The organism is Chitinophaga sp. 9-1-y (assembly GCF_059511905.2).
The window spans coordinates 6,340,290-6,455,632 of sequence record NZ_CM197955.1 but is presented as its reverse complement, the minus strand read 5'-3'; the positions used below and the strand labels follow the sequence as shown (position 1 = coordinate 6,455,632).

Below are 115,343 nucleotides of genomic sequence, written 5' to 3'. Positions count from 1 at the left end.
TACACTTCATCGGTAGATACATGGTAGAAAAGTTTTCCTTCCATATTATCTTTCCAGTGTTTCCGTGCATTGTTCAGTAATATCGCTGTACCCAGGACATTTGTTTTGATAAATGCCAGCGGATCCATGATGGACCTATCCACATGGCTTTCGGCAGCCAGGTGAATAACACCATCAAACTGATATTTCTCAAAAAGATCATTGATGAAAGGCTCATCAGTAATATCACCCTTCTCGAAAGTATAATTCGCTTTATCTTTTACATCTGCCAGGTTTTCCAGGTTACCAGCATACGTGAGTGCATCCAGGTTTACGATCTGGTAGTCAGGATATTTATTTACAAATAGCCGGACTACGTGTGAACCAATAAATCCGGCTCCGCCTGTAATCAATATTTTCCGCTTCATCCAGGTTGAGATTTTATTTTAATGCTTCTTTAAAGTACTCATAAGTGATCTTTAAACCTTCCTGCCTGCTTACTTTAGGCTCCCAGCCAAGCAGCGTACGGGCTTTGGTAATATCTGGCTGGCGCTGCTTAGGATCATCTTTAGGTAATGGATGATAAACAATTTTCTGTTTAGATCCGGTTAAAGCAATAATTTCTTCTGCAAACTGGTTCAGGGTAATTTCCTGGGGATTACCAATATTTACAGGGAGGTGGTAATCACTTAATAATAGCCGGTAGATGCCTTCTACCAGGTCATCCACATAACAGAAAGAACGTGTTTGGCTACCATCACCAAATACAGTCAGGTCCTGTCCATTCAGCGCCTGGCTCATAAATGCCGGTAAAGCACGACCATCATTGAGTCGCATACGCGGGCCATAAGTATTGAAGATACGTATGATACGGGTATCTACCCCATGAAAATTATGGTAAGCCATGGTAATAGATTCCAGGAACCTTTTGGCTTCATCGTATACTCCTCTTGGTCCTACCGGGTTTACATTACCCCAATATTCTTCCGGTTGTGGATGTACGTTGGGATCGCCATATACTTCCGAGGTAGAAGCCACGAGGATACGTGCCTTCTTTTCTTTTGCCAAACCAAGCAGGTTATGGGTACCCAGGGAACCTACCTTCAGTGTCTGAATAGGCATCTTCAGGTAATCTATCGGGCTGGCGGGAGAGGCAAAATTCAATATATAATCCAGCTTTCCCGGAACATGTACGAACTTGGTTACATCATGGTGATAGTATTCAAAGTCCGGTAAGGGAAAAAGGTGCTCAATGTTTTTGATATTACCTGTGAGCAGGTTATCCATGGCAATAACATGGTAGCCTTCTTTTATAAAACGATCGCAAAGGTGAGAACCCAGAAACCCGGCTGCACCAGCAATAAGAATTCTTTTCTTTTCCATATGTCAGGTATAAGTAGTTAGAGAATAGCAGGTATACGTCCAACACTTTCGTAATGATATCCTAATTCTTTCATGCGAGCTACTTCAAAAAGATTTCTGCCGTCAAAGATAGCACGGTGCTTTAAGCTGGCGGAAATTTTATGGAAGTCCGGTGTTCTGAATACGCTCCATTCTGTAGCAATGATCAGTGCATCTGCATTTTCCAGGCAGGTATACTGATGTTCTGCATAAGTAATTTTATCACCTACTACCTGTTTTACATTATTCATGGCTTCCGGATCAAAAACGCTTACAGTAGCTCCTGCTGCCAGTAAAGCATCAATGATGTATAAAGCAGGCGCTTCCCGGATATCATCTGTATTAGGTTTAAAGGCAAGACCCCACAGTGCAAAATGTCTGCCGGTAAGGTTGTTGTTAAAGAATGCTTTTATTTTAGGCAGTAAGAAGAGTTTTTGTTTCTCGTTAACATCCATCACTGCATTCAGGATCTTAAAATCATATGCCACATCTTCAGACGATTTTACCAGTGCCTGCACATCTTTAGGAAAGCAGCTACCGCCATAACCTATGCCAGGGAAAAGAAAGCGCTTACCAATACGGTCATCGCTACCAATACCTCTGCGCACCATATCTACGTCGGCGCCCAGTTTTTCACAGAGTACCGCAATTTCATTCATAAAGGAAATCTTGGTGGCCAGGAAGGAATTGGCGGCATACTTGGTCAGTTCTGCCGATTTTTCGTCCATGAACAAAATGGGATTTCCCTGTCTTACGAAAGGCGCATACAATTCTCCCATCACTTTGCGGGCCCTTTCAGAAGTGGTACCAATTACTACCCGGTCTGGCTTCATAAAATCGTCTACAGCAACGCCTTCGCGTAAAAATTCGGGGTTGGATACCACATCAAATGGGGTAGTACAGTTTGCGGCGATAGCAGCAGTTACTTTTTCTGCGGTGCCAACCGGTACTGTACTCTTGTCGACTATTACTTTGTAGTCTGTCATGATCCTGCCTAAATGCGCTGCTACATTCAGCACAAAAGAAAGATCTGCTGCGCCATCTGCTCCGGGAGGAGTAGGTAATGCCAGGAAAATAACTTCTGCTTCTTTGATACCTTCTTCCAGGCTGGTTGTAAAAAATAAACGTCCTTCTTTGAGGTTACGTTCAAATAGCTTTTCCAGTCCAGGCTCGTAAATGGTAATCTTGCCCTCTGATAGTTTTTTTACTTTGTTAGCATCAATGTCTACGCAGGTGACATCGTTTCCTGTTTCGGCAAAACAGGTACCGGTTACGAGACCTACGTAACCAGTACCTACTACTGTAATCTTCATGTGGGGGGATTGTTTAAAAATGATTTAACGGACTGGATAATGTGTTCCAGTTGATCGGCATCCATTTCAGTGTGTATCGGCAAGGAAATCACCTTGGTGGTGAGATTATCGGTTACAGGGAGATCGAAGGAAGCACCGCCGAAATGCTCGAACATTTTTTGACGGTGACCAGGAACCGGATAGTAAATCATAGCAGGTACACCTTTGGTAGAAAGGTATTGCTGCATTTCATTTCTATCTGCTCCGTTTAATTGAAGGGTGTATTGATGAAATACGTGATAGCTATATGGGGCGCGATAAGGCGTTGTAATTTGTGGCATATCGGCAAATGCTGCGTCGTAGGCATCTGCTACAGCACGACGGGCATTGACGTATTCATCGAGTAGTGGCAACTTGATATTTAATACTGCTGCCTGTACGGAGTCCAAACGGGAGTTGCAGCCTACTACATCATGATAATAGCGGGCAGATTGTCCATGATTGGCTACCATACGGAGTTGCGCAGCTATAGCATCATCGTTTGTGAAGATAGCGCCACCATCACCATAGCAACCCAGGTTTTTGGAAGGGAAGAAAGAAGTACAGCCAATATGACCAATAGTACCCGCTTTCTTCTTAGTACCATCTTTAAATGTGTAATCTGCACCAATAGCCTGTGCATTATCTTCAATTACAAACAGGTTGTGTTTAGCTGCCAGCGCCATCAATGGCTCCATATCTGCTACATGACCATACAGGTGTACCGGCACAATCGCCTTGGTTTTGGGAGTAATGGCTTTTTCTACCGCCGCTACGTCCAGGCAATATGTTTGTGGGTCCACGTCCACAAAAACAGGTTTCAGATGTAAGAGTGCAATCACTTCTGCGGTGGCAATAAAAGTAAAAGAAGGGGTGATTACTTCATCGCCGGGCTGCAGACCCAGTGCCATCATGGCAATTTGAAGTGCGTCAGTTCCGTTGGCGCAAGGAATCACATGCTTCGCGCCCAGGTACGATTGTAATGCTCCGGCAAATTGCTGCACGGCGCCGCCATTAATAAAAGCGGAGCTTTCCAAAACTTCTTCGATGGCTGCATCTACCTGGGGTTTAATCTTCGTATACTGGCGTTTCAAGTCCACCATCTGAATAGGAACCATATGATCGTATATTTTTATTTTGTTTAAAGTGTGCAAATTTACAAATTTTGGGATTGGCTGGGGATTATCTTTGCATTTAGTTGAAAATTAGGTAAAAGTACGCAGGCGAATGATAACAAAAGGAATTTATAACGCAGGGCTTCAATTGTATAAGGCAGGAGTACACCTGGCTGCTATGACAGGTAAAACCAAAGCACAGCGCTGGTTGCAGGGCCGTCAGGACTGGGCATCCCGCATGCGCCAGGCTGGTGTGGGCTCCCAACCCCTGGTATGGATTCATGCCGCCTCCCTGGGAGAATTTGAACAGGGAAGACCCGTACTGGAGGCCATTCGGGCTACCTGGCCTGGTTATAAAATCTTATTGACTTTCTTTTCGCCCTCCGGCTACGAAGTCCGGAAAGACTACAAAGGCGCCGACTTTGTATTTTATCTGCCCCTGGATACCCGGCGCAATGCCCGTGAATTCCTGGATATTGCACAGCCTGCATTGGCCATCTTCATAAAATATGAATTCTGGTATCACTACCTCACGACCCTGCATACACGAAATATCCCCACTTTATTGGTATCTGGTATTTTTCGTAAAGACCAGGTGTTCTTTAAAGGCCATGGCGGCATGTTTCGGGGTTTGTTACAGCAGTTGACCCATATCTTCGTGCAAAATGATATTTCCCTGCAACTACTGCAACGTATTGGTTTGCGCAACACCAGTATCAGCGGAGATACCCGTTTTGACCGGGTTTCCGCGCTCCTCCTCGAACAAACCAACCTGCCGGCCATTACAGCCTTTGCCAACGGGAAAAGATTGGTGGTAGCCGGAAGTACCTGGCCGGAAGATGAGAAGATATTGAGTGAATGGTGGAAGGAAAATGAAATATCCGGTGTAAAACTGGTTATCGCCCCCCATGAAATTCATGAAACACATATACAGTCTATCCTTGCGCTATTCCCCGATGCGGCCAGGTATTCTACCCTGGAACAGCCTGCTGCAGCCAATGTACTGATCATCGATAATATTGGCATGCTGACGGCCTTATACCGCTATGCCAGTATCGCCTACGTGGGCGGAGGCTTTGGAAAAGACGGGATTCATAATATCCTGGAACCGGCCGTGTACAGTAAGCCCGTGATCATTGGGCCGGAGTTCAGCAAATATTTTGAGGCAGTTGAACTGGAAAACGCCGGTGGCGCTTTAGTGATTCATAATTACCGTAACCTTCATACCTATATGGATGCGTTGTTGGAAGATCCCGATGAGTACACGAGAGTGGCTTCCATTGCAGGAAACTATGTAGCCGCCAATACCGGGGCCACACAAAAAGTGTTACATTATATTCAGGAGAACCGCTTTTTAAGCAGGGAATAGAAGTGTTGTACCAGGTGGTGGTCGTCCTGCCAGCCCTGTATAATTTTTATTTCCCGTTGTATCCAATAATCTGCTTCCTGCAGGTTACCACATTCATTGATGGTTTTAATGGAACGTTCGTACAGGTCCCGGTCTCCCCGGAAAAGTTCCTGGATAAACTGGTATTTATCGTTGATGCCGATAGCTGCCCGGAGATCCTGTATAGGCATATCTCCCAGCTTTTGGGCCACTTCTACCTGTTGCAGACGCAGGCGGTCATTTAGCGATTGACCATTGTTGCCCGCCAGTTCGTTCAGGTCTTTTCTCAGCTCATCGGTAGGCATGCTGGTGTGCCCATTTCCGTTGGTAGCTGGTATATCGTCGAAAAGTGTGGCTGGTTTGGGCTTTTCCGCGGCTGGCTGCGAGGCGGCCAGTGTGGGAATAGGTTGTGCAGTGACTACCGGTGCTGGTTTGGGTGGTACCAGGTCCGCTGCAGGTGCTACTGGTGCGGGACTTACAGAGGCCGCAGGAGGGGCAGGTTCCGCAGCTACCGGTTGTGGTGTGGCGTCGGGAGCTTTGGCTGCACGGGTATTGATATCCTCTGAAGGGATAATATTATTAATAATATTGGTGGTATTGAGCCTGGCAGCACGGGTATTAATATCTTCTGCTTCGGTTTGAGCAGGAGCAATGACAGCCGGGCTTTCTGCTTTGGTGGCTATTTCAGGAGCAACGGGCAGTGGTTTTGCTTCCACAGGTGGCTCCGGCGTTTTATTTGATGGTAATGTTGTAGTTTGCGCCGCGGTAGTTACCGGTACAGTGTCTGTTACCGTTGATTGCTGCGGCATGATAACGGCGATGTTACTTTGGGTCGCCTGCACCCGCTGTTGATGTTGCTTGTTACGTGCATGCAACACTTCTGCCTGTAGCAATTGTACATAATAGGACAATGCAGAAAGGTCTGCGCCGGAATTTTTTAATTCCTGTAGTTTTTCAATTAATGCATTAATTTTTTCCATGCCTTAATTGTTAACGGGTGAATGATAGAAATTATTTTATTTTCATAAAATTAGAATATTTTAATTAATTAATAATCAAATTAGTATAATATGTTTATTGAACCTTCTCTTGCAGGAGGGCGGAGGGGCTGGATCGAAGTAATTTGCGGCTCTATGTTTTCGGGAAAAACCGAAGAACTGATCCGCCGACTTAAACGGGTGCGTATCGCCAATTTGAAAGTGGAGATCTTTAAACCTGCCGTAGATACCCGTTTTGATGAAGATAGCATCACTTCTCATGATGAAAACAAAATTGTGTCTACCCCGATAGAAAACTCTCAGCAAATATTGTTGTTGGCGCAGGATGTAGATGTAGTGGGCATCGACGAGGCACAATTCTTTGATGATGAATTACCCAATGTATGTGATCAGTTAGCACTCCGTGGCGTGCGGGTGATCATTGCCGGGCTGGATATGGATTATACCGGAAAACCTTTCGGACAGATGCCTTTCCTGCTGGCTAAGGCAGATTATATAACCAAGCTCCATGCTATTTGTGTAAAGTGCGGGCATATTGCCAACTATTCTTATCGTAAGTCGGCTTCCAAAGAAACACTGTTATTGGGAGAAAAAGATTTGTATGAGCCAAGATGCAGGCATTGTTATTACGAAGAGGTGCCATTATAAAATGGAAGCATAAAGCATAAAGCATAAAGCATAAAGCTATTGAGGCGAATGATAAAAGCGGATAATATTCGCGCTGATCATTCGCCTCAATAGCTTTATGCTTTATGCTTTATGCTTTGTGCTTTATGCTTTCCGCACTTTAAAAGTAAATTTCTTCTGTGTAAGATAGCTGAAAACCACTACCAACGCCGTTGTACATATTTTTCCCACGGTAGGATAAAAGTGTAACTGATCCACAAATATCTTCATCAGCACATAGTTCAGTACGATGCAAATGCCCACCAGTACAAAATAGCGGAATAATTGTACCCGCCCGCGCAGATTAGAATCTGAAAATACCACGTATTTGCTCAGCAGGAAACCAGTAGGGAAAGTAACCGCCATGGACATAAACAGGGCGGCAATATGCGCACTCATATTGAAAAACACCAGGTGTACCATCTGCTGGTGTAAAACAAAATTGTAACAAACAAAATACAGGAAAATGTCCAGCGCAGTATTACCACCTCCGCAGGCAAGGTAGCGGAAGGTTTGCCAGGGCAACACCTTGGAAAAAGGCTGATAGAAGAATTCCAGGATTTGTATAATGATGTTACGTAGCATATCAAAAATTGGCGCAAAGTTATACGTTTTCCCGTTTCCAGGAAATACTTTAACGAAAGTTAACAACTGTTGCAGCTTATCTTAACATATTTCTTTTTTTCCATCCGGAAGCCGACGGGGTATTACTGATAGCTGCCTGTTGTAAATTTATATTGTTTTGCTGCCACACGTACGCAGCCAGTATGGCCGCCAGTTTATTTATTTCGGTAGATTCCGTTTGTAACACCTGTGGTGTGAAGTACTTACCAATAAAGTTGGTATCAAAGTTTCCGTCAATGAAGGCGGGCTGTTGCAGGGCCCAGTATCCAAATGGAAGCGTGGTTTTAATGCCTTTTACCTGGTATTCGGCAATGGCTCGCATTAAACGAAGCCGCGCTTCTTCGCGGGTACTACCCCAGGCGATGAGCTTGGCAATCATAGGATCATAATAGATGGGAATATCCATGCCCTGCTCATAGCCGTCATCTACCCTTACGCCATAGCCTTGCGGACGGATATAGGTTTCCAGCCGGCCGGTATCAGGGAGGAAGTTATTGGCAGGATCTTCCGCACAAATACGTAACTCTATAGCATGGCCATTGATTTTGAGGTCTTCCTGGGTAAAGGAAAGTTGCTCGCCCCTGGCTATTTTGATTTGCTCTTTCACGAGATCCAGCCCGGTGATCAACTCTGTTACCGGGTGTTCTACCTGCAAACGGGTGTTCATTTCCAGGAAGTAGAAATTCAATTGTTCGTCAACCAGGAACTCTACAGTGCCCGCTCCATAATAGTTACAGGCTTTGGCTACATCTACCGCACATTGCCCCATCGCAGCCCGGATAGCGGGTGTAAGACAGGAAGAAGGCGCTTCCTCTATCAGCTTCTGGTGACGGCGCTGTATAGAACATTCTCTTTCAAATAAGTAAACACAGTGACCATGCCGGTCACCCAGTACCTGTATTTCTATATGTCGTGGGGAACCCACATATTTTTCTATAAATACGGCATCATCGCCAAAAGCGCTCAGCGCTTCGCTTTTCGCCATCCTGATCTGTTCGTCGAGTTCTTCAGGAGCATTCACTACCCGCATCCCTTTACCACCGCCACCAGCAGAGGCTTTGATGAGAATAGGGAATCCTGTTTTCTTTACCACTTCCCGGGCCTCTTCCACGCTACGTAGCGGTGTTTCTGTACCGGGAACCATTGGTACGCCAAATTTTTGCGCGGCCTGTTTGGCGGCCAGTTTGCTCCCCATAACTTCAATAGAGGCGGCAGACGGACCAATAAAAGTGATGCCGGCATCGGTTACCTGTTGGGCAAAGCGGGCATTTTCACTTAAAAATCCATAACCCGGATGGATGGCATCTGCGCCCTTTTCTTTCGCCACGGCAATGATTTTTTCGCCCAGCAGATAGGACTGATTCGACGGTGCAGGACCTATACAAACCGCTTCATCCGCATATTGTACGAACGGCATGGTACGATCCGCTTCAGAGTACACCGCTACCGTTTTTATGCCCATTTCCCTTGCAGAACGCATAATGCGTAAGGCTATTTCTCCCCGATTGGCAACCAGAATTTTATTCATCGCTACTTTTTATGGAGGGGCTAATATAGTTCTTTAGGAGCATAAAGCGGAAAGCGTAAAGCAAAAAGCTATTGAAGGGGGCGATGAGAGCGGATTTTGTCTTAGAGCAGGATTAGACTGATTAGACTGATGTTGTTTTTTTATTAAAAGGGTTTGGGAAGATATGAATGGGTAAATTCGCTCAGATTCTTCCAAATCTTCCAAAATGTTATAAAATAATCAGCATTATCAATCTAATCCTGCTCTAAGACAAAAACTCGCATCGGGCAGCTTTTTTCCTTTCTGCTTTATGTTATCTTTGCGGCGACCATGAAGCAAAACAGCCCAATCCACCAGACATTTACCCTCGTAAAAAAGGACCTTAAGCTGGAATTACGCCAGCAATATGCTTTTTATGGGGTATTGCTCTATATCGTTTCTACCGTATTCGTCATTAACCTGATGATGGGACGGCCGGAAGATAAGGTATGGAATGCCCTTTTCTGGGTAATACAGCTGTTTGTGGCGGTAAATGCGGTAGCCAAAAGCTTTATGCAGGAAAGCCGGGGGCGCCTGCTCTACTTCTATTCCCTGGTGAATCCCCGGGTTTTTATTGCGGCGAAACTGATTTATAATGTGATCTTGATGACCTTGATGAGCCTTATTGCCCTGGTATGCAGTATAGCCTTCCTGGGCAATCCCATCATCCATCCTTTTTATTTCATCGGGATGGTATTGCTGGGAGGAGTGAGTTTATCCCTGCTGTTTACCATGCTGGCCGCTATTGCGGCCCAGGCTAACCACAATGCAGCCCTGATGGCAGTGATGGGTTTCCCGCTGATTATGCCGGTGCTGATGTTGCTGGCCAATATCTCCCTGTCGGCCTTTGTGACCGTATTCCAGCCGGAGTTGCCCAAAATGTTCCTGTTGTTGGGAGGAATGGATATCCTCGTAATTGCCCTGACAATGATCCTTTTCCCATTTCTGTGGAAAGACTGATATTAGAAATATCAAAGAAAAACGCTACTTCTGTAAAGGATATTTAACAGGGATTTACTGCTGTTGGATAAACTTAAAATCCCCGAAAAGCTTTGCGGTTAGGTTTAAAACCTGTAGGTTTGCCCCCGAATATAGCTGTTAAAAAATGGCCAGACATTGGTGGAAAGCATTAGCGATACTGCTCCTTATATATGTAATTATCGCCGGGTTCACTGTTAGAATACCTATAATAGGAACCAATGGACAATCATCCCGCGGATTGTTCTTTCACGTACCGATGTGGATATGTATGTATACCATGTTCACTATCTCGATTGTCTACTCACTGCTTTACCTATCAAAATATGATCTGAAGAAAGATGTGATTGCCTCCAGCGCAGCCGGGGTAGGTACCTTCTTTGGCATATTGGGTTTTGCTACAGGTACGCTCTGGGCTACTTATACCTGGGGAGGTACCCTGACAGACGATCCTAAACAGATGTGTACAGCCATCGCGATATTGATTTACATGGCTTACCTGGTATTGCGGATGTCTATTCATGATCTCGACAAACGGGCACGCATATCCGCAGTTTTCAATGTGTTCGCATTTGCCTTATTAATACCGCTGACCTATATCATTCCGCGTATGGTAGATTCCCTGCACCCGGGAAGCGCTACCACACCGGGTTTTGCCTCTAAAGATACCGACGGTACCATGAAAACGGTGCTGTACCCGGCATTTATTGGCTGGACTTTACTGAGTGTGTGGATATTTACACTGGTAGTGCGTTATAAGAAATTACAGCTTAAAAATATTTTTAAATGATCAACAAAGCGTTTTCATTCTGCCTGAGCCTGGCCTTGCTATTCATATCCGTACTGGCAAATGCACAACAGCAGAATACCGAGAAAGGACCTGTTAACGAATTCTTTCGCAGCAATGATAAGATATATGTGATAGTAGGCGTTTTAGTGATCATTTTTACAGGAATCGTATTATTCCTGATCAGGCTGGATAGAAAGATCGGTAAGCTGGAAGAAAGAGATAGAAATAACCCATAATTGCTTAAAATCTAATCGTTATACCAAAACAATAATTTATGTCGCAAGATCAGCATTATAGCTTTTTCCAAAGCGTGGAAAGAAGCTTCGACAAAGCAGCTGCGTTCACCAAATGGGACAAAGGTATCCTGGAGCAGATCAAGGCCTGCAACGCCGTTTACCAGATTAAATTCCCGGTGAGAATAGGCGATTCCGTACAGGTAATTGAAGCTTACCGTGTACAACATTCCCATCATAAACTCCCTTGTAAGGGTGGTATCCGCTTCAGCGATGAAGTAAACCAGGATGAAGTAATGGCGTTGGCATCCCTGATGACCTACAAGTGTGCCATTGTGAATGTGCCGTTTGGTGGTGCCAAAGGTGGTTTGAAAATCAATCCCCGCAACTATACTCCCTTCCAGTTGGAAGCCATTACCCGTCGTTACACGGCTGAACTGGTAAAGAAAAACTTTATCGGCCCCGGTACAGATGTTCCGGCTCCTGACTATGGAACCGGTGAAAGAGAAATGAGCTGGATCCTGGATACTTACATGAGTTTACGTCCGGGTGAAATTGACGGTTACGGTTGCGTGACCGGTAAACCTGTATCTCAGGGTGGCGTACGTGGTCGTACAGAAGCTACCGGTTTAGGTGTTTTCTACGGTTTACGTGAACTGTGCAATATCAAGGAAGATATGGACCGTTTGGGCCTGACTACCGGTATTGAAGGTAAACGAGTGATTGTACAGGGTATGGGTAACGTGGGCTACCACGCTGCTAAATACTTCCACGAAGCAGGTGCTAAAGTAATCTGCCTGATCGAGTGGGATGGTGCTATCTTCAACGAACAGGGACTGAATCCTGACGAAGTGCTGATGCACAAAAAAGCAACCGGTTCTATCGTCAACTTCGCTGGTGCTACCAACTTGAATAAAAATACAGACGGTCTGGAACTGGATTGCGAAATCCTGATCCCTGCTGCCTTGGAAAACGTAATTGATAAGCATAACGCGCCTAATGTAAAGGCAAAAATTATTGGAGAAGCTGCCAACGGTCCGTTAACACCAGAAGCAGATGAAATCCTGAATAAGAAAGGGGTAATCGTAGTTCCGGATATGTTCCTGAATGCCGGTGGTGTAACTGTTTCTTACTTCGAGTGGTTGAAAAACCTGAGCCACGTGCGTTATGGCCGTTTAGGAAAACGCTTTGATGAGAATATGAACATTCATATCCTGCAAACCATCGAAGACCTGACCGGTAAAAAAGTATCTGAGAAAGAAAGGAAGTTCATCGGACACGGTGCGGATGAAGTGGACCTGGTTTATTCCGGCCTGGAAGAAACCATGCACGCTGCACTCCATGAAGTACGTGATGTGATGATGGCGAACCCGCAGATTCATGATATGCGTACTGCCGCTTACGTAGTAGCGATCAATAAAGTAGGTGCTGCTTACGAGCAATTGGGTATTTTCCCTTGATGATAAGCAGAAAGCTGAAAGCATAAAGCAAAAAGCTATTATAGCGAATGACCATTGCGGATGTACGCTTTGATCATTCGCTATAATAGCTTTATGCTTTCAGCTTTCAGCTTTCTGCTCTTTAAACAAACGCCGGCAATGCGTGCAGAAACCGCCATTTTCCTTCGGTAGCGATATAATTGCCACAAAAGGTATGGGTGCCATTGGTGATCACCAGGAAAGTAGCTGGTATCACCATATTGTAGCGAATTACCTGTTGCATGGTTTGTTCGGTCAGCGGTACATTCATTTCCTTGCATTCTACCAGCATCCAGGGTTGCATGGCGCGATTGTAGATAACGATGTCATATCGCTTCTTCATCTCTCCCAAAAATATTTCCTTTTCAATGCCTATCAGGGAAGCAGGATATTGTAGTACCTGCACGAGGTAGTTGAGGAAGTTTTGCCGTACCCATTCTTCGGGGGTTAATACCACATATTTTTTACGATAGCGGTCAAAGATCAGTTCTTTGTCGCCTTCTCTCGTAATCTTAAAATCCGGAGGTGGGAAGCTGATAGCGATCAAGTTGCAATTGATTTTTAATACGCCTGCGAAGATAGTCACATTAGGATAATATTGCCATTAGCGAACAAAACCTTATATTTGCTTGTCAAAAGGCTATGAAGACAAAAGAAGAAATTGTAGCTAATTGGCTGCCCCGCTACACGGGTGAGAAACTGGACCAATTTGGGTCACACATCCTCCTCACCAACTTCAGTAACTATGTGACTATGTTTGCCGAATGGAACAACGTTGAAATCGTTGGCGCCGGTAAACCAATGCAATGCGCTACTGCAGGCGATATCACCATCATTAACTTTGGTATGGGAAGTCCAGGCGCGGCAACCGTGATGGACCTGTTATCTGCCATCTCTCCCAAAGCAGTATTATTTCTCGGAAAATGCGGTGGGTTGAAAAAGAAAAACAATATCGGCGACCTGATACTGCCTATTGCAGCCATTCGGGGAGAAGGTACCAGCAACGACTATTTCCCGCCGGAAGTACCTGCACTGCCAGCATTTGCCCTCCAGAAGGCAATTTCTACCACTATCCGCGACTCCGGTTACGACTATTGGACAGGCACCTGCTATACCACTAACCGCCGCGTATGGGAGCATGACGCAGAATTCAAGCAATACCTGGAAAAAATCAGAGCCATGGCAGTGGACATGGAAACCGCTACTATTTTCTCTGTAGGTTTCTATAACAAAATTCCTACCGGTGCTTTATTGCTGGTGTCTGATCAACCGATGGTACCAGAAGGGGTGAAAACAGAGGAAAGCGATAAAAAAGTGACCACCAAATTTGTGGAACGCCACCTGAAAGTAGGGATTGACTCTTTACAGAAGCTGATCGACAGTCACCTCACCGTGAAGCACCTGCGTTTTTAGAATTGTTGTATCTTCCCGCTATGCTTTCCACGCGGGTAGAGATACAGGACCTGGCCGTTACTTTCCCGGCAGGCCACACAACAATAACAGCTGTTAACCAAATTTCCCTTTCCGTTGGTAAGGGAGAAATAGTGGGCGTAGTAGGAGAATCCGGTTCCGGTAAATCCGTTACCGCCCTCTCGCTCATGCGGCTGATAGACTTGCCGGGTGTTATCTCCGGAGGAAAAATCCTGTACCAGGCAACCGATGAAGTAGCAGTAGACCTGCTACAATTGCCTGCTGACGCCATGCGCAGCTACCGGGGCAATGAAATCGCCATGATATTCCAGGAGCCCATGACGGCCCTTAACCCGTTACATACCTGCGGCGACCAGGTAGGAGAAGCCATTCGCCTGCATAACCATCCCACCCGCAAAGCTACGCGGGAACAGGTGATGGCCCTTTTCGAAAAAGTAAAGCTGCCGGATCCTGCCGGCATCATGAATCGTTATCCGCATGAATTGTCCGGTGGACAAAAACAGCGGGTCATGATTGCCATGGCTATTTCCTGTCATCCGAAGCTGCTGATAGCAGATGAACCTACCACCGCACTGGATGTAACTGTGCAACAGGCGATCCTGGAATTACTCCGGGAACTACAGCAGCAAATGAACATGAGCGTGATTTTCATTACGCACGACCTGGGCGTGGTAGCGGAAATTGCCAGCAGGGTAGTGGTGATGTACAAAGGAAATATTGTGGAAGAGGGAGATGTGAAGGAGGTGTTTTTGCATCCTCAACACCCTTATACCAAGGGCTTGCTCGCTTGCAGACCCCCATTGGATAAACGTTTGGTACGACTCCCGGTAATCCGTGACTTCATGGAAACCGACTCACAGGGACAGATATACGAAAAAGCCGGCGCCATCCGGGAGCTGGTGCATTCGTTGGTGATTCCGCCGGCGGTGTTACAAGAACGGGAGCAACAACTGGCGGCGGCCCCGCCTTTGCTGCAGGTAACCGGTCTTAAAACCTGGTTCCCGGTGAAGAAAAGCATCACGGGCAAGGTATTGCAATGGGCCAAGGCAGTAGATGACGTGAGTTTTGACGTGAAGACCGGCGAAACCCTGGGCCTGGTGGGCGAATCGGGCTGTGGTAAAACCACCCTGGGCAGGTCTTTATTAAGATTAATCCCACCAACAGCAGGTCATATTATTTATAAAGGGCAGGATATAGGCAGCTTGTCGCCCGGAGAGATGCGGGCTTTGCGCAAGGATATGCAACTTATTTTCCAGGATCCTTATGCTTCGCTGAATCCGCGTCAAACAATCGGGGCGGCTATCCTGGAGCCGATGCAGGTACATGGTTTGTATGGAAATGAGCGTAGCCAGCGGGAAAGGGTATTGGCATTATTGGAGAAGGTGAACTTGCCGGCTGACTATTATCACCGGTATCCGCACGAATTTTCGGGTGGACAGCGGCAGCGGATTGTAATAGCGCGGGCGTTGGCGGTGGAGCCATCGTTTATCATCTGTGATGAGTCGGTGGCTGCGCTGGACGTGAGTATACAGGCGCAGGTGCTGAATTTGCTGATCCGTTTGCGGGAGGAGCTGGGCTTCACCTGTATTTTCATTTCCCATGATTTGTCGGTGGTGCGGTTTATCAGCGACCGCATGATGGTGATGCAGCAGGGAAAAATAGTGGAAACGGGGGCGGCAGATGCCGTTTATAATCATCCTCAACATCCGTATACACAACAGCTGATTGCTGCTATTCCTAAAGGAATGTAATATATAATTATCTGATTAATATGCTTTTTATATCATTTTTTGATGATGTTGATATTAATCGGTAGTTTTGCACCTCTAAAAATTCATTCATACCGTAATATGAAACTATCACAGTTCAAATTCGATCTTCCTTTAAATCTGATCGCCCAGCACCCAAGCAAGACAAGAGATGAATCACGTTTAATGGTGGTACATCGTAATACCGGCAAAATTGAGCACAAAGTATTCAAAGACATCCTCGGTTATTTCAATGACAAGGACGTAATGATTGTGAACAATACGAAGGTATTTCCTGCGAGATTATATGGCCGTAAAGAGAAAACAGGAGCAAAAATTGAAGTATTCCTGCTGCGTGAGCTGAACAAGCAAAACCGCCTGTGGGATGTAATTGTTGACCCGGCCCGTAAAATCCGTGTAGGCAACAAATTGTATTTTGGCGACGACGAAACGTTGGTGGCAGAAGTGATTGATAACACTACTTCCAGAGGCCGTACTATTCGTTTTTTATTTGAGGGTAATGATGAGGAGTTCAAACAGGTGTTAGATCAGCTGGGTGAAACGCCATTGCCTAAGTATATCAAACGTAAGCCGGAAGATGAAGATAAAGAGCGTTATCAGACAGTGTATGCCAAGTACGAAGGCGCTGTAGCTGCACCTACTGCAGGTTTGCACTTCAGCCGCGAGTTGATCAAGCGTTTGGAAATCAAAGGTGTTAAGTTTGCAGAAGTAACGTTGCACACTGGTTTAGGTACTTTCCGCCCTATTGAGGTAGAAGACCTGAGCAAACACAAAATGGATGCGGAGTATTTCCACATTGAAGAACATGCTGTGAAAGTAGTGAACAAAGCGAAGGAAGAGAACCGCAAAATCTGCGCAATCGGTACTACCTCTGTTCGTGCGGTGGAATCTTCTGTGACTGCGCAAAACCACCTGAAGGCTGCTGAAGGATGGACTAACACGTTCATTCATCCGCCTTACGAATTTGCTATTCCAAATGCAATGGTAACTAACTTCCACCTGCCTAAGACCAGCTTACTGATCATGACCTGCGCCTTTGCAGGATATGACCTGGTAATGGAAGCTTATCAGCAGGCGATTAAGGAAAAATACCGTTTCTTCAGCTATGGCGATGCCATGTTGATCGTTTAAAAAAATTACGAATTACAAACTACGAAATACGGATTTGTTGGTAGACAGTAAACGCGAATACTACTTTCGCTTTTATCTACTCACAAATCCGTAATTCGTAATTTATAATTCGTAATTCCTTCTTATATGGAATATAAAAAAGTAGCCATCATTGTTGCCGGAGGCTCCGGTACCCGGATGCAGAGCGCTGTTCCCAAACAGTTCCTGGACCTGTCAGGAAAACCTGTACTATACCACACTATTGCCGCTTTCGCCACCGCTTTTCCGGATATGGAAATTGTATTGGTACTACCGGAGGCTCATTTCACTTTTGCCAACGATTTATTGTCTGCCTTTGAAAAACGGCCGTCTGTTACCATTGTAAAGGGCGGAGAAACCCGTTTCCATTCCGTAAAAAATGGGTTACAGCAAGTAACTACGCCGTCTGTAGTATTTGTACATGACGGAGTGCGTCCGTTGGTATCTCCTACGTTGATCCGTCACTGTTATGAAGCTGCTATCAGCCGTGGTAGCGCTATTCCTGTAGTAGATATGAAAGATAGTATCCGGGAGATAACAGATGGCAATAATGCTGCTGTGGACCGGGACCGTTTCAAGATCATTCAAACCCCTCAAACCTTTCTCTCGGAATTAATTCTGCCTGCTTTTGAACTGCCGTTTGATCCGTTGTTTACGGATGAAGCTACGGTAGTAGAGCGACTGGGACATCCCGTGTACCTGGTGGCAGGAGAGGAATCCAATATCAAAATTACCAAACCACTGGACCTGACGATTGCAGCAGCGTTGTTGAAAGACAGGCAGGCTACTGTATAATGTTAATGGCTGCGGAAGCCCAATGCCGCTGCTTTTGCGGTGTCGGCAAAAAGAATGGATGCTACAATCATGCGATTGGTAAAGGTATCGCATTTGGTCACGTTGGCAGCGTCCTGGAATATTTGTCCATGGATGGTAACGGATTCATATTTAATATTTTGTTTGGTCAGCCAGGTGGCAATGGTGTCACTGCTGGTGGTTAATGCTTTGCCCCAGGGGTCATTGCAGAGGGTTTCTTTGTGCCACATATAGGCAGCAATAGGAGGAGGAGGATCTTTAAAGCAGGAGGAAAGTATGAAGGCCGCCGTCAGCACAAAAAGTATACGTTTCATAGTTATTGGTTGAGTTATGAAAACGGGCAGACGGCGGCTTATGTTACAATCACAAATTATTTGGCGGCAGCTGTTTCAGACAGGCCCTTATTTATTTTCGCTAAAATCTGGTGGGCTACATCCATTGCCTGCAGGCCATCAATAGCGTTTACAGCTACTGGTTTATTTTGGAGGATGCTGTCGCGGAACATTTCCAGTTCCATGCGGATGGCGTTAGACTGTTTAATTTCCGGGTTATCGATCGCGATGGTTTTTTTGCCATTGTTGGTTTCGATATCCAGGGTAAATAAACCTTCGTCTGCTGGTGTTTTGAGTTTGATGATTTCCGCTTTTTTATCTAGGAAGTCGATACCGATATAGGCATCTTTCTGGAAGAGGCGCATTTTGCGCATTTTCTTCAGGGAAATACGGCTGGAAGTGAGATTAGCTACGCAACCGTTATGGAATTCGATACGTACGTTAGCGATATCGGGGGTGTCACTCATCACCGCTACACCACTGGCAGAGATGCGGCTAACGGTAGATTTCACGATGCTCAGGATGATGTCGATATCATGGATCATGAGATCGAGGATCACGCTTACATCGGTGCCACGTGGGTTGAATTCAGCCAGGCGATGTACTTCAATAAACATGGGTTTAAGATCATACCCTTTGAGTGCCAGGAAGGCAGGGTTGAATCTTTCCACATGGCCTACCTGGAATTTGATATTGGCTTCATCCACCAGTTTTACCAGTGTTTTAGCTTCATCCATGGTGTTGGTCATGGGTTTTTCCACAAAGATGTGTTTGCCGTTCCGGATGGCTTGTTCACATAATTTGAAGTGCAGGGTAGTGGGTGCCACAATATCGATGGCATCTACCAACTGTATGAGTTCTTCCGCCACGGTAAAGCGCGGAATATTATATTGCTCGGAGATACTGGCTGCATTTGCATTGTTTGGATCATAGAAGCCTATAACTTCTACGTCTTTCATAGTGGCTAGTTGAGAGAGGTGTATTTTACCTAAATGTCCTACGCCGAAGAGTCCTATTTTGAGCATATGGAAATGAATAAATATTCGCGAAAGTAAACAAATATCATCATCTCAAATCATTCCTTCTTCCACGAGGCTGCAATAGCCGGTTTCGGAAACAATGATATGGTCCATTACGTCAATATCGAAGAGGCCTCCCACATCTTTTATTTTGCGGGTAATGTGGATATCTGCCTGACTGGGGCGGAGGCTGCCGGAAGGGTGGTTATGGCAGAGCAATAATTTGGTGGCGTTGGAATCGAGGGCTTCCCTGAAAATGATGCGGGTGTCTACTACGGTGCTGGTCATGCCTCCATTGCTCATACAGCGGTGTTTCAGTACTTTATTGGCGTGGTTGAGAAACATCACATGAAAGGATTCGTGGCATTGATCAGCGAGCAGGGGTTTAAAATACAGCGCAGCGTCTGCACCGCATTTGATAACGCTTTTTTTATGGATAGCGCCGGCCTGCCTTCGGCGGGCCAGCTCCATGGCGGCTAAAACGGTTACTGCTTTGGCATGCCCCATTCCACGGAGCTTTTGCAGTTGTTTTACATTGATTTTACCTAGTTCAGAAAGATTGTTATGTGCCAGGCGTAGTATTTCTGTGGCTAATTCCAGGGCTGATTTATGTTTATGACCAGTGTGCAGTAAAATAGCCAGGAGCTCTGCATCGCTGAGAGTGGCAGCACCGGTGTTCATTAATTTTTCCCTGGGTTTTTCATTTTCCGGCCAATGACGAATAGCCAGATGGGGAACTGGTTCGAGGGTAACAAACATGACTTATTCCATTTATCCAAAGGTACTTCCTTCCCCCGGATTCTTCGTCCTCTCCCCCCATTTTTTTATTCTATATTCTTCTGATCATTATAAAATTGTTATATTGGGTACCGATCGTTATGGGAATTTTTCGCAAGCTTTTACCTTTCAGAATTACTTGTAAGAATGCACCTTATAGTTATTTTAAAATAGCTATATGATAGTTATTTTAAAAAAAATCAGGCTGGTAGTCCCAAAAATCATAGTTTTGCAACCTCTTTTCCACTAGTATCTAGTATGCAACCTTCAGTAAAAATTTTCACAGGCAACAGCAATCCGGCATTGGCCGAGAAAATTGCCAAGAAATATGGCAAGGGTCTTAATGGCGGTCTTGGCAAAGTAAAAATCCAGAAATTCAGTGATGGCGAGATTCAGCCGGTATTCCTGGAAAGTATCCGTGGCGACTATGTTTTTCTTATTCAGGGTACCAGTGCTCCATCAGATAACCTGCTGGAACTGTTGCTGATGATTGATGCCGCTAAACGTGCTTCTGCCGGATATATTACTGCCGTAATTCCTTATTTCGGGTATGCCCGTCAGGACAGAAAGGACAAGCCCCGTGTGGCCATCGGTTCTAAACTGGTCGCTAATTTGCTGACCTCTGCCGGTGCTAACAGGGTGATAACCATGGACTTACATGCTCCGCAGATCCAGGGTTTCTTCGATATCCCGGTTGATCACCTCGATAGTTCCGCTATTTTTATTCCTTATATAGAGAATTTAAGGCTGGAAAACCTTACCTTTGCGTCCCCTGACGTAGGAAGTACTAACAGAGTACGTGAAGTAGCCTCCTACTTTAATGCGGAAATGGTGATTTGCGATAAACATCGTAAGCGTGCCAATGAAATCGCATCCATGGTAGTGATCGGAGACGTAACAAACAGGGATATTGTGCTCATTGATGATATCTGTGATACAGCAGGCACACTTTCCAAAGCCGCTAACCTGTTAAAGGAAAAAGGCGCCAGAAGTGTACGTGCATTTTGTACTCACCCCGTATTTAGCGGAAATGCATACGAAAATATCCAGAACTCAGTACTGCAGGAGATAGTGGTATGCGATACCATTCCTATCAAACCGCAGGGGCCCGATTCCAAAATAAAGGTGATTTCAGTAGCAGAGCTGTTTGCGGTAGCTATTCGCAACATGCACGAAAACAAATCCATCACCAGCCTGTTTATTCACAGTCATCGCCGGGGAGAATAACAAGTATTTTTAATCATCAATATAAATTGTCTAAACAATGAAAACAATAACCATCGAAGGACAACTCAGGAGCGAATTTGGCAAAAAAGCCACCCGCCAGATCCGTTCTGAGGAGAAAGTGCCTTGCGTTATTTACGGGGGTGCAGAAACTGTTAATTTTTCAGCTCCTGCAAAAGCATTCAAAACCCTGGTTTACACTGCTGATTTCCAAATCGCAGAAGTGAAACTGGGCGCTAAAACTTACAGATGCGTATTGAAAGATATGCAGTTCGACGTAGTTACTGACGCACTCGCTCACATCGATTTCATGGAGCTGGTAGACGACAAACAAGTAAGCGTAACTATTCCAATTAAACTGGTAGGTTCTTCTGTAGGTGTTAAAGCTGGTGGTAAACTGGTAAGCAAACTGAAAGCACTGAAAGTGAAAGCGCTGCCTAAGCACCTGGTAGAAAACATCGAAGTTAACATCGATAACCTGGAGCTGAACGCAAACATCCGTGTTGAAGACGTGAAAATAGATGGTATCGAAATCACCAACTCTCCACGTATTCCTATCGCTTCTGTGGTAATGACCCGTCAGCTGCGTCAGGAAGAAGCAACTGCTGAAAAAGACGCTAAAAAGAAATAATCTTTTAGAAATATTTTTCCAAAAAGCCTCTCTACTTTTAGAGGGGCTTTTTAGTTTAGAATTACGAATTACAAATTACGAATTACGGATTTTCGGGAAGATCTTCCGTAATTATCTTCTCCCAATTCCGTAATTCGTAATTCGTAATTCGTAATTTTCTCAAATGAAATACTTAATTGCAGGATTAGGCAATATCGGAGACGAATACAAACATACCCGCCATAACATTGGGTTTGACGTGGCAGATGCTTTTGCTGCCAAACACAACGCGGTTTTCAATAACGATCGCCTGGCAGATGTGGCGGAATGCAAGTGGAAAGGCAAAACCTTTATCGTTATAAAGCCCACCACTTACATGAACCTCAGTGGCCGTGCCGTCAAATATTGGCTGGATAAGGAAAAAATTCCCATCGAAAACCTGTTGGTGATCCTGGACGACCTGGCACTTCCAATAGAAGTGATCCGGCTGCGCCCCGGCGGCAGTGATGCCGGACATAACGGCTTGAAAAGTATCCAGGAATCGTTAGGCTCCAACCAGTATCCGCGACTGCGTTTCGGTGTGGGTAACAATTACCCGAAAGGCCGGCAGGCAGACTTTGTGCTCAGCAAATGGAAAAATGTGGAAGAAGCGGTAGTGCAGGAGAAAATTAATAAAAGCACAGAAATTATAGAGAGCTTTGCCAGTATCGGCATTGCCCGTACCATGAACGAATGCAATAAACTCACCTTCCAGTTGTGATGGCTTCACTGATAGCTATCTGTTTTTTTTATCTTTAAAAAAAAGCGCATTATGAAAATTATTTGCGTAGGCAGGAATTATGCCGACCATGCCAAGGAGTTAAAGAACGAAGTGCCTGATGAACCCGTACTGTTCATGAAGCCAAAGAATGCCTTACTGCAGAATGGTCATCCTTTCTATTACCCGGAATTTACCAGTAACCTGCATTATGAATGTGAACTGGTGCTGAGAATCAGCAAAAACGGTAAACATATACAGGAGAAGTTCGCAGATAAATATTATGATCATATTTCTGTAGGGATCGACTTTACCGCCCGTGATTTGCAGGATAAGCAAAAAGCCAAAGGGTTACCCTGGGAAATTGCCAAAGCTTTCGACAACTCCGCCGTGGTGGGTAATTTTATTCCTATTACCCCGGAAATGGATAAAAAAGATATTAATTTCTGTTTATATAAGAATAAAGCCCTGGCACAATCCGGCAATACCAAGGATCTCCTGTTCTCTTTCGACTTCCTGGTGGCCTACATTTCCCGGTTCTTTACCCTGAACATCGGTGACCTGATCTTTACCGGTACCCCTGCCGGTGTAGGGCCTGCCCAAATTGGAGACGGGTTTGAAGCTTTTATTGAAGATGACAGCCTCCTGGAGTTTTCCGTGAAATAAGTACTTTTTCAGTTTTTAATAAACGAAAAAATTGGCGAAGACGCGCAGTTTTAGCACTGCTCTCTTCGCCAATTTTTTATTAAAATATTTTAAAAACGCCTTAAAACGGAAAATTTGATCAAAAATAAACCTTTAAAGATCCTTTTAGCCCTAAGAAGGGATGTTTGCATAAATAGTATCCAGGATCCGGGTTAGCTCTGTATAATCGGCTTCTGTTAGTGTTTTCCAGCCAATTTTCCGCATATCATATACCAGCGATTTCACGTCTTTGTATTTATCCACACCAGCCGGTGTGAGTTGTAAATATACTTTGCGGCGGTCCGTAGCGTCCGTTTCTCTTTTTACCAGCCCCTTTTTTACCAGTAATTCTATGATGCGTGAAATGGTGGTAATATCCTTGGAAGTATTACGCGCCAGTTCGTTATGGGTAGTTTTTTTATGCTTATAGAGGTTCTCTATTAGCAGCCATTGATCCACTGTGATGTCCTTCTGTTGGGCATCAAACATTTTTTGCCAGTAGTTGCGCAATTTTTTAAGCGTAGCATCCAACTTAAAAAAAGAGGGATTACTGACGAAAGTATCAGTCATATTATTTAATTTGCATTAGCAACTGTTGCTATGGCAACTATTGTTTTTGAATCACCATCATCACCAAAACAGTCTTATTGTGTTTAAAGATAGCACAAGCGTTTCAACTTTAAAAGCGTCTGCCGTTAATCCGGAGGATAACAGCGGCGAACTGGCTGAATTATTAACAGCCTGGCGCCTGATGTGTGAGGCGGGCCAAATGGCCGCCACCTATGAGGCTAACAGGGCCATCTGCAAATATGTTCATTCCACTTCCCGCGGTCATGAAGCCATACAAATAGCCACTGGACTGCAATTGCGGCCATGGGACTATGTAAGTCCCTACTACCGGGATGAAAGCATGCTGCTGGCCATGGGCTTTACCCCCTATGAGTTGATGTTGCAGTTGCTGGCCAAAGCAGAGGATCCTTTTTCTGCCGGCAGATCTTATTACAGCCACCCCAACAGCCGGGTAGCAGATAAGCCGCAAATCCCCCACCAAAGCAGCGCTACCGGTATGCAAGTGATTCCAACTACCGGGATGGCACAAGGCATACAATACCTGGAACAGATTGATTCCGACCTGCTGAAAGCCGGCCCCGGCAAAGAACTGCCCATAGTATTATGTTCCCTGGGAGATGGCAGCGTAACAGAAGGAGAGGTGAGCGAAGCTTTTCAGTTTGCCGTATTGAAACAATTACCCATTATTTACCTCGTACAGGACAACGATTGGGGGATTTCTGCTACTGCAGCAGAAGTACGTACCATGGATGCCTATGAGTATGCCGCGGGGTTTAAAGGACTGGAACGCATGCGGGTAGACGGAAGCGACTTTACCGCCAGCTATGCCGCCATGGAAACGGCTATCCATTACGTGCGCCACGAACGTCGCCCCATATTGGTACAAGCCAATGTACCCCTGCTGGGACATCATACCTCCGGCGTCAGGAAAGAATGGTATCGTACCGCTGAAGACCTGGAAAAGCATGCGGCCAATGACCCGCTGCCTAAATTAAAAGCACTGCTGCTGAAACATGGTGTTACAGAAGCAGAACTGGACCGGATTGCACAAGAAGTCGCTGCCGATATACAGGCAGCATTTGATAAAGCAGTAGCTGCGCCAGAACCCTCGCCGGAAACCGTGCAGGAACATGTGTTTGCACCTGCTGCCATTACCACTGAAAGCGGTACCCGCACCCCCGACAGTAAAACGAAAGTAGTGATGGTAGACGCCGCCTTACACGCGGTAGAGGAAATTATGCAACAACACCCGGAAGCCATCTTTTTTGGCCAGGACGTAGGACGCAGATTGGGAGGCGTTTTCCGGGAAGCAGCTACCCTGGGCGATAAATTTGGTAGTCATCGCGTATATAACACCGCAATACAGGAAGCGTATATTATAGGCGCTACTGCCGGACTTTCTGCCGTAGGCGTAAAACCTATTGTAGAAGTACAGTTCGCGGATTATATCTATCCCGGATTTAATCAGCTGGTCACAGAAATATCTAAATCATGTTATTTAAGTAATGGTAAATATCCCGTACAAACACTGATCCGCGTGCCTATTGGTGCCTACGGTGGTGGTGGACCTTATCATTCCGGTAGCGTGGAATCTACTTTGCTGAGTATTAAAGGCATTAAGGTGGTATATCCCTCCAATGCTGCCGACATGAAAGGGCTGATGAAGGCTGCCTTCCTCGATCCTAACCCGGTAGTAATGCTGGAACACAAAGGACTGTATTGGAGTAAAGTACCCGGTACGCTGGAGGCCATGACAGTAGAACCTGCTGCCGATTACGTATTACCCATGGGCAAAGGAAACGTGGTATTACATGCACATCCTAAAGATATTTCACGTGGCGATGCCATTTGCATCATTACCTATGGCATGGGCGTATACTGGGCTAAAGCCGCTGCCAAAGCTTATCCTGGCAATGTAACCATCGTGGATCTGCGTACGCTGTTTCCGCTGGATGAAGCCCTGGTATTTGACATGGTACAACAACATGGAAAATGCCTGATCCTTACCGAAGAACAACTCAATAATTCGTTTGCACAGGCACTCGCCGGCCGTATTCAGAAAGCCTGCTTCCGTTACCTGGATGCCCCGGTATTTACGATGGGCGCCATGGATTTGCCGGCCATACCGCTGAACACAGGCCTGGAAGCGGCTATGCTGCCCACACCTGAAAAAGTAGCGGCAGCGGTCAAAGAGTTATTAGCTTATTAGTACTTGATAAGAATGAGTAGGGGAGCACGTTTACGTGCTTCCTTACATTTTGTTAAATGTTTTCCCGCCGCCCCTTCCTCCCTGCAATTTTTTTATCTTTTGGCGATGAAAGCCAATGTTACAGACCTTGAAATAGAAAAACAACTACTCCCATTGTTTGATACTACCGGTAATATCAGTGCCCGCCGGGCATTGGTCAATGTGCTATTGGAACTACCGGCTACAAAGGAAGGTGTGTACGAACGTCAGCAACTCATTCAATCATTCATTACTAACGGTTACGTATATACGCAAGTAGCTTACTCCCGCCAGGACTTTGAAGAGGTGCAGCAGGCTTTCAAACAAATAAATGATCAGTACTATTATTACGATAGCTCTCCGGTGATTGCTACCATGCAATTGTTGTGGCGGCGCCGGCACCGGCATGCGATGCGAAGCCGTTTGGCGCAGCTGGCGCTTTTCATGGATATGTTGCAGCGATATTTTGAGCGGGTAGACGCGGCTGCTTTTCCTCCACCATTTGGCGAACGTATTGCCGCATTAAAGGAATATCTGCTGCGGTTCGATGCCAGCGAAATTACCGGACGTATACGTAAAAACCGTTTTGGTATCAGGGATCAGCTGTTTCTGCTGGACCTGCTGAGCCGGGGTATTACTGAAAAGGAAGCAACGCAGCATTGGGAAACTTTTTATTCGTATGAAGCCTGGTTATCGCTGGCTAAAGGCATGGTAAAACATGGATTTGTTTTTCCTGTTTTTGTTGCTGAAGGCATCCGGATGAAAGATTTTTATCATCCCGCATTAAAGCAACCGGTAAAAAACGACCTCGACACTACTGGTCCGGTGATGTTGCTGACGGGCCCCAATATGTCAGGGAAATCTACGCTGCTGAAAGCTATTGGCATTTGCGTATACCTGGCACATGCGGGCCTGGGAGTACCCGCTGCAGCGTGTAGTTTACCTTATTTCGATTCCATTACCGTGATCATTAACTTGTCTGACGACCTGAAACAGGGGTACAGTCATTTTATGATGGAAGTGCAACACCTGCGAAAGGTAGTACTGGAAGCACATGCAGGTAAACGCTGTTTTGCGGTGTTTGATGAGCTGTTCAGAGGTACCAACGTAGACGATGCCCTGGATATCTCTGCACAAACGATCAATGGACTGCAGCGTTTTGCGGGCAGTTTTTTTACCATCTCCACACACCTGTATCAATTACAACCACTGTTGCCGAAGGTAAATGCCTGGTATATTGATTGTGTTTTAAAAGATCAGGCGCCACAGTTTTTGTACCACCTGCGCGCGGGTTGGTCGGAGCTGAAAATAGGACGGATTATTTTTGAAAAGGAAGGTCTGCCGGCTTTGTTACAGGGGAAGTAAGGGGAATTACTTTACAGGTTTAGGCGTAGTCCCTAAGGTGAAATTTACGGTAGCCGTTAAGCGTTTCATGGCAATAGCCAGTTGGTTTTCTACTGTTTTAACGGAGAGGTTCAACACCGTAGCTACCTCTTTATATTTCATCCCATTCTGCTTAATCAGGGTAAATACCATTTTGCATTTAGGCGGAAGTTGCTGAATGGCAAATTCCATTTTACGCACCATCTCTGCGGAAATCATCAGTTGCTCAGGATCGCTGTCGAAGGCGATTTCCAATTTTTCTTCTTCTTCAAAAACTACCTGCCTGGATGCGGCCTGTTTACGCAGGTAATCGATCGATTTATTTTTAGCGATCACAAATAACCAAACCTGGGGATTTTTGATATGAGAAAGGGAGGCTCTCTTTTCCCAGCAATGCATAAAAACGTCGTTGGTAATTTCTTCGGCTATTTCTTTGGAATGTGTGAGCGTGTAGGAGAAACGGAGTAATGTCACAAAGAAATGATTATAGAAAGCCCGGAAGGCCGCTTGATCATTGTTCTCTGTGATATTATTGAAAAGTACACTTATTGTAGACTCGTCCATTCCTTTGTCCGCTGATAATGGTTGCTAAATTATATAACGTAGATTACGTTAAAGTTAACAAAAATAATTATCCCGTTATCTTTTCCTGACTGGTGTTATTTCATAATAAATTGATAGTATTCTCTCCTGATAATCACTTTTGGTTCTCTTAAGTGAACAGAAAATTATTTTTAAAATCCTTTTGGGGGTTTTTCGATTTCTTTTCGTCCTTCTGTTGTAATTCGAAAAATTTAAATGAGGGAAGAACACCGGATAAACATTTTGCTGGCCAGAAAACTTGCGGGGGAGGCGTCTCCGGAGGAGTTGGCAGAACTGGAAGAGTTGCTGCTGGAATTTCCGGGACTTCATTATGCGTATACCATTGTTGAGGATATTAATGTATTGAGAGAAGGGAATGGCTTTACAGCTGCTGAAGAACAGCATTTGTTACAGGAGGGATTGTCTAATATAGACCGGTTGATGGAAACGCCGGTTGTAGCGAAAGAAAGGAGGATGTTCCCGTGGAAAAAAGTGATGGGCATAGCTGCCTGTATTGCAGTGCTGGTAACGGCCTATCGTGTTTGGCAACATCCGCGGAACAGTAACCTGCGTAATGAGGTAGTGACCAAAAACGGTTCTAAAACCGCGGTGGTGCTGCCGGACGGCACCAGTGTAGTACTGAATGCGTGCAGTCACTTACGGTATGATGTGACGAAATTTCTGAATGGCGACCGGGAAGTAAACCTGGTGGGAGAGGCATATTTTGACGTAAAACATGATCCGCAACATCCTTTTATCATTCAAACTGACCATGCCAATATTAAGGTATTAGGTACTGTATTTAATGTGAAAGCCTACGCCGAAGATGCTACCGTAGAAGCTACTTTGCTGAGTGGTAAAGTAGAAGTGAGCTTTCCTGAAAAGTCGGCCACCGGCGGACATAAAGTGGTGGTATTACAACCGGAACAAAAACTAATCATCGATAAAAATAATAAGACTGCTTTACCCGTGAAAGCAGTAGATGCCAATAATAGCAATTACACCATTACGCCTGTAAAGGTAAGCCAGGAAGGAGATGCAGCGGCTAATAGTCCTACCACCGCCTGGATGAATGATCGTTTTGATTTTGATAAAATCACTTTTGAACAGCTATCACACGACCTGGAACGCTGGTACAATGTAACCATACGGTTTAAAAATGACCGTTACAAAAGTGAAGTATTTAGTGGCGCCTTTCGCAAACAGAGCATAGACGGTATTCTGCAGGCATTGCAGCTAACGTCCGGATTTCATTATGCGGTGAATAGTAAGGAAAATGTTATTGACATATGGTAAACATCTTTTAGACACATAAATCATATTACTTTTTTTATGGCGGTCTGCAAATAAAAAAAGGGAAATGCTCGAACATTCCCCTTTCAAATTTGCTGGCTAAAACAACTAAACCGATCCACACAATCTGGTAATGGCCTAATTATTTAACCTAACGAAACAAATTTATGAAAAAAAGTCATTGGTGGCCTTCTCATATTCCCCGTCGGCGTATGAGGAAATTGTTACTAAGTATGAAATTAACTTCTGTATTGCTTTGTGCAGGTTTTCTGCAATTGAGCGCACATGGATTTTCCCAGGAGAAGATCACTGTTGATTACAAAAACATCAACATTGCCAGGCTTCTGACGATCATCGGAAAGCAGAGTGATTATACATTCCTGTATAAGAACGCTATCATTCCGGACAAAAAGATATCCATCAGCATGAAGGATGCACCTGTACGGGAAATCCTGGATAATGCGCTGGCAGGTACTTCATTGGATTATAAAGTCATGAAAGACAACCTGGTAGTGATTGTGGAGGCAGGAGATAAAGTGCTGAACATTAACATAAAAGGTAAGGTGACCGATGAAGCCGGCAACCCGTTGATCGGCGTAACGGTATTGGTAAAAGGCACTACCCATGGTGCACATACCGATGAAAATGGTCGTTTCTCCCTGGATGTGCCTGAAAATGCCATACTGGAATTTTCTTACGTAGGTTACGAAACCATGCAGATGACTGCCAAAGCGGATCAACACTATAATATCTCCATGAAAGCCAATTCCAGTGGCTTGAATGAAGTAGTGGTGGTAGGTTACGGTAAACAAAAGAGAATTAATCTCAGTGGTGCGGTAGACGCTATTTCTGGTAAAGAACTGGAGAGTCGCCCTATCACCAATGTGGGTAGTGGTTTACAAGGATTGATTCCCAACCTGAATATCACTAATACCGATGGCAGGGCCTCCTCCGCACAGAAATTTAACCTGCGTGGTATGACCTCCATCAATGGTGGAGATCCGTTTATCCTGGTGGATAATATTCCATTTACGAGTGACGAAGTATCCCGGATTAACCCGGCAGATATACAGAGTGTAACCGTACTGAAAGATGCAGCGGCTGCTGCCATTTACGGTGCCCGTGCTGCTTTCGGCGTAGTGTTGATTACTACTAAATCAGGTAAGGATGGCCGCATTGCAGTAACCGCTAATACCAACTATGCCGTGCGTACACTGGGTATGGTCCCTAAAATTACGACCGACCCACTCACCACCATGCTGTTAAAGCATGACGCAGCCGCTCCGTTGTATAACCTTTATCCGCAATCAGACAGAGACTATGCACTGAAACTGCAGAAAGATCCTTCTTTGCCGAGAGCAATTGTGAGCCCAACAGACGCTAAAAGTTGGAACTATTACGGTGAAACAGACTGGCTGCATGAAGTGTATAATAAATCAGCACCCGCTTACACCGCAAATTTCAGCATATCCCGTGGCGACGAAAAATTAAATTATTATTTATCCGGTGAATATTATTCACAAGATGGTATGCTGCGCAATAATCCCGATAAATACGAACGTTATAACCTGCGTGCAAAAGCTACCTATACCTTTAATGACCGCTTTAAGCTGGGTACCAATACCATGTATACCAATACAAAGTATGACCAGCCTTTTGCTACCAGTACTTCCGACGCCAGCACGTATGCCGGTAGTACCAATAACTCTTTCTTCAACGCGGTAAACCGTACCCCTTCTTTATCTATACCCCGTAACCCGGACGGCACCTGGACATCAGACGGCGCCAGCCTGCTGGGCGTATTAGAGAATGGTGGCCGTAAAATGGACACCTGGAGTGAGTTTATGACTACCCTCAATGCTGAACTGGGACTTATTAAAGATGTGTGGACCCTGAAAGCAGATGCCACCTGGAGACGCGGCAATAATGTAGGTAAAGGATTTAGTATTCCGGTAGCCTATCGCACGGGTCCTAATCAGCCGCTTAACTATACCGGTAATAATTTATCTTCTGCCTCCAACAGCAGCAACGACGTAAAGTATAATGTATATAACATTTATACCGATTTTCATAAAACGTTCAACAGGAAACATGCTATCGGTGCCCTGGTTGGTTTTAACCAGGAATATCACTACTACAATAACTTCTTCCTGACAGCCAATGGATTAATTAGTCCAAGTTTGCCGACCACCCAATTAACAACCGGTTTGATTAAACAGGAACAACATATTGCTGACTGGGCGGTGAGAGGTATTTATTATCGCCTGAACTATACTTTCGATGATAAATATATTGTAGAACTGAATGCCCGTAACGATGGATCTTCCCGTTTCCGTGCAGACAACCGCTGGGGCTTCTTCCCGTCAGCTTCTGCTGCATGGGTGATCTCCAAAGAAAAATTCTTCGATGGTGTAAAACAGGCAGCCGGACTGGATTTCATGAAACTCCGTGGTTCTTATGGTACCCTGGGAGATCAGCAATGGTCTGAATATGGTTACATGTCGTTGATGAAACCAGGTAACATCACTACTATTGTGGATGGCAAACAGCCAATCGCTGTGTATGATCCAACCCCGGTAACCGCTACCTATACCTGGCAAACGGTGAAAACCATCAACGGTGGTATTGACCTGAGTTTCCTGAAGGAAAGATTGTCGTTTAGCTATGACCGTTATACCCGTTATACCAACGGTATGTTTGCTCCCAGCCAGAAGTTACCGAATGTATATGGTGCGAAATCGCCCAGCACCAATTCTGCTGATTTGAAAACACGTGGATGGGAAATGACATTGTCCTGGAGAGATCAGTTCAACATTGGCAAAGATCCTTTTAACTATAGTGTGAAGTTGTTGGTGGCTGACAGCCGTTCTTTTATTACCCGCTATGCTAACCCAACCGGTTCGTTGATCGACTACGATCACTCAGACGCTACCAAGCGGAACTATTATGTTGGACAGGAAATAGGAGATATCTGGGGACTGGTAACGGAAGGATTCTTCCAGAGCCAGGAGGAAATAGACAAACATGCGAAACAGACAGAAGTTGGTTCCGACGATCAGAACTACCTGTTCTATGTAGGTGATCTGAAGTTTAAAGATTTGAACAATGATGGTAAGATCAACTATGGAGACAGGACTGTTTCTAATCCGGGCGACAGAAGGATTATTGGTAACAATGCACCGCGCTTCCCTTATAGCGTAGACCTGGCTGCTTCTTTCAAAGGATTTGATATCCGTGCGCTGATCCAGGGCATTGGTAAAAGAGACTGGTATCCTAATGCAAGCAATCACTACTTCTGGGGCGTATATGCGCAACCGTGGACCAATGTGCAGTTACATAACCTGGATCGCTGGACACCAGACAATCCCAATGGTTACTTCCCTCGCCTGAAATCTTACATCGCGGAAGATGCTACAGAGCTGGGCGCACCACAAACCCGTTACTTACAGAATGCTGCTTATACCCGTTTAAAGAACGTGACCTTAGGCTATACGCTGCCTAAGCAACTAACTGAGCGGATCAAGCTTTCCCGTGTTCGCTTTTACTTCAGTGCAGAGAACATCTTTACCATTTCTCACCTGAAAGCAAATATTGATCCGGAAGGTTTGGGCGGAGCATTGTATCCGTATCAGAAAACCTATTCATGTGGTCTGAACCTGAACTTTTAATGAATTCTAAAATGTGCAACATGAAAAATAAGTGGCTTTTATTATCACTCTCTATATTAGGGATTAGTGCAGCTTCCTGTAAAAAGGATTTCCTGCAACGTAATCCACAAACGGAAATTTCTCCGGAGCAATTCTTTAAAACCCCGGCGGATCTGAATACTTACGTTAACGGGTTCTATGATAATCAATTGTCATCTCCCTACGACGATGCCAATTCCGATAACATTTCCAGCTACACCGGCAGTGAAATGGATAAACTGGTGCGTGGCGCTATTACGCCTAATACCATTGGAGGTTGGGACGACTGGGATCAACTGCGCCGGGTGAATTTTATGCTGGATAACGTGTATAAAACGCAGGGAGATCCGGTAGAAATTGCGCATTATGTAGGGGTGGCCCGTTACTTCCGTGCGAAATTTTACATGGCAAAAATTGCTACCTATTCTGACGTGCCATGGTACGGCCATGCTTTAGCAGATACAGATAGCTCTATGTATAAAGCCCGTGATCCACGTGCGATGGTAGCAGATTCTGTAATGGACGACCTCCAGTATGCTGTAGATCATCTGAAAGAAAAAGATGGCAATGGTACCCGTGTAAACAAATATGCCGCGCTGGCTTTGATGTCCAGGTTTGGCCTGTTTGAAGGTACTTTCCGTAAATATCATCCTGAACTGAACCTGACCGGAAGTGCGGATAAATTCCTGAACAAGGCGGTAGCAGCTTCCCAACAGATAATGGATAGCAAAAAATTCAATATCTATAATAATGGTGATGGTGCGGCGTCTTACCGGGCATTATTTGTGAGCACTTCCCTGGAGAATAATCCTGAAATTATCCAGTGGCGCGATTATCAGGCGTCCATGGGCGTTGGAAATAATACACATACTGTGTTGGGTTGGGTTTGGTCGTTGAGTCAAAGCCTGGTGAACACCTACCTGATGAAAGATGGTACTCCTTTTACCGCAATTGCAGGATATGATAAAATTGGTTTCGTGGCCAGCTTCGCCAACCGCGATCCACGTATGGCCGAAACGGTAGCCTACCCTGGTTTTTCTACTACCATGAATGATATCCTGTATGTAGCTAAACCGAACCTGGGTGGGTATGATCAGTTGAAGTTTTATCCACGTGATCCGGCATTGCGTAAGGGCTGGGAGCTGAACTATACTGCTTTGCCTATTTATCGTTTTGCAGAAGTATTACTAAACTATGCGGAAGCAAAAGCGGAGTTGAATAGCCTTACGCAAGCAGATATTGATGCAACCATTAACAAATTACGTAGCCGTGTAGGTATGCCAGGGCTGGATATGGTAGCAGCTAACAGCCATCCTGATCCTGTGCAGGAGTATGGTGTTGTTGGTAAGATCACCAGCAGTAACAAAGGGGTGATACTGGAAATCAGAAGAGAAAGAAGGGTAGAAACGGCTTGTGAAGGATTGCGTGCGAATGATGTGAACAGATGGGCTGCTGGTCAATTGCTGAAAGATGCTCCCAAAGGGATGTATGTGCCCGCCATTGGTGCTATCGATATGACCGGAGATAATAAACCAGATATTGCTATTCTGCCATCTGCCACAGATACCGCAGCTATTGACAATATTCCCTGGTCAGTGAAGAAAGACATGGCGCGTTTTTATTTAAATGAAAACTTCTACCTGGAAAATGGTAACAGTGGCCACATTATGTTTGTGGCGGACCGCGCCGGCCGCGAATTTAAAATGCCTCAGTACTATTATCGTCCTATACCGCAAGATCAAATTGTGTTGAATCGTAAACTGGAACAGATTTTAGGCTGGGAAAAGTAAGTGATGAAGAAGGTAAGGGGGAAGACTACGGTCTTCCCCTTTGCTATTTATATCCAGACATGGCAAAAAACAATGGAGATGTATAAAAGTATCATGCGAACAGCGTTGTTGCTGTTATGTACGCAGGCAGCGATGGCTCAGGGTTTTTCCGGGAAAGTATTTATAGATAGCAATGGCAACAATGTTTGCGATGCCGGAGAAAACGGGATGGCTGGTGTAAAGGTATCTAACGGTGTAGCCGTTACCGTAACGGATGTAGCAGGTAAATTTCAATTGCCGGCACAACAGCAAACGCGGTTTGTGTTTATTACCACACCCGCCGGTTACCGGTTTACCAAATCCTTTTATATCAAGGCAGATAGTAGCAAAATCACTTATGATTTTGCCCTGATGCCGGTAAAGTCGGCATCTCCTGCCGCGGCAAAGTTTGTACGGTTAACCGATACAGAAACCACGATGTATAATAACTGGATCACCGAAGCCAAAGATTATGCAAAGAATGAACAGGCAGATTTCATAGTGCATACCGGTGATATTTGTTATGAAGACGGCATGAAGTTTCATGCAAAGCAGGTGAACACCGCTACCATGGGATTACCTGTATACTATTGCATCGGTAATCACGACCTGGTGAAAGGACCCTATGGAGAAGCGTTGTATGAGTCGTTATTTGGACCGGTGTTTTATTCGTTCGAAGCAGGACCGGCACACTTTATTGTAACGCCGATGTGGTATGGCGATTATGCGCCCTCCTACACCGCAGACGACGTATTGCAATGGATAAAGAATGACCTGGCGGCTACCGACCCGGCTAAACCAGTGATCATTTTTAACCACGACCTGCTCACATACGATACCCTGTTTACCATCCGCACGGATAAAGACAGTATCAACCTGAACGATCACCACCTGAAAGCCTGGATCTATGGGCACTGGCATATTAACTTTGCCAAACAGCATGGTAACACCGGCATCCGTTCACTTTGTTCTGCGCCAGCCGCCGATGGAGGGATTGATAATTCTGCCAGCAATTTTGATGTGATAGGTGTTAATAAAAAGGGGATTTCATCTGTAGAAAGACGTTATACCTACGTGGATAATCAAATCACGCAGGTATCGCCGGCCGCTACGGGAGTGGCATTTGAGGGCGACAAGCTGTTGGTAAGTGTAAATGCATATCATACGGCCGCCAACATCCGGCATGTATTGTTCAGTTTGTATAATAAGCAGGGACAATTACTGAAACAGCTAACCCTGCATCCCCGCACGGATTGGAACTGGGCTGCTACCACTTCTGTTCCGGCGGCCTGGTTTAATAACGTATATACTTCCACGGTAGAAGCCACTACCAGTACAGGTCATATTTTATTCAGAAGAGATACCTTCTCCCTGGAAAAAACAAAAGTACCGGCCATTACCGGACCCTTGTGGCCCGAAGTATTACAGAATGCACAGCGCATAGGTGTAGTGCCGGGTGTAAGCAATAATAGTAAAGGGTTGCACCTGTTATGGTCTGCCAATATTGGTGGCAATATCTGGAAGTCATCTCCCATATATGCCGAAGGCAAAATATTTGTGGGCACCCTCGATGACGAAGGTAATCATCACAGTGGTATTACTGCCCTGGATGCCCGTACGGGCAAAATAGTATGGCAGTTTGCTACTAAAAATTCCATAAAACATAGCATCAGCTACGCTGATCACCTGTTACTGGCTACTGATGCAGAAGGTATCACCTATGCGCTGGATGCCGCCACAGGTAAGCTGCGCTGGCAACATGCCGGCAATATGAAAAGTTTAGCTTCTTACAATTCCGGTGGCGTTATACAAGACGGGGTATATTATACCGGCGCGGGGAAATATATGCAGGCACTGGATATTTCTACCGGCGCTGTAAAGTGGACCAACCAGGATTGGAGTGGGGGAGAAGGAACCCCTGCGGCGATGGCGGTACAGGGCGATTGCCTGGTGACTTCTTCCAACTGGAATCACCTGTTTGCACACGACCTTCATACCGGTAAATTGCGCTGGAAGCGCAGTGATGAGGGAATTCGCTTCCGTAGTGGTACACCGGCCTTTTATGGTGGTAAACTGTACGTGCACGGGCTGAATAAGCTGCATGTCATTGATCCGGCAAATGGCCGGACGGTAGACAGTATTCCAACGGAAGATGCGCTGAAAACAATGACGGCCCCGGTGGTAACAGATCAGTGTATACTGGTTTCTACCGCTACCAATGGTTTGGCGGTGTATGATAAACAGACTAAGCAACTGGTATGGCGTTTTGTGCCAGGCGAAGCGCTGTTTTATACGGCGCCGTATACACAGCCCTCTTCCGCTACTATTGAATCTACGCCGTTGTGTGCCGGTAATCGTGTATACATAGGTGCGTCAGACGGGTATGTATATGTGGCAGATCTGAAAACAGGTAAGCCGTTATCCCGTTTTCGTACAGGCGCTCCCGTATTTGCTGAAATGGCGATCTGTAACGGATTGCTGTATGTAGCAGATTTTTCAGGGAATGTGAATGCGTTTACTTTATAGTTAACTTTTTATATAAAAGAGAAGGCCCCCCGCTTTTAGGGTGGGCCTTTCTTGTTCTTCCGCCAATTGAATAATTGCCGTTTACCACAACTATTCAGTGTTGTTTATCAGTAGCCCGGATTTTGTACCAGGTTAGGATTGATACTCGTTTGTTTGAATGGAATCGGGAATAGCTTGTACTTATCGGCTGATGGCTGGTGATCCCACCAGGAAGCAGTGGTGAATTTACCAAAGCGGATCAGATCCGTGCGGCGCTTGCCCTCAAAAATGAATTCCCGGCCTCTTTCGGCGAGTAATTCGTCCATGGTGAGGCTGGACGCTGTATAAGCTTCATTTGGCCAGTCCTGCGCCTTAAAAGCCCGTTTTTTGCAGGTATTGACTAGGTCAACGGCTTCCTGGGAAGCAGTACCGCCGGCTTTGCGCATAATCGCTTCTGCTTTGTTGAAATAGATTTCTGTGAGGCGGTATAATACAAAGTCGTTGCCCCAGTAGTTGGGATCACTTTGTTTGCCAGGCAGGTATTTAGCGAAACGTGCGCCGCTGTTTTCTTCTCCCTGTGTCATGCCACCGGGGCCAGTTTCACCCGCCTTGTTTTTACGGATCTCTTTTACAAAAACGAGTGGCTTATCTGAGTATTCTTCTGTGCCCAATACGAGGCTGTCGCCCACGCTGGTGCGCAGGGCCGGATCTTTTTTCTGTGGACCGATGAGCATCCAGTTTTGTTTGCGGAGATCATTGTCTTTGAAAGCGTCGTAGGCAGTAGGAATGACTACAATGCAGTTGTTGCCGTCTACATCTGCGTTGTAGATCTGGCGTTGCCGGTAGTGCCAGAAATCACCCTGCCATCCGAAGCGGGAGTTGCCGGCTCTCAGGTCATAAGTCAGCTGGAACAGGTCTTCCGGGGAACTGCTGTTGTTGTTGGCAAATGCGCGGAAAATATCCGGTTCCAGAGCCGGTATGGTACCACTAAGGGAGCCGCCTTCACCGGCAATAATTTTGTTGCAGTAAGTGATGCAATCATCCCAGCGTGGGGTGCCGGTCCATTCCTGTGCATTGAGGTATAATTCAACCAGCATGGCATAGGCGGCTGCTTTGGTAGCGCGGCCCACCATGGCAGGTGATAAGGGTTGGAGGGCATCCATATTGTCTTTGATTTCCTTTTCCACGAACGCAAATACTTCTTTGCGAGATTTGGTGGCAGGAGAGGCGGAGTTGGCGACTTCTGTCACAATGGGAATGTTTCCATAGAGGTCCATCAGTTTCAGGTAATGCCAGGCACGCAGTACTTTGGTTTCTGCGAGCAGGGTTGTTTTTTCTGCCTCCGTCATACCTATTTTGGTAAAGTCCAGCGGCGTAAGGTCTTTGATGGTATTGTTACAGAAGCCCATTCCCCAGAACATGAGCCGCCATGGATTCCAGGCATTGTCTTCATTGGCGATCCAGGTATGGTAATGCAGGCGTATCCAGTTACCGCCATCATAGCCATGACGCCCTTTCTGCGGCCATGCCAGCTGGTCGGCGGAGAGTTCCTGCAGACGCCAGTAGCCGGTTTGGCCGGTAGGTGCTGCCCAGGCGCCGGCATGGGTGAAGGGGCGGAGTACGGCAGACATTACTTCCTGCCGGTTGTTATAAAACTGATCGGAGATAATTTCGCTGTATGGTTTTTCATCGAGCTTGGTGCAGGCGCTCATACCGAGTGCCAGCAAGGCTGCGCTGATATATACTTTACTTTTTTTCATACATTACAATTTTGCTGCTTTTAGAATCCGAGGTTCAGGCCAATAGTATAAGAGCGGGTACGTGGATAAAATCCTCTGCCATCGATGCCGGAATCCAGGGCCGTATCTTGTAATTCAGGATCCAGACCGGTGTATTTGGTGAAGGTGGCGATGTTACGTCCGCTGGCATATACCCGCAGGTTGCGGATATATTTGGTGTGCAGCCGGAAGTTATAGCCGAGGGTGATGTTATCGAGTTTCACGAAGTTGCCGTTTTCCAGGTAGTAGTCGGAGAACTGTGGATCCGCATCCAGTTTGGCATTTTTACCGATGGCAGAAGTGAGCATGTTATTCGGCGTCCACTTTTTGTTACCGAAATACATATCCTGCAGGTTCAGGATATCGAAACCAAATTTGCCCCGGAAGAAAATACTCAGGTCGAAGTTTTTATAACGGAAGGTGTTATTCCAGGAAGCCATGTATTTGGGAATACCGTTTCCTATCACGGCTTTGTCGTCCGGGTTCATGGTTTCAATAGTACCGATGCTACCATCTTTTTTGTAGAACTGCCACTTGCCGGCTTCGGTCAGGCCTGCATAGCGATAACCGAAGAAGGTGCCCAGCGGACCGCCTTCTACTACGCGGATAGCAGAGCCCAGGTTACCCGGAGAAGGCAGATCTCCATAGTATTGTTCTGTAGTTTTAAAGATCTGGTTAGAGAAAGACACCATTTTGTTCCGTTGGGAATTGAAGGTGAGATCACTGTTCCAGGTAAAATCTTTCATTTTTACCGGTACTGCGTTGATAACTACTTCCACCCCATTATTGGAGATGGCGCCTACGTTGGTAAAGATGTTATCCAGGATGTTGGATGGCAGCTGCGCGGTGTAGTTGAACAACAGGTCCTGCGTTTTGCGGCTGTATACATCTATGGAACCGCCTAACCTGTTTTTCAGCAGGGAGAAATCTACCCCTACGTTAAACTCTTTCTTTTTCTCCCACCTCAGATCCGGGTTAGGATTTTTGTTAGGACCATAAGTTTGTATCCATTGTCCGTATTGAACGTATGGACCGCCAGTACCGAGGGTGATGATGGACTGATAGCTGGGGATACCCTGGTTACCGGTAACGCCATAGCCTGCACGTAATTTCAGGTTATTGATTACGGTGATATCCTGCAGGAATGCTTCTTTTGAAATCACCCATCCGGCGGAAACGGCGGGAAAGTTCCCCCATTTGTAGTTGGCGCCGAAGCGGGAAGAGCCTTCATGGCGCAGGATAGCCTGCAGCATGTATTTCTCTTTATAGTTATAATTGATTCTGCCAAAGAAGGCGATCAGAGTATTATCTATTTTGTTGCTGCTTTGTTTGGGACGAGGTAATGTTTGATCATTCAACGCATTACCGGCAGAGATATTCCAGTCCTGGAAGGCATCTGTGAGGAAGCCGTTGTTATCCATGGAGTATTTTTCCAGGGTGCTGTATTGATAGCTGTAGCCGCCGAGTACATTGATGGTGTGGTCGGAATGGATCGTCCGGGTATAGTCAGCGGTGGCTTCAAAAGTTTTATCCATGGCTGCGGAATTGGCTTTGTAGGCATATCCCCCGCCTTTGTAGTCCTGCACAGAAGAGCGCGAGTTTTTGAGCTTATATTGGCGGTCATTGTATTCATCGCGTACAATAGCGCCGAAGGCCGACAGTTTTAAATTACGTATAGGCTCAAGCGTTATACGTGCATCTCCCGAATAAGTTTTCTGATCCCGGTCGTAGAGTTCCTGTTGCAGGCGGGCCAATGGGTTGTAGTTATTATAGCCATTGGTTTCAATGAATTTACCATCAGGGCCGTAGATGGGAGCGGTGGGATTGCGTTGCACGGCTTGTTCAAAGTCGGCGCCGGCGTTGCCTGCTTTGTTATCGCCACCACCGCTGTTGCCACCATTCAGGTTAGCTTTGTTGAAGTTGCCGGCCAGGTTAAACTGCATGGTGAGTAATCCCTGTAACCCTGTTTGATTTACGTTTACGCGGCCGCCATATTGTTTACGTCCGTTTTGCAGTGCAATACCGTTGGCGTCGTTGTAGTAAAGCGATGCACGATAGTTGCTGTTGACGGTTCCTCCGGAGGCTGCGAAGTTGTGGTAATGACTCAGGTTGTGTTTGTCGAGCAGCAGGTCATACATATCCACATCTCCGCCTTTGTTGTCGGCGCCGGGTATTTTAGCATATTCGGCAGCGCTGAGTATGCTGGGTCTTTTGGCTACGGCTTCGCGTTGGAGGTAGGTGGAGTAGGTGTATTGTGGTTCTCCGGCCTTTCCTTTTTTAGTGGTGATAAGGATAACACCGTTATTACCGCGGGTACCATAAATAGCGGCGGCGGAACCATCTTTCAGTACATCGAAGGTAGCAATATCGTCCTGTTGCAGCAGGTCGAGGTTACCACCGGGAATGCCATCAATAACGATCAATGGGTTTTTGTCGCCCGACAGGGAGCTGATTCCCCTGATTTGTATGGAGGCGCCGCTGTTGGGGTTGTTGCCCTGCGTCCTGGTAACAGACAGGCCGGCCACTTTACCCTGGATCAGGTCCATAGGAGAACGTGAGCCGCCCTGGTTGAAATTTTCCGCTTTAACGGTAGCTACGGAGGTGGTCACTTCATTTCTTTTTTGTGTACCATATCCTACTACTACAATGTCTTGCAGCGACTTCACACCGGCAGCGAGTTTTACTTGTAGTGGAGCGCCGCTGCCAGCGGGTACTTCTTGTTGCTGGTACCCGATAAACGAAAATACCAGGATACTGTTTTCCGGCGCCTGCAGGCTGAAAGACCCGTCTGCTTTGGTGATGGTGCCGGTGTTGGTGTTTTTTATCTGTACAGATACACCTGGTATGGGCGATTTATCGTTGGCATCCGTCACTTTGCCGGATATTGTTTTGCCTTGTGAAAAGGCGAATAGCGAGATAAGCAACAGGAAAGTACTGGCAATACTTGTCCGTGCCCAAAACGTGGATCGTTTGTGCATATACATTTATTGATATTGGTTAATAAGAAAGACCTGTAATCGTCAGCATTTATAAAATCGATTTAGCAGTACAACTACAGGACATTACGTTTAAAATTCAGCTGCGATTTAAGTGGTTTTAAAAAATAGAAAAATGTCTCCCCATGGAGATGTTACCTGGCTTCCGGTCAGGTTGGCAATGGTTTCCCTAATAATATAGCATAAGCAAAATACATCCGATACTTACAGTACTGTTTGTTCAGTAGAATATCGATTTAGCTAACAATTAGAATAACAAGTTATAATAAAAACATTACCGGCAAACGCCCGGAATAACAAGGTTTAGCTTAATAATTTCTTTCATACACGCAGGTTTTTTCCTACAACGACTTTTTAATGATGATAGGCTTCATCTCATAAAAAATCGATTTAGCAATGGTTTCCAAAAAAAGATTCCGGAGAATCTGAACATTAATAACAAGTTTCGATAAACGTAGACACTTTCTCTCTTCTTCGGGAATAAAAGTAATACTTATTTGTATTAAATGAAATCATTTTTAACATTTTTTTCGCTGTATGAAAACATACGTTATCACTTTGTAAGTGGCGCAGGAGTGGAAACTATTTGGTAGCGTACATTTCACGGATATTATTCAGCATCCGCTGTGTTCCCTTTATGATAAGGTGGGGGCCAAAAAGAGATAAGCCATACGCTAGTGACGCCAGGGTACTTGTTTTCCATATGGTTAAAGGACGACGATCGGCAAATAGAGGATAGTCTGTTACAAAACAAAAGCCTCCCGCACAGTGGGCAGGAGGCTTTGTTCACGAGTATATGTTCAGGGAATTGAAAGGATAGATTAGAATTTAATACCGGCAGATATCCGGAAATTAGTACCTGGCTCTGCCTGCCAATAGTAATAAGTATCATATGGCGCACCGGAATACAGGTAAGCATTCAGCAGGTTATTGACATTCAGTGCCACGGAATATTTGCTGTTTTGCCAGGAAATACTGCCATCCATCCGGAAGTAATCGGGCAGGGGCAGTTGATGCGCTCCACCCCAGTTCCAGGTAGAGCGGCCCAGCTGGTACTGGTAACCTGCACCAATACCTACTCCCTTTAAAGCACCTTTCTCAAAGCGGTAAGATAACCATCCGTTGGTGTTATGCTTCGCAAATCCGGGTACGGCTTCTCCCACTTTTTTGGAACCCGCCGTGTCTTTGGTGATTTTTGAATCGGTATATGCGTAGTTGAGCGTGAGGTTTAAGCCCCGGGCTATTTCTCCATGTATATCGAGTTCCACTCCTTTTGTTTCGCTTTCTCCTATTTGCAGGGAGTAGTTGGCTATGCCTTCTCCATGCGTATCATTATCTGCTACCAATTGATTTTTCCGCAGGATACGATATACGGCGAGGGTGGAATTCCACCGGCCCTGAAACCAGTCTCTTTTGATGCCGGCCTCTGTATTTACACCCAGCAGCGGCTTTGGAACAATGTTAGGATATATCTTTCCTGCCTGTGGTTCAAATGCCTGGTCATATAAAGCATACACAGAGGTTTGTTTAGCTATAGATACGCTGACGCCTATACGTGGAGTGAGCTTGCTGCTTTTGGTGGTATCATTATAGGTAGCAGTGGTATACCTGGCCGCCAGCGTCAAACGGGCTATGTCATTAAACATATGTATTTCGTCCTGCAGGTAGTAACTGATATAGCGCTGATCATCCGGACTGCCGGCTCTGTCTTTCAATGGTACTGACCGGTCGAATTGCGGTGCGGGTGTTTCTCCATATACGGGGTGGTAGATATTAAAAGGTCCGTTCGGACTATTCAGTTTAAATGGCTGGGCAAAAACAGCGAGGTATTTTTTATGTCCCAGGTCAATACCACTCAATATTTTATGTTGTATGTTGCCGGTAAGGACATCGCCGGTTACGTAAGCCTGCCCGATATAGTTCTCTCCGTGCGCATCCCACATGCCTACGCTGCGGTACATATCTCCGTTGGCGTGTAAGGAATCCGGCCACATGGAGCTACCAATCTGCGTGAAGTTCATGTATCCCAGTTGGGTTGTAAATTTCCATTTGGGATTGAATTGGTGCTGGAAATTCAGGAACACGCTGTGATCATTGATATTGGTAGGAGGGAAATTTTTTTCTGCGGTAGTAAAACTACGCGGCAGGTCTGCGTAACCATTGGGCGAAAACACATAGTTGGCGCCCACCATAGCCATCCTGGAAAACTGGTAATTGTATTCAGCAGTAATGGAGGTGCGCTCGTTGAATTTATACATCAGTACCGGCGCAACACTGTAGCGGTTATTGTAATCAAAATGGCGGTGAGAACGTTTAAGTAGCCCCATTACATTGAGGCGGTATAATAACTTGCCGGTTTTTTCCAGCTTGCCGTCCAGGTCGATGGTAGCGCGATACGTGTCGAAGCTGCCTGCGGTGAGGGTGGCTTCTCCTTTATTAACGCCGGTAGGTTTTTTGGTCACTACATTGTAGAATCCGCTGGGATCTCCGTTGCCCATCATGAATCCTGCGGGACCTTTTACAAATTCAATGCGTTCCACCATGCTCATATCTTCTGCGAGTGGTCCCCAGGGCATTTTTACATTCATGCCATTGCGGAAAGCGGTTACCTGTGAGCCGCGCATATTGATGAGGGCATAATTGTCCCAGTGCTCCAGCTTTGTAACGCCGCTTACATTACGGGTTACGCCTTCCAGCATGTCGAACACCTGTTGATCGGCCAGCAATTTAGCCGTCACTACCTGTATGTTTTGTGGTGTTTGCAGTAATGGTGTGGTGAGCCGCAACGTAGGAGATACGGCATTTACCTGGTAACGTTGTTGCCTGAACGAAACAACAATTTCGCGCAGTTGTGCATCGGAGGCAGCCAGTGTAATATTGGCGGTAGTGACATGGCCGGAAACTACGGTAACGTTTTGCTGACTGGTTTTATAGCCTATCAGCGATACCTGTACCTGGTAGTCGCCCGGTGCTAACTTCCCGAATTCAAAAGCGCCTTTGTTACTGCTGACAGCGCCTTTATTCCTGTTTTTTAATTGTACAGATACGCCGGGAGCTGCCATGCCATCGGAGGTTGTAACAGTGCCTTTGATGGCGCCTGTATTGTTTTGTGCAATAGTACTGACAGTCACCATCAAACTGAAGGTGAGCAAGAATATGTGTTTCATTGAGAGGTAAAAGATTTGTGTTCTCATTGGGAAGAGAACGGATACATTTTAGTTGCGGAGCAAAATTAGTGGGCGGGGTATCGTGGAATAAGACGGATCAGGAAAAGTATTTATGTATTCCGGAAAAAGGAGGGGGAGGGGGGAGAAAAATAACCGCGCCGTAAAGTGGCGCGGTGGAGAATCATTAAAAGTTGGAAGAAACATTTTCTTTGGCAACAGGGATATCGCCTTTGGCAGCCTGGCTGTCGCGGGTATTTTTTTGTACCGTGATAGCGCCAAAAACGCTGAGCAAAAATGCAAATGCATAGAACCCTTTTTCGCTGGGCGCCAGTGTAGCATTCCATAATCCTACTGTCAGCAATACGATGGTGAGTAGCATAGATACCCAGCTAAGTGCGTAGTAGATGTCGGTAACGGGGATGCCTTCAATTCTGTCGCGTACACATTTTTGTACAGATACAGCGGAGAAGAGACCATACATTAATACGGTGAAGTAGTAACCCTTCTCGTTTAGTTGCATGGTGTTGGCGTTCCAAAGACCAATAATGAAGCCCAGAACACCTGCAAATACTGCTACCCAGGAGGCGGCAACAAATGCCATGGAAGGTTTTTGTTTCATTGAATGAATTAAATTTTAATAATGGGATTAGGTTAATGGCTAACAAAATTGCTATCAGCATATTGAAGGCCTGCTGTAATAATACTATTTATTTGGATAAAAAAAAGTCCTGAACGATAGTCCAGGACTTTTACTTTTTGTAGCGAGGAGCGGATTCGAACCACTGACCTTCGGGTTATGAGCCCGACGAGCTACCTCTGCTCTACCTCGCAATGTGGAGTGCAAATGTAGGTAATTAATTCAAACTGCAAAATTTAAATGCGCTTTTTTCTGTGCACAGCACTGCATTTCAGCAGATTATGTTTTTTTATGCTCTTGGGTGTGTGGCTTGTAATCCTTTGTGGTGCTGTGTTGTGTAGGTTTTTAGTTGGCTGATTTTTAATGAACGATACCTGAAAAATATTTTTTGTAAGATGATGAAATGACAATGGGTTTGCTGCAAATCAGGCAATTTATCATTCCATCATCTTACTAAAATATTTAAATCCGGCTTCTGCGTAATCGCAATAAAGTATTTACCAGCGTGTCAATATCGGCGCAGGTATTGTAAAAAGCGAGTGACGGCCTTACTGTACTTTCTACGCCAAACCTGCGTAAAATAGGTTGTGCACAATGGTGGCCGGACCGCACTGCAATGCCTTCCTGGTTAAGGGCTGCGCCCACCTGCTCGGTGGTGAAGTCTTTAAAAACAAAAGACAATACACTGGTTTTGTCCGGTGCAGTACCTATTAAACGTAGTCCTGGCACATCTTTTAATAACTGGGTGGCGTATGTGAGCAGGTAATGTTCATATTGATATATAACATCAATGCCTATATGATTTACGTAATCAATGGCGGCCCCCAGTCCTACTGCATCGGCAATGTTTCCGGTGCCGGCTTCAAAGCGGCCGGGCGCTGCATGATACTGGGTATGTTCGAAAGTAACATCTTTGATCATATTGCCGCCGCCTTGCCAGGGTGCTGTTTCATTGAGCAATGCTTCCTTGCCATACAATACGCCGATACCGGTGGGACCAAACACCTTATGCCCGGAAAATACATACCAGTCGCAGTTAAGCCGTTGTACATCCGCCCGCATATGCGATACCGCCTGCGCGCCGTCTACCAGTACTTTGGCGCCTGCCTGGTGGGCGAGGTCCACGATTTGTTGCGCCGGTGTTACCGTGCCGAGTGCATTGGATACTTGTGTAAACGATACCAGCTTTGTTTTAGCACTGAGCAGCTTTTGGTATTCTGCCAGTATAATTTGTCCGTCGTCGTCTACCGGGATCACTTTAATCAGCAGTCCTTTTTTGTTGGCCAGCTGTTGCCAGGGTACAATATTGGCGTGATGTTCCAGGTGGCTGAGAATAATTTCGTCGCCGGCTTGCAGGAATTGTTCGCCCCAGCTTTTGGCGACGAGGTTGATGGCTTCTGTGGCGCCGCGAACAAAAATAATTTCGTTCACGGAGGCGGCGTTGAGAAAGGCCCTTACTTTTTCGCGGGCGCCTTCGTAGGCATCCGTAGCTCTTGCCGCCAGTTCGTGCGCTGCCCGGTGGATGTTGGAATTTTCGTGTTCATAAAAGCTGCTGATCCGGTCAATAACGGATCTGGGCTTTTGTGTAGTGGCTGCATTATCCAGCCATATCAGCCGGCGTCCGTTCACGTGTTCCTGCAGAATGGGGAAGTCGGCCCGTACCCGGTTGATATCCAACGAGGGGGGCGTAGCACCGGTAATTCCCGCAGGTTGCTCCGGCAAAAAGTAATAAGAGGTAGTCGATAACGGCAATTGCGCGGTATACGACGATGCCGGGATACTTTGCAGGGCGCGCTGCAATTCCTTTTCAAAAGGGGAATCGTAGGCCGCGGGCTGTTGCTGTTGTTGCAGGGCCGACGGAGAAATGCCGCTGCCGGCTACAGAAGCCGGGATGCCGCCATTACCGGAAAAGTGGGGATCCGGTAAACTGGTGGGCGCCTGTGTAACATCGCTCACGCTGCCTTGTTGCAACAGCGGGTCCTGGACGGGCGCCGCATATGCCGGTGGCAGGGACTCATTACCGGATTGCAGCGAAGAAAACAGTTGGTTGGCCAGCTTTTCCAATGCGGCGATATCCGGGAGTCCATCGGTATGAAAATTATTTGTATTCATGGTACTTGCCTATTTCTACATCATCTAATACCGCAATGGCATCATCTACCAATACTGCCAGGGAGCAGTAAAGGGAAACCAGGTAAGAAGCAATGGCCTGGTGGTTAATGCCCATGAAGCGCACCGATAGTCCGGGAGACTGTTCGCCGGGTAAATTAGGCTGGTAAAGCCCTACTACGCCTTGTCTGGCTTCACCGGTACGTAATAAGATGATTTTAGATTTACCCTTTTCTATCGGCACTTTATCTGACGGGATCAGCGGAATGCCGCGCCAGGTAATGAATTGTGAGCCGAACAGGGAAACGGTGGGTGGTGGTACACCCCTGCGGGTACATTCCCGGCCAAAGGCGGCAATGGTGAGCGGGTGCAATAAAAAGAAGCCTGGTTCTTTCCATACTTTGGTGATCAGTTCGTCCAGGTCATCTGGCGTAGGTGCACCAGTGCGGGTTTTAATACGCTGCGAAGCCACTACGCTGTGCAGCAGACCATACTCTTTGTTGTTAATTAATTCGCTTTCCTGCCTTTCCTTGATCGTTTCAATGATCAGTCGCAACTGTTCGCTGATCTGGTTGTACGGCTTGCTGTAGAGGTCTGACACGCGGGTATGTACATCCAGTACGGTATTTACTGCACTGAGGTTATACTCCCTGGGGTTGTCGATGTAATCCACAAAGGTTTGTGGTAATTCCCGTTCATCCCTGCCGGAACAATCTACGGTTACATTGCTTTCGTCTTTTACTTTGTTGAGCCGGTATACGCCTGATTCTACAGGTATCCAGCTCATTAGCCGGGTAAGCCAGCGTGGGGTGATGGTAGACATCTGCGGCACTGTACGGGTGGCGATCGCCAATTGTCTTGCGGCCACGTCGCCGAGTGCTGTCTGAACCTTGTGTTGAATTTCATCTGCCATGGGAAGTCAGTTTTTGAAATTTTAGAAATGAAGTTTTGGAAACAGGATGCAAAATGTGTGGTGGCTCATTTTTTATCCTGCTGGTGGGTATAGTGAACCTTAAATTAAGGCATTTTAACGGAAATTCCACGTTAATAGTTCGTGATTATGGGGATAGGCGGGCGTTGGGCGACCACCCGCTGCCGGGTAGTCGCCTGATGGGGGTTAAAAATATTTACAGATCTGAGTAGTTGGTAGGACGCAGGAAAGTGATCTCGGATTTAGACACGTTATGGGCGTATTCTTCCAGCGCCGACAGGCTTTTCCATTTTGGATCCGCGCCAAAGGCTTTCCAGTGTGCATCCCGGTCTTCTTTATTGTTGAAGGTGGTCATATACATGAGGTTGGGCATGCGCGGACCGGAAATTACAGACGCATAGAAAACGGCGTTAAAGTGCAGGTTTTTGAAAATACCAATTTCATCGCCGTCATTAAACATCTTTACTTTATTCACATGGTATTTTTCAGAAGGGCTTTCGTAGCTGCGTAATTCGTATACCCGTTCGCTTTTAGGCGATTGCAGGGAAGGGGCTTCCAGTACAGGCATGCCGGGAAAAGCCTGTAACAGGATAGATTCAATACGGGCATACGGTATATTATTCCAGGGTGCATCCGTATATTCGGCGCCGTTAGCCTGTAATGTTTTATCGGCTTGTAGTGTTTGGTTCAGTTGGGTAAATTGTTCCAGCGATTGGTAAGGAATCAATACATAGATCCTGATGTCTGCGGTATCCGTAACCACCGGTTTAAATACGCCGGCCTGTTTAATACCCGCCCGGTGTAAAGCAGGCAGGTAGGCTTTTTCGAGGTAGTTGTCTACCACCGTTTCCTGGGCCGTTGTTTTCAGATGATAAATTTTTATCTGGTAAAATTGTCGCGCTTTGGCAGACAGGGTTACCGGACATAGCAGGAGGAGTGCCAGAAACAAAGTGGAATTTCTCATCATAAAATATTTGTATACCCAACAAAATACAGCAAATAAATCGGGATTTATAGTCCTGTTTGAATGTATTACTTTTGACTAATATTAAAAATGTAGTTATGTCAGAACCGGTAATGCTAATAGACCAGCCTAATAACCGAGGAACGTTATATGCCGTGGTAGAACAGGACGACAGGGTAGCCTACTTTTACCTGTATCCATCAGAATTATTGCAATCTAAATATAATCCGCGTCCCTGCTGGTTACGTAACCTGAAAGCGGCGCCGGAAATGAGAGATACGGCGGCCATGAAAGAAGGAATGGCGCCTATGCTGCAGGCAGATTACTGTAATCACCCGCAGGGAAAAGAGCCTTTGGAAAAAGAGCGGATCAGTATTGTATGGATGGAAGAAGGAGATGGCGCTGCAGTACTATACGATGGAGAAATTCTGGGCGTTATTCCCGGCTGGAGCTTATATAATGAAGAACATGCGGTGGCCTATGCAGCGGATTGCATCGGCGCAGGCGATACCGACCGGCTGATGCCATTGGGCAAACGGGGTGTTAACGTGCTGTACGAAAGGGTAGATCAGGCCGAGGCCTTTTGGCAGGAGTGGGCTGATGAGGCTTCCCAGGCGTGGGGCATCTTACAGGATCAATATATAAAGGCCTATGAGGCCGTATATGGTCCTATTCAGCAATACTACGCCATAGATGGTGGGCAATGGCCGCCGATGGCCCTGGGTAAGTTTGAGAAAGACGAAGTAGTGTACCTGCTCACCATGGGGGTGAGTATACGGCCAATGCCGTGGGTGGAACTGCTGTATAACGACCGGTCGCCTGGTTTCCGCCGTATGGAATTGGCAATGGCCATCAGCAAAGCTGATTACACTGACAAGGAAATTATGGCCATGGCCGGCTTTATGTCTGGCCTGGCTGATCGTCCCTGGAAACAGATTACCTGGCTGGGAGAGGGCCATACCATTAGCTCGGAAGAACTTCCCAAACCTTATGAGAGTGTAGTAGTATCTACAGCTTTATATAATGGTCCTGCTATTCCGCTGCCGGAAGTATATGGTGATAAAGTAAATCTCTACTGGTTAGCACCTATTACCAAACTGGAGCGGGAATTTGCCCACTTCCGGCCTAACGCCGGGTACGATTTGCTGGAAAAAATGATTCACCACCAGTTGAATCATATCGTGACCAAACGGGCGGAATTGCCTTTTGAATAAAAATAATACTTTTGATACAGAAGGCCCTGCACTTAGCGGGGCCTTTTCCTTATCCGCAGATGGTTTCCCGAATTTTTTAAAAAAAGTGATGAAAATCTGTAACGAAATGATTTCGTCACCTACTAATGATGAAAAGAAACTTAAAAGCATATGAAAAAGACCCTTCGAAATATCGCCGCCATTGTAGCCTTCACCGGTTTAGCTGCCAGTAACGTAGCCGCACAAACGCCCTCCAAGGAAAACTCCCTCTTGTGGGAAGTGAGCGGCAACGGCCTGAAGCAGCCTTCTTATCTCTACGGTACCATTCACATGATCTGCGAAAACGATTTTAAGATCGCCGACAAGGTGACAAAAGCATTCAATAAAACGTCTGAATTAGTACTGGAAGCAGATGTCTTTAACCCTAATATTGCCAGCGAAATAAGAGCAGAAATGGCGTCAGACGTGCCATTGAGCAAAAAGTTGTCGGCCACTGATTATGCTGCTGTTGACTCTGTTTTACAGTTGAAATGTGGCGTGCCTTTAAAAGCATTTGATAACTACAAACTATCCATGGTAATGTCGCTGGTGGCCGTTAAAACATTCCCTTGTGCCACCCCCAAATCCTATGAAATGACGTTCAATAAAATGGCCACAGAACGGAATATGCATAGAGACAATATGGAAGAGGTGGTAGCACAAATGCGACTCCTGAATAAAGCCTTTACAGACTCTCAGATTGTAGCACAAGTGAAAGATTTTGACAGCGCTGTGGAAGGAACTTCCAAATTGGTGGCACGTTATAAAGCAGAAGATATTAACGGCTTATATCAATTAATGACTGCACCCGATTTAATGGATGAAAATACCATGAAGTACATGTTGCAGATAAGAAATAGCAACTGGGCAGAAAAGATGCCGGGCATGATGCAGCAAGAAAGCTGCTTCTTTGCCGTAGGCGCAGGCCATCTCCCCGGCCCTGGTGGTGTGATTGCATTGTTGAAAGCAAAAGGATATTCCGTTAAGCCCGTTATGAACTAAAGCCCTCCTGTTTTGAAAAGCAAGGAAAAGGAATTTCTGGATTTGATAGCCACTTACAAAGGAATCATCCATAAAATTTCCAAAATGTACATGGATGCAGAAGATGATCAGCAGGACTTAACACAGGAGATCATTTATCAATTGTGGAAATCTTTCGACTCTTTTCAGCAACAAAGCCAATTTTCTACCTGGATGTACCGGGTGGCACTGAATACTGCGCTGGTATTCTTCAAAAAAGAAAAAAAGAAAATGCCGGTAACGGATATCATACCGGAGGATATAGCGATGGAAGAAAGTGTTACCGCTACCAAAGAACTGCAACTGGCACACTTTTACAAGGCCGTACAAAAACTGGAAAGATTAGAAAAAGCATTGGTGTTCCTGCATCTGGAAAATTATTCGCATAAAGAAATAGGAGACAACCTGGGAATATCGGAAGGTAATGCAAGAATAAAACTCAGCAGGGCCAAAGACAAATTAAAAGTACTCATTAAACAACAAGGCTATGAATTTTGATGATATAAAATCTATGTGGAACAGTGATGAAGGAGAAGGAGCATCCGTACCTGAACGTGTAGATCAGTTGAAAACGCTCGCGTTACCCATAGAAAAACTTCGCAAAAGGATGCAGCTGGAATTTTATATACAGTTGATTAGTTTAATGATAATAGGTTTGGCGCCGAAGTTAGGCTATGTAGGCCCGTTGGCGGTTGTCCCTTTCTATGTGATATATTTTGTAGCGATCACTATTTCTATTTATTATTTTTCCAAATTTCATATTTTTTATAAACGCCTTAATACAAACACGCTTTCTTCAAAAGACCATTTATACGAACTGTATTATGAAGGAAAATTGAATATTGAAATGTATAAATCATTTGCCTATACATTAATTCCGCTGACATTGATGGGAGTGGGATTACGTATGGCGAGCCGGTCAGATGAGAAGATGAAGCTGATGTGGCAGGCGGCTCAGACGCATCAGGGAGTGGCGATAGCATTGGTGACCTTTTTCCTGATTGCCGTGTTGTTGATGATGCTATCTGTGAGCCTTTGGGTGAAATTATATTATGGAAAATACCTGAAACAATTAAAGAAAGTGTTGGACGAGTTTAAAGAAGCGTAAAGCGTAAAGCAGAAAGCAAAAAGCTATTATAGCTATTATAGCTATAATAGCTTTTTGCTTTCTGCTTTACGCTCTTCTAACGCTGGTAGCTGCCTGCTACTTTGATCAGCTTATCCGGTGCATTGGTAATGATACCATCTACGCCATCGGCTATTAATTTTTTGAAATCACTTTCTTCATCTACGGTCCATGGTAGCACGGCTACTTTTTTAGCGTGTGCTTCTTTTACCAGGTCAGCGTTTACCAGCAGGTAATATGGACTGTAGATATCCGGTGTAAATCCCAGCTTTTCCAGGTTGGCGCTAAAACTATCTTTATTACCAATTAGCAAAGCTGTTTTTTGTTTAGGAAAAGTTTGGTGTAATACCTGTAACGTGCGTACATCAAAAGATTGGATGATGACCCTGTTAGTAATCTTCTTCTCTTTAATCACCTGCATCAGTAACGCTACAAATTCTTTGGGCGCCGGATTGTAAGTACCATCGCCATCAGGAGAACTTTTAGTTTCCATATTGTAGTACACCGGTTTCAGGTGATGCGCTTTTACATAGGCCTCCACGCTATCAATGAGCGCAGATAATAACGGCTTATGCACCATCATTTTCGCTTGCTGCGGAAAGCGGGGATGAGGTTTGGTACCGGCATCATATTTTTGGATGCTGTCGTATGTCATCTTATACAGCGCCAGGCTTTTCTCTTCTGCTTTGGTAACATCAGATCCGTCTGGTTTGCGCATAAATTCGGCAGACATATACGCATCGTGGGATACGGCTACTTTATTATCGGCCGTGATGATGCAATCCAGTTCCAGGGTTCTGGCACCCAGTTTCACGGCATTGAGCATGGCAGGAATGGTGTTTTCCGGCATCAGCGCCATACCTCCCCGGTGCGCCTGCACATCAATAGACTGTTGTGCAAAAGCGCCGCCACAGAGCAGCACACCACAAAAAGAGAATATTATACGGTTCATATCAGCGTGTTTTTAATATTATTTCAATAACCACATTTGCCCATTGATATCATCTACATTGTTGTATTGGGCAATAGCAGCGTTGTAGTTGTCTGTGTTGGCAGACTGTTCTGCCGTAGGATATTTATAACGGATCGCTATTTTACCGTTGTTACCGGTACCTACGCCCGTGGTAAATACGGGGACGCCTGTACGACGCCAGTTATAGTAAGGCTCTAATCCACTGTTGAGGAAGAATGCCAGGTATTTTTGTTGCAGGATTTCGGTAAGACCCGCTGCATTGTTACCGGCATATTTCACGGTGGATTGCGCATAGTAGGTGTCGTAATCTACACTTACCGGCGTAGCCACAAAAGGATTAGGATCGGTTAACTTAGCACCCGGAGGCAGGGAATAAGCAGTGATGATGCCTTTCAGTGGGATGTTGTAGAAAGCCAGTGACGCTTTGATACCCGCCTGGTAATAGGCTTCTGCGTCTCCTTTAGGGCCCGCGGCCAGCCAACCCCTGTTGATAGCTTCTGCAATATTAAAGCACATCTCGGTATAACCGATGATTGGTGTAGGTTCGCCGGTATAGCCGAGGAAGTAGCGATACCTGTTTACATAGCCTATTTTTCCGCCACCATTCTGGCTGGCCAGTACACCCATGTCCAGTCCCGGATCGCCGCCCTGGAAGGCCGCAAAGGTGCCGGGATTGGTGCCTGCCGCCACAATACCAGGCGCCGGATCAGCGGTAATAAATACACGCGGATCTTTCAGCGTGGTTAATAAGCTCACGTAGGTAGCAGAAATATTGTTCAACGCACCATCCGCAAATGTTTCCCGGTTCATGGGATATTTGTTGGTAGGGTTGAGCCAGATATATTGCAGGTTGTCTGCGGGACCTTCCATAACAGGATACTTTGCCGGGTTATTCACAATATCGGCAAATTGTCCGGGTATATTGAGATCTGCTTCACCGGCCGCTTTCTTACTGAGATGAATCAGTAACCTGAGACGGAAAGTGTTTACCACCTTTTGCCAGTTTTTCAGGTTATTGGAGAAGTACATATCACCAGACAAAGACTGATCATTATTGCTGATTAACTGCGTCAGGTCTGTATTGGCGCTGTCCAGCCAAAGCAACGCCTGTTTGAAAACCTGTTTCTGCGGGTCGTATTTGGGCTTCAGGTTATTCAGTCCATTCAGTGCTTCCGACATGGGAATATCACCCATTTGAAGGCTCATCCGGGAAAAGAGATAAGCCCGGAAAAACTTACCCATGGCGCGATAGGGATTCTGATCTTTGGCGCCAAACACTTTTGCCTGGCTTTCCATGTTCATCACATTGGTTAAGGTAGCATAAAGGTTGTCGCCGGCTCCAAACAGGTACTGGTTATTTCCAAAGTAGGAGTTGTTCTGTAGCTGAAACTGGTTGGTTCTGTCCATTTGCCCGCCTGGCGCATCTATCATGCTGCTGAGGATGCCATTAAACAGGAGAGAGGCAGGTACAGATAGTGGTTTGTTTTTATTCACATAAAGCTCATCAAAGCTTTTTTTGCAGCTTCCGGTCAGCAGTAATACGGTACCGGCAACGAATATATTTTTAAGTACTGATTTCATAAAATGATACATGGTTTAGAATAAGACATTAACGTTAAAGCCGAATCTGCGGGTGGTAGGCGTTTGCAAGCCGGAAGAAGCGGTAGCGGTGTTATATTGTTCCACGTCAATACCCTTGTATTTGTTGTCTTTATAGAAGTAAAGCAGGTTTCTGCCTACCAGGGACAATGTTAAGCGGCTGATGAAAGTACGGCTCAACCATTGCTGTGGCAGGTTATAACCAATCACTACTTCTCTCAGCTTCGCGTAAGTTTTGCTGGTGAGCATGCCTTCCTGTATTTGTCCGTAGTATTGGGTAGCCCAGCTTTGTACGGTACTGGTAGATTTGTTGGTTGCAAATTGCAGGTCTTTATAGTTGGTGATGTTACCATAGTTATCATACTTGATAGGCACACCGTTAGATACCTGTACACCATCGCCTACATAAGTACCTTTGTAAGATCCTACACCGGCATTGGCATCGTCATCCAGCCTGGATTTACCGATAGCACCCTCTACAGTGGCGATGTTAGCGCCGCCCTGCATGGTGAGGGAGTAAAGACGGTTGCTGATTACACCACCTACACTACCATCAAACTGGAAGCTGAAGTTGAAATCTTTGTAACGGAAGTTGTTGCTGAAAGACCACATGTAGTCTGCATTCATGTATCCCAGAAATTGCGGATAAGGATTTTTCAATGGCTTACCACCAGCGTCATACACGATCTTACCATCCTGGGTTTTTACGAAACCGGTAGAATATAATTTGTCGGTTCTGTCGCCTTTCTGGAAGTAGGTGTTGTAGTTGGTTTGTCCGGGAGGCAATTCGTTATATACTTCTTTGAAGGTTGACCAGTTCACCAGCACATCCCAGCTGAAGTTCCTGGCTTTCACCGCGGTGCCGGTCAGCGACAATTCATAACCTGTTTTCTTTGTCTTGAGGGCATTGATGTAATAAGTAGTGTACCCGGTAGACGGAGAAATAGGATTCGGCAAAATCTGTGGACCATCAATATATTGGAAAGCAGTAGCGCTCAGTCCCAGCCTGTTTTTCAGCACTTTTACATCAAACCCTTCTTCAAAGTTTACGCGGTTAAATGTTTTGATATTCGGATCAAAGATGCTGTTGGTAGAAAATGCAGCGGTAACGTTGTTATATTTTTTAGCTGTAGAGAACGCGGATTGCAACGAATAATCCGGACCACCATAAGGGCTTAAATAGTTGTTACCATACTGGGAGAAGTTGGTATTTAAGCTATTGGCAGTAGAACCATTCAGCTGGCTCCATACGTTGTAAGGAGTGGCGCCGATGTAAGTAGCCGTTGCATCTCCGTGTACGGTAGCAAAGGAGCCACGCACTTTCAGGAAGGAGATCACCGATGGCAGGTTTACATAATCAGATATCACAGAAGCCAGCGATACGCTTGGATAGAAATACACATTACTGCCTTTGGGCAGGGCCGATGACTTATCGACTCTTCCGGTAGCTGACAGCGTAGCATATCTCCCGAAAGACGCATCCATAGAAGCATACGCGCTGAGTACCCGCATGTCTGAACTAAAGTTATTCGTCATCAGGGTGTTGAGCGAGTTACTGAAGTTATACACCGTAGGCACTACCAGGTAATCGGTAGAAGTGAAATTAGAGTTGTAGGTAAACGACCTTAAACTGGCGCCCGCCAAGCCGGAAACACTGATCAGGTGATTTATTTTATAGTTGTAGTTCAGCTGTACATCCGTGTTGTTCTCGAACATATTGCGGCGATCTTCGCGGTAGTCGCCCTGGCCCAGGGTTCTGGCATATGTATAAGCACCCCATGGCATTTTTTCGGAGCGGAACAGGCTGTAAGTGCTCACCTGTGTACGTCCGGTGACATCCAGGTGATCGTTCAGTTTATAGTTCAGGGATAAATAGCCGTTAATATCTGTTTTGTAATGTCCTCTCAGCCAGTCTTCCACCATCATCCAGGGATTGTTGTAGTGTACGTGCTCCGGGAACACAATTTTTACATCTTTTTGTCCTGGCTGCCATTTGCCGCGGATATCCGGTGCATCTACATTCCATTCATCGCCGGTCCATACGGAAAGGTTATAGATAAGGCTGTTAGGGCCGTAGGTTACATCAGGAATATTAGGGGTGTAGGTTCTGCTGAAGTTCACGTCTGAGTTGAAGGTCAGTCGTGGTGTGATTTTATAGGTAGCGGTGGTGTTGAAGTTGGCTACGTCTACGCCGGTATTAGGAACAATGCCGGTTTGGTGCGACTGTGATACGGAAAAGCGCAGGGCGTATTTATCGCCGGTAGCGGATAATGAGAGGTTGTTGGTAGACTGGAAGCCGGGTTTCAGGAATCTTTCCAGGTTGCTTTTTCCATTGACATAGCCACGGTTTACATAAGGTGTTGGCTTGATATGTCCGTTGTATTTCAGGTCGCCGAAGATGGTAGTATAGGTTTGGTTGGGATCATATTCACCATCGTATTGTGGTAGCAGTTGTCCGCGGAACTTGGGTCCCCAGAGCTGGTACTGCGCATCCTGTACACCACTGCCAAACCCATCTGCATAAGCATACTGTCCATACATACCACCACCATATTCGTGCTGGGTATGCGGCATAGCGATAAAGCCTTTATCGATGGAGTTGGTAGAATTGAATTCTACGCTCATCCCTTTTTTATTACCAGCTTTTTTGGTGGTAATCAGGATGGCGCCATATTGTGCACGGCTGCCATACAGCGCTGCGGCTGCAGGTCCTTTCAGTACGCTATAGCTTTCAATGTCGTCTGGACTAATGTTCCAGGTATCGGAGCTGATGGGCACTCCATCTACTACGAACAGGGTAATCTGGTTGCCTCTCATTACGAGGGAAGGAGTACCCAGCATTTCTGCGTTGGCGGCGACAGAGAGGCCGGCTACTTTACCAGTAAGGCCTGTAACAGGATTGGCATCCCTGGCTTTTACCAGGTCAGCACCTTTTACTTCCTGTACGGCATAACCGATTTTTTTAATTTCTTTTTTAACACCGAGGGCGGTTACCACTACTTCGCTCAGCGCTTTGGTATCTTCCTGCAGGCGCATCAGCAGGTTGTTGGTAGCGGCGTTTACTTCAAAGCCTTTATAATTGCCGGGCAGATAGCCCATGAAAGTAAAGTTCAGATCATATTTATTGCCGGGTATTAATTTTTTGAAGAGGAAAATACCAGTGCCGTCTGTAACGGTAGAAAAATGCTGGTGAGTATGTGAGTCGGTGGCGGTAACACTTACACCTGGTAGTGTTTCACCTTTTTCACTCATAACAGTACCGGTGAGTTCTGCCAGTTTCTCCTGCGACAAGGCCACTTGTCCAAACAGCAATAAAAACAGGCAGGTAAGTAATCCGGTTTTTTCCCGGCGTAGTTTGCTTTTGAAATGCATAAAATTTAAAGTGATGTTAGTGAATACGCATAGAATGCCCATACGCAGGCGTTTCCTGCATTGGTAATATTGGGTGACGATGATTAAATTATTTCGGTAAAGCTGTTTTTTTAATGATGAATGCGTTGTTTTGCTGATCTGTTTCGAGGCCATTCATTTTGCCGATGATATGTAATATCACTGGCAACGAATCGGTATCCAATACCGTTCCGGTAAAGGATATGCCATTGATTTCTTTTTTATTGTAAAGGATAGTGACTTTATATTTTGCTGATAGTTGATTGAATACTTTTTCTATCGGTTCATTATTGAACGATAATGTTGTTGGCGATAATTCCTCATGAGCAGTAGTTTTAATAAAAGAAGATATGGTAGTAGATGATTTTGAGTGATTGTACTGTAATTGTTCTCCGGGCACCAGGTAAACGGCGTTATCCCATCCCTTAGTGGTTCCTGGCAGGGGTTGAATCTTTACTTTACCATTGAACAGTTGAATGATAATGTCTTTCTTCCGCATATTGATGCTGAAAGCGGTACCCAATGCAGTGGTGGCCGTGTTGCCGGCATACACGGTAAAAGGTTTCGATTGATTTTTATGTACGGAAAAATACACCTGTCCGCTCATTTTTATTTCTCTTTTGTTGGCCGGAAAAGGCTGTTGGTAGCTTATCTGGCTGTTTCCTGATAGTATAGCAATGCTGCTATCCGGGAGGGTGATTTGTTTCTTTTGTGAACTGTGGTTTTCGTACACCGTGCATGTGTCGGCCACTTCGTTAGAAACGGCGGCTGTCACGGTTGGGGCTACCCGGCCAGCGGGTTGTCTTGACGCATTATAGTAAGTCGCCACTACCAGGCATAGCAGGGAAGCCGCCGCCACCAGTCCTGTTTTTTTTATAGAAAAAATGGATGATTTTTTCAGCGATAGCTGTTGCAATAATTGCTGGTACATTTTTTTGCTCTCTTCCGCCGACAATTTACCTTCGTCTGAAGCAGTGTGCCAGTCCTGCTCCAGGTAGCTGTTCAATATATCCGGATGGATCTTTAGCCACGCGGCAATTTCTTCTGCTTCCGCCGCTGTACATTCACCACTTAGAAATTGCTGAATCTTTTCTTTTGTTACTTGCATGAATAGCTACTAAAAAATAAATAGTTACTTATTGTTTACGTATAGGCGGTACAGTAACCCCTGCTCTTAACATTTAGTTAATATTAGAGGAACAGGCGTAATGTTTTAATGGTGCGCAAAGCCTTGGTGATATGGTCTTCCACTGTTTTTACGGCGATGCTTAGCTGGTGGGCAATTTCTTTGTTGGAGTACCCATGCACCAATTTTAGTTCAATTACTTTTTTTCTGACAGGGGGTAATTGGGCAATATAGGTGTGGATATAATTATTCTTTTCAAACGTTTGTACCGGTGTAGCAGCTTCGGGTTGGGCGAGTTCGAGGGTGTGTACGGAAATATGTGCCTGCCGGGCTTCCATGCGGATATGATCTACTAAAACAGAGTTAGCGGTGGTAAATACCTGGGTGTCGATGCTACAGGATTCCGTTAGCGAATGCCGGTATTGCCATATCTTAATAAAGGTGCATTGCGTCAGCTCCCTGGCGATGTCGTGGGGTTGTTTCCGTTTAAGGAAGTAATGAAATAACTTGATGTGAAAAAGGTCATATAGTTGTTTAAACGCTTTTTCGTTTCCATCTTTTATTAGTGAAATGTTGAGCATTTAAATATAAATATTGCAGCAGTTTTGTATGGATCAGGATCCTGCAAAGTGAATTATAAATGATTAATCAACAAGGTTATTTTAATGTTAAGCGGCGCAGTGGAGGTGTGTAATCTTGTCAAGCGGGATATTACGCAAACAGTTGCTTGGGAATCAATAAATTAACATATTCTCGATTTTAAATTTATATTTAACCGTTGTTTGGGCTATTATTCAACCATACTGTCATATCAATATATGTACGAAGCAATCGTTTTCTTGTTACTAGTGGCCATTTTCGTTGTTTTGTTAATTTTCAAAAATGAAACATCAGGCGCTATATTTATTTTAAAGAACCAGCTATTGGACCTGCAGAAGCGGCTCGAGGAATTGCAGTCGGCACGCAGGCCGGAGCCCTGGGCGGATAAGACTCCTGAAGCACCGGTGAGTGTATCGCCACCACCATTGCCACCACCACCGCCGGTAAGGCCACCAGATCCGGTGTTGCCACCGCCTATACCAGTAGAAATGTATCGGCCGCCGGTAGTAATACCGGAACCTGTAAGGGAACCTGAACCGGAAGAGGCACCATCGGTAGCTGCCGCGGAAGCTGATAGCTGGAGCGTAGCACCGGAAGTATTGGCGCATGCGGAAGCAGCACAACCAGCGCCGCCTACGCCACCGCAGCCCACTTTCTGGGAAAAGAATCCGGATATTGAAAAATTCATTGGAGAAAACCTGTTTAATAAGATAGGTATCGCTGTATTGGTACTGGGCATCGGATTTTTCCTGAAATATGCGATTGATAAGGATTGGATTAACGAGATAGGCCGTACGTTTATTGGTATCGTTTGTGGCGGATTGCTGATCGGGCTGTCTTATAAAATGCGTAAAACCTTTGCTGCATTCAGCTCTGTGTTGGTAGGCGGTGGAGTATCTGTACTTTATTTTACCATCACAATTGCCTTTCAGCAATATCATTTGATTAGTCAAACATTGGCTTTCATTCTCACCATTTTTATTACGGCCTTTACCGTGTTGCTGTCACTGAATTACAACCGGAAAGAGCTGGCAGTGATCGCCATTGTAGGCGGTTTCGCGGCGCCATTTATGGTGAGTACCGGTGAAAGTAATGAAGTAGTATTGTTTACCTATATCCTGATCCTGGATATCGGCATGTTGATCCTGGCTTACTTCAAGAAGTGGAATATTGTAAATATCATTTGTTACCTCGCTACGATCCTGCTGTTTGGCGGCTGGTTGTCTATTCACCTGAGTGAGGTACATCCTGCGAAGCCAACCCCTTATGCTACAGGATTGGTATATGCTACCCTGTACTACTTCGTATTCTTTGCCATGAACGTCATCAACAATGTGCGGAATAAGCGGAAGTTCGACTTCTTCGATATTGCCATATTGCTGAGCAATACTTTCCTGTATTATGCGGCAGGTATGCTGATCCTGCATCAGCTGAGCGGCGATACCTGGCAAGGTTTGTTTACAGCGCTGATGGCGGTATTCAACTTCGTATTTGCGTATACACTATACCGTAATAAGAGCGCCGACCGTACCCTGATATTTTTACTGATAGGACTGGTATTAAGTTTTGTGAGCCTCACGGCGCCTATACAATTGCATGGCAATTATATTACCCTGTTCTGGGCGGCGGAAACAGTGTTGTTATTATGGTTATGGCAGAAGTCAGGCATTGTGTTGATGAAGTATGTGTCTGTGCTGGTGCTGGCACTGATGATGATTAGCCTGATGCTCGACTGGACACAGTTATACGACGGTTCTAAGACGCTGTTTTTACCGTTTATTAATAAAGCCTTTATAACAGGCGCCGTATCCGTGGCCTCCTTATTTTTGCTGCACCGCTTGTGTAAAAATGAGGATCCGGAAAAGCCATTTATAATTGACTTGTCAGTATCCGTATTTCGCACAGGGCTGCTGATATTAGCGGTGCTGTTGACTTACGTGGTATTGTTGCTGGAAATTGTGTACCAGAGCAACCGTCATTGCGTTTTATTAACACCTGTATGGGCAGGGGTTTATAATTACCTGTTCTTAAGTGTGCTGTTATACCTGAGTCGCCGGAAATTCACGGAAGTTCGTTTGCCTTTACTGTTTTTGACATTGTGCGCAGTAGTGGCGTTCCCGTTATATTACAACCCGGCTATCATTGATGTAAGGATGGAGGTATTGGCAGGCAAGGCGCCGGTAGCTTATTTCTATGTTCATTATTTATTGATGGTATTGCTGGCAGGCGTTATTTACCAGGCCTGGAAAACGGTGGCTGATTTAAAACGGGAAGACTTTACCCTTATATTCCAGTGGATCAGTTCCGCCGCCATTCTCTATATTGTGAGTGCCAGCCTGGATCACCTGGTGGCTTTCAGTGGGCACGACGAAACCCTGTACAATACGCACCGGGTAGGGTATGCGATCCTGTGGGGTGCCTTTGCCTTTGTGCTGATTTACCTGGGTTTACGCTGGAAGTCAAAGACTGTACGGATCATTTCCATTTCATTGTTTGGTCTTACGTTGCTGAAGTTGTTCCTGTTTGACTTTGCAGGTTTGGGAGAAGGTGGAAAAATTGCTGCTTTCATTTCACTGGGAGTTATCCTGCTGATCATTTCGTTTATGTATCAGCGTTTAAAGAAAATATTATTTGCAGATGATCAACAAAAAGATGCTCCGGAAAATAACGCATAAATGGGGGATGCTCCTGTTGCTGTTGGCGGCAGGGGCTGTAAATGCGCAAAGCCCTTTGCCCCGCTATACCTGGCAGGCGGCGTTGCCACCGGTAACTGTCACCGGGTACTATCATATTGCGTTGACACCGGCTATAGCAGCCAGGATTAAAGGTAATTCCAACTTCAGGATATACCAGGCAGATAAGGAAGTACCTTATCTTTTGCAGGAACAGGTAGGAGGGAATACGGTTGCTGGTTTTGAGCCATTTGAGATCATTGATAATGTCAGCGTGCCCGGAAAACATTCTACCCTTGTGTTCCATAACGTTAATCATTATACGCTGGACCATTTTGAAATGGTGTTAAAAAATGCGCGGGTCATCAAAACCATGCGTATCAGTGGCAGTGATGACAAAAAGAATTGGTATGGCGTAACGGATGCTTTTGTGTTTGATCCTGCCAGCGCGGTGCCGGATGCTTCCGGCACCATTGTAGTAAAAACGATTGATATCCCCTCTTCCAAATACACCTGGTACCAGTTGGTGATCAATGACTCCACCAGCGCCCCGGTGTTTGTGGAGAAGATTGGCCGTTACAAGTCAGATAGCCGTGCTACGGAGTATACTGCCGTACCAGCGCCGGTACTCAGTACACCCAACGCCGCTAAGTATCCACGGGAAACGCACCTGGTGATGACCTTCGATCAGCCTTACCAGGTTAATAAATTATCTTTCAATATTACGGGCCCTTCTTTGTATCGCCGTCGCGCTTCATTAACGGCGGAGAGAGAGCCTGAGATAGTAGCGGGGAAGAAAGTGTTGCATATGCCCGTGTCCCAGGGTGATTTTGAGTTGTCGTCAGATAAGACAGCACAGGTGGTGTTGAGCAGTCCTGGTAACTTTAAGGTGCTTACACTGGTGGTGTATAACGATGACAATGCTCCTTTACAATTCAGTGGGGTGAATGCGTGGCAGCAAACTATCTGGCTAACGGCTAACCTGCAGCAGGGGGCGTCTTACGTTATTAAAGGCGGAGATGCTGCATTACCATTACCGGTATACGACCTGGCTTATTTCAAAGACAGCGTACCGGCCGGCATCCCCGTGATTCAGCCGGAAGCACCGGTGAATATTGCGGTGGCCACCACCGATCATAAAAGCGGCCCGCTAACCATATTCGGAAGCAAGTGGTGGATATGGGCCGCCCTGATTGCCATTGCGGTTTTCCTGGTATTTATTGCCTCAAAGATGCTGAAGGAAATGCAGGGGAAGCAGTAACCGGTTGCCCGGGAAAATAATGCTGATTAGCTATCTTTGCCCGCAAAAACGTAGCGATGTCTGATACTTCCAGTTATTATAAGATGATCCTCGATCATTTGACTACCCGGATCACCTTAACGGAAGCCGAGAAGCAACGTTTTTGCGAGGCTGTAACCCTGCGGCGTTTGCTGCCAAAACAATACTTATTGCAGCAGGGCGACGTTTGCAGACATGAAAGCTATGTATGTAAAGGCTTTCTCCGTTCCTTTTATGTAGATGACCAGGGAGATGAACATACCCTGCATTTTGCTATGGAAGACTGGTGGATAACGGACCTGCGAAGCCTTATCCAACAGGAAGCTGCCACCCGTAATATTGTCGCCATGGAACCGGTTACCGTATTACAGATAGAAAAGCATACGAGAGAAACGTTATTAAAAGAAATCCCTGCACTGGAGCGTTTTTGGCGTATACTCAATGAAAATGCCTGCGCAGCACAGGATGAGCGTATCCTCGACAACATCGCCATCACCGGCGCCGAACGTTATGCCCGGTTGTTAAAAAAATACCCCACCATTGATCAGCGGATGCCACTGAAACATATTGCCTCCTACCTGGGCATTACGCCCGTTTTCCTCAGCCAGATCAGGAAGAAGAACCTGAAAAATTAAACTAGTTTAAGTCTATTTGTTATAGTAGTTATACGTGCAGCCGTTATGGCCGCCATACTTTTGTGTTCATAATCATTAAGCATATGAACACAAATAATCACCCAATATTCCAACCGTTACAATGGCCGGAACGCCCGCTGAAAAACAGGCTGGTGGTAGCGCCAATGTCGCGGGTAAGCGCTACCCCTGATGGGTTGGCTACCGCTGAAATGGCTGCTTATTACACCAATTTTGCAAAAGGTGGTTTCAGTATGATCATCACCGAAGGCAATTATACCGATGAGATAGCGAGTAAAGGTTACCGTCATCAACCCGGTCTCCTTTCACCCGCGCATGCAGCGGCCTGGCAACCAGTTGTGGAACAGGTGAAAGCACAGGGAGCACTGATCATTGCACAATTGATGCATGCCGGCGCGTTATCGCAATATTCAGAGGAAACGTTGGCTCCTTCTGCGGTACAACCCGTAGGCGTAAAAATGGTACAATATGGTGGCACCGGCGCCTATCCTTTTCCACAAGCCATGAGCCAGGAAGATATCACAGTTGTAAAAGAAGGATTTGTAAACGCCGCTCAAACCGCGCTGCAGGCAGGTTTTGATGGGGTAGAATTACATGCTGCCAACGGCTACCTCCTCGATCAATTCCTGACTCCTGAATTAAATACACGGGAGGATCAATACGGGGGCAGTACCAGCAATCGTTTCCGCATTATTGCGGAAATCATGAAAGCCATCAGGGCGGTGGTGCCTGTACATTTCCTGGTGGGTATCCGCCTGTCTGAAGGAAAAGTGAATGACCTCAAATATCGCTGGAAGGAAGGTGCCGGCATGGCTGTAGAAATTTTGGAAGAAGCCCGCGATACTGCACCCGACTTTATCCACATTGCCGTTCAAAGCGGGGAGTGGGAACGCGACAGCTTTTACAGCGATGGTACCAATTATGCAGCGCTGGCAAAACAAATTACCGGTACTGTCATCATCGCTAACGGTGGCATGCATCAGTTAACAAGAGCTGCCCGGGTTATTGAAGAAGCACATGCCGACCTGCTGGCCATCGGAAAAGCCGCCCTGGCGGATCCAGCATGGCCGCTGCATGTACAAAACGGTACCTCACCGCTGGACTTCCATCCTGATATGCTTTGGCCGGAAGCTACCATCCGGCATACCAATAAAATTATTCATTCAAAACAGCTCATCAGTTTATGAAAACACGCTTATTAATACTAGCCAGCTTTTACAGCATACACGCTTTCGCACAAACCAATCATCATCAATTAAAAAATAATAAAATGAAAATCTCACAGATAAAAATTACGCCGGATCCATACCAACCATTCCATTTAGCCCAGGGCCATCGCGTAGGGGATCTTTTGTTCATCTCCGGCCAAACCGCTATTGATGATAACGGGCAATTAGTAGGGATTGGCGACTTTGACAAACAAGCAGCCAAAGCTTTTGAGAACCTTGAAAAAGTATTGAAAGCCGGTGGTTCCAGTTTCAAAAATGTGGTGAAGGTGACCATTCTGTTAAAGGATATGGGCAACTTTAATAAGATCGTTGCGTTGAGAGCTAAGTATTTTAAAGCGCCCTATCCGGCAGATACCATCCTGGAAGTGTCTTCCCTTTATTCTCCTGATGCACTGATAGAGATAGAAGCAGTGGCAGTGGCAGATGAAGCGGCACAATGGCAATAATAAATTAGTGGTAAGTATAAATGGCCGCTTCCTACGGGGAGTGGCCATTTTATTTTATCAGGCACATCAGGAAGCAAGGAATGCATGCTGTCGCCGGATGTGGGTACTGGAAACTATAATTTATTTTTCCTACTTTAGTCAGGTGTTGATATAAAACATTCCACAGGCCTACCAACGCATGCATGACCACCTATACAGTGATAGAGAATTATTTCAGTTGATTGCTGAAGGCGATGAGGCAGCCTTCAAACAACTGTTTTATACCTACGGTCCACAGTTCCAGCCTTTGGTGATCCACCTGACGAAAGTGCCTGCGGTAACGGAAGATATTATCCAGGAAACTTTTTTACGGGTGTGGATGAGTCGTGATAAATTGCCGGAAATTGAAAATCCGAGGTCCTGGTTGTTGCGTATCCTGTTTCATCAATCTTTCTCTTACCTGCGCCGTCAGGCCGTACATCAAAAGGCGATGCACCTGCTGGCAGCAGATGCTGAAATGCAATTCACCACGGAGGAGGCGGTTGCTTTTACAGCTACACTGCGCCTGATTAATGAAGCGGTGTTGGCTTTGCCGCCGCAGGCCAAACGTATTTATTTGCTGAGCCGGGAAAAAGGAAAGAAGATCCCGGAAATAGCCGCCGAACTTTCACTTTCTCCCAGTACGGTTAAAAATTCTCTCGTCAGATCGTTGCATGCCATCCGGAAACACCTGGAGGCGGCAGGATATATATTGCCTTTCTGGCTGCTGTGGCTGTTTTATGGGCAGTGAAATTTTTTTTCAAATCACTAGGTCCTAGATGTTCCATTGCGCGTCTGTTATACCAGGAATGACCACGTTAAACTGAAAAACGATACCAATTGACTATCCACGAACGCCTGGCGTATCTCGTTCGCCAGGTTGAAAAACAAACTGCTACTCCAGAGGAGTTGCAGGAGTTGTGCGATCTGCTGCAGGAAGACAATACCGGCGCCCTTGCTGCCCGTGTTGAACAGCTGCTGGCCGTACCTGTAACTCCTGTAAATGATACCATCAACTGGGAATTGCTGGCCAATAATATCCTGCAGGCCGACCGTCCCAGGGTGGTGCGCATGTGGCCATGGGCTCGTATTGCCGCTGCAGCAGTACTGGTACTGCTGGGCATCAGCAGTTATTTCTTCTTCCAACACCCGGCTGTTACTCCCTCAAAGGTAGTGGCCGCAAAAGCTTCCGCAGATATGCTGCCGGGCGGCAACAAGGCAACGCTTACATTGGGCGATGGAAAAGTGATATCACTGGATAGCGCTGCCAATGGAACGCTCGCACAACAGGCAGGTACTGCTATCATCAAATCAGCCGACGGACAATTGTTGTATCGCGCTTCCGCTCATAACACTGCCAGCACCGCTGCACTCTTCAATAAAATATCCACACCAAGAGGGGGCCAGTACCAGCTTACCTTACCGGACAGTACAAAGGTTTGGCTGAATGCCGCCAGTAGCCTGCGCTATCCGGCCGCCTTCACCGGGAACAACCGCACGGTACAGTTAACCGGAGAAGCTTATTTTGAAGTTGCCCAAAATGCCGCCCTGCCGTTTATTGTGCAGGTGGAAGCAATGCAGGTACAGGTATTAGGTACACATTTTAATATCATGGCCTATAACGACGAAGCACAAATCAAAACCACTTTGCTGGAAGGCGCCGTGAAAGTAAATAGCGGCCATAACAATCAACAACTGTCACCCGGAGAGGGAGCACATCTTTATCGCAGCACCGGTATGCTGAAAGTAGTAAAAGAGGCAGATGCAGCAGAAGCCATCGCCTGGAAAAATGGATTTATCCAACTGGAAGGAAATGACCTCCCCGCAGTGATGCGGCAAATAGCCCGCTGGTACAATGTGGAGGTGATATACACCAAAGACGTACCTGCACACTTCCGGGGAATTATTCCGAGGAATGTACCTGTCTCACAAGTATTAAAAATGATGGAACTAACCGGGGAAATACATTTTGATATACGCGAACACCAAATTATCGTATCACCATAAAAACAACCAAAGACTAAAAAACCGGAAGTGGTTCGAAGCACTCCCGGCAAATATGGGTCTATAAACCATAATCGTTTCAGCAATTATTTTTCATTTACCCAAACCATACAAATGTATGTATTTAAGGCTTTTTTTCCAAGGCAGGGCTCCCCGTGCGATGTGGCGTGCTATGCATTTTTCACGATTGTCAGTAAAAATTTTCCGGATCATGAAATTGACAGTGCTTTTAATGACGTTAGCCCTCATGCAGGGATATGCGACAGGATATGCACAAACGGTATCCATTTCAGCAGACCATGTTTCGCTTGAAAAAATTTTCCGCGAAATCAGGAAGCAAACGGGGTATGCGTTTCTCTGTACCAGCGAACAAATGGAGCAGGCACAGGACGTGACCCTGCAGGTGAAAAACGTGTCCCTGAAAACAGCCCTGGATCTTTGTTTCGAGAACCAGGCCCTTACTTACGTGATCGCGGATAAAACGATCATCGTGAAGCGAAAGGCCGTCACCACCGCCCCGCCACAGATAACCAGTTTTATCGTGAAAGGAAAAGTACTCAGCGACAAAGGCGAGCCACTTTCTGGCGTCACCATCCAGGTGAAAGGCACGGCCAAAGGAGTGATGACCAATGAACAGGGCATCTATGAAATAACAGTACCGGATAAAAATGCGGTATTACTGATTTCCTATATTGGGTTCGACCGGCAGGAGATAGGCGTAAATGGACGGCCGCAGATTGTGATTACCTTACAGGCCGCCGCTTCGAAGATGACGGAACTGGTAGTGATTGGATATGGCGAACAAAAGAAAGGATCGCTGACCAGCGCCATTTCTTCCATCTCCGCCAAAGATTTTGCTGAACAGCCGGTGAACAGGCTGGACCAGGTATTGCAGGGAAGGGTATCTGGTGTACAGGTAACCAATGCCGCAGGCGCTCCCGGTGGAAGTGTACGTATCCGTATCCGCGGCGCAAATTCTATCAATGGAGATAACAGTCCGTTGTATGTAGTAGATGGTTTTGTAGGCGCAGAATTATTTGCCATCAACCCGGACGATATTGAATCTATACAGGTGCTCAAAGATGCCGCTGCTACGGCTATTTTCGGCAGCAGGGGATCTAATGGTGTTATCATTGTTACCACTAAAAAAGGCATCAAAGGCGGATTGAAAGTGAATTTCTCCACCCGCCTGTCTTCTTCTGAAGTAATAAAAAAACTGGACCTGCTGGATGCCGCCACTTTTGCGCAAACAGCCAATGCACATGCCGCGGCTATTGGTACCACTGCACCTTTCACAGAAGCGCAGATAAAAGACTACGCAGGAAAAGGCGGGACCAACTGGCAGGATGAAATATTCCGCCGTGCTTTTGCGCAGGAATATATGCTTAGTCTTTCCGGCGGAAATGATAAAACCGGTTACTTTATTTCCGGTAATTACCTGAACCAGGATGGGATCATTAAAAATTCTTCTTTCAAAAGGTATACGATCCGCTCTAACATTAACTCTAAGCTGACTGATAAAATTTCAGCCATACTCAATATCACCGGCTCTTATAGCGACGGGCTGAATATAGATATTCCTGCGGATGGCCCGCATAGCCCGCTGGCACAGGCTATTACCTGGTCGCCTACTGTACCGGTGCGGAAAGCAGACGGTACTTATACCGCCAGTGATCCTATTGGGTCTGTATTTTTTAACCCGGTAGCACTAACCACCGAGCAACTGGCCGAACGGGAACGCATGCTGGCCAATGTAATTGGCGGGTTTAAATTTGATGATATCATTGTACCCGGCTTATCGCTGAATTTACAGTTCGGCGCTAATTACCTGAGTTACGACGATAAAAGTTTTACCGGGAAAGTGGTGAATTCCGGTACGGCTACTGCCGGTATCAGGTCTAACAAAGAAATGCGGTTGCAGAATACCAATACCCTGAACTACAAGAAATTATTTGGTAAACATAGCCTGGATATCACTGGGGTAGCGGAATACCAGCAATCCACCTATAACTATGTATCGGCAGGTGCTTCCAACCTGACCTATGAAAGCTTTCAATGGAATAACCTGTCGCAGGGAACTGCCAGCAACCCGGGTTCCGGTTATTCTAAATGGAGCATCTTCTCTTTGGTAGGCCGCGTGAACTATGCCTACAGCGGGAAATACCTTATTTCCAGTGCATTGCGCAGAGATGGTTCTTCTAAGTTTGTAGATAAGAATAAGTTTAGTTACTTCCCATCTACGGCAGTGGGATGGGTGATTTCTGAAGAATCTTTCATGAAAAGCCAGCGCTTGTTCAGCAACCTGAAATTGCGTGGCAGCTGGGGATTAACAGGCAGTGAAGGAGTGGGGCCTTACAGCACTTTTTCTGCTTACTCCAACAGAATTGCTTCCTTCACCAACAGTACTTTTTTAAACGGTATTGTGCTGGGTAATATCGGTAACCCAGACCTGAAGTGGGAAACCACGGAACAGCAGAACGTAGGCCTGGATATGGGTTTTTTAAATGACCGCGTCACCGTGAGTGCCGATTATTTTGTGAAGAATACCCGTGATCTTTTACTGAATGAAACCCTGCCTATTTACCTGGGCGGCAATACCATTACCCGCAACGTAGGTACGGTGCAGAATAAAGGCTGGGAAGTGTCTGTGGAAGCGGCGGTGGTAGACAAGGGGCCTTTGAAATGGAATACCAACCTGAATGTTTCCTTTGTAAAAAATAGGGTGGTGTCTATTGGCGCCAAAACCATCCTGTTTGATCCCAATACCCGTAAGATCGGTTCCGGTATGTCGCCGCAATCTGAATTTGTGGTGATGCCGGGGCAGTCGTTGAGCGCCATTTGGGGCCTTACTTATCTTGGAACGTGGAAACCTTCAGAAGCAACAGAAGCTGCCAAATTTGGCGCTAAACCAGGCGATTCCAGGTACCTGGATCTTAAAGCAGATGGGGTGATTGATGCCAGTGATTACGGCGTAATCGGTAGTGGTATTCCCAAAACGTCCGCAGGATGGAATAACACAGTGACGTATAGAAATTTCACCCTGAATGTATTCCTGCAAGGGATGTTTGGCTTTGACCGGCTGAACTACAACAACGCGGCTACCATGTACTATGGCGGCGATGCACGGGAAGCTACGCTGCATCAAATTGTAAACCGCTACATTCCGGGTGTTAATGAAACCTCCAATATTCCTGCTTTCAGCACTACCAACCGGAACTTCACACAATCTACCCGCTTCCTGGAAAAAGGAGATTTTGTGCGGTTGAAAAATATTAGCCTGTCCTACGAATTCCCTAAAACAATGATCAGGAATATTGCCGCCATCAAAGTATTTATTGGCGCTACCAACTTATTGACCATTACCAATTACAGCGGTATAGATCCGGAGGCAAATTCTTCCGCAGGCGATTTCCGGCAGGGCATTGACTATGGTGCTTATCCTAATGCAAAAACAATTACGGGCGGCTTCTCGCTTAGTTTTTAATTATTCTCAAACGGTTCCACATGAAAAAGATATATTCACTCGCATTCATCATCATATTAGCAGGTTGCAGCAAATCGCTGGAAGAAAGTCCCCGGGGACTGATTGTGGGCAATGCTGGTCTTAGCAGTCAGGCCGGGCTGGAAGCCGCCCTCACCGGTGCGTATGGTAGCCTGATGGTTCCCTGGGAAAGTGGTTTTACCACCGTGTCGCAAATAGCGATGTGTATGGGCGCAGATGATCTCACTACGCATCCGGGTTCCAATAAAGAAGAATTCCGGGAGTTTGACCGGTTCAATGTTTCTTCGCTCAACAGCCGCATGACGCCCATCTGGCGCGGTTGTTACAAAACTATACAATCTACCACCAACATCATCAATAACTACAACGCCGTAACGGATGGCACGGAAGCCACTGTTCACGCCATTGTAGGGGAAGCTTACTTTTTGCGGGCGCTTTGCTACTATTGGTTAACAAGATATTGGGGAGAAATACCAGTGATCCCTTCAGAGAAATATACCCCCGACCTGTTGACTCTAAAGAAAAGCACCCCAGCAGTAGTTTATAAACTGATTGAAGACGATTTGCAGAAAGCAGAAGACTGGGTGCCCAATAACAAACGTGATCCGGGCAGGCCTAACAAAGGTTCCGTGAAAGCGTTGTTGGCAGAAGTATACCTGACGGAAGGCGGATGGCCGTTGAAAGATGTTTCCAAATATGCATTGGCCGCGGCTAAAGCCAAAGAGGTGATCGATAATAAAGCCACCTATAAATTTGACCTTTACCAGGATGATTACCTGAAAATATTTGCCGGAGGTACTTCGGAAGATGTATTCACCTTGTTCACACGTGGGCAGTGGTCTACTTACAATTCTTTCTATGGCTTGTCTACCATGCCTGAAAATGAAGGCGGCTGGTCCGACTTCTTCCCGGAAATTAACTTCTTTAATAACTTCCCGGCGGGCCGTCGTAAAGACGCTACCTTCTCCACGGAGTTTGTTGTAAAAGGGCAAACCATTCCCTGGCAGCAGGTAACTACTAAGCATCCTTACTATAAAAAGTTCACCATCCAGAGCGGACAAAAAGATACTTACATGTCTAACAACCCGGTAATCATGTTGCGGTATGCACAGGTATTACTTACCTATGCAGAAGCACAGGCGCGGGCTACAGGAACACCTGGTACAGAAGCTTATGCGGCCGTTGATGCGGTGCGGTTACGCGCAGGCCTTACCCCACTGCCGGCCAATTTATCGGGTGCTGATTTTGCAGACGCTGTAGTGAATGAAAGGGCCTGGGAACTGGCCGGTGAATGGAGCCGTTGGTTTGACCTGGTACGGTTAGAGAAAGTAGAGGCGGCCAATGCCAACAAAAACCCGGACGATTTGCCAGTAAATGGTCCTATTACAAAACAAAAATATTGGATGCCTGTTCCGGGTGCAGATGCAGTGATGAATCCAAATCTGTAATGCTTTTTATTCCACGATAAAAAATACCCGTTATGAAAAAAATGTTACTGCTCTTTTGGTGCAGCATATTGCTGTGCCAGACCCTTCATGCCCAGTACCTGTTGCTGGACGACATGGAGGGACATGGTCCCTGTTCCGGCCGATGGTCGTATTATGCCGGCGCAGGGGCCACCGGATCGGTGCTTTTTCATGTTGCCAATCCAGCGCCATCTTCCGTAAATGCCAGTCCTTACGTGGCAAAATTTACGAAGGATACCACCTGTTTTGAGTACATGAGCGCCAGCTGTCCGCTTAATACACCTTTCGATTTGTCTGCCAACAGTACTTTCAAAATGTTGGTGTACAGCAATGTGAAAGAAGAAGTGATGTTTAAACTGCAACCCGGTACCGACTACACGAAAGCAGTTTTTTTAACCTACAAAATCAAGAATGTTAACCAGTGGGAAGAAGCCACCTTTAACTTCCAGAGTGTAAAGAACCGCACAGACCTGAACAATATCGCCGTACAATTTATCGATGGTAAAAAAGCCAACGGTATCTTGTATTTCGACCTGGTACAGGCGCCTAATCCTATTGGTATCACGTTAACGAATACACGGATACTGATGGGACAGGAAAACGGGGCTGTCATTCCCGCAAAGCTCAATGGAGCTGCCTTTAAGGCGCAGCTGACCAAACAGTCCTGGACAGCCACCAATCTTCCTCCCGGCGTACGGATAGATAGTATTCAACGAATCAATGATACCCTGGCGAATATTGTACTGGGTGGAAATTCGCCGGCTAACTATTCTAAAAGGACCTTGCAACTAATGGTGGCAGGCACTGAATTAGACACCGCTAACATAGCCTCGTATACGGCAAAAGGTAATGCGGTGTTTGATGGAAATCCTGCCTGGACGCTCGTATACAACGACGAATTTAATACCGATGGATTGCCGGATCGCAGCAAATGGACCGTAGATCCACGCCCCAAAGGATGGATCAATGGAGAACAACAGGTATATACGGATACCACACACGACAACATCCGCGTGCGCAATGGCAACCTTGTCATCACCGGCAAAAAAGATTATCCCAACGGCAACACTACTGAACCCTGGTCTTCCGGCAGATTGATTTCCCAGGGTAAAATGGATATCCTGTATGGAAAAGTGGAAGTGCGCGCCAAACTACCCAAAGCCAAAGGATCGTGGCCGGCCATCTGGCTGATGCCTACCAGCAGCGCTTATGGTGCATGGCCTGCCAGTGGGGAACTGGACATCATGGAAGAAGTAGGGAATAACCTGGGGACGGTGTTGTCTACGGTACATACGCAAAATAGTAACTGGACAAACGGTGGTCATCTTACCGGCTCACGTCTTATACCGGATGTAAATACAGCCTATCACGTGTATGCCATGGAGTGGTCTGCTGATTCGCTGATCTTCAGTTATGACAGCAGTCGCGTATACGCATACGCTAATCCACAAACCGATTGGAAAGACTGGCCTTTCGATCAGAAATTTCATGTCATCCTGAACCTCGCTATAGGCGGTGGTATGGGCGGAAACATTACCGATTCCAACTGGCCCGACAGTATGAATGTAGACTATGTAAGAATTTATCAAAAAGGCCTGGGAACGCCTATGCTGGACACAATCCTCGTGTCGCCGGGCAACCAGGTGTTGCTGCCGGGCAAAGTGGTTCAATACACCGCCACTGCCAACGATCAGAATGGGCGGCCTATTGCCATCAACCCGGTATGGAGTATTACCGGCGCCGGCAACACGATCACTGCCAGTGGTAAGGCCACTTTTCAATCGTCCGGTACTATAACGGCAAGGGCTACGGTAGATACCATCACCCGCTCTACCACTACCTATGCCAATATCCGCCCTACCAATTATAAGCCGGTACCGGCAAGGATAGAGGCAGAAGCCTTTGATAACAGTAATACCTGTTGCACAGAACCGGTGTCCGATACCAGCGGAAATGTGAACATCAGCTATATCGGCAAAGGCACCTGGATGGAATACGATATTAATGTGCCGGATAGCGGGCTATATCGTATACAGTTCCGGGTGGCGGTGAGCACCTCGTCCAACCTGTCTGTCCAACTGGATACTACTACCCTCATCACCATGAGTATGCCCGTATCTGGTGGCTGGCAAAACTGGTATACCATTACCTCGCCGGCCTTTACATTAAAGCAGGGAACACAAACTATCCGCATCCTGGCTAACAGCTCAGGATGGAATTTTAACTGGCTGAAAATTATACCAGCCCAGTCGGTAGCACTGAATAGTATTAAAGTGGCTCCGGATTCGGTGTCAGTGCTGGCATTGACTACGCAGCAATATACTGCCACCGGGTTTGACCAGGATGGTCTTAAAATGGCGATTGCACCAGATTGGACGGTGAATAACAGCCATACTATGATCAGTCAAACCGGCCTGTTTACTGCGGCGGATACCACTGGCTACTTCACTGTTCAGGCAAAAGACAATGGCGTTACCGGTACCGCTACCGTAAAAATATTGCCGCTACCTGTATTAACGCGGATCAGGATTACACCAGATACCGTGACGATCCCTGTTGGGTCTACTTACACCTTTACTGCTAAAGGCTATGACCAGGTGGATAGCATAATGCCATTACCAACATCCAACGTGTGGGCGGTAAGTGGTGCGGGTAATAGTATCCAGGCAAATGGGGTACTCACTGCGGGTAATACCACGGGCACTTACCGGATCACTTTAACAGCGGGTAGTATCATTGATACGGCTACTGTAACACTCGCTTATGGCTGTACGGTCAACGGGAAGTATGAAGCAGAGTCGGCATCGTCACTGTCGGCCGGCCCTGTGCTGGAAACCTGCACCGATGTAGGTGGCGGGCAGAATTATAAAAATTTGTATGCCGGTCATTGGTTTGCTTACAACACCCTGAATGTGCCGGTTGCCCGCAGGTATAATATCAGTTTGCGGGTATTGTCTACCGCAGCGGCGCAAGTGTCTATAGGGCACGGCGGCCAAAGCTTCGGTACTATTAATATTCCATCTACCGGCGGCGTATGGAAAACGATCAAAGATACCATCACATTACCGGCGTTGTCTTATACCGGTATACATGTGGTGTCCGGTACGTTTAAATTCAATTGGTTCAGTATCGACGACTGTGTGGCTCCACCGCCAGCCAGGATAGCCATTTCACCGGCTGAGGTAACACTGCCGGTGGGTAATGCGCAACAGTTTACCGCTACCGGATACGATGCTGCTAACAATGTAATAGACATGCCTGCACCTACCTGGACTATCACCGGCGCAGGTAATAATATTAGCAATACCGGATTATTCACGGCGGATAGCACGCCGGGCACTTTCAGTGTAACCGCTACCGTGAGTGGGGTGAGCCAGTCAGCCAGCATACGCATTGCAGCATATAATTGTGCGGTGAATAACCGGTATGAAGCAGAAAGTGCTTCGTCTTATATTACAGGCCCTGTGAAAGAAGCCTGCACTGACGTGGGCGGCGGACAGAATTTTACTAACCTGAAGCTGAGCGATTGGTTTGCTTATAGTTACCTGGTAGTACCAACAGCGGGCAAATATACTGTGCGTTTGCGGGTGTTGACCACAGCGGAAGCACAAGCAGGCGTTGGCAATGGAGGAGTATTGTATGGGGTGATTAATATCCCGAATACCGGGGGCACCTGGCAAACGATCAGTGACACCATTACGTTACCTGCATTGACTTACACCGGTATTAACGTGAGAGCCGGCACCTTTAAATTCAACTGGTTTAACATTGATAACTGTACACCGGTACAGCCATTACAAGGTATGTCGTCGTCCGTAATGGCGCCACTTAAAACTATTACGCTGACTAAAACACGGGTCTATCCTAATCCCTTTACCGAACAACTCACCATCGCATTCCAGGAAGCTTATGAAAAAGCTACATTGGTAGATGCAGCAGGCATAGTAGTGCTCCAGTGGAAAATTGCGCCCGGAACACACCGGATCAATGAAAGCCTGGGACGCCTGAAGAATGGGATGTATTTATTGACTTTGGAAGGAAGAGGAAAGTCGGAAGTGATACGGGTCATTAAACTTTAAATAAAAAGCGGGTGCCTTTTGGAGTGCACCCGCTTTTTTATTCCGGAAATTTGCAGGTAGTCCCGGGGGGCTGCCGTTTGCTAAAATTATTTTTTCACGATGCGTGCTGCCCAGCCGCCGCCGATGTTCATCACCACCGGTACTTTCGAATGCCGGTCTACAGTAATTTCTTCCATCTTATAGTCCTGCGCATTTCTATCTGCATTGATGCCATCTTTCCAGACATGCATCGTGTAATTGCCTTCCGGCAGGAAGCTGCAATCCAGTGTTAACGTACGTGCGGAGAAGTTAGTCATACCGCCCACGTACCAGTCGCCATTAGTGGCTTTGCGGGTAGTGAGAATGTAATTTCCTACGCTGGCTTGTTGCACAATGGTGGTATCCCATACCGTAGGAACCGCCTGTAGGAACTGCATGCATTCCGCTTCTTTGTAGTAGTGCGTAGGGTTATCTGCCAGCATTTGCAGCGGGCTTTCATATACTACATACATGGCCAACTGGTGGCAACGGGTGCCCATGCTCATGGGATTGGTCCAATGTGGTGCCCAGTCGTCTTTTTGCGCATTCAGCATAGCTCCTGGCGTATAGTCTGCCGGTCCGGCCGCCATACGGATAAAAGGAAAAGTTACGTTGTGTTCGGGAGAAATGGATTTGCTGTCGTCACCTTTGCTTTGTTCCAGCCCGTATACCCCTTCAAAGGAAATCACGTTGGGATAGGTGCGTTGTAAGCCGGCAGGCTTGTGCGCGCCGTGGAAGTCTACCAGCATTTTGCGTACAGCAGCGGCTTTGGCTACTCTTTCGTAGAAGTTGACCATCTGTTGATCATCACGCTGCATAAAATCCACTTTGATACCTTTCACGTTCCATTTGGCGAAGAGGTTGAGGGAGGCTTCCAGCTCCTGGTCGAGTGCCAGCCAGTTCGCCCACAGGATAATACCTACTTTTTTGGCCGCCGCATAACGGGATAATTCTTCCATATCAATCTCCGGTACTACTTTCAGAAGGCTCCTGGTATCACTCCAGCCTTCGTCCAGTATTACGTATTCGAGACCATATCTGGCGGCAAAGTCAATGTAATATTTGTAGGTGGCGGTGTTAACGCCGGCACGAAAATCTACCTGGTATACGTTGTTATTATTCCACCAGTCCCAGATCGCTTTACCTGGCTTTACCCAACTGTAGTCGCCGGTGGAGGGTTCGGCCAGCTGATAGGGGAGTTCATTTACCAGCAGGTCTTTATCTTCCGGAGCGATCATTACAATACGCCATGGAAGCTGTGCTGCACCTTCTTTCTTTGCAATGAAGTTTTCGCGGGTTTCCACGTGTTCGTCACGGTCCGAGGTAGCCACTTTCTTTATCGGGTAGTTCGGGAATACGGCATGTACAGTATTACTGCCATCTCCTTTGAGCCACATGCCGGCATGGTTGAGCAAGGCCGTTTCAGTAACAAGAAGTTTAATGCCGTCTACACTGAACAAAGCGGGTAAGCTGGCCAGGCTTTGTGCTCCTTTGAGCTGATCTATTGCCAGGTGTTGATAACGACGTTCATTGTGAGAGAAGAAGCCATCTTCTACGGGATACCATGTGCTGTCTTTAGGTTGCAGGGCAAAGTTGGCAGCTTCGTTGATCACCTGCCAGGCGCCTTTGGTGTTCACCAGCCAGCGCCAGGCAATACCATTGTCGTAAGCACGCCATTGCAGTGTAAAGCGGTTTTTAAAGTTGATCTGTAACTGGTCGTAATGATCTTCGATGAGGGCGTATTTCTGTTTCACTACCGGATGCAGCCATTGTGATACGGTACTGGTTTTGGTATTGGCTACCTTCCAGGGGCCATCCGGCGCAATGGAAGTTGACAGCCCAATGGTGGCTGGTTGTAACAGCACTTTCCCATTGTACGATAATGCATATCGTATGCTATCTTTAACGGATATACGTAATTCCGTTTTTCCATCCGGCGAATGTAATGTGTATTCCTGTGCCACCGCAGCTATGCTGCCGGTGGAGGCTATCCACGCAAGCAGCCATCCTTTTAAATTCATCATCCCTTATTTAAAGTGTATAATATGTGATCTTTGGCATCATCAGGTATGTCGGCACCAACGACATCCGGAGAAAGAGGGATGAAATTACTCGTTATTTTATAAAAAGCAACAAGTAGAGGTATAGATGGCTGCCTGCGGGACTATTAGCGGTCTACCGGTGTTACGTTTTTAATGAAGAATAAACCATCTGCCACGTCCGGCCATACCGCTGTTCCAGGTATATAATCCATCAGCATACCCGGTGCAGGCGTACCTTTTAATGATTGATAGTTGGTAAAGCTATACTTGTATCCTGTTTTGGAAAGTGTGGCTTCAATACTGTTAGGGGCCAGCGGTGGAATGGTTTGCAGTTTACCATCATTGAAATCGATGAAGGTACCTGCCGCACCGGTAAACCCGATGGTATAAGCTGCCTTGCCGAAATGTTGATGGACTGTTGTGCCCAGCGGTTTGTAAGTAGAGAAGAAGTTATTTACCGGATCAATCGCTGTTTTGATCCCGGTAGTGCCTTTAGATACATGTACATTATGCGCCCATACAATGATCTTCTTACCAGGGTATACTTTTTCTGCCAGCCAGATAATGTTTTCCGCCATCTGCAGATCCCTTACGGCCATTTCATTGCCGGATACCATTTCCCAGTAGCGCAACGCTTCTGATTCAATGCTACATACCACGCGGTACCAGAAACCACCGGATGCAATGAAATGATTTTCCGGTGTTACATCATCCGGGGATAATGATTTTTTTAAGACAGCCAGTTCCCGGAAGAATATTTTTTTCTCGTCTTCCGTCGGACGATAGGCCCTGGAGGCCATTGTGGCGACTGAGAGTTTTTTGAAAATTTCCCAGTCAGACCCTAACAGGGAAGGATTCCTTTCTTTCAGAAAAAATTCAAAATCAGGAAATAGCAATGTTTTTGCTTTTTCTCCGGAATGCTGACTCTCAAACCCGGTCACCGTCAGCTCATCCGGCTGATGCACTTTCGATTGTATATAGTCAAACAAAGGAAACATTTGTTTACTGCCTGCATACATGTAAAATAAACTACCGGGAATTTCTTTCCTGAAGGGGCTGTTGTGGAGCGTGTTTTCCCAGATGCGGGCCATGTCATAAAAACCGCTTTCAAACGCCAGTACACTGAATCCCAGCTGCTCATGCAGGTATTTAATGAGCCTTGTTTTGGCTAGATAAGTTGATCCTTCGCCATGCGTTTGTTCTCCCAGTAATACAATCCGGGCATCACCAATGGCGGTCTTGATACTTTGAAGGTCAGAAAAATCAGTGTCGGCAGGATCAATAGATCTGATCTCTGCGATATTTTTCGCCGGAATTTTTTGCTGACTGCTACCTGGCAATGCGAGTAACAGGAGGCCGGCCAGTAGCCGGGTTATACGGGTAGGGGACATAGTAGTAATTTTGAGCTTGTAAACTTAATTGTTCATGGGCATATTATTACTACGGCAGAGCTCTTTTGCGTATTAAATGTGATGGGTGGTATTTTTTGTTTTCGTTTGCTAAAAATTCTGCCACTTGTTGTATATTAGTTGCAGATTATTAGGAACCATATCTATCTGCTGTTGAGTGTTCAACCCGTTTATTTCAACAGGCAGCTCCTGAATAATTCCATTTTGAACTAAGGACCCATATCATTTTTCATGCGCCGAAAATGGCCGCTGATAAAGGATATATTGTTTATAACCATATTAAAAACTGTAAAAGCTGCGAAATGTCATTGTATACGCACACCTCATTTTCTATTGGTGATCACCAGTTCACCTCTTTTCATTCCCTGGAACTGCAACAAACTATTAATGGACACCATGCCTTTGAAATTATGATTGGATACGACTGGCTTACCAAATTAGGGAAAGGCCTGTTCAGCGCCAGTAAAGAGTTCCTGGGCAAGGAAATTTCCATCTCCATAAAACCAGTAGAAGCCAATGGCGTATATAAACCGTTAATTTTTAATGGCATTGTAAACGGCATCAGCATGGGCAAAGCCAGCGACGGTACCCATGGTTTTTGTATTATCAAAGGACATAGTGTTACAATGCTATTGGAAGATGATGAACACATTGCTTGTTTCGAACAAAAAACACTGTCGGCCATTGTTTCGGAAGCGCTGAAGGGATGCGGACCTTACGCTAAATCTCCTGCAATAGATCCGGCTACTACCGACGCGCTCAAGTACATTGTACAATACAAAGAAACTACTTATCAGTTTATATCAAGACTCGCTGCCCGCTTCGGGGAATGGTTTTTCTATGATGGAGAGAAAGTAGTGTTCGGCAACTATCGCCCGCAAAAAACAACACTCACACACCAGGTAGACCTGATCGATTTTCATCTCGACCTCACCGTGAAATCCAATAATAGCCGCCTGCATGCGTTTGAGTACCGGCAAAACCAGGTTGTCAGCAATGATACCAACACTGCTGCATCAGGTAACCTCGACGTATACACGAGCCATATGAAAGAAGTGAGCGAAAGGCTCTACAAGAAAACTTCTCTCTATAACCTCCACCAGGCCGTTAGCAGCAGTGCCAAATCAGAACTGGATAAATATACTGCCCTGCAGAAAAAAGGGAGGCTGTCACAAATGGCTGTACTGAAAGGTACCAGCCAGCAAAGCGCCCTGCGCATCGGCGATATTATTTCCGTGAATGAATCAGTGCTGTCACAGGAACATCACGGCGAATTTGTGGTTACACAGCTGGTACATCATTGCACCGAAAACGGATTATATAAAAATACTTTCGAAGCCATTCCCGCCGCAACAGCCATGCCCACCGTCAACGTAGGACTGATACCTCACTGCGAGCCACAGAGCGCCGTTGTTACAGATAATAACGATCCCAAAGGACTGGGCCGCGTACGGGTGAAATTTCAGTGGCAGCAACAAGGCAGTACGCCCTGGTTGCGTATTGTATCGCCACATGGCGGAGCGGATAAAGGGTTTTATTTTATCCCTGAAACAGGCGAAGAGGTGTGGGTGGACTTTGAAGCTGGCAATGCCGAAGCCCCGCTGGTGATGGGAACCGTATATAACGGTAACGCCAAAACGAGTTTCGGCGATGCACAGAATAACCTGAAAGTCATTAAAACCCGCAGTGGTCACATTATCCGCCTCGATGATACGGATGGCGCCGAAAGCATCACCATCACCGATAAAGCCGGTAACATCGTAACATTAGACACCAGCGCACAAAGCATCAATATCAGCGCACCGGAAAATATTACCGTTAACGCGAAAAATATCAGCTTCACCGCAAAGGAAAACATACAGGTGAGCGCCGGGAAAAATATTTCTCAAACAGCTACCAAAGACTTCAGCCTGCTGGCCGCGAATATCAAAGAAGTGGCGGATGATACCCTGCAGCGCACCGCTAAAAGTATTGAGAAAACCGCCGAGAAAGTGAGCATGAACAGTACGAAAGAAAATATTGAAATGCATAGCGCCAAACAAATTGTGAATAAAAGCGGCGATAAAGCAAAAATGTTTTAACTCCTATATGCAGATCACATGGGAAACATCATCTCTGTAGCAAAAACAATTGTAGAACATTCAGAACAATCGGTCACGTACGCCACCAATGGCGATATCAGCCTGAATGCCGCTAACCAGGTGAAGCTGAAAAGCACCGATAAAATCATTTACGATAAATACAAAGCACCCGAACAAAAGGAAAAACAACTCAAACAATTCCTGGTACATGTGAGAAGACCTGCCGACTACAAAGGCGAGTACGGCTTCGACTGGGTCCGGGATGAATATATTTATCCCCTCTTTTTTATAGAGCGGGATAATAACGGCCAATCCTGTATGAGCACACTGCCTTTAGCGGATAATGTAGGCGCTGTGAAAAGCACTTACCTGAAAGATGTGAAGAACCCGGTAAAGCCTTATGGGAAAGACTATTACCCAGCCTGGCTTTCACTCTTCCCACATACCACCGCCGCACAGTTTAAACACGGCTCTTCCATGAACAAAAACGGCGCTCAGCTGGACGTGGAACTGGAGGAAATTGAAGAAGTAATCAACGACGGTACCGAAATTATCTTCGAAAGTAAAAATCCTCACCTCAAAGTAACTCCGCAGAAAATAAGTATGGGTACACTGATAGGCAGCGGTAAGAAAAAGAAGATCCTGCCAGGCGGTGTAAGAGTGATGTATTATACACTGAAAGGCGCCATCAATGTAGTGAATCATGATGCCCCGCTGTCACAGCATGAAGAAATAAAGATTTTCGCAAAGCTTGGTAATAAGAAAACAGAAGTGGGAAAATTGATGGTATACCAGAACAACGAAATTCCAAAAATGGAACTGGTACTGGTGAGAGTAGGCTACCAGGGCACCAGTATGGCTACCATTGAGCAAAAACACGTAAAGGACTTCGAATACCAGTTTAAAAGAAACTCTTTTAACCAGGCACTTATCAGGGCAGAACTGAAGACAGATACTTCTTTCGAAATCAGTACCCTTCCATTCACGGACAATGATGTTACTTTCTGCCTGGATAATATTTACGCCAGAAACCGGCCTTTTTCGTCAGATCAATACCTGCAGGATATTATCCGGCTATACGAAAAATACGGTGCGCATAAGCCTGCCGGTGGCCGCATTGATGCAGATGCCAATAAACGCACCTATATATTCCTGACAGATGCTCCGGCAGGCTCCCTGTTGGGCTTAACTTCCACCGACGGAAATGTAATGAAGGAATTCCAATGGGGAAATGCATATGTGATATTCCTGAACGGACTGAATCACCGGCACACGCTCCTGCATGAAGCTGGCCACTCACTGGGGCTGCAACACACCTTCAGTGCCGGGGACCCGCTGGCGGGACTAACACCACCGCCGTTTACTTTCTTCCAGGGCCATACCGATAATATCATGGATTACACCTGGCAAAAGAATGGCAACCGTAACCCATTTGAAGCAGGAGAGAAAATGTGCTCGTTTTTCAAATGGCAATGGGATATCATGAGGAAGGACAGAAGTTTAATTTCAAATTATTAGTATGGGCAAATATTTGTTTCCCTTTATATTACTATTGCTGGCAAGCGCCTGTGCACCCGCACAAACTACCACCACCAACAATTCCCTGGACTGGGTAAAGTTTGGCGTCATGTCTATGGGCGTACGTGCAAAATATAAAATTACGCCACACACACTGGAACGTACCTGGCTGGACACCAACGGCCCGAAAGTCGATTCTTCGATAGTAAAACAAACGGCTGAACAGTGGCAGCAAAGCCGGTTTATCATTGATTCCATTCCTGCATTGTTATTCACCGCCGGCAACACGGCCAAATGGGGATGCGTATATTGCCACGACCAACCGGCGGTAGTGATAGAGCTGGGGTTTACTAACCGTCCACCACTGTATTACGAAATCGATTCAGATACCAGCGCATTGCCGGTATCCGTCCGGAAATATGTGTATGATGTGCTGGTACAAACCAATCGTTTGATCACAACAAGCACTCACAAAAAGAAGCCATAGCCATATGAATCATTCATCCGTAGCGGCAAATGCTTTCCGCTTTAACCCAATACATCTGAACAGAACTTACGGTGTTACATATACCTTCGATACCCCTGGTGCGCAGCAAACCATCAGCTATGAAATAACGGTATGCTGTATACGAAAACAACTAGGGACACAGTTCCTCTTTGAAATCAATAAAGGACAGGTATATATCAACGATCAGGCGCCGGAAAAGATGATCGATAAGCTGGCCGAAAGCTGTGGTAAGGTGTTGTATCCACTACAGGTAACCGTAAATGAAGCCGGCCAGTTTACAGCGGTGGCCAACCAGGAACAGATAGCTGCCGCCTGGGAAACCGCCAAACCATCAATAACACAATATTTTACCGGCAACGTAACGGACGATATCGTGGAATACATGGACCTCGCCGTTAGCAGCCATGCGCATATTTATCAATCACTTTGCCGCGATTGGTTTATGGCACTCTATTTCTCCAATGTATACCAGGGCAGCGATATCATAGAACGGCCACTCACGGCCAATTTGCCGGTGATGCCCTATACGGCGCCGGTAAGTTTTGCGGTAACGCAAAAACCGGTACAGCATCATACCGACAGTGGCTGTCTGGTGCTTCAGCAAAAAGGGCATTGCAATGACCCCCGCAGTGCAGAAGACCTGCTGCAGGAAAAAGACCTGCCTTTGTCGCAGCAGATGCAGGACATACATACCCCACTGAAAGGAAGCATGGACATCGTTTATAAGTTATACCATAAAGACTATTCGATCAACGCCATTATAGGCCAATGCCAGATGGAATTTGGGGCCGGCCGGGAAAAGAAAATTAGTTTTTCTGTCTATCACCTGCGGGAAAAAGACAAGGCGCCGGCGCCCACTATGCAGGTGGTAATGCCCGATGGAGATGGCGGAGCAGGAGAGAAAAAGAAAAGCTTCTTTTCATCATTATTCAAGCGTGGATAAAATCAGGATATGAGCGAAAAACATTTGGTATGCCAGGGTGCCATCTGCCAGTGCAAGTTTGGCACTACCCCCGATAAACTAAAAGTAAAGAGCCAACAGGTACACTATATCAATGATAAAGATGGTGCAGAAAAGCCGTTGGCTAATACCAAAGATATTGGTCAGCCCTTTGAAGCCAATACTTTCGGCAGTTGCAAGAAAATGAATAATAACCCTTGTAAGCCGGCTATTACCGCCTGGAGCGGGTTTTATGATAAAGTGGTACTACCGGGAGGGAGTAATATTTTATTGGAAGACAGCAAAGGCACCTGTGCCATCGGTGGCAAAGATTGTATCGACATTACTTTCCATGGGCAAACAGCCGACATGACAAAGAAAGATGCAGAAAAAGCTGATAAAGAAGTGCAATCACATCTGAACCCTATGGTGGATGTACAAAAAGCAGAAGAAGATTTATTCCTGATTAAGCTGCCACAGGGGCAGCCATTCTAAAACAACAGCCATGTCTGATAATAAAAAATTAGTTGTTACCATTCCGGCTACCAAAGGAACCGTTGACGCCAAAAGAGCTACTGCCGTATTAAACGAAGCAGGATCCATACGTGCAGAAATGACCACTATCAAGACCATGGTGGAAAAGATCCCGGCGCCAACAAAAATTACAATACCCATGAAGGCGCCGGCAGCGGCCAACAAACCGGCGTATCGCTGGATCTGGTCTATGCTGCGCACCCTCACCTTCAAAAAAGAAGATGTTAATGATGCCCTGAAAGGACCACTCGTATATGCCAACTTCCCTAAAATAGTGGAAGGTGGCGGCCTGGCGTGGATAGAACCCATACTCGGTGAACAGGAGCCCACCAATTCCGCCACACACGGATATTTCGTGGCCGCCAAAGGTAAACCGGCATTCCTCTCTGCCGAATGGCGGGAATATTCTCCCAACAATGATGGCGCCATCATCACCGGCAGCGCCAGGAAATTCAGGCAAAGCGTACAACTGCATATCTATACCCAGGCCATGTATGGCCATGAAATTAAAATATTCCTGATGGACCATGACACCACCTCATCAGATGATGACCTGCCACCATGGGAGCGTACGGACGGAAAAGCCAACATCGAAAAAGGCAAGCAAACCCCGGACGATGCGATCAAACATTTTACGCGCCAGGTGAAAATCACCAAGATACTGAATGATGAAACCACCCGCGGCGCACAACAGGTAACCGACTACGTTTTAAAAGATAAAGACGGTAAGAAAACGGCTAAGATTGCCGCCGCCGGCACCATCACCTATGAGGCCTTTGTACAAAAAGCCATCATCGATGTGTTTATCGACGACCTCTGGAAACCCGGTGCCGGAGAAAGCCTGAAGATATACCCGGTACTGAAAAGCAAGAACGGTAAGATTTCCAAGTCGCTGCAAAAAGCTTTTATCACGGTAACAGAGGATGAAAAAGTAAAAGATTCTCCCCTGATGTATGGCGGTAATAAACCGGTGATAGTGGGAGACATCCCCACCAACTCGCAAAGATTCCAGCCCTGCAAATACGGTATGATCACCGTAGAAAGCAAAGACGACGGCTTGCAAACCATCTTCAATGAAAATATTCTGGACTTCAAGCCATCGGAAAATCTAACATTTAATATCGTTGCCGGCGGAGGCCCCGCCAAAAAAACGATCAAATTAAAGGTGGAAAGCCTGGTGACACATGCAGAGGAATGCACCGCTACTCCCAAACATAAAGATCATGTGATAGACCTGAGCAGCTTCCTGGCAAAAGGATATAAAAAAGAAGATGAAAAGGCGGGCGTAAAGCGGCCGGGAGACAGCGACAGCGCCGCCAAAGGGAAAGTGGAAGTAAAGCTGAATAACTACAAATTTAAACGGGAGACCGGCAGCTCTTTCTCTGGTGTGATTAAATCATCCGATACAGAACTGGAATTTGATGCCGAATATAAATACATGCCCGAGGGCCTCGACAAAGTAGAACTGGCCAAAAGAGTACTGGGCTATATCTGGATTCCGGCGGCCCAGGTAGATCATTTCCCCGTGACCATACAAACCTGCCGCTGGAAACATGTCATCGACTTCGCCATTTACCCCGACATTAAATGGACCGCAGCCCTGGCGTTTAACATGAAGGAAGAAGACTTCAAACAGCTGAAGGAAAAGTTTGCCAACGATAACAAAGGGAAAGGGATCACCGGTAAAATGCAGCGCTTTGTGCTGAACAGGATGGAGAGTGTGGAAAAGATAGGAGATAAGGTGAAAGACAAATACAGCAAACCCACTCCTGTACTGGATCATTATAACGAAACCAATGCCCGCGAAATTGGGCAGATGATGGCGCTGCCCGAAAGTAAAGACGCGCCGCCGGCAGATGTAAAAACAAACGGGAAATTCGCTGAATTGCTGGAAGTGCTCCGTAAGTTCCAGTTTTCCATCAAAGTGGAATGGAATAACGATAAGGAGAGCATAGAACCCATCCAGGAGTTGGTGCAGAAGTACTGCGGCATGATCAGGAAGGTATGGGAACTGGCTCAGGGAGCGAAAGATATATTGGAGGGGAAATATACTGCGAAAGCAGATGTAGAAGGAGATGGAAAAGATCCTGATGCCTTCATTAATAAGAATAAGGCTAGTACCGATAAGAATATACAGGGGCTGATCAGTAAGATGCAACGTAAGCCGGTGGATTATGAACTGCAGTTCCCGAAAGTGGGGCTGGCTGCATCCTGGTATTATGAAACCATGCCGCCGGTGGATAAATCGTCGGAGCAGTGGGGAGCCGGAAAAACAGTGCTGATAAAGCTGGAGGCAAAACCGCTGATTGGATTGGAAGTTAAATGGGATTTCCTGGAATTACTTTGCCGCCGTCATCCACTCGCCTACGCGATCCTGAAAACAGTGGATGCTTTATTGTACCTACTGGCAGACGATGAAAGTAAGGTGGTGCTGAATGTGTCGATTATCGGTAAGATAGATATGGAGGCCACATTCAAACATAATACCATAGGAGGTAATGTGTTTACGAGAGAGGCTGGCCACTCCGATAAAAAAGAAGAGCTGATTAAAGGTGGGGCATTTATTTCAGTGAAAGTGGAGTGTAAACTGAACCTGGCAAAAACGGTTACCTTCCTGAAAACCAAAGTAGTAGTGTCATTCGGAATGGGGCTGGAAGGCTCATCCGGCCTGGGGCTGCAGGGTATCTTTGGCTCCGATGAAAATGGGCTTTACCTCGGCCTGGATCTTGTTTTTGAAGGCATAAAAATTGAGGGAATGGTGGAAGGAAAAATAAATGTTTCGGAAAAAGCAAGGGAGAAGAAAAAGAAGGATGCTGCGCCAACACCGGAAGTAGCGGGGAAACCAGCGAAGTATAATTCAATATTTGATTATAATCCGAAGGCTTCTTTTGAAATTGGAATTGACGAGAAAAGGTTATCATTGCCCAAGTTATACTTAACCAAAAAAGAATCGGACGGATGAGAAAATCGATAATAGCCGTTGTTTTTATTTTGATGGCTACACTGCAAAGTTGTGGTCAGGGATCAAATGCCAAAAAAGAAAACATGAATCAGAACATCAAGGAAAAATACCTGAACAGTTATAAGTTAATTAAAAAATATGACTACAATCCCCGGTTCCTGCTGGATTTTGAGAGTTATAACTGTACATACGAAATACTGGTAAATGATATGCCTGCGCTGGTAAGTTTTACAAGCGGAAACCAGGGTGGAGCAATTGTGCCTGTTTCTTCCAATGTACTAAAAAGCGGTAAACAGGATATTACTATCCGGGTGTATCCACGGATGGACGATAACGACAAAATGGACACCTTCCTGCTAGCGCACAACTGTGGCCTGAATATTAAAATTAAAGTAGGAGATTATGACAAAGAAAAGCAACAGGAGTATAAGCAGCTTTTTCAGTATAAAATGCCGGAAGTACAAATTGGTAATATTCCCTATGTAGAATTCAAAGGCAACTTTGAGGCTACTGTGCCTTACCAGCTGAAGGGCTGGAGCCAGAGTCAGGACCTGAGAAAGGAAAATAAGGAACAGCTGACCAAAGAAGTAGTGGCATTTTATCAGCATTACCGCGAGCTGCTGGCGAAGGGGGATATGGATGCTATTGCAGGCCTGCTCTACAACCGGGAGGTAGAAATAGAACAGGCATTCTTTTTCAATAAACCAGCTGATGCAGAAGATACCTGGAAACGGTTTGATGAGATCCGGAATTACCACCTGGAGATGGAGCCGCTGGAACATTATGAACTCAGATTTTATGGAGATGGAAAGGCAGTGGGGCTGGTGCGTACCGATGATGAATTAAGAGGAGAATCGGCTATGGTGGGTACATCTTCGGATGGTAAATACAGAATTTATAATCTGATACTACATAAGCCGGCCGGTAGTAACCAGTTGCAGGTAATACGATAAATCATTTTTTTACTGGCAGGCCGGTATCCATGCGGGTACCGGCCTTTTGTTTGACGGGTTGTATTTTAAAATCAAAATGTTTTGAGTAACGTTGTACTCCGGCCTGATGAAAGTGTGTAGCATCCAGGCAACTCTCTTTATTGGATTTAAATACTCACTGATATGAATCTACGTTCAATGGCTGTCACTGGAATGATAGCATTTGCCCTTGCCTCCTGCGGAGAGAAAAAAGTAGGGGAAGCTCCTGCTGCCGCCACCTCACCAATAACCGGTACCTGGAAGTTAGCCTACAGTAAGTTGATTAAAAACGGAGATACCTCCACCACGTACCCGGTGCCGGGAAAGTCTGAAGAAATGATTAAGATGTTCAATGGTTCTCACTTTGCTTTCTTCAAACATGATTTAACTAAGGGAAAAGATACGGCTAACGTTGCCTATGGCTCCGGTGCCGGCACTTATACCCTGGTGGGCGACAAGTATGAAGAGCATCTGCAGTATTGTACCTACCGGGATTGGGAGGACAAACACTTTTCATTCACGCTTACTTTACAGCATGATACCCTGATACAAAAGGGGATAGAGAAAATTGAAAGCCTGAATGTAAACCATGAAATAGTAGAAGCGTATATCCGTTTACGTTAAATTTTTTTATATGAGCACAGCTATTCCTTTCCAGGCGATCGACTGGTCTGGTATTCCGGTTACTATTCACCCGGGTGAAAGTGGTACTGCCCGTTGGCAAACGTTGCAGTTTCCCGGTCTGAGAATAAGGATAGTAGAGTATTCACCTGGTTACCTGGCAGATCATTGGTGTCAGAAAGGCCATATTGTTCATTGTTTGCAGGGTGCTTTTGTGAGTGAACTGGAAAATGGAGAAAGTGTGGAGTTATCGGCAGGTATGAGCTATGTGGTATCGGACAATTTAAGTTCGCATCGTTCCCTGTCGGCAGTGGGCGTAAAGTTATTAATAGTGGATGGCGACTTTTTAAAGCCATAAGCGTTTTAAATACATAAGAAGCGGAGATAGGTAGGTGTGCTACTCATCTCCGCTTTTTTTATTTGATGTCATTTCGGGGCCTTAAAAAGGCCCTTTTTTAATGTAACCAATTGGTTACATTAACTCCCTTTTGTTAATAAGCGTATTGTTGTCCTTAATAGCCACCACGGCTAATCTTCATACTTTTTAAACATTTCTGCTTAACAAATGCTTAACCAGTTTTAATGTTTTATAGCATTACTTTTAAGTTAAGTTTTAAAAAGGGGATGCAAATAAACCAATTTCAACCTAAGTGTTAAACCAGTAGAAAAGCAATTTTCTAACACGTACAACTAAAAAATGTGTAATTAATTTTTCCTAAACCAATCTCTCAAAAAGGAAACGAGAATGCAACAAAACAACCAGGATGCAGTCCTTTTGGAACTGCTAAAGGATGGTAGTGCCGAAGCTTTTACCACCGTGTACAACAAGTATTACCGTATTTTGATGACGCTGGCCGTAGACATGCTGAAAGATGAGGACAAGGCGGAAGACCTTATCCAGGAGTTTTTCATCGATTTCTGGCAGAAGAAATCCTTCCTTAGAATTGATGTAAATTATCAGAACCGGGACAGGGCTTCTATTATGAAGTGCTACCTGTATGCCAGCGTGCGTAATCGCTGTCTGAACAAAATTACCCGTGAAAAGAAGTTTACCAGTGTTATTCCGGATGAAGCCTTTCTGCCTAATGACCCACTGGAGAGCAAAGAGATCTATTTCCAGGTGAATACCGCCCTGAAAAGGAAAGTACCGCCTAAATCCTCTACCGCTTTCCGTTTGAGACATTATGACCAGAAAAGCCATAAGGAAATAGCGGAAGAAATGAATACCAGCATCCAAACAGTAAAGAACCAGATCGGAACTGCCGTGAAAATTTTACGCGGTTATTTTAGTCCAGCCCACCTGTAAACCTCTCATAGCATTTGTTAATAGCTTGTACCTTGTTGCTGAACGCCTTTAACCGGGCATAGGACTTCCCATGTCTGTATTTATTTGTATCCAGGCCCCCGGCAGACCCGGATACAAATAAACAGGACTACACCATTAAAATTTTAAGGAGTATAAATGCTGCTCCTTAGTAATCTTGCCGTCTTCCCAATGCGCGACGGAGATTTGCCGGTAATCTACCGCGCCAATCCTGCTATTGGTAAACCGGTAATGCCATTGTGCCGCCGAGTAACCTTCTGCTACCAGGCTGTTTTCAAGTACTATTTTCATATCAGTGGTACGATCCAGGAAGCCCGTCACCGCCTCGTGTAGCGCTGTCAGCCCAACTATCGGCGGACCATCATTATCTGCTGACGATATGTTATTGGCATAATAGGCGTCCAATGCCTCCAGAAACTTACCTCGTTCAATTAGTTCGTAAAAGCCAGCTACCTTTGCTTTGAAGTTGTCCATACTTTTTTTGTCAAATTTCTTGTATTAGAATTTGGCGGTATTGTAAAAACACGACAATATGCCCTCATTTGAAAAAAAATCAACAGCAGCCACCGGTATCCTGCACCACAATAAGAGAACACCCTTTTTCCAGCTAAACAGGTATTTCCCGGATCCGCTGTTAGCTGATTTTATAGAACACTTCTGGGTTGTGGAATGGTCGCTGCAGGAAGGATATACACACATACAGGAGGTATTACCTTCCCTGTCGGTATTACTGACATTTGAAGGAGAAGAAGCGCGGGTATATGGTGTTAGAAAGCAACGCTTTATTCAACATATCTCTGGTACCGGTAGTGTAGTAGGAGTGAGGTTTAAGCCGGGAGGCTTTTATCCTTTTCTGTTACAACCCCTGCAAACGATGGCTGGTGAGGAAAGAGAGGCATATAGCTTATTAGGGATTCCTACACCACAGATCACCATTGTACCATTTAGTGACCATGGTCCCGCACTCGAAGCTATTACAACCCTGCTGCATCAGCTTCTTCCGAAAACAACCAGCCAAATGCAGTTGGTACAACAAATTTGTACGGAAGCCCTGAACAATAGAAACATCATCTCCGCCACGGAGCTGGCCCATCGTTTTCATCTTTCTATCCGTACGCTCGAACGATTATTCAGTAAGTATGTGGGCGTCAACCCTAAATGGGGCATTAAAATTTTCAGGTTTCATGAGGTAGTAGAACGTATTGCTGATAACCAGGAAATGAACTGGGCGCAATTGGCCACCGATCTGGGATATTTTGACCAGGCCCATTTTATCAAAGACTTCCGGGCAATGATAGGCAAAACACCACAGGAATACGCGGAGAACCTTCACTAGCAGTTCATAAAAAAAAACGGGACGCACTGCGTCCTGTTTTGCTGGTAAAATTATTTTCGTGGCGCTTTTATTTATAAGAAACGATATCAATTGTTTTTGGTGCAACCATTCTCATCCCGCCGGCAGCCCTGCTCATCATAGTGTGCGTCGGAATAATCATTCCCCCATTTATTCATGATGGCAACAACTTCTATCAGCCGACTGCCCCATTCGGTCAGGTGGTATTCCACGCGGAGCGGCACTTCTGCATATATTTTCTTATACACAATATTGGTTTCTTCCATTTCCCTCAATTGCTGACTCAGCACCCGTAGAGTAGAACCCGGGATGGCCCGCCACATTTCACTCGGCCGATGGATACCCAGCTGGATGCAGTCGAGTAAACAAGGCTTCCACTTGCCACCCAATGCTTTGATGGTAATATTTACACCGTATTCAATTTCGGGGAGCTTTTTAACATACATACAGTACCATTTTTATGATCCAAATATATTTCATTTCCCGGAAGCCGCCAGCAGCACATAGTGATAAATTTATCAGCCAGGGATTCTTTCCTCCTGTATTGTTTACCCTGCCTATTAAATAGACATTTGTTCTACGAAACAATAACAATTACACACGGAGCGGCCGCCCGGTATTGATAAACAGCACAATGTATGATGAAACGAATAATTGACCGTCCAGTCACGGCCACTGTGGTATCTATTATCCTGGTAATACTGGGACTATTAGCCCTGAAAGGGTTGCCTATGGAAACATTCCCTGATGTAGCGCCTCCTTCTGTGGTAGTCACCGCCAGGTATCCCGGCGCCAACGCCGAAACCATCGCACGTGCCATTGCTACTCCGCTGGAGCAGGCGGTGAATGGAGTGGAAAACATGACCTATATGTCGTCCTCCTCCGCTAATGATGGCACGTTAACGCTGACCGTCTTCTTTAAACAAGGCACCAATGCCGATCAGGCAGCCGTAAATGTGCAAAACCGCGTAGCACAGGCCATGAGCCAGTTACCCAAAGAAGCTGTGCAAGCCGGAGTGATTACCGCTAAACAACAAAACGGTATGATCATGTACATGGACCTGTATGCAATAGACAGCCGCTATGATGGAGAATTTATTAATAACTACGCATTGATCAACGTGATCCCAAAAATACAAAGGATATCAGGCGTAGGTAAAGTGGCTTTATATGGCAGCAAGGACTATGCTATGCGTATCTGGCTGAATCCTGCACAGCTGGCGGCTTACCAGCTTACGCCAGACGAAGTCATCACCGCTATCAATCACCAGAACCTGGAGGCCGCACCCGGCCGACTGGGAGAAGGCAGCGAGTCTTCCTTTGAATACACTATCAAATATAAAGGCAAGCTGAATAAGGAAGTGGACTACGAAAATATTGTGATCCGCGCCGATGCTAAGGGAAGAGTGATGCGCCTGAAAGATATTGCCCGCATTGAACTGGGATCGCTCGATCACGTATATGCGTCTGCGGTAAGCACCAATGGAAAGGCAGACGTAGGACTATTTATTTACCAGGTGCCCGGATCCAATGCCAACGAAATACAAACTGCTATTTACGAACTGATGAAACAACAGTCGAAATCGTTTCCCAGTGGCATAAAATATAACCTGAGCTACAGCACCAAAGACTTCCTCGATGAAGCCATAGAACAGGTAACTCATACCCTGGTGGAAGCGTTTATACTGGTATTTGTGGTGGTATTTATTTTTCTCCAGGACTGGCGCTCTACGTTGATTCCTGCGCTGGCCGTACCAGTATCCATTATCGGTACCTTCTTTTTCATGCAGTTGTTTGGCATCACTATCAATTTACTCACCTTATTTGCATTGGTGTTGGCCATTGGTATTGTGGTAGATGATGCCGTGGTTGTAGTGGAAGCGGTACATAGTAAGCTGGGCCAGGGAATGACGCCACGAACAGCCACGGTTACAGCTATGAGCGAAATTACTGGCGCCATCTTTTCGATTACCCTGGTAATGGCCGCGGTGTTTTTACCAATCGGCCTCACGGATGGTCCGGTCGGTGTGTTTTACCGGCAGTTTGCTTTCACACTGGCTATTGCCATTGTTCTTTCTGCGGTGAATGCGTTGACACTGAGTCCTGCGTTATCTGCAATTTTGTTGAAAGAAACACATCCGGGAGAGCAGCAGCGAGGTCGTCGCTTTTTTGAATTGTTCAATGCTGGTTTTACTGCTACTACCCATAAATACGCCAAAGCCACACACTTCCTGATACAGAAAAAATGGTGGGCCTTCGGTGGATTGGCACTGATAATTGCGGCTACCTTTTTCCTGACGCAAAACACGTCTAAAGGCTTTATTCCTACAGAAGATCAGCGTAACCTGATATCTACTGTAAGTCTCCCGCCAGGCGCCGGTTACATGCGGACGAAAAAATTACTCGATAGCGTGGAAAGTGCAGTGAGTAAAATAGCGGCCGTTGATTTCACGGTAGTGGTAGTAGGAGAGAACCTCATGTCTGCCACGGTTTCCTCTTCGTATGGATCATTGTATACTGTGCTGAAAGCGAAGAAAGAGAGAGGTGATTTTTCAGATATTAACCAGATCGCAGATTCTATTAACCGGATTTTTGCCGCTTTCCCGGAAGGCTATGCCTTTACTTTTACCATGCCAACCGTACCTGGATTTGGCGCAATAGATGGATTGGATGTAGTGCTGAAAGATAACACCAGTGGCAATATCAATAAACTGGCGAAACAGGCAGACGAATTTATTGCCAGCCTCCTGGCCCGTAAAGAAATTGGCGGCGCATATACTTCTTTCAGCGCCAACTATCCACAGTATCAGCTGGAAGTAGATGATGTGAAAGCCAAACAATTTGGCGTAGAAGTAAGCGACGTGTTAAATACTATGCAGGCTTATTATGGCAGTGTATATGCCTCTGATTTTAATCGCTTTGGTAAATATTACCGCGTGGTAGTACAGGCAGATATTCCTTTTCGTAAAGATGAAAGCAGCCTGGATTATATACATGTTAAGAACGCCTATGGCGAAATGGTGCCCGTGAAATCTGTTGCCCGTCTGCAACGTGTATTCGGTCCCGAAGTGATCAATCACCTCAACCAGGCCAATGCAATTACCATCAGTGTGCAGGCCAATAAAGGATTTTCTTCCGGAGATGCCATGAAAGCGGTAAACGAAGTAGCGGCATTGCTGCCGGTTGATTTCTCACATGAATATATTGGCCTGGCACGGGAAGAGCAGGCATCTGGTTCCCAAACGGTTTTTATATTCGGTTTATGTATTGTGTTTGTTTATTTCCTGTTGTCTGCACAGTATGAAAGTTATATTCTGCCACTTGCGGTGATGTTGTCGCTCCCTACCGGGATGTTGGGGGTATTTGTATTTATCCGGATGATGGATGTAACCAATAATATTTATGTGCAGATAGGGCTGATTATGCTGATTGGGTTACTCGCAAAAAATGCCATCCTCATTGTTGAATTTGCCGTTCAACGCCGGCGTGCAGGCAAATCGCTGGTGGAAGCAGCGTTGGAGGCCGCCACACTTCGGTTGCGCCCTATCCTGATGACGTCCCTGGCATTCATCGCAGGGTTGCTGCCCCTGTTGTTTGCCAAAGGGGCTTCCGAGCAGGGAAATCGTGCTATTGCCTCGGGCGCCGTAGGAGGAATGTTGTTTGGGGTGATACTGGGCCTGTTTATTATCCCGGTGCTGTTTGTAGTATTTCAGGGATTGCATGAAAAATTCTTCGGAACAGCAACAAAGCGGTAAAGGCACTATTGTTTTTTAGGGATCGAGTCTTTGATAACATCCAGCCGGTAGTCATCTGGCTGGATCCCTTTTACGCCTTTAGGCTTTTTGCGGACAGGCATCTGGTAAATACTATCAAAAACCCGTTCCGGTGTTTTTTGATGAGGAGCAAGAAAGGAATCAATTTTTTCCGGTGTTAAAGGCTGCACAGCAGGAACATCTATATGAATACTGTCTGGTAAATGAGTAGGAGAAAATGCGCTATCCTTCCTGGTAATAACAGGAACGATGGGCGCATTTTTCTTTTCTATATTATTATCAATCTTCGCAGGGCTATCAATAACCGGTATTGTTTTTTCTATTGTTGGCGGTGCTTTTGGTGCAGTAGTGTTGGAAGGCGCCTGGTGTGTAGCATGATAGTACCAGTATATTAAAGCAGCAATAATTATTACTCCCAGGAAGCCATACCCGATTTTACCCTTGTATTTAGGCGTGAGTTTGGTTTCCGGGGTACCCATATCGGCATCCAATTGCTTGGCAATGTTGTCCCAGATACCGTCTGCCATATCAGGCACCGGAATCTGATCCAGCTTTGCTGCTATTAAATCTTCGTATGGTGTGGTTTTATTCACTATATTTTTGTTGCGGTTAATTTCTGTTGAAGAATTTTTCTTGCCTCACTTAAATGCCATTTACTGGTACCTTCGCTGATGTTCAGTTGTGCGGCAATTTCTTTGTGTGTATAGCCGTCAATGGCATATAATACAAACACCGCATGGGTAGCGCGTGGTAGCTGTCGGACCAGTTGCAATATAGCGGCCGCATCTGTTTTTTCAATAATGCTGTTGTTGACAAATGGTTCTTCTGCAGTATGTAATTCCAGGCTGGTAAACCGGCTCCGTTGTTTGATGTGATCCAGTGATTCGTTGATAATGATCTTTTTCAACCATCCATGAAAGTTCCCTTTGCTGGTGTCAAAGGTGTGGAGGCTCCGGAACATTTTTACAAAAGCATGGCCCAGGATATCGCCAGCCTCATGTTCATCCGTTGCATAGCGCATGGCAATAGCCATAGCAAAGCCATAGAGCTGCCTGTACAGTTGCTCCTGCGCTTTTCTATTGCCATTGCGGCAATCAAGGATGATATTGCTTAAGTCTTGTTCCAGGAATTATTAAACCATTAGTATTTTATAGGCATGTTTTCGGAAGATGTTACCATTTGGCATCATTTACCCGCCTCGCAAAAATAGCGGTGGCAATGGCACTGACAGGCAGCTTGTCGGCGGCAGTCAGTTCATTATAGAACCAGATATTCCGGTCTATCAGGTCAATGATGGCAATAACCCCGTCATGTGTGCTTAGCTCATACCCGGATAACAATTTAAACGGCAACTGCCCTGTTTTACCATTGGATAAGGCCGTTTTTTTGATACTGAGTGGCTTTACAAAAATAGTGTCAATACCGTTGGTCGCCAGTCCGTTATCTTCTGGTCTTACAAACGTAAAAGGATTGTTGTCGCGTTCTGCTTCCCGGTCGTAGATATTCGTCATCAGCAACTCCCAGTTTTTATTATTTCCCCGGGTGGTATCTGTAACGATCATCGCAGAGAATACGTATTGATAGGCCATCAACACGGAAAAGCCATTGAGGATGCTGTTATCGTTATTAATCGTTTCGTATCCCCGCCTTTTTTCCAGTTCTTTTTCACGGGCATATATGTCTACCTGGTTTTTTCCATCAGACAAGGTGTAACGGAATTTTGTTTTTTCCTGGGTAACCAGTTCTGTTTTTTTAATGCCATACTTCTGCAGGAATAAATTTTCCAGGAAAAAGCCATTCCCGCCCCAGAACCAGGGTGCATTGCTGATATGCATCCCCCTTTTAATTTTAGAGGTGCTAAAATTGGCAAACGACATCTTATTCCCCCTGGCGCCGTTCACATGCTGCATCACCGCCTGTTGTTTAAACTGCTCCGGGATAGCCAGCTTGATCGATGTCCGGCAACTCATCAAACCCGCTATACTCAATACTAATACAATGTTTTTCATCTTGTTTTACCGGCTATTTTAATACGATTATTTACTCATATGCAGCCCGATCTCCGTCACTAATACCCCGGTTTTTAAAGAAGGGTTGGGTAACGCCAAAAAAAAATATTTTTTCATTTTATCCAACCATTTGGGTCAGTAGGGAGGTATTACTGGCAAACATCCTTATCTCATTCAAATCAAATGTATGAATACAATTACAAAAAAATGGGCTTTAGTAGCAATGACAGCAGGTACCCTCCTTTTATCCTGCAAGAAAGAAAAAAGCAACCCACAACCTGCATGTGCCATCAATGTAGCAAACATCTCCGGCGCCTATAAACTGACCGCCCTGCAATATAAGGCCACTGCCACCGCCGCCCCGGTAGACTACTATGCCTTTACCGACGACTGTGAAAAAGATGATATCATCACCTTCAAAAGCGATGGCAGCTATGAGTACAACGATGCAGGAACCACTTGCTCACCGGTGAAAACAGAGCACGGTACCTGGCAACTGAAAGGAAATGTTTTAACCAAGGAAGGGGAACTGAATGCTATCATCGAAAGCTACGATTGTAAGACGATGGTATATTATGTGGAAAATGCGGTTACGCCGGGGGACAGGTTGACGTTTACGATGGCGAGGCAGTAATTATGCAATGTGGGAAAGGGTATTTTTAGAAGTATCCTTTCCTTATTTCTGGGATACTTCCGTTGTTTTATTACAGGAACTGCACCACCAGTAGATGTGTTGCTCGTCTTCCAGCCTGGATTCCGTTTTTATATTACATACCTGGCATATTCTTTCGAAGGTTTCATCTTCACGTGCGAAATAGCGGCATTCGTTGCAATGCCATGTGGTGGGAGGTGTATCTTCTTCGTCATAACTCCATGTGAATGACTGGGCCTTACAGTTGGGGCAAATTTGAAGTGCCATAGCATTATTCTGAATCGTTTATTTTAATTCAAATATTCTTTGAAATTCGATTTCCATTTTTTCAATTTCCGGGTCTGTCAATTGGGAGAATTGCTCCCTTCTGCGTTTAGGGAATATGCCTTTGTTTTGATGTAAAAATAAAATCATCAGGTTTATATTCCGGTCCGGCATATCTACAATATCCTGCAGGGCACGTTTTACTTCATCATTCCGTTGTATGAACAGTAATTCTTCGGGCATGTCTTCTTTTAAAGTGGCATGGATTGTTTTTGTTAAATAAATGCAATGTTCTGTTAAGTCGGGAAATCGGTAGTACGTTTCTACTTCCTCTGGATTCAGTATTTCAATTTCCCCTTCTTTGTTTTTAGTATATTTAATAAGCTGCATTAAAGGCTTGGAATAGCGTTCAAGTATAGCATCATAATCACGCATATTACTAACCATATGGGCCGACACTGGTATAATCAAGCCTTTGGGGACAATCCCATCATGGACTAAAACATCATGAATTAAAAAACGATGTATCCTTCCATTTCCATCTTCGAAAGGGTGAATAAAAACGAAACCAAATGAAATGATAGTGGCCCTGATTTCAGATGATACGCCAATAGTCTTAAGAGAAACATTTGTTAGACCATCCATCAGAGAGGAAACAAACCCAGGTGGTGGGCATATATAATGGATCATATCCAAATACCCAGGCAACGACTGTCCGATATAATTTTGAAAATCTCTAAATCCTTTGGCTGCAAACCGGTTGTCCACAATAGCATTTTGTAATTGGGTCAACCGCTGTTCGTTAAGCACTAGATTTGTCTCTTCTGTTCCGGCTTGTGTTAATAACGTCACAAACTTTTCCATTCTATCGGGAGTTGGGTGTTCCTTTTCTATTTCATAAGACGATCTGGTTTCCTTATTATATAAATAGTTGATGGCTCTGTGAAAAACTGCTGGAGAGAAATCAATCTTTAATTGTTCCAGCTTCGCACTAATATCTTGTTTTAATAATTCTTTGAGTGTATTGGTTTTCCGTATGATAGGGCAATATAAAACTGTTCCTAAAAGATTATCATTAACCCGCCACCGCGCATCCTTTATAATGCTTCCGGTGACATACCTGTCGTCTTCCAGCAAGTCAACATAATTTCCACCTATAGACTTTCCGATAACCAACTTCTTACCAGTTAAAAACTCAAATAAAAAGCCAATTCTTCTGGTATATTTACTTGATGGAAATAGCTCAATGTATCTTTCTATATCTTCGACTATAATATTATCAAATACCTTTCTTAAAAAAGGGAGATTTAAATCATCATATTTTAATGAAAATTCCAGATGAGCCATCGGGGTATCTTCCTTAGGTGCATACTTCCGGCTATATACCTGTTCAATATTGCCTTTATTGGTAATTTCTATTGAATTATTGTTTCCAATGTAAGAGCAATGAGTCAGTATATATCCGGAGATATTAAATTTTTCTTTTAACCATTGATGGCCAACAGGGATTGAAACCATACCGTCATGTTTACAGTAAATTTAATACTTAGTACTGTAAAACGATTATTTTATGTAATAATTACTGTAAAATAATTATTTTAAGTCGTAACTACGGTAAAATAGATATGATTAATTGATGAAAATAAATATGGCTCATCTGAATACAGATGAGCCATACACAAAGGAATATAAAAAACAGCTATCTACCTGATAAGTACTTTTAGTGCCCTTGCCACATTCCTTCCATTTCTTCCAGCGTCTTTCCTTTCGTCTCCGGCACCAACTTATACACTGTTACAAAGGCCAGGAAACAGCAAACCGCAAAGAAACAGAACGTAGCTGCAGCACCGGCACGGCCTAATAATATAGGTGTTAGTTGTCCTACAATGGTATCTGATACCCACATCGCCATAATGCTCACCGCCATGGCTCTTCCCCTGATTTTAGTAGGAAATATTTCCGCCGCAATCACAAATTTCAACGGCCCAAGCGAGAAGGCAAAACAAGCCAGGAACAAGATGATGGAGATAACCAGGGCGATATTATTTGTTGCCCCGGTATAGAAACAAATACTGGTGAAAAGCAGGCTGACAGTACCGCCAATGGCCCCCGCAATATACAGGGGACGGCGCCCCATGGTATCCACTTTCCAAATGGCAATTAACGTGAATATAAAATTGGCCAGACCAAATATTACCTGGCTGAGGAAGGCATTGGAAATGTTGATGCCTGCATCACTCAGTATCCGTGGCCCGTAATAGATAACGGCATTGATACCGCTGAATTGCGAGAACACCGGCAATAATATCCCGATCAGCAAAGGCTTACGCATGGCGGGCGACAACAACTCTTTGTAGAAGTTAGTGGAAGCAGCATCAGCAGCAGATGCTTCGTGATCCGTATCTATAGCCGTTCCTGTTAAACTTGTAATAATGCGTAAACCTTCTTCCCGGCGGTTGTTTTGTATCAACCAACGTGGGCTTTCCGGCACAAAGAATAATCCAACGAGAAACAAGATAGATGGAATGGCGCCTATCCCTATCATACCACGCCATACTTCCTTCGCAAAAAGGAGATGCGTGAAAGAGGTGGAGGGAGAATCTACCTGGCTGATGGCGTGTTGCAGCAAAAGAAAGTTAGTTGCATAAGCAATAAGGATACCCGCTGTAATAGCCAGTTGATAGAAGGTGACCAGGCGCCCGCGAATGTTTGATGGTGCTATTTCGGAAATATATAACGGCGCTACCATGGAGGCTACACCTACGCCGATACCCCCTGAAATACGGGCCAGTACCAGCATGGTAAAGTCCAGCGATAAGGCAGAACCTACAGCAGATAGCAGGAATAGTAGTGCTGCTGCCATCAGCATCTTTTTACGGCCCAGCCGGTCGCTGAGTCCACCGGAGAAGGCTACACCCACTACGCAGCCCATTAAGGCAGAAGATACAAACCAGCCTTGTGCGGAATCCGACAAATGGAACTGGTCTGTTACAAAGGGTAATGCACCGGAAATAACAGCCATATCAAAGCCAAAGAGCAGGCCGCCCAGCGTAGCGATGAGCGTGATGAGCAGCAATGAAGAAGAAGCGCGGTTCATGGATGTATTTGTTTTTGTGTCGGTTGATAAAATGGAGAAGTAATGGTTAGCAACATTCTTCTTTCATAAATGATCTCACTACTTTCACCGGTTCGTCATCACTCACCAGCGTATAAGTTCCGGTAGCAGCAGGTATAATGAAGGTTTCCGCATAATGCACGGTTTGTTCCCGCCCATTGGTAATCACTTTAATCGAAGTGCCTTCCACCAGGCTTAAGATATGACATTGCCCTGCTGTATTCAGTTCCATTACAGCATTAAATTCAAGGCGTTCAATGCGGTAGAAATGTTGCGGATGGGTAGGCAGGTACACGATTTGCCAGTCGTGCCCGGTTTGTATAGTCATAGGTTGAGAGAGTAAGGTATTCTTTACTACTGCTCCCTTTCTCTCAAAATCCAGGTTGGCAAAAGCGCGGTCAATGTTCAGGGTACGTGGTTGTCCACTCAGATCTGCCCGTAACCAGTCGTACATCTTGAAGGTAAAAATATAGGGCGTGGCGCTGATCTCCAATACCAGGTTGTTTTTCCCGGAACTGTGTACAGTGCCGTTAGGTATCAGGAACAGGTCATGTTTGTGAGATGGAAAAACCTGTACATATTTTTCGATATCTACGGGTTCATGCTGATGGAAACTGTTTTGCAGTACACGTTCAAAATCATTGGCGTTGATATCTTCCTGGAAGCCGAGATAAACCCTGGCATCGGGTTTCGCATCCAGTATATAGTAGGTTTCATCCTGTGTAAAATCTTCACCGAAATGTTCTTTGGTATAGGCTACGGAAGGATGACATTGTACGGAAAGATTACCGCCGTCAAAGGTATCTAGGAAATCAAACCGGATAGGGAAGGTGTCCGGGAACCGTGCAGCTGCTTTTCCTAGCAGGGCCTCGTTATCCAGCATTTGCAGGGTGTCGAAGCTGACTTCCAGTAACACGTTGTCTGATTCCAGCAGTATCCCGTTTTCGGGAGCAATCAGCTCAAAGGACCAGGCGTAGTTGACTACGTCGGGGTTGAGTGCCGGAATGTGTTCTTTGATCCATTGTCCGCCCCAAACGCCTGGTTCAAACCAGGGGCGGGCCCGGAAGCTGTTGCGCGACATCTGGCCGAGTGTTTCGCGGAGGGTTGCACCGGTACACCAGCTAATGTTGTTGATCCGTTGCTCATCGATGATGATATCGATTTTGGGTAGTAATTGTTTTTTGTGGCGGTTGAGTGCCGGCCAGTCCACGAAATAAAATTGTTTGTATTGACGCTTCGGATTGTTATCTGGTGCAGATTGGCCCAGGTTGCATACTTTACCGGCCCTGGAACGGAATTGAATTTCATTTTTAGGTACATCGATATAGAGTACGGGGGCTGACCAGCCGGCCAGTGAGGCGCCGCAGCCGTATATGATATTGCGTTTCCCCGGAATGGGTTGTAGTTGTTGCAGTTTATCTGCGGAAAAGAAATCGCGTAATTCGCCGGTAAAGCGCTTGCCGAATAAAGGATCGTCGCCACCGATGCTGGGCGCAATCAGTTGCCGGATGTCGGCTGATGGCAGCCAGGCATCTGCAACGGAAATATAATGCGGGTTAACGTTTTGTGCCGCTAACGCTGTCTCTAGCTTTTCGATGAATGATTCCCAGAGGACACCTCCATAACCATCAATCACGATATCAGACGACTGCCGGGCGATCCAGTGGGCTAATGTGTCAAAACCTGTATAAATAGGACCCGTGGCAGGAAAGCTCGGGTAGATATCGTATCCTGTTGTATCCTGTTTGTCTTTTGTCATTGGGATCAGGTATTGTTCCGTGGCCCGCGACGCTGTCATCTGTTGTGCTTGAGTGGGTGATAACATGTTTGCCTTTTATCATTATGTAAATATGTACAAACATATTATTTGTATCCAAAAAAAGCAAGTTTTCTTTTGCAGGGCAATGAAAATGGTAGCACATCAGGGGGTGCGTCTGCTTTCCACGGTATATACGAAGCTTTCAGCCTTATAGTAGCCTACATTATACTCAATAGGCCGTTCCGCCTGGTCAAAAACATATCTTTTCCGGAATAAAATAGCACTGTCCACATCCACTTCCAGTTTCGCCGCAATGAACTTATCTGCAGTCCTGGCGCTGATTTCCTCTTTTGATACGGTAGCCACAACAAAGTGTTCCTGCTCCAGCATTTCATACAGGGGCCGCTTAAAGTCTTCATCGCCAGTGAGGCCAATCCTGGGGTGAAAATAAGATACGAAATAAACGAACGGCTCCTGCGGATTACCCCGCAAACGCTCCAGTTTCATGACCTTCTTCTCAGGTTTAATATCAAAGAAATTGGCCACCTGCTCATCTGGGTGTACCCAGCTGATATGTAATTCGTAATTCCGTATAGTAACGCCCCTGGCCTGCATTTCCTGCGTAAAGCTCAGCCAGTTCATCGACTTTGAACTCATTTTCTGATGCGCCACTTTGGTTCCCAGTCTCTTCTTCCGTACCAGCAATTCTTCATATACCAGTTTATTAATCGCCTGACGTAAGGTAGGTCTGGAAATAGCCAGCTTCTTGGCTAATTCCACTTCATTGGGCAGCAACTTTCCCGCCTGGTATTCGGGTTGTTTTATTAGTTCCCGTAACAGATTTTCTACCTGTATATGCAGCGGGGTACCGCTTTGATGATCAATTGTTAAGTTCATATATGTAATAACATAGAAAGCCGCCCGCAAGTTAATAAATAGCAGAAATCTCCTCCCATTTTTGATCACCAGGAGGCAACAGACACAGTAAAATAGTAGATGTCTTTAATAATATCAGATAAGTTTGACTATATATTTATATATAAATATTTGATTATTAATATCAATTAATCAATTAGAAATTTTTCTGCTGAAAAAGTTTGACTTTATCGTTTTAATATGTACTTATGTATATACAAACCAATATCTAATTATTCATTTGTCTGCACTGTTATGAAAAAATGCATCCCAACCACCCTGCGACAGAAATACCTTTACTGTCTTTTGCTGTTATTTATCGGGAATGCTTCTTTTGGTCAGGCTATTACCGTACTAGGTAAAGTTGTAGACGCAAAAGGACAAGCGATGCCCGGAGTAACGGTAAAAGTGAAGCATCGGTCCACCGGCGCAGTCACCAGCTCCATTGGCGAATACGCCCTTAAAGTGGAAAAAAGCTCCGATACCCTGTTATTTACCTCGATGGGATACCTGTCACAGGAAATCCCGTTGAACGGACGACGTACCCTTAACGTCACCCTGGAAGAGAACCGCAATGACCTGAACGACGTAGTCGTCGTCGCCTACGGTCAGCAAAAAAAACAAAGCATGGTCAGCTCCATCACGACCATCAATCCAAAAGAAATCAAAGGACCAACCAGTAACCTTACTACTATGCTCGCCGGACGTATTTCCGGACTGATATCTTATCAACGCAGCGGCGAGCCGGGAGCAGATAATGCTTCCTTCTTTATCCGGGGTATCACCACATTCGGCTCAGGTAAACAAGATCCGCTGATATTAATCGACGGCATGGAATCTACTTCGAGAGAATTGGCCCGGCTGCAACCAGATGATATCGCCGGATTCTCTGTATTGAAAGACGCCGCCGCATCTTCCTTATACGGAGCCCGTGGTGCCAACGGCGTCATACTCGTTACTACCAAAACCGGTAAATCCGGGGTCACGAAAATGAATGTGCGCTTTGAAAATTCCTTCTCCTCAAATACCCGGAATATAGAACTGGCAGATAACATTACCTACATGGAGTTAGCCAATGAAGCGGTACTCACCCGCGATAGAAAAGGTGCATTGCCCTATAGTCAGAATAAAATAGATCATACCAAAGCAGGAGATAATCCATACCTGTATCCCAACAACGACTGGATCGGCACACTGATCAGAAAATATACGAGCAATCAACGACTCAATTTGAATCTCTCCGGTGGCGGCCAAAAGGCACAATACTATGTAGGTGCTACCATGAACCAGGATAACGGAATTCTGAAAACACAAAGCGGCAACAATTTCAATAGTAACATCAAATTGAGAAGTTATGAGATCCGCTCTAATGTGAACCTGAAACTGACTACTACCACAGAAGCAATCATCCGAACCACCGGTAATTTCGATGACTACAATGGCCCGGTAGGTGGGGGGGCAGCTATCTTCAAAAGTGCGCTGAATTCCAACCCGGTAATGTTCCCTGCCATCTTCCCGGCCAGCGATCTGCCTAAAGTGAACCACCCATTGTTTGGGAATGCTTCCCGTGGTAATAACGGTCAGGTGTACAACAATCCTTATGCTTATATGGTGTCCGGATTTTCGCAATACAACACCTCCACACTCAATGTACAACTGGAGGTGAAGCAAGACTTCAACTTCATTACACCAGGTCTTTCGGCCAGAGTAATGGCATATACCAAACGCTATTCTTACTTTGACCTGAGCCGGCAGTATAATCCCTTCTTCTATAAAGCCAATCCTTCTGTAAAAGATCCCGATCAATACACCCTGTCCCTGCTAAACGAGGAAACGGCTACCGAATATCTCAGTTATTCACCCGGTGGTAAAATAGTGAATACTACTACCTACATGGAAGCGGCATTGAACTACAATCGTACGTTTAATAAAGTACATAATGTTAGCGGGCTGTTAATCGGTATCCGCCGCAATTACCTGAATGGTAATGCCGAACAATTGCAACTTTCACTTCCGTTCCGCAACCAGGGCGTTTCCGGACGCTTTACCTATGGATATGATAATCGCTACCTGGTAGAAGGAAACTTCGGATATAACGGGTCTGAACGCTTTGCAAAGAATAACCGCTACGGCTTCTTTCCCTCTATTGGTGTAGCATGGAATGCGGTTAATGAAAAATTTGCAGAACCGTTTAAGAATACCCTTACACAACTGAAGTTCCGCGCTACTTACGGACTGGTTGGTAATGACCAGATCGGGCGCGCCGAAGATCGCTTCTTCTATTTGTCTAACATCAAACCGAACGACCCAAAGTTCTCGTCATACTTCGGCCAGAACTACGGTTACTTGAGGCCCGGTGTTTCTATTTCCCGATATGAGAATAGAGATATCACCTGGGAAAAATCTCAAAAAGTAAATATAGGTATGGACCTGGGGCTATGGAGCGCACTCACCCTCACGGTAGACGCCTACAAGGAACGTCGTAGCAATATCCTGCAGGAAAGAGCTTATATCCCCACTACGATGGGTCTCTCTGTGCCAATCAGTGCCAACACGGGGCTGGCGGAAGGCCGCGGGATAGATCTATCACTGGATTATAATAAAAGTTTTGGTAAAACCTGGTTGCAGGTGCGGGGAACATTCACCTACGCTGCCAGCAAATTATTGGTAAACGAAGAGCCGCAATACCCTGATAACATGCAATACCTTTCCCGCGTAGGACATTCATTGGGACAGGTATATGGACTTATTGCAGAAAGACTGTTTGTAGATGATGAAGACGTAAAAAATTCACCCCGCCAAAATTTTGGAGAAACAAGAGGAGGAGATATTAAATACCGCGATCTGAACGGTGATGGAAAAATCACTAACCTGGATATGGCGAATGGATTGGGGTACCCTGTTACACCAGAGATTATTTATGGATTCGGATTTTCTTTCGGGTATAAAAACTTTGATATTAGTACCTTCTTCCAGGGCTCGGCCAGATCGTCTTTTTTAATAGACCCCAGCGCTATTGCGCCTTTCGTAATGGACGGCGGTGATCAACACGGATTACTGAACGTCATTGCCCAGGATCACTGGTCAGAAGATAATCGTAACCTGTATGCGTTTTGGCCAAGACTTGGTCCTACACAAAGTGCCAACAACAATCAACCCTCCAACTGGTGGATGCGCAACGGCGCTTTCCTTCGGATGAAGAGCGCAGAAATCGGCTATAACATCGGAGACAAAGGCATGAAGAAATATCATATTTCCGGATTAAGGATCTATGCCAACGGTACTAATCTGTTCCTGATCAGTTCCTTTAAATTATGGGATCCGGAACAAGGAAGCAACGCATTGAACTATCCTGTTCAACGTGTATTTAACATAGGCGTAAACGTTAGTTTGTAGTATCTGCCAAAATCAATTGTTATGAAATTACTATTCACATATTCAATACCAATGAAGTCCTTTCGCAACAGGTATTTTACCATTGGACTGCTATGTGCCGTCGCAACATTTTTTACGGCTTGTAAAAAAGGATTCCTGGATATCGTACCGGATAACATACCCACCATTGACCATATTTTCGCCAACCGGCAGGAAGCAGAGAAATATTTATTTACCTGTTATTCTTATCTGCCCAGAGAAGGAAATCCAGATATGAATCCGGCATTCAGCGGCGGTGATGAGGCGTGGACCTACTGGCCAATGAGTGAGGATTACTTTGCGCTTGATCCCTATAACATTGCACGTGGCAACCAAAACAGCTCCAGCCCATATATGAACTATTGGGATGGATATGACGGAAGATCACTTTGGCAGGGCATCCGGGCCTGTAACATTTTCCTGGAAAAAGTTGATGCAGTAATAGATCTGCAATCTTTGGAAAAGGCCCGTTGGATCGCTGAAGTAAAATTCCTGAAAGCCTATTTTCACTGGTACCTGTTCCGGATGTATGGCCCAATTCCAGTAGTGGATAAAAATCTGCCTATTAATGCTTCACCGGACCAGGTACAGGTGTTCAGACAACCAGTGGACTCTGTCGTAAATTATATAACAAACCTGTTAGATGAAGCGGCTGCCGGCGAAAATACCGGGCTGCCACTATCCATTACCAGCTCCACCACAGAGTTCGGACGCGTCACCAAAGTAACTGCGCTGGCCATCAAAGCCCGTGTATTGGTAACTGCTGCCAGTCCTCTGTTCAACGGTAACAATGACTTTGCCGGCATGAAAAATAAAGATGGACGCCTGTTGTTCAATCCGCAATACGATGCTACGAAATGGACAAAAGCAAGTGATGCCTGTAAAAAAGCAATCGACCTGGCAAATGCAGCGGGTGTGAAATTATACTATTTTAATCCTTCTATCTTTGAAGTGGACCCCGCCACACAAATAGAAATGAATATCCGTAATGCCGTGTGCGAAAAATGGAACAGTGAATTGATATGGGGATCTACGTCAGACGGAGATCCTACCTACTGGATACAAACATTTGCCTGCCCACAGTTGGATCCTAAAAATTTCAATCTTAACCTGAAAGGAAAATTAGCGCCACCCTTGAAAATAGCGGAAATGTTTTACACCCGTCATGGTGTACCCATTGAAGAAGATAAAACCTGGGATTATGCTAATCGCTACAAATTACGCAATGTGACCGCACTGGACACCGGGATGCAGGAAGGATACAAAACAGTAGGGCTGCATTTCGAAAGAGAACCAAGATTCTATGCTGATATGGCGTTTGACGGCTCCACCTGGTTCATGAGAAATGGAACCTACAATATTCAAAGTAAACTGGAACAGTATTCCGGTAAAAAACAAAGCCGTTTATACTCTATCACCGGCTACTATACGAAGAAAGTGGTGAGTTGGAATCTCAATGTTACCAACACCTCCCTGCAAACAGAATCATACCCGTGGCCTATAATGCGCTTGTCAGATCTTTATTTGCTATATGCGGAAGCACTGAATGAAACCGGGGCTTCCACACAAGCATTGACTTACCTGAACCGGATCCGCCAAAGAGCAGGATTACAGTCTGTAGAAAGCTCCTGGACTACTTATTCCAACAATCCAACGAAATATGCATCTGTAGCTGGTCTTCGAAATATTATCAGGCAGGAGCGTAACATTGAAATGGCATTTGAAGGCAGCCGCTTCTGGGATCTGCGCAGATGGAAAACAGCGCCACAGGTACTGAATAGCCCCATTTTAGGATGGGATATCCTGCAATCTACCTATGAAGATTACAACCGCAGAGTATTCGTCGATAACATGCAGTTCGTGGCTCCTCGGGATTATTTCTGGCCAATCAAGGAATATAATATTCAGATCAATCCCAATCTGCAGCAAAATCCAGGCTGGTAACAGCTCACTACTCTGTCAAAAATATTTGTACCTGCGTAAATGCACTGATATGAACAAACGAATTTATTTCAACACGATACTAATATCCCTCCTGGCGATCTGCTCCTGTAAAAGAGAAGAACCCAGACCTGTTATTGAGGATCACACGCCTCCGGGAACAGTGAACAATATAACCGTAACTAATCTCAATGGCTCAGCGAAAATTAGCTATACGCTGCCAGGCGATAACGATTTGTTATGTGTAAAAGCCATATACTACACCACAAAAGGAGTGAAAAGTGAAACGAAAGTAAGTCGGTACAACAACAGTCTGCTCGTGGAAGGATTTGGTGATACCAGTACTTATAAAGTATCGTTGTATGTGGTAGACAAAAGCGAAAATGTTTCTCCGGCTGTAGAAGTAACCGTGCATCCCCTGGAACCGTTTATCTGGATTGCCAGACGTAGTGTAGCAATAGTACCTGATTTCGGTGGCGTGAATATAAAGTTTGATAATCCCGGCGAAGCAGATCTGGCGGTGGTAGTATTGGCAAATGATTCTCTTGGACAGTTCTCCCCCTATATGACTCAATATACCAATTTGAAGGCAGGTAATTTCTCTACCAGGAATATGAAAGATGTACCAACACAGGTGGGTGTATATGTACGGGACAGATGGGGTAATATTTCAGATACATTTCGTATCAAACTAACGCCGTTATTCGAAGCACTGCTGGACCGTACCCAAATGAAAGAAGTAGTATTGCCAGGCGATGCCCCACTCGGCTATGGTGGGAATGTATCCGGCCTTTTTGATGGCAGTACCACCAGCGGTTATTATCATTCCGGAGATGCTGCCAGGATGCCTCAATGGTTTACTTACGATATGGGGGTAACGGCTAAGCTAAGCCGCCTGGTATGGTTCATGAGACCTGATTACCTGTATTCACTGCATAATCCCAGAGTCGTGGAAATATGGGGTTCTAATAAACCCAACCCCAACGGTAGTTTTGATGATAGTTGGGTACTTCTCACTAAAACTACCCAGGTGAAGCCATCGGGTTTGCCGGTAGGACAGCTTTCACAGGCAGATATAGATGCTGCTGCAGTTGGTTGGACCGTCACCTTCCCGTTGGATGTCCCCAAAGTACGGTACATCCGGTTTAAGACACTAGAGAACTGGTCTAAGGGTACCTATGTGAACTTTTATGAGCTCATGAGCTGGGGAGATACTAAATAAATCATCTATCAACCAAGAAATAAACAACATGAAAAATATCAGGCTTTTCATTTTTTTATGGATACTCGCCATCCCGGTGTTTATCGTATCCTGTACCAAAACAAAGGGCGATGCCTACAGAAAGTTTATGGAAGGGGGCGAAATCGTCTATGCGGGTAGGGCAGATACTGCATTGGTAGGCGCCGGTCTTAACCGCATTCAGCTATCCGTTGTGTTGGGTAATGATCCATCGGTGACACGTTTAAAAATATTCTGGAATAATAACAACGATTCCCTGGATCTCCCGGTAAAACGGACCACTGGAACAGATACCATAAAGGTACTCGTTCCCAACCTCGATGAAGGCAGCTATAGTTTTATCATTTACACTTTTGATAAGGATAACCATCGCTCTGTGATGGTGAGTGCCTCAGGAATGGCGATCGGTTCAAATTACACAAGTACCCTCGTTAACAGAACATTGCAGTCAGTAGATCATGCCGCAGATGGCAGTGTAATATTGAACTGGGGAGGAGCCGCTACCGGAGAGCAGGGCATCGAAGTGAATTATACCGGCGCCGATGGTGTGGCACATACGATGGTCACGCCTGCTAACAACACGCAAACAATACTTTCGGATTATAAGGATAACTCAACACTGACTTATATTTCAAGATACAAGCCCGATTCCACCGCTTTCGAATATTTCTATCCAAAAGCGGTGGACGCCGTTGCGTTACCAGTGTTTGAAAGACAACTATCCAAAGCTGGCTTTAAAGTACTGGAATTACCAACAGATGTAAAAGATGGGGGCTATGGATGGCTGATTAATTATCTTTGGGATAATAACTACAATCCGCCAGGCTTTGCTACACAGTCCATCATCCCCTGCTGGTTTACCATTGATTGCGCCAAAGCAGCAGCACTCAGCCGTTTCAAAGTATGGCAGGCCAATGACCGCTTGTATATCGGAGAAAGTGTAAAGACCTTTGAATTATACGGTAGTAATCAGCCCGCACCAGATGGTAGCTGGCAGAGCTGGACAAAGATCGGCTCATATGAATCCATCAAACCCTCTGGTTTGCCCGTTGGACAAAATTCAGATAACGATGTGGCATATGCAAAAGCAGGAGAAGAATTCAATGTACCAGCGGGAACAGCGCCGTTCCGGTATTACCGCTTTAAATTACTGACTAACTGGGGAAATGCCGGGTTTATGACCATGGAAGAATTTACATTTTATACACACGATAAGTAACGACAGATGAAACGATTATTCATACTGCCATGCCTTATTTTGGCGATGGCAGCAAACGCACAGCAAGGAGAGTTGAAGTTGTTATCCTATCCGGGCCGGGTGGAAACAGCTAATATCAGCAAAGCTGCATTGGCTAAACAGATACTGGCCGACCCCCGTTTAGACACCGTACAGGCGTGGGCGTTAAAAGTATTAACGGGCTTCAACGCCGGTACTGGCTATGGCGAAATCTGGATCAGAGACTTCAACACGTTTATCAAAGGCTCGTTGAAAGTACGTAGCAGCCAGGATGTAAAAGAAGCGCTGCTCCTGTTCTTCAGGCTACAGGGTGCAGATGGTAATATTCCCGATGGCGCGATCAATGAAAAGCAAGCCAATATCGGGTATAAATATGGCCACTCAGAACTGGCGCCAGGCTGGGCCAGCCATAAAAATACCGTGGAAACAGACCAGGAATCATCCCTGATACAAGCCGTAAAGCAATACATCGACGTAACAGGTGATAAAACCATTCTGCAGGAAAAAGTAGGTAATCAAACCGTTCTGCAAAGAATGGAAGCCGCCATGCGTTTTATATTGAACGACCGCTGGGCGAAAGAATACGGCCTTGTAAAAGGCG

General features: G+C 45.7%; 89 protein-coding genes and 1 tRNA gene (2 of these 90 cut by a window edge). 52 read left to right on the top strand and 38 right to left on the bottom strand.

Annotated features, from left to right (window positions below; translation table 11 throughout):
- The 4 genes in view from rfbB to AC5ZC7_RS25575 are tightly spaced (at most 17 nt apart) and all read right to left on the bottom strand, a layout consistent with a single transcriptional unit that may run on beyond the window.
- Positions 1 to 407, bottom strand: the beginning of a protein-coding gene (rfbB, locus tag AC5ZC7_RS25590) for a dTDP-glucose 4,6-dehydratase (RefSeq protein WP_496158224.1). Its footprint begins 649 nt before the window's first position; 407 of the gene's 1,056 nt are visible here — the first part of the coding sequence; its start codon is at positions 405 to 407; its stop codon lies beyond the left edge, outside the window.
- 13 nt (positions 408 to 420) lie between these two features.
- Entirely contained in the window at positions 421 to 1,362 is a 942-nt protein-coding gene (locus AC5ZC7_RS25585) for a GDP-mannose 4,6-dehydratase (RefSeq protein WP_496158225.1), read from the bottom strand.
- A gap of 17 nt (positions 1,363 to 1,379) precedes the next feature.
- On the bottom strand, positions 1,380 to 2,693 hold the full coding sequence (locus AC5ZC7_RS25580; RefSeq protein ID WP_496158226.1) for a nucleotide sugar dehydrogenase: 1,314 nt from the start codon (positions 2,691 to 2,693) through the stop codon (positions 1,380 to 1,382).
- Entirely contained in the window at positions 2,690 to 3,829 is a 1,140-nt protein-coding gene (locus AC5ZC7_RS25575) for an aminotransferase class I/II-fold pyridoxal phosphate-dependent enzyme (protein ID WP_496158227.1), read from the bottom strand. Before AC5ZC7_RS25575 ends, AC5ZC7_RS25580 begins: the two co-directional genes overlap by 4 nt.
- Positions 3,830 to 3,938: 109 nt before the next feature.
- Between AC5ZC7_RS25575 and AC5ZC7_RS25570 the strand changes: the two genes are divergently transcribed.
- Positions 3,939 to 5,195, top strand: coding sequence for a glycosyltransferase N-terminal domain-containing protein (locus tag AC5ZC7_RS25570; RefSeq protein ID WP_496158228.1), 1,257 nt, complete (start codon positions 3,939 to 3,941; stop codon positions 5,193 to 5,195).
- Here the strand turns inward: AC5ZC7_RS25570 and AC5ZC7_RS25565 are convergent.
- A complete protein-coding gene (locus AC5ZC7_RS25565) occupies positions 5,165 to 6,193 on the bottom strand; it encodes a DUF8457 domain-containing protein (protein WP_496158229.1) in 1,029 nt (342 codons plus the stop codon). The two genes, AC5ZC7_RS25570 and AC5ZC7_RS25565, sit on opposite strands and share 31 nt — an antisense overlap.
- A 90-nt stretch (positions 6,194 to 6,283) precedes the next feature.
- Here AC5ZC7_RS25565 and AC5ZC7_RS25560 point away from each other — a divergent pair, with 90 nt between their 5' ends.
- Positions 6,284 to 6,859, top strand: coding sequence for a thymidine kinase (locus AC5ZC7_RS25560; protein ID WP_496158230.1), 576 nt, complete (start codon positions 6,284 to 6,286; stop codon positions 6,857 to 6,859).
- 123 nt (positions 6,860 to 6,982) lie between these two features.
- On the opposite strand, the gene AC5ZC7_RS25555 is transcribed toward AC5ZC7_RS25560, so the two are convergent.
- Together AC5ZC7_RS25555 and accC are read right to left on the bottom strand one after the other, a co-directional pair.
- Positions 6,983 to 7,462 (bottom strand): GtrA family protein, encoded by a 480-nt coding sequence (locus AC5ZC7_RS25555; RefSeq protein ID WP_496158231.1) that lies wholly within the window; start codon positions 7,460 to 7,462, stop codon positions 6,983 to 6,985.
- Between the two features lie 76 nt (positions 7,463 to 7,538).
- Positions 7,539 to 9,029 carry an acetyl-CoA carboxylase biotin carboxylase subunit gene (gene accC / locus AC5ZC7_RS25550; RefSeq protein WP_496158232.1) on the bottom strand — a complete coding sequence of 497 codons (1,491 nt, stop codon included), beginning with the start codon at positions 9,027 to 9,029 and terminating at the stop codon, positions 7,539 to 7,541.
- A 309-nt stretch (positions 9,030 to 9,338) separates the two neighbouring features.
- Here accC and AC5ZC7_RS25545 point away from each other — a divergent pair, with 309 nt between their 5' ends.
- From AC5ZC7_RS25545 to AC5ZC7_RS25530, 4 genes are all read left to right on the top strand, one after another.
- Entirely contained in the window at positions 9,339 to 10,007 is a 669-nt protein-coding gene (locus AC5ZC7_RS25545; RefSeq protein ID WP_496158233.1) for a heme exporter protein CcmB, read from the top strand.
- A 145-nt stretch (positions 10,008 to 10,152) separates the two neighbouring features.
- The gene (gene ccsA / locus AC5ZC7_RS25540) at positions 10,153 to 10,815 is read left to right on the top strand and encodes a cytochrome c biogenesis protein CcsA (protein WP_496158234.1); all 663 of its coding nucleotides are present in this window, start codon (positions 10,153 to 10,155) and stop codon (positions 10,813 to 10,815) included.
- Entirely contained in the window at positions 10,812 to 11,051 is a 240-nt protein-coding gene (locus tag AC5ZC7_RS25535; protein ID WP_496158235.1) for a CcmD family protein, read from the top strand. The genes ccsA and AC5ZC7_RS25535 overlap by 4 nt, the downstream gene beginning before the upstream one ends.
- Before the next feature lie 38 nt (positions 11,052 to 11,089).
- Positions 11,090 to 12,508, top strand: coding sequence for a Glu/Leu/Phe/Val dehydrogenase dimerization domain-containing protein (locus AC5ZC7_RS25530; protein WP_496158236.1), 1,419 nt, complete (start codon positions 11,090 to 11,092; stop codon positions 12,506 to 12,508).
- A gap of 121 nt (positions 12,509 to 12,629) precedes the next feature.
- On the opposite strand, the gene AC5ZC7_RS25525 is transcribed toward AC5ZC7_RS25530, so the two are convergent.
- Positions 12,630 to 13,073 (bottom strand): type I restriction enzyme HsdR N-terminal domain-containing protein, encoded by a 444-nt coding sequence (locus AC5ZC7_RS25525; protein WP_496158237.1) that lies wholly within the window; start codon positions 13,071 to 13,073, stop codon positions 12,630 to 12,632.
- Positions 13,074 to 13,168: 95 nt separating this feature from the next.
- Here AC5ZC7_RS25525 and AC5ZC7_RS25520 point away from each other — a divergent pair, with 95 nt between their 5' ends.
- The 4 genes from AC5ZC7_RS25520 (at position 13,169) to AC5ZC7_RS25505 (ending at position 17,670) form a co-directional block, all read left to right on the top strand.
- A complete protein-coding gene (locus AC5ZC7_RS25520; protein WP_496158238.1) occupies positions 13,169 to 13,939 on the top strand; it encodes an AMP nucleosidase in 771 nt (256 codons plus the stop codon).
- 20 nt (positions 13,940 to 13,959) lie between these two features.
- Positions 13,960 to 15,708: a dipeptide ABC transporter ATP-binding protein gene (locus AC5ZC7_RS25515; protein ID WP_496158239.1), complete on the top strand. Its 1,749-nt coding sequence runs from the start codon at positions 13,960 to 13,962 to the stop codon at positions 15,706 to 15,708.
- 99 nt (positions 15,709 to 15,807) lie between these two features.
- Positions 15,808 to 16,857 carry a tRNA preQ1(34) S-adenosylmethionine ribosyltransferase-isomerase QueA gene (gene queA / locus AC5ZC7_RS25510; protein ID WP_496158240.1) on the top strand — a complete coding sequence of 350 codons (1,050 nt, stop codon included), beginning with the start codon at positions 15,808 to 15,810 and terminating at the stop codon, positions 16,855 to 16,857.
- Positions 16,858 to 16,983: 126 nt separating this feature from the next.
- Positions 16,984 to 17,670 (top strand): 2-C-methyl-D-erythritol 4-phosphate cytidylyltransferase, encoded by a 687-nt coding sequence (locus AC5ZC7_RS25505; RefSeq protein ID WP_496158241.1) that lies wholly within the window; start codon positions 16,984 to 16,986, stop codon positions 17,668 to 17,670.
- A gap of 2 nt (positions 17,671 to 17,672) precedes the next feature.
- On the opposite strand, the gene AC5ZC7_RS25500 is transcribed toward AC5ZC7_RS25505, so the two are convergent.
- The 3 genes from AC5ZC7_RS25500 to radC are packed head-to-tail and all read right to left on the bottom strand — an operon-like array spanning position 17,673 to position 19,798.
- Positions 17,673 to 18,002: a lipoprotein gene (locus tag AC5ZC7_RS25500; RefSeq protein ID WP_496158242.1), complete on the bottom strand. Its 330-nt coding sequence runs from the start codon at positions 18,000 to 18,002 to the stop codon at positions 17,673 to 17,675.
- A 56-nt stretch (positions 18,003 to 18,058) separates the two neighbouring features.
- Entirely contained in the window at positions 18,059 to 19,045 is a 987-nt protein-coding gene (locus AC5ZC7_RS25495; protein WP_496158243.1) for a Gfo/Idh/MocA family oxidoreductase, read from the bottom strand.
- A 45-nt stretch (positions 19,046 to 19,090) separates the two neighbouring features.
- The gene (radC, locus tag AC5ZC7_RS25490; RefSeq protein ID WP_496158244.1) at positions 19,091 to 19,798 is read right to left on the bottom strand and encodes a RadC family protein; all 708 of its coding nucleotides are present in this window, start codon (positions 19,796 to 19,798) and stop codon (positions 19,091 to 19,093) included.
- 276 nt (positions 19,799 to 20,074) lie between these two features.
- Here radC and AC5ZC7_RS25485 point away from each other — a divergent pair, with 276 nt between their 5' ends.
- The 4 genes from AC5ZC7_RS25485 to AC5ZC7_RS25470 all read left to right on the top strand — a co-directional run bounded on the left by AC5ZC7_RS25485 (position 20,075) and on the right by AC5ZC7_RS25470 (position 23,073).
- Positions 20,075 to 21,043 (top strand): ribose-phosphate pyrophosphokinase, encoded by a 969-nt coding sequence (locus tag AC5ZC7_RS25485; RefSeq protein ID WP_291917987.1) that lies wholly within the window; start codon positions 20,075 to 20,077, stop codon positions 21,041 to 21,043.
- Between the two features lie 37 nt (positions 21,044 to 21,080).
- Positions 21,081 to 21,671: a 50S ribosomal protein L25 gene (locus AC5ZC7_RS25480; RefSeq protein ID WP_496158245.1), complete on the top strand. Its 591-nt coding sequence runs from the start codon at positions 21,081 to 21,083 to the stop codon at positions 21,669 to 21,671.
- Between the two features lie 163 nt (positions 21,672 to 21,834).
- Positions 21,835 to 22,410 carry an aminoacyl-tRNA hydrolase gene (pth, locus tag AC5ZC7_RS25475; RefSeq protein WP_496158246.1) on the top strand — a complete coding sequence of 192 codons (576 nt, stop codon included), beginning with the start codon at positions 21,835 to 21,837 and terminating at the stop codon, positions 22,408 to 22,410.
- Between the two features lie 51 nt (positions 22,411 to 22,461).
- Entirely contained in the window at positions 22,462 to 23,073 is a 612-nt protein-coding gene (locus AC5ZC7_RS25470; protein ID WP_496158247.1) for a fumarylacetoacetate hydrolase family protein, read from the top strand.
- A gap of 150 nt (positions 23,074 to 23,223) precedes the next feature.
- Here the strand turns inward: AC5ZC7_RS25470 and AC5ZC7_RS25465 are convergent, their stop codons facing one another.
- On the bottom strand, positions 23,224 to 23,661 hold the full coding sequence (locus AC5ZC7_RS25465; protein ID WP_496158248.1) for a MarR family transcriptional regulator: 438 nt from the start codon (positions 23,659 to 23,661) through the stop codon (positions 23,224 to 23,226).
- A 79-nt stretch (positions 23,662 to 23,740) separates the two neighbouring features.
- Between AC5ZC7_RS25465 and AC5ZC7_RS25460 the strand changes: the two genes are divergently transcribed.
- Both AC5ZC7_RS25460 and AC5ZC7_RS25455 read left to right on the top strand, forming a co-directional pair.
- Positions 23,741 to 25,870 carry a thiamine pyrophosphate-dependent enzyme gene (locus AC5ZC7_RS25460; RefSeq protein WP_496158249.1) on the top strand — a complete coding sequence of 710 codons (2,130 nt, stop codon included), beginning with the start codon at positions 23,741 to 23,743 and terminating at the stop codon, positions 25,868 to 25,870.
- A gap of 105 nt (positions 25,871 to 25,975) precedes the next feature.
- Positions 25,976 to 27,253 carry a MutS-related protein gene (locus AC5ZC7_RS25455; protein WP_496158250.1) on the top strand — a complete coding sequence of 426 codons (1,278 nt, stop codon included), beginning with the start codon at positions 25,976 to 25,978 and terminating at the stop codon, positions 27,251 to 27,253.
- A gap of 6 nt (positions 27,254 to 27,259) precedes the next feature.
- Here the strand turns inward: AC5ZC7_RS25455 and AC5ZC7_RS25450 are convergent, their stop codons facing one another.
- Complete coding sequence (locus AC5ZC7_RS25450) at positions 27,260 to 27,835, bottom strand: RNA polymerase sigma-70 factor (RefSeq protein WP_496158251.1); 576 nt, start codon at positions 27,833 to 27,835, stop codon at positions 27,260 to 27,262.
- A gap of 234 nt (positions 27,836 to 28,069) precedes the next feature.
- Between AC5ZC7_RS25450 and AC5ZC7_RS25445 the strand changes: the two genes are divergently transcribed.
- The 4 genes from AC5ZC7_RS25445 (at position 28,070) to AC5ZC7_RS25430 (ending at position 37,166) form a co-directional block, all read left to right on the top strand.
- Positions 28,070 to 29,149: a FecR domain-containing protein gene (locus tag AC5ZC7_RS25445; RefSeq protein ID WP_496158252.1), complete on the top strand. Its 1,080-nt coding sequence runs from the start codon at positions 28,070 to 28,072 to the stop codon at positions 29,147 to 29,149.
- 230 nt (positions 29,150 to 29,379) lie between these two features.
- Positions 29,380 to 32,814, top strand: a complete 3,435-nt coding sequence (locus AC5ZC7_RS25440; RefSeq protein ID WP_496158253.1) for a SusC/RagA family TonB-linked outer membrane protein — start codon at positions 29,380 to 29,382, stop codon at positions 32,812 to 32,814.
- 20 nt (positions 32,815 to 32,834) lie between these two features.
- Positions 32,835 to 34,622 carry a RagB/SusD family nutrient uptake outer membrane protein gene (locus AC5ZC7_RS25435; RefSeq protein ID WP_496158254.1) on the top strand — a complete coding sequence of 596 codons (1,788 nt, stop codon included), beginning with the start codon at positions 32,835 to 32,837 and terminating at the stop codon, positions 34,620 to 34,622.
- Between the two features lie 78 nt (positions 34,623 to 34,700).
- Positions 34,701 to 37,166, top strand: coding sequence for an outer membrane protein assembly factor BamB family protein (locus AC5ZC7_RS25430; RefSeq protein ID WP_496158255.1), 2,466 nt, complete (start codon positions 34,701 to 34,703; stop codon positions 37,164 to 37,166).
- A gap of 107 nt (positions 37,167 to 37,273) precedes the next feature.
- Here AC5ZC7_RS25430 and AC5ZC7_RS25425 read toward each other — a convergent pair whose 3' ends face one another.
- The 8 genes from AC5ZC7_RS25425 to AC5ZC7_RS25390 all read right to left on the bottom strand — a co-directional run bounded on the left by AC5ZC7_RS25425 (position 37,274) and on the right by AC5ZC7_RS25390 (position 49,730).
- Complete coding sequence (locus tag AC5ZC7_RS25425) at positions 37,274 to 38,905, bottom strand: RagB/SusD family nutrient uptake outer membrane protein (protein WP_496158256.1); 1,632 nt, start codon at positions 38,903 to 38,905, stop codon at positions 37,274 to 37,276.
- Positions 38,906 to 38,925: 20 nt separating this feature from the next.
- Positions 38,926 to 41,901 carry a SusC/RagA family TonB-linked outer membrane protein gene (locus AC5ZC7_RS25420; protein ID WP_496158257.1) on the bottom strand — a complete coding sequence of 992 codons (2,976 nt, stop codon included), beginning with the start codon at positions 41,899 to 41,901 and terminating at the stop codon, positions 38,926 to 38,928.
- An 839-nt stretch (positions 41,902 to 42,740) separates the two neighbouring features.
- A complete protein-coding gene (locus tag AC5ZC7_RS25415; protein ID WP_496158258.1) occupies positions 42,741 to 45,086 on the bottom strand; it encodes a TonB-dependent siderophore receptor in 2,346 nt (781 codons plus the stop codon).
- Positions 45,087 to 45,270: 184 nt separating this feature from the next.
- Entirely contained in the window at positions 45,271 to 45,705 is a 435-nt protein-coding gene (yiaA, locus tag AC5ZC7_RS25410) for an inner membrane protein YiaA (RefSeq protein WP_496158259.1), read from the bottom strand.
- Positions 45,706 to 45,845: 140 nt separating this feature from the next.
- Positions 45,846 to 45,917 (bottom strand) — tRNA-Met (locus AC5ZC7_RS25405).
- 268 nt (positions 45,918 to 46,185) lie between these two features.
- The gene (locus AC5ZC7_RS25400) at positions 46,186 to 47,835 is read right to left on the bottom strand and encodes a family 2A encapsulin nanocompartment cargo protein cysteine desulfurase (protein WP_496158260.1); all 1,650 of its coding nucleotides are present in this window, start codon (positions 47,833 to 47,835) and stop codon (positions 46,186 to 46,188) included.
- Complete coding sequence (locus tag AC5ZC7_RS25395) at positions 47,822 to 48,745, bottom strand: family 2A encapsulin nanocompartment shell protein (RefSeq protein ID WP_496158261.1); 924 nt, start codon at positions 48,743 to 48,745, stop codon at positions 47,822 to 47,824. The genes AC5ZC7_RS25400 and AC5ZC7_RS25395 overlap by 14 nt, the downstream gene beginning before the upstream one ends.
- Positions 48,746 to 48,959: 214 nt before the next feature.
- Positions 48,960 to 49,730, bottom strand: coding sequence for an NIPSNAP family protein (locus tag AC5ZC7_RS25390; RefSeq protein WP_496158262.1), 771 nt, complete (start codon positions 49,728 to 49,730; stop codon positions 48,960 to 48,962).
- Between the two features lie 266 nt (positions 49,731 to 49,996).
- On the opposite strand from AC5ZC7_RS25390, the gene AC5ZC7_RS25385 reads away from it, so the two are divergent.
- The 4 genes from AC5ZC7_RS25385 (at position 49,997) to AC5ZC7_RS25370 (ending at position 53,087) form a co-directional block, all read left to right on the top strand.
- Complete coding sequence (locus AC5ZC7_RS25385; protein WP_511911609.1) at positions 49,997 to 50,941, top strand: suppressor of fused domain protein; 945 nt, start codon at positions 49,997 to 49,999, stop codon at positions 50,939 to 50,941.
- Positions 50,942 to 51,091: 150 nt separating this feature from the next.
- Positions 51,092 to 51,961, top strand: coding sequence for a TraB/GumN family protein (locus tag AC5ZC7_RS25380; RefSeq protein WP_496158263.1), 870 nt, complete (start codon positions 51,092 to 51,094; stop codon positions 51,959 to 51,961).
- Between the two features lie 12 nt (positions 51,962 to 51,973).
- Positions 51,974 to 52,477, top strand: a complete 504-nt coding sequence (locus tag AC5ZC7_RS25375) for a sigma-70 family RNA polymerase sigma factor (protein WP_496158264.1) — start codon at positions 51,974 to 51,976, stop codon at positions 52,475 to 52,477.
- Positions 52,467 to 53,087, top strand: a complete 621-nt coding sequence (locus AC5ZC7_RS25370) for a hypothetical protein (protein ID WP_496158265.1) — start codon at positions 52,467 to 52,469, stop codon at positions 53,085 to 53,087. The genes AC5ZC7_RS25375 and AC5ZC7_RS25370 overlap by 11 nt, the downstream gene beginning before the upstream one ends.
- A 76-nt stretch (positions 53,088 to 53,163) precedes the next feature.
- Here AC5ZC7_RS25370 and AC5ZC7_RS25365 read toward each other — a convergent pair whose 3' ends face one another.
- The 5 genes from AC5ZC7_RS25365 to AC5ZC7_RS25345 all read right to left on the bottom strand — a co-directional run bounded on the left by AC5ZC7_RS25365 (position 53,164) and on the right by AC5ZC7_RS25345 (position 60,774).
- Entirely contained in the window at positions 53,164 to 54,057 is an 894-nt protein-coding gene (locus AC5ZC7_RS25365; protein ID WP_496158266.1) for a glycerophosphodiester phosphodiesterase family protein, read from the bottom strand.
- An 18-nt stretch (positions 54,058 to 54,075) separates the two neighbouring features.
- Positions 54,076 to 55,659 carry a SusD/RagB family nutrient-binding outer membrane lipoprotein gene (locus tag AC5ZC7_RS25360; protein WP_496158267.1) on the bottom strand — a complete coding sequence of 528 codons (1,584 nt, stop codon included), beginning with the start codon at positions 55,657 to 55,659 and terminating at the stop codon, positions 54,076 to 54,078.
- A 15-nt stretch (positions 55,660 to 55,674) separates the two neighbouring features.
- Positions 55,675 to 59,049 carry a SusC/RagA family TonB-linked outer membrane protein gene (locus AC5ZC7_RS25355; protein WP_496158268.1) on the bottom strand — a complete coding sequence of 1,125 codons (3,375 nt, stop codon included), beginning with the start codon at positions 59,047 to 59,049 and terminating at the stop codon, positions 55,675 to 55,677.
- Positions 59,050 to 59,137: 88 nt separating this feature from the next.
- The gene (locus tag AC5ZC7_RS25350) at positions 59,138 to 60,175 is read right to left on the bottom strand and encodes a FecR domain-containing protein (protein ID WP_496158269.1); all 1,038 of its coding nucleotides are present in this window, start codon (positions 60,173 to 60,175) and stop codon (positions 59,138 to 59,140) included.
- A gap of 83 nt (positions 60,176 to 60,258) precedes the next feature.
- Entirely contained in the window at positions 60,259 to 60,774 is a 516-nt protein-coding gene (locus AC5ZC7_RS25345) for a sigma-70 family RNA polymerase sigma factor (RefSeq protein WP_496158270.1), read from the bottom strand.
- 342 nt (positions 60,775 to 61,116) lie between these two features.
- Here AC5ZC7_RS25345 and AC5ZC7_RS25340 point away from each other — a divergent pair, with 342 nt between their 5' ends.
- The 10 genes from AC5ZC7_RS25340 (at position 61,117) to AC5ZC7_RS25295 (ending at position 78,141) form a co-directional block, all read left to right on the top strand.
- Complete coding sequence (locus AC5ZC7_RS25340) at positions 61,117 to 63,468, top strand: DUF2339 domain-containing protein (protein ID WP_496158271.1); 2,352 nt, start codon at positions 61,117 to 61,119, stop codon at positions 63,466 to 63,468.
- Complete coding sequence (locus tag AC5ZC7_RS25335) at positions 63,431 to 64,726, top strand: hypothetical protein (protein ID WP_496158272.1); 1,296 nt, start codon at positions 63,431 to 63,433, stop codon at positions 64,724 to 64,726. Before AC5ZC7_RS25340 ends, AC5ZC7_RS25335 begins: the two co-directional genes overlap by 38 nt.
- A 56-nt stretch (positions 64,727 to 64,782) precedes the next feature.
- Positions 64,783 to 65,379, top strand: a complete 597-nt coding sequence (locus AC5ZC7_RS25330; protein ID WP_496158273.1) for a cyclic nucleotide-binding domain-containing protein — start codon at positions 64,783 to 64,785, stop codon at positions 65,377 to 65,379.
- A gap of 83 nt (positions 65,380 to 65,462) precedes the next feature.
- Entirely contained in the window at positions 65,463 to 66,584 is a 1,122-nt protein-coding gene (locus AC5ZC7_RS25325) for an oxidoreductase (protein ID WP_496158274.1), read from the top strand.
- An 83-nt stretch (positions 66,585 to 66,667) separates the two neighbouring features.
- The gene (locus AC5ZC7_RS25320; protein ID WP_496158275.1) at positions 66,668 to 67,072 is read left to right on the top strand and encodes a Rid family hydrolase; all 405 of its coding nucleotides are present in this window, start codon (positions 66,668 to 66,670) and stop codon (positions 67,070 to 67,072) included.
- A gap of 178 nt (positions 67,073 to 67,250) precedes the next feature.
- A complete protein-coding gene (locus AC5ZC7_RS25315; RefSeq protein WP_496158276.1) occupies positions 67,251 to 67,841 on the top strand; it encodes a sigma-70 family RNA polymerase sigma factor in 591 nt (196 codons plus the stop codon).
- Between the two features lie 89 nt (positions 67,842 to 67,930).
- On the top strand, positions 67,931 to 69,097 hold the full coding sequence (locus AC5ZC7_RS25310; protein WP_496158277.1) for a FecR domain-containing protein: 1,167 nt from the start codon (positions 67,931 to 67,933) through the stop codon (positions 69,095 to 69,097).
- 208 nt (positions 69,098 to 69,305) lie between these two features.
- Entirely contained in the window at positions 69,306 to 72,578 is a 3,273-nt protein-coding gene (locus AC5ZC7_RS25305; protein ID WP_496158278.1) for a SusC/RagA family TonB-linked outer membrane protein, read from the top strand.
- 20 nt (positions 72,579 to 72,598) lie between these two features.
- Positions 72,599 to 74,044: a RagB/SusD family nutrient uptake outer membrane protein gene (locus tag AC5ZC7_RS25300; protein WP_496158279.1), complete on the top strand. Its 1,446-nt coding sequence runs from the start codon at positions 72,599 to 72,601 to the stop codon at positions 74,042 to 74,044.
- Between the two features lie 32 nt (positions 74,045 to 74,076).
- Entirely contained in the window at positions 74,077 to 78,141 is a 4,065-nt protein-coding gene (locus tag AC5ZC7_RS25295) for a carbohydrate-binding protein (RefSeq protein ID WP_496158280.1), read from the top strand.
- An 86-nt stretch (positions 78,142 to 78,227) separates the two neighbouring features.
- Here AC5ZC7_RS25295 and AC5ZC7_RS25290 read toward each other — a convergent pair whose 3' ends face one another.
- Positions 78,228 to 80,183 (bottom strand): glycoside hydrolase family 97 protein, encoded by a 1,956-nt coding sequence (locus AC5ZC7_RS25290; protein ID WP_511911277.1) that lies wholly within the window; start codon positions 80,181 to 80,183, stop codon positions 78,228 to 78,230.
- A 143-nt stretch (positions 80,184 to 80,326) separates the two neighbouring features.
- Positions 80,327 to 81,592, bottom strand: a complete 1,266-nt coding sequence (locus tag AC5ZC7_RS25285) for an erythromycin esterase family protein (protein ID WP_496158282.1) — start codon at positions 81,590 to 81,592, stop codon at positions 80,327 to 80,329.
- Positions 81,593 to 81,912: 320 nt separating this feature from the next.
- Here AC5ZC7_RS25285 and AC5ZC7_RS25280 point away from each other — a divergent pair, with 320 nt between their 5' ends.
- The 10 genes from AC5ZC7_RS25280 (at position 81,913) to AC5ZC7_RS25235 (ending at position 93,051) form a co-directional block, all read left to right on the top strand.
- The gene (locus AC5ZC7_RS25280) at positions 81,913 to 83,691 is read left to right on the top strand and encodes a phage baseplate assembly protein V (protein WP_496158283.1); all 1,779 of its coding nucleotides are present in this window, start codon (positions 81,913 to 81,915) and stop codon (positions 83,689 to 83,691) included.
- Between the two features lie 18 nt (positions 83,692 to 83,709).
- The gene (locus tag AC5ZC7_RS25275) at positions 83,710 to 85,209 is read left to right on the top strand and encodes a zinc metalloprotease (protein ID WP_496158284.1); all 1,500 of its coding nucleotides are present in this window, start codon (positions 83,710 to 83,712) and stop codon (positions 85,207 to 85,209) included.
- Position 85,210: 1 nt separating this feature from the next.
- Positions 85,211 to 85,696 carry a hypothetical protein gene (locus AC5ZC7_RS25270; RefSeq protein ID WP_496158285.1) on the top strand — a complete coding sequence of 162 codons (486 nt, stop codon included), beginning with the start codon at positions 85,211 to 85,213 and terminating at the stop codon, positions 85,694 to 85,696.
- Between the two features lie 4 nt (positions 85,697 to 85,700).
- Positions 85,701 to 86,660, top strand: a complete 960-nt coding sequence (locus AC5ZC7_RS25265; RefSeq protein WP_496158286.1) for a hypothetical protein — start codon at positions 85,701 to 85,703, stop codon at positions 86,658 to 86,660.
- 9 nt (positions 86,661 to 86,669) lie between these two features.
- On the top strand, positions 86,670 to 87,152 hold the full coding sequence (locus tag AC5ZC7_RS25260) for a PAAR-like protein (RefSeq protein WP_496158287.1): 483 nt from the start codon (positions 86,670 to 86,672) through the stop codon (positions 87,150 to 87,152).
- Between the two features lie 10 nt (positions 87,153 to 87,162).
- The gene (locus tag AC5ZC7_RS25255) at positions 87,163 to 90,153 is read left to right on the top strand and encodes a hypothetical protein (protein ID WP_496158288.1); all 2,991 of its coding nucleotides are present in this window, start codon (positions 87,163 to 87,165) and stop codon (positions 90,151 to 90,153) included.
- Positions 90,150 to 91,106, top strand: a complete 957-nt coding sequence (locus tag AC5ZC7_RS25250) for a hypothetical protein (protein ID WP_496158289.1) — start codon at positions 90,150 to 90,152, stop codon at positions 91,104 to 91,106. Before AC5ZC7_RS25255 ends, AC5ZC7_RS25250 begins: the two co-directional genes overlap by 4 nt.
- Before the next feature lie 162 nt (positions 91,107 to 91,268).
- Positions 91,269 to 91,748 carry a hypothetical protein gene (locus tag AC5ZC7_RS25245; protein ID WP_496158290.1) on the top strand — a complete coding sequence of 160 codons (480 nt, stop codon included), beginning with the start codon at positions 91,269 to 91,271 and terminating at the stop codon, positions 91,746 to 91,748.
- 10 nt (positions 91,749 to 91,758) lie between these two features.
- On the top strand, positions 91,759 to 92,103 hold the full coding sequence (locus AC5ZC7_RS25240) for a DHCW motif cupin fold protein (protein ID WP_496158291.1): 345 nt from the start codon (positions 91,759 to 91,761) through the stop codon (positions 92,101 to 92,103).
- A gap of 387 nt (positions 92,104 to 92,490) precedes the next feature.
- A complete protein-coding gene (locus AC5ZC7_RS25235) occupies positions 92,491 to 93,051 on the top strand; it encodes a sigma-70 family RNA polymerase sigma factor (protein WP_496158292.1) in 561 nt (186 codons plus the stop codon).
- A gap of 135 nt (positions 93,052 to 93,186) precedes the next feature.
- Here AC5ZC7_RS25235 and AC5ZC7_RS25230 read toward each other — a convergent pair whose 3' ends face one another.
- Entirely contained in the window at positions 93,187 to 93,543 is a 357-nt protein-coding gene (locus AC5ZC7_RS25230; protein WP_496158293.1) for a nuclear transport factor 2 family protein, read from the bottom strand.
- 58 nt (positions 93,544 to 93,601) lie between these two features.
- Between AC5ZC7_RS25230 and AC5ZC7_RS25225 the strand changes: the two genes are divergently transcribed.
- A complete protein-coding gene (locus AC5ZC7_RS25225; RefSeq protein ID WP_496158294.1) occupies positions 93,602 to 94,405 on the top strand; it encodes a DUF6597 domain-containing transcriptional factor in 804 nt (267 codons plus the stop codon).
- 86 nt (positions 94,406 to 94,491) lie between these two features.
- Here AC5ZC7_RS25225 and AC5ZC7_RS25220 read toward each other — a convergent pair whose 3' ends face one another.
- The gene (locus AC5ZC7_RS25220; RefSeq protein ID WP_496158295.1) at positions 94,492 to 94,869 is read right to left on the bottom strand and encodes a winged helix-turn-helix transcriptional regulator; all 378 of its coding nucleotides are present in this window, start codon (positions 94,867 to 94,869) and stop codon (positions 94,492 to 94,494) included.
- Between the two features lie 192 nt (positions 94,870 to 95,061).
- On the opposite strand from AC5ZC7_RS25220, the gene AC5ZC7_RS25215 reads away from it, so the two are divergent.
- A complete protein-coding gene (locus AC5ZC7_RS25215; RefSeq protein WP_496158296.1) occupies positions 95,062 to 98,178 on the top strand; it encodes an efflux RND transporter permease subunit in 3,117 nt (1,038 codons plus the stop codon).
- A 5-nt stretch (positions 98,179 to 98,183) separates the two neighbouring features.
- On the opposite strand, the gene AC5ZC7_RS25210 is transcribed toward AC5ZC7_RS25215, so the two are convergent.
- From AC5ZC7_RS25210 to AC5ZC7_RS25200, 3 genes are all read right to left on the bottom strand, one after another.
- Entirely contained in the window at positions 98,184 to 98,789 is a 606-nt protein-coding gene (locus AC5ZC7_RS25210) for a hypothetical protein (protein ID WP_496158297.1), read from the bottom strand.
- Positions 98,789 to 99,298 carry an RNA polymerase sigma factor gene (locus AC5ZC7_RS25205; RefSeq protein ID WP_511911608.1) on the bottom strand — a complete coding sequence of 170 codons (510 nt, stop codon included), beginning with the start codon at positions 99,296 to 99,298 and terminating at the stop codon, positions 98,789 to 98,791. Before AC5ZC7_RS25205 ends, AC5ZC7_RS25210 begins: the two co-directional genes overlap by 1 nt.
- A 70-nt stretch (positions 99,299 to 99,368) precedes the next feature.
- The gene (locus AC5ZC7_RS25200) at positions 99,369 to 100,205 is read right to left on the bottom strand and encodes a hypothetical protein (RefSeq protein ID WP_496158298.1); all 837 of its coding nucleotides are present in this window, start codon (positions 100,203 to 100,205) and stop codon (positions 99,369 to 99,371) included.
- A gap of 187 nt (positions 100,206 to 100,392) precedes the next feature.
- Between AC5ZC7_RS25200 and AC5ZC7_RS25195 the strand changes: the two genes are divergently transcribed.
- Complete coding sequence (locus AC5ZC7_RS25195) at positions 100,393 to 100,839, top strand: DUF5004 domain-containing protein (protein ID WP_496158299.1); 447 nt, start codon at positions 100,393 to 100,395, stop codon at positions 100,837 to 100,839.
- Positions 100,840 to 100,881: 42 nt separating this feature from the next.
- Here the strand turns inward: AC5ZC7_RS25195 and AC5ZC7_RS25190 are convergent, their stop codons facing one another.
- From AC5ZC7_RS25190 to AC5ZC7_RS25170, 5 genes are all read right to left on the bottom strand, one after another.
- On the bottom strand, positions 100,882 to 101,124 hold the full coding sequence (locus tag AC5ZC7_RS25190) for a hypothetical protein (protein ID WP_496158300.1): 243 nt from the start codon (positions 101,122 to 101,124) through the stop codon (positions 100,882 to 100,884).
- Positions 101,125 to 101,142: 18 nt separating this feature from the next.
- Complete coding sequence (locus AC5ZC7_RS25185; protein ID WP_496158301.1) at positions 101,143 to 102,639, bottom strand: Fic family protein; 1,497 nt, start codon at positions 102,637 to 102,639, stop codon at positions 101,143 to 101,145.
- A 202-nt stretch (positions 102,640 to 102,841) separates the two neighbouring features.
- Positions 102,842 to 104,218, bottom strand: coding sequence for a sugar porter family MFS transporter (locus tag AC5ZC7_RS25180; RefSeq protein WP_496158302.1), 1,377 nt, complete (start codon positions 104,216 to 104,218; stop codon positions 102,842 to 102,844).
- A gap of 46 nt (positions 104,219 to 104,264) precedes the next feature.
- Positions 104,265 to 106,061 (bottom strand): DUF8485 domain-containing protein, encoded by a 1,797-nt coding sequence (locus AC5ZC7_RS25175; RefSeq protein WP_496158303.1) that lies wholly within the window; start codon positions 106,059 to 106,061, stop codon positions 104,265 to 104,267.
- A 96-nt stretch (positions 106,062 to 106,157) separates the two neighbouring features.
- The gene (locus tag AC5ZC7_RS25170; protein WP_496158304.1) at positions 106,158 to 106,892 is read right to left on the bottom strand and encodes a UTRA domain-containing protein; all 735 of its coding nucleotides are present in this window, start codon (positions 106,890 to 106,892) and stop codon (positions 106,158 to 106,160) included.
- A gap of 273 nt (positions 106,893 to 107,165) precedes the next feature.
- Between AC5ZC7_RS25170 and AC5ZC7_RS25165 the strand changes: the two genes are divergently transcribed.
- The 5 genes in view from AC5ZC7_RS25165 to AC5ZC7_RS25145 are tightly spaced (at most 49 nt apart) and all read left to right on the top strand, a layout consistent with a single transcriptional unit that may run on beyond the window.
- Positions 107,166 to 110,306, top strand: a complete 3,141-nt coding sequence (locus AC5ZC7_RS25165; RefSeq protein ID WP_496158305.1) for a SusC/RagA family TonB-linked outer membrane protein — start codon at positions 107,166 to 107,168, stop codon at positions 110,304 to 110,306.
- A 21-nt stretch (positions 110,307 to 110,327) separates the two neighbouring features.
- Entirely contained in the window at positions 110,328 to 112,268 is a 1,941-nt protein-coding gene (locus AC5ZC7_RS25160) for a RagB/SusD family nutrient uptake outer membrane protein (RefSeq protein WP_496158306.1), read from the top strand.
- 49 nt (positions 112,269 to 112,317) lie between these two features.
- Entirely contained in the window at positions 112,318 to 113,487 is a 1,170-nt protein-coding gene (locus AC5ZC7_RS25155) for a DUF5000 domain-containing lipoprotein (protein ID WP_496158307.1), read from the top strand.
- Positions 113,488 to 113,515: 28 nt separating this feature from the next.
- Positions 113,516 to 114,724 (top strand): DUF4998 domain-containing protein, encoded by a 1,209-nt coding sequence (locus AC5ZC7_RS25150; RefSeq protein WP_496158308.1) that lies wholly within the window; start codon positions 113,516 to 113,518, stop codon positions 114,722 to 114,724.
- A 6-nt stretch (positions 114,725 to 114,730) separates the two neighbouring features.
- Positions 114,731 to 115,343: the 5' end (the start) of a glucosidase family protein gene (locus AC5ZC7_RS25145; RefSeq protein WP_496158309.1), read on the top strand. Its footprint extends 725 nt past the window's final position; 613 of the gene's 1,338 nt are visible here — the first part of the coding sequence; the start codon lies at positions 114,731 to 114,733; its stop codon lies beyond the right edge, outside the window.

Bases quoted from the DNA above. Each gene is read 5' to 3' on its own strand.
- AC5ZC7_RS25585 (WP_496158225.1), bottom strand. From the start codon at position 1,362: ATGGAAAAGAAAAGAATTCTTATTGCTGGTGCAGCCGGGTTTCTGGGT.
- AC5ZC7_RS25580 (WP_496158226.1), bottom strand. From the start codon at position 2,693: ATGAAGATTACAGTAGTAGGTACTGGTTACGTAGGTCTCGTAACCGGT.
- AC5ZC7_RS25575 (WP_496158227.1), bottom strand. From the start codon at position 3,829: ATGGTTCCTATTCAGATGGTGGACTTGAAACGCCAGTATACGAAGATT.
- AC5ZC7_RS25570 (WP_496158228.1), top strand. From the start codon at position 3,939: ATGATAACAAAAGGAATTTATAACGCAGGGCTTCAATTGTATAAGGCA.
- AC5ZC7_RS25565 (WP_496158229.1), bottom strand. From the start codon at position 6,193: ATGGAAAAAATTAATGCATTAATTGAAAAACTACAGGAATTAAAAAAT.
- AC5ZC7_RS25560 (WP_496158230.1), top strand. From the start codon at position 6,284: ATGTTTATTGAACCTTCTCTTGCAGGAGGGCGGAGGGGCTGGATCGAA.
- AC5ZC7_RS25555 (WP_496158231.1), bottom strand. From the start codon at position 7,462: ATGCTACGTAACATCATTATACAAATCCTGGAATTCTTCTATCAGCCT.
- accC (WP_496158232.1), bottom strand. From the start codon at position 9,029: ATGAATAAAATTCTGGTTGCCAATCGGGGAGAAATAGCCTTACGCATT.
- AC5ZC7_RS25545 (WP_496158233.1), top strand. From the start codon at position 9,339: ATGAAGCAAAACAGCCCAATCCACCAGACATTTACCCTCGTAAAAAAG.
- ccsA (WP_496158234.1), top strand. From the start codon at position 10,153: ATGGCCAGACATTGGTGGAAAGCATTAGCGATACTGCTCCTTATATAT.
- AC5ZC7_RS25535 (WP_496158235.1), top strand. From the start codon at position 10,812: ATGATCAACAAAGCGTTTTCATTCTGCCTGAGCCTGGCCTTGCTATTC.
- AC5ZC7_RS25530 (WP_496158236.1), top strand. From the start codon at position 11,090: ATGTCGCAAGATCAGCATTATAGCTTTTTCCAAAGCGTGGAAAGAAGC.
- AC5ZC7_RS25520 (WP_496158238.1), top strand. From the start codon at position 13,169: ATGAAGACAAAAGAAGAAATTGTAGCTAATTGGCTGCCCCGCTACACG.
- AC5ZC7_RS25515 (WP_496158239.1), top strand. From the start codon at position 13,960: ATGCTTTCCACGCGGGTAGAGATACAGGACCTGGCCGTTACTTTCCCG.
- queA (WP_496158240.1), top strand. From the start codon at position 15,808: ATGAAACTATCACAGTTCAAATTCGATCTTCCTTTAAATCTGATCGCC.
- AC5ZC7_RS25505 (WP_496158241.1), top strand. From the start codon at position 16,984: ATGGAATATAAAAAAGTAGCCATCATTGTTGCCGGAGGCTCCGGTACC.
- AC5ZC7_RS25500 (WP_496158242.1), bottom strand. From the start codon at position 18,002: ATGAAACGTATACTTTTTGTGCTGACGGCGGCCTTCATACTTTCCTCC.
- AC5ZC7_RS25495 (WP_496158243.1), bottom strand. From the start codon at position 19,045: ATGCTCAAAATAGGACTCTTCGGCGTAGGACATTTAGGTAAAATACAC.
- radC (WP_496158244.1), bottom strand. From the start codon at position 19,798: ATGTTTGTTACCCTCGAACCAGTTCCCCATCTGGCTATTCGTCATTGG.
- AC5ZC7_RS25485 (WP_291917987.1), top strand. From the start codon at position 20,075: ATGCAACCTTCAGTAAAAATTTTCACAGGCAACAGCAATCCGGCATTG.
- AC5ZC7_RS25480 (WP_496158245.1), top strand. From the start codon at position 21,081: ATGAAAACAATAACCATCGAAGGACAACTCAGGAGCGAATTTGGCAAA.
- pth (WP_496158246.1), top strand. From the start codon at position 21,835: ATGAAATACTTAATTGCAGGATTAGGCAATATCGGAGACGAATACAAA.
- AC5ZC7_RS25470 (WP_496158247.1), top strand. From the start codon at position 22,462: ATGAAAATTATTTGCGTAGGCAGGAATTATGCCGACCATGCCAAGGAG.
- AC5ZC7_RS25465 (WP_496158248.1), bottom strand. From the start codon at position 23,661: ATGACTGATACTTTCGTCAGTAATCCCTCTTTTTTTAAGTTGGATGCT.
- AC5ZC7_RS25455 (WP_496158250.1), top strand. From the start codon at position 25,976: ATGAAAGCCAATGTTACAGACCTTGAAATAGAAAAACAACTACTCCCA.
- AC5ZC7_RS25450 (WP_496158251.1), bottom strand. From the start codon at position 27,835: ATGGACGAGTCTACAATAAGTGTACTTTTCAATAATATCACAGAGAAC.
- AC5ZC7_RS25445 (WP_496158252.1), top strand. From the start codon at position 28,070: ATGAGGGAAGAACACCGGATAAACATTTTGCTGGCCAGAAAACTTGCG.
- AC5ZC7_RS25440 (WP_496158253.1), top strand. From the start codon at position 29,380: ATGAAATTAACTTCTGTATTGCTTTGTGCAGGTTTTCTGCAATTGAGC.
- AC5ZC7_RS25435 (WP_496158254.1), top strand. From the start codon at position 32,835: ATGAAAAATAAGTGGCTTTTATTATCACTCTCTATATTAGGGATTAGT.
- AC5ZC7_RS25430 (WP_496158255.1), top strand. From the start codon at position 34,701: ATGTATAAAAGTATCATGCGAACAGCGTTGTTGCTGTTATGTACGCAG.
- AC5ZC7_RS25425 (WP_496158256.1), bottom strand. From the start codon at position 38,905: ATGAAAAAAAGTAAAGTATATATCAGCGCAGCCTTGCTGGCACTCGGT.
- AC5ZC7_RS25420 (WP_496158257.1), bottom strand. From the start codon at position 41,901: ATGCACAAACGATCCACGTTTTGGGCACGGACAAGTATTGCCAGTACT.
- AC5ZC7_RS25415 (WP_496158258.1), bottom strand. From the start codon at position 45,086: ATGAAACACATATTCTTGCTCACCTTCAGTTTGATGGTGACTGTCAGT.
- yiaA (WP_496158259.1), bottom strand. From the start codon at position 45,705: ATGAAACAAAAACCTTCCATGGCATTTGTTGCCGCCTCCTGGGTAGCA.
- AC5ZC7_RS25400 (WP_496158260.1), bottom strand. From the start codon at position 47,835: ATGAATACAAATAATTTTCATACCGATGGACTCCCGGATATCGCCGCA.
- AC5ZC7_RS25395 (WP_496158261.1), bottom strand. From the start codon at position 48,745: ATGGCAGATGAAATTCAACACAAGGTTCAGACAGCACTCGGCGACGTG.
- AC5ZC7_RS25390 (WP_496158262.1), bottom strand. From the start codon at position 49,730: ATGATGAGAAATTCCACTTTGTTTCTGGCACTCCTCCTGCTATGTCCG.
- AC5ZC7_RS25385 (WP_511911609.1), top strand. From the start codon at position 49,997: ATGAGAGATACGGCGGCCATGAAAGAAGGAATGGCGCCTATGCTGCAG.
- AC5ZC7_RS25380 (WP_496158263.1), top strand. From the start codon at position 51,092: ATGAAAAAGACCCTTCGAAATATCGCCGCCATTGTAGCCTTCACCGGT.
- AC5ZC7_RS25370 (WP_496158265.1), top strand. From the start codon at position 52,467: ATGAATTTTGATGATATAAAATCTATGTGGAACAGTGATGAAGGAGAA.
- AC5ZC7_RS25365 (WP_496158266.1), bottom strand. From the start codon at position 54,057: ATGAACCGTATAATATTCTCTTTTTGTGGTGTGCTGCTCTGTGGCGGC.
- AC5ZC7_RS25360 (WP_496158267.1), bottom strand. From the start codon at position 55,659: ATGAAATCAGTACTTAAAAATATATTCGTTGCCGGTACCGTATTACTG.
- AC5ZC7_RS25355 (WP_496158268.1), bottom strand. From the start codon at position 59,049: ATGCATTTCAAAAGCAAACTACGCCGGGAAAAAACCGGATTACTTACC.
- AC5ZC7_RS25350 (WP_496158269.1), bottom strand. From the start codon at position 60,175: ATGCAAGTAACAAAAGAAAAGATTCAGCAATTTCTAAGTGGTGAATGT.
- AC5ZC7_RS25345 (WP_496158270.1), bottom strand. From the start codon at position 60,774: ATGCTCAACATTTCACTAATAAAAGATGGAAACGAAAAAGCGTTTAAA.
- AC5ZC7_RS25335 (WP_496158272.1), top strand. From the start codon at position 63,431: ATGATCAACAAAAAGATGCTCCGGAAAATAACGCATAAATGGGGGATG.
- AC5ZC7_RS25330 (WP_496158273.1), top strand. From the start codon at position 64,783: ATGTCTGATACTTCCAGTTATTATAAGATGATCCTCGATCATTTGACT.
- AC5ZC7_RS25325 (WP_496158274.1), top strand. From the start codon at position 65,463: ATGAACACAAATAATCACCCAATATTCCAACCGTTACAATGGCCGGAA.
- AC5ZC7_RS25320 (WP_496158275.1), top strand. From the start codon at position 66,668: ATGAAAATCTCACAGATAAAAATTACGCCGGATCCATACCAACCATTC.
- AC5ZC7_RS25315 (WP_496158276.1), top strand. From the start codon at position 67,251: ATGCATGACCACCTATACAGTGATAGAGAATTATTTCAGTTGATTGCT.
- AC5ZC7_RS25305 (WP_496158278.1), top strand. From the start codon at position 69,306: ATGAAATTGACAGTGCTTTTAATGACGTTAGCCCTCATGCAGGGATAT.
- AC5ZC7_RS25300 (WP_496158279.1), top strand. From the start codon at position 72,599: ATGAAAAAGATATATTCACTCGCATTCATCATCATATTAGCAGGTTGC.
- AC5ZC7_RS25295 (WP_496158280.1), top strand. From the start codon at position 74,077: ATGAAAAAAATGTTACTGCTCTTTTGGTGCAGCATATTGCTGTGCCAG.
- AC5ZC7_RS25290 (WP_511911277.1), bottom strand. From the start codon at position 80,183: ATGATGAATTTAAAAGGATGGCTGCTTGCGTGGATAGCCTCCACCGGC.
- AC5ZC7_RS25285 (WP_496158282.1), bottom strand. From the start codon at position 81,592: ATGTCCCCTACCCGTATAACCCGGCTACTGGCCGGCCTCCTGTTACTC.
- AC5ZC7_RS25280 (WP_496158283.1), top strand. From the start codon at position 81,913: ATGTCATTGTATACGCACACCTCATTTTCTATTGGTGATCACCAGTTC.
- AC5ZC7_RS25275 (WP_496158284.1), top strand. From the start codon at position 83,710: ATGGGAAACATCATCTCTGTAGCAAAAACAATTGTAGAACATTCAGAA.
- AC5ZC7_RS25270 (WP_496158285.1), top strand. From the start codon at position 85,211: ATGGGCAAATATTTGTTTCCCTTTATATTACTATTGCTGGCAAGCGCC.
- AC5ZC7_RS25265 (WP_496158286.1), top strand. From the start codon at position 85,701: ATGAATCATTCATCCGTAGCGGCAAATGCTTTCCGCTTTAACCCAATA.
- AC5ZC7_RS25260 (WP_496158287.1), top strand. From the start codon at position 86,670: ATGAGCGAAAAACATTTGGTATGCCAGGGTGCCATCTGCCAGTGCAAG.
- AC5ZC7_RS25255 (WP_496158288.1), top strand. From the start codon at position 87,163: ATGTCTGATAATAAAAAATTAGTTGTTACCATTCCGGCTACCAAAGGA.
- AC5ZC7_RS25250 (WP_496158289.1), top strand. From the start codon at position 90,150: ATGAGAAAATCGATAATAGCCGTTGTTTTTATTTTGATGGCTACACTG.
- AC5ZC7_RS25245 (WP_496158290.1), top strand. From the start codon at position 91,269: ATGAATCTACGTTCAATGGCTGTCACTGGAATGATAGCATTTGCCCTT.
- AC5ZC7_RS25240 (WP_496158291.1), top strand. From the start codon at position 91,759: ATGAGCACAGCTATTCCTTTCCAGGCGATCGACTGGTCTGGTATTCCG.
- AC5ZC7_RS25235 (WP_496158292.1), top strand. From the start codon at position 92,491: ATGCAACAAAACAACCAGGATGCAGTCCTTTTGGAACTGCTAAAGGAT.
- AC5ZC7_RS25230 (WP_496158293.1), bottom strand. From the start codon at position 93,543: ATGGACAACTTCAAAGCAAAGGTAGCTGGCTTTTACGAACTAATTGAA.
- AC5ZC7_RS25225 (WP_496158294.1), top strand. From the start codon at position 93,602: ATGCCCTCATTTGAAAAAAAATCAACAGCAGCCACCGGTATCCTGCAC.
- AC5ZC7_RS25220 (WP_496158295.1), bottom strand. From the start codon at position 94,869: ATGTATGTTAAAAAGCTCCCCGAAATTGAATACGGTGTAAATATTACC.
- AC5ZC7_RS25215 (WP_496158296.1), top strand. From the start codon at position 95,062: ATGATGAAACGAATAATTGACCGTCCAGTCACGGCCACTGTGGTATCT.
- AC5ZC7_RS25200 (WP_496158298.1), bottom strand. From the start codon at position 100,205: ATGAAAAACATTGTATTAGTATTGAGTATAGCGGGTTTGATGAGTTGC.
- AC5ZC7_RS25195 (WP_496158299.1), top strand. From the start codon at position 100,393: ATGAATACAATTACAAAAAAATGGGCTTTAGTAGCAATGACAGCAGGT.
- AC5ZC7_RS25190 (WP_496158300.1), bottom strand. From the start codon at position 101,124: ATGGCACTTCAAATTTGCCCCAACTGTAAGGCCCAGTCATTCACATGG.
- AC5ZC7_RS25185 (WP_496158301.1), bottom strand. From the start codon at position 102,639: ATGGTTTCAATCCCTGTTGGCCATCAATGGTTAAAAGAAAAATTTAAT.
- AC5ZC7_RS25180 (WP_496158302.1), bottom strand. From the start codon at position 104,218: ATGAACCGCGCTTCTTCTTCATTGCTGCTCATCACGCTCATCGCTACG.
- AC5ZC7_RS25175 (WP_496158303.1), bottom strand. From the start codon at position 106,061: ATGTTATCACCCACTCAAGCACAACAGATGACAGCGTCGCGGGCCACG.
- AC5ZC7_RS25170 (WP_496158304.1), bottom strand. From the start codon at position 106,892: ATGAACTTAACAATTGATCATCAAAGCGGTACCCCGCTGCATATACAG.
- AC5ZC7_RS25165 (WP_496158305.1), top strand. From the start codon at position 107,166: ATGAAAAAATGCATCCCAACCACCCTGCGACAGAAATACCTTTACTGT.
- AC5ZC7_RS25160 (WP_496158306.1), top strand. From the start codon at position 110,328: ATGAAATTACTATTCACATATTCAATACCAATGAAGTCCTTTCGCAAC.
- AC5ZC7_RS25155 (WP_496158307.1), top strand. From the start codon at position 112,318: ATGAACAAACGAATTTATTTCAACACGATACTAATATCCCTCCTGGCG.
- AC5ZC7_RS25150 (WP_496158308.1), top strand. From the start codon at position 113,516: ATGAAAAATATCAGGCTTTTCATTTTTTTATGGATACTCGCCATCCCG.